Annotated in this window: 94 protein-coding genes (1 of these 94 running past the window's edge); 28 read left to right on the forward strand and 66 right to left on the reverse strand. The window is 40.2% G+C overall.

The genetic code is table 11. The features are described from left to right. The 8 genes from D7322_RS21075 to D7322_RS21110 form a co-directional block, all read right to left on the reverse strand. A partial coding sequence (locus D7322_RS21075) for a transposase (protein WP_147430512.1) occupies positions 1-1012 on the reverse strand: 1012 nt, incomplete at its 3' end. Positions 1013-1237: 225 nt separating this feature from the next. After that, positions 1238-1642: an acyl-CoA thioesterase gene (locus tag D7322_RS21080; RefSeq protein WP_121126216.1), complete on the reverse strand. Its 405-nt coding sequence runs from the start codon at positions 1640-1642 to the stop codon at positions 1238-1240. 66 nt (positions 1643-1708) lie between these two features. Further along, complete coding sequence (gene lpdA / locus D7322_RS21085; RefSeq protein ID WP_121126217.1) at positions 1709-3115, reverse strand: dihydrolipoyl dehydrogenase; 1407 nt, start codon at positions 3113-3115, stop codon at positions 1709-1711. A 355-nt stretch (positions 3116-3470) separates the two neighbouring features. After that, complete coding sequence (locus tag D7322_RS21090; protein WP_104384943.1) at positions 3471-4004, reverse strand: plastocyanin/azurin family copper-binding protein; 534 nt, start codon at positions 4002-4004, stop codon at positions 3471-3473. Positions 4005-4059: 55 nt separating this feature from the next. After that, positions 4060-5661 (reverse strand): response regulator, encoded by a 1602-nt coding sequence (locus D7322_RS21095; RefSeq protein WP_121126218.1) that lies wholly within the window; start codon positions 5659-5661, stop codon positions 4060-4062. Between the two features lie 23 nt (positions 5662-5684). After that, the gene (locus D7322_RS21100) at positions 5685-6245 is read right to left on the reverse strand and encodes a chemotaxis protein CheB (RefSeq protein WP_121126219.1); all 561 of its coding nucleotides are present in this window, start codon (positions 6243-6245) and stop codon (positions 5685-5687) included. A 6-nt stretch (positions 6246-6251) separates the two neighbouring features. Then, positions 6252-7091 carry a CheR family methyltransferase gene (locus tag D7322_RS21105; protein WP_245971405.1) on the reverse strand — a complete coding sequence of 280 codons (840 nt, stop codon included), beginning with the start codon at positions 7089-7091 and terminating at the stop codon, positions 6252-6254. After that, on the reverse strand, positions 7079-10510 hold the full coding sequence (locus D7322_RS21110) for a hybrid sensor histidine kinase/response regulator (RefSeq protein WP_121126220.1): 3432 nt from the start codon (positions 10508-10510) through the stop codon (positions 7079-7081). The genes D7322_RS21105 and D7322_RS21110 overlap by 13 nt, the downstream gene beginning before the upstream one ends. Positions 10511-11107: 597 nt before the next feature. On the opposite strand from D7322_RS21110, the gene D7322_RS21115 reads away from it, so the two are divergent. Both D7322_RS21115 and D7322_RS21120 read left to right on the forward strand, forming a co-directional pair. Continuing rightward, positions 11108-11626, forward strand: coding sequence for a KdsC family phosphatase (locus tag D7322_RS21115; protein ID WP_121126221.1), 519 nt, complete (start codon positions 11108-11110; stop codon positions 11624-11626). Then, on the forward strand, positions 11626-12207 hold the full coding sequence (locus tag D7322_RS21120; RefSeq protein ID WP_245971406.1) for a Maf family protein: 582 nt from the start codon (positions 11626-11628) through the stop codon (positions 12205-12207). Before D7322_RS21115 ends, D7322_RS21120 begins: the two co-directional genes overlap by 1 nt. A gap of 38 nt (positions 12208-12245) precedes the next feature. On the opposite strand, the gene D7322_RS21125 is transcribed toward D7322_RS21120, so the two are convergent. The 16 genes from D7322_RS21125 to D7322_RS21200 form a co-directional block, all read right to left on the reverse strand. Continuing rightward, positions 12246-14834: a TonB-dependent receptor domain-containing protein gene (locus tag D7322_RS21125; RefSeq protein WP_121126223.1), complete on the reverse strand. Its 2589-nt coding sequence runs from the start codon at positions 14832-14834 to the stop codon at positions 12246-12248. Positions 14835-14936: 102 nt separating this feature from the next. Next, complete coding sequence (locus tag D7322_RS21130; protein WP_121126224.1) at positions 14937-15356, reverse strand: HYC_CC_PP family protein; 420 nt, start codon at positions 15354-15356, stop codon at positions 14937-14939. Positions 15357-15705: 349 nt separating this feature from the next. Beyond that, positions 15706-18171, reverse strand: a complete 2466-nt coding sequence (locus tag D7322_RS21135) for a phosphocholine-specific phospholipase C (RefSeq protein WP_121126225.1) — start codon at positions 18169-18171, stop codon at positions 15706-15708. A gap of 281 nt (positions 18172-18452) precedes the next feature. Next, positions 18453-19214 (reverse strand): tryptophan synthase subunit alpha, encoded by a 762-nt coding sequence (trpA, locus tag D7322_RS21140; RefSeq protein ID WP_121126226.1) that lies wholly within the window; start codon positions 19212-19214, stop codon positions 18453-18455. 3 nt (positions 19215-19217) lie between these two features. Next, on the reverse strand, positions 19218-20402 hold the full coding sequence (trpB, locus tag D7322_RS21145; RefSeq protein ID WP_121126227.1) for a tryptophan synthase subunit beta: 1185 nt from the start codon (positions 20400-20402) through the stop codon (positions 19218-19220). Continuing rightward, complete coding sequence (locus tag D7322_RS21150) at positions 20399-20998, reverse strand: phosphoribosylanthranilate isomerase (protein WP_245971407.1); 600 nt, start codon at positions 20996-20998, stop codon at positions 20399-20401. Before D7322_RS21150 ends, trpB begins: the two co-directional genes overlap by 4 nt. Positions 20999-21026: 28 nt before the next feature. Continuing rightward, complete coding sequence (gene trpD / locus D7322_RS21155) at positions 21027-22016, reverse strand: anthranilate phosphoribosyltransferase (RefSeq protein ID WP_121126229.1); 990 nt, start codon at positions 22014-22016, stop codon at positions 21027-21029. Positions 22017-22390: 374 nt separating this feature from the next. After that, positions 22391-22813, reverse strand: a complete 423-nt coding sequence (locus tag D7322_RS21160; RefSeq protein WP_121126230.1) for a hypothetical protein — start codon at positions 22811-22813, stop codon at positions 22391-22393. Positions 22814-22938: 125 nt separating this feature from the next. Continuing rightward, entirely contained in the window at positions 22939-23160 is a 222-nt protein-coding gene (locus tag D7322_RS21165; protein ID WP_028072584.1) for a DUF2795 domain-containing protein, read from the reverse strand. A gap of 122 nt (positions 23161-23282) precedes the next feature. Next, positions 23283-24041, reverse strand: coding sequence for an ABC transporter ATP-binding protein (locus tag D7322_RS21170; RefSeq protein WP_121126231.1), 759 nt, complete (start codon positions 24039-24041; stop codon positions 23283-23285). Beyond that, a complete protein-coding gene (locus tag D7322_RS21175; RefSeq protein ID WP_121126232.1) occupies positions 24023-24814 on the reverse strand; it encodes a lysophospholipid acyltransferase family protein in 792 nt (263 codons plus the stop codon). The genes D7322_RS21170 and D7322_RS21175 overlap by 19 nt, the downstream gene beginning before the upstream one ends. Positions 24815-24878: 64 nt before the next feature. Continuing rightward, the gene (locus tag D7322_RS21180; RefSeq protein WP_245971408.1) at positions 24879-25796 is read right to left on the reverse strand and encodes a substrate-binding domain-containing protein; all 918 of its coding nucleotides are present in this window, start codon (positions 25794-25796) and stop codon (positions 24879-24881) included. A 1-nt stretch (position 25797) separates the two neighbouring features. Beyond that, positions 25798-26271 carry a DsrE family protein gene (locus D7322_RS21185; RefSeq protein WP_245971409.1) on the reverse strand — a complete coding sequence of 158 codons (474 nt, stop codon included), beginning with the start codon at positions 26269-26271 and terminating at the stop codon, positions 25798-25800. A gap of 1 nt (position 26272) precedes the next feature. After that, on the reverse strand, positions 26273-27253 hold the full coding sequence (locus tag D7322_RS21190; protein ID WP_121126234.1) for a c-type cytochrome: 981 nt from the start codon (positions 27251-27253) through the stop codon (positions 26273-26275). Between the two features lie 80 nt (positions 27254-27333). Continuing rightward, positions 27334-28236, reverse strand: coding sequence for a LysR family transcriptional regulator (locus tag D7322_RS21195; RefSeq protein WP_121126235.1), 903 nt, complete (start codon positions 28234-28236; stop codon positions 27334-27336). A gap of 60 nt (positions 28237-28296) precedes the next feature. Beyond that, positions 28297-29667 carry a dipeptidase gene (locus D7322_RS21200; RefSeq protein ID WP_121126236.1) on the reverse strand — a complete coding sequence of 457 codons (1371 nt, stop codon included), beginning with the start codon at positions 29665-29667 and terminating at the stop codon, positions 28297-28299. 107 nt (positions 29668-29774) lie between these two features. On the opposite strand from D7322_RS21200, the gene D7322_RS21205 reads away from it, so the two are divergent. The 6 genes from D7322_RS21205 (at position 29775) to D7322_RS21230 (ending at position 38533) form a co-directional block, all read left to right on the forward strand. Next, positions 29775-30089 carry a hypothetical protein gene (locus D7322_RS21205; protein WP_147430513.1) on the forward strand — a complete coding sequence of 105 codons (315 nt, stop codon included), beginning with the start codon at positions 29775-29777 and terminating at the stop codon, positions 30087-30089. A gap of 7 nt (positions 30090-30096) precedes the next feature. Further along, positions 30097-30990, forward strand: coding sequence for an RNA polymerase sigma factor (locus D7322_RS21210; protein ID WP_121126238.1), 894 nt, complete (start codon positions 30097-30099; stop codon positions 30988-30990). A gap of 185 nt (positions 30991-31175) precedes the next feature. After that, complete coding sequence (locus D7322_RS21215) at positions 31176-33920, forward strand: outer membrane beta-barrel protein (RefSeq protein WP_121126239.1); 2745 nt, start codon at positions 31176-31178, stop codon at positions 33918-33920. A gap of 17 nt (positions 33921-33937) precedes the next feature. Next, positions 33938-34726, forward strand: a complete 789-nt coding sequence (locus D7322_RS21220; protein WP_121126240.1) for a GLPGLI family protein — start codon at positions 33938-33940, stop codon at positions 34724-34726. A 296-nt stretch (positions 34727-35022) separates the two neighbouring features. Further along, a complete protein-coding gene (locus D7322_RS21225) occupies positions 35023-37740 on the forward strand; it encodes an outer membrane beta-barrel protein (protein ID WP_121126241.1) in 2718 nt (905 codons plus the stop codon). A gap of 1 nt (position 37741) precedes the next feature. Beyond that, positions 37742-38533 (forward strand): GLPGLI family protein, encoded by a 792-nt coding sequence (locus D7322_RS21230; RefSeq protein ID WP_121126242.1) that lies wholly within the window; start codon positions 37742-37744, stop codon positions 38531-38533. A 75-nt stretch (positions 38534-38608) separates the two neighbouring features. Here the strand turns inward: D7322_RS21230 and D7322_RS21235 are convergent, their stop codons facing one another. Next, on the reverse strand, positions 38609-38788 hold the full coding sequence (locus D7322_RS21235; protein ID WP_104384913.1) for a histone H1: 180 nt from the start codon (positions 38786-38788) through the stop codon (positions 38609-38611). A 118-nt stretch (positions 38789-38906) separates the two neighbouring features. Then, positions 38907-41045 (reverse strand): S46 family peptidase, encoded by a 2139-nt coding sequence (locus D7322_RS21240; protein ID WP_121126243.1) that lies wholly within the window; start codon positions 41043-41045, stop codon positions 38907-38909. Positions 41046-41221: 176 nt separating this feature from the next. Between D7322_RS21240 and D7322_RS21245 the strand changes: the two genes are divergently transcribed. The 4 genes from D7322_RS21245 (at position 41222) to D7322_RS21260 (ending at position 43731) form a co-directional block, all read left to right on the forward strand. Further along, positions 41222-42592 (forward strand): DEAD/DEAH box helicase, encoded by a 1371-nt coding sequence (locus D7322_RS21245; RefSeq protein ID WP_121126244.1) that lies wholly within the window; start codon positions 41222-41224, stop codon positions 42590-42592. Positions 42593-42597: 5 nt separating this feature from the next. After that, entirely contained in the window at positions 42598-42843 is a 246-nt protein-coding gene (locus tag D7322_RS21250; protein WP_121126245.1) for a hypothetical protein, read from the forward strand. A 99-nt stretch (positions 42844-42942) separates the two neighbouring features. Then, a complete protein-coding gene (gldC, locus tag D7322_RS21255; protein ID WP_088160288.1) occupies positions 42943-43293 on the forward strand; it encodes a gliding motility protein GldC in 351 nt (116 codons plus the stop codon). A 27-nt stretch (positions 43294-43320) separates the two neighbouring features. Then, positions 43321-43731 carry an EVE domain-containing protein gene (locus D7322_RS21260; RefSeq protein ID WP_108635912.1) on the forward strand — a complete coding sequence of 137 codons (411 nt, stop codon included), beginning with the start codon at positions 43321-43323 and terminating at the stop codon, positions 43729-43731. Between the two features lie 109 nt (positions 43732-43840). Here D7322_RS21260 and D7322_RS21265 read toward each other — a convergent pair whose 3' ends face one another. The 7 genes from D7322_RS21265 to D7322_RS21295 form a co-directional block, all read right to left on the reverse strand. Then, positions 43841-44368 carry an acyl-CoA thioesterase gene (locus tag D7322_RS21265; protein WP_108636105.1) on the reverse strand — a complete coding sequence of 176 codons (528 nt, stop codon included), beginning with the start codon at positions 44366-44368 and terminating at the stop codon, positions 43841-43843. A 14-nt stretch (positions 44369-44382) separates the two neighbouring features. Continuing rightward, entirely contained in the window at positions 44383-45297 is a 915-nt protein-coding gene (locus D7322_RS21270) for an SDR family oxidoreductase (protein ID WP_121126246.1), read from the reverse strand. A 124-nt stretch (positions 45298-45421) separates the two neighbouring features. Beyond that, positions 45422-46366 (reverse strand): M20/M25/M40 family metallo-hydrolase, encoded by a 945-nt coding sequence (locus D7322_RS21275; RefSeq protein WP_121126247.1) that lies wholly within the window; start codon positions 46364-46366, stop codon positions 45422-45424. 133 nt (positions 46367-46499) lie between these two features. After that, on the reverse strand, positions 46500-47150 hold the full coding sequence (locus tag D7322_RS21280; protein WP_108635909.1) for a lipoprotein signal peptidase: 651 nt from the start codon (positions 47148-47150) through the stop codon (positions 46500-46502). Between the two features lie 54 nt (positions 47151-47204). After that, positions 47205-47591, reverse strand: a complete 387-nt coding sequence (locus tag D7322_RS21285; RefSeq protein WP_046674049.1) for a TraR/DksA family transcriptional regulator — start codon at positions 47589-47591, stop codon at positions 47205-47207. 3 nt (positions 47592-47594) lie between these two features. Further along, a complete protein-coding gene (gene ileS / locus D7322_RS21290) occupies positions 47595-51008 on the reverse strand; it encodes an isoleucine--tRNA ligase (protein ID WP_121126248.1) in 3414 nt (1137 codons plus the stop codon). A 320-nt stretch (positions 51009-51328) separates the two neighbouring features. After that, entirely contained in the window at positions 51329-51679 is a 351-nt protein-coding gene (locus D7322_RS21295) for a HesB/IscA family protein (RefSeq protein WP_104384906.1), read from the reverse strand. A 284-nt stretch (positions 51680-51963) separates the two neighbouring features. On the opposite strand from D7322_RS21295, the gene glyA reads away from it, so the two are divergent. From glyA to purE, 8 genes are all read left to right on the forward strand, one after another. Then, a complete protein-coding gene (gene glyA, locus D7322_RS21300; RefSeq protein WP_121126249.1) occupies positions 51964-53235 on the forward strand; it encodes a serine hydroxymethyltransferase in 1272 nt (423 codons plus the stop codon). Positions 53236-53809: 574 nt separating this feature from the next. Then, on the forward strand, positions 53810-54400 hold the full coding sequence (locus tag D7322_RS21305; protein ID WP_077437828.1) for an RNA polymerase sigma factor: 591 nt from the start codon (positions 53810-53812) through the stop codon (positions 54398-54400). Positions 54401-54628: 228 nt separating this feature from the next. Further along, positions 54629-55324: a zinc metallopeptidase gene (locus D7322_RS21310; protein WP_121126250.1), complete on the forward strand. Its 696-nt coding sequence runs from the start codon at positions 54629-54631 to the stop codon at positions 55322-55324. 134 nt (positions 55325-55458) lie between these two features. Further along, positions 55459-56799 (forward strand): signal recognition particle protein, encoded by a 1341-nt coding sequence (ffh, locus tag D7322_RS21315; RefSeq protein ID WP_121126251.1) that lies wholly within the window; start codon positions 55459-55461, stop codon positions 56797-56799. Between the two features lie 126 nt (positions 56800-56925). Further along, complete coding sequence (locus D7322_RS21320) at positions 56926-57513, forward strand: NADH-quinone oxidoreductase subunit A (protein ID WP_121126252.1); 588 nt, start codon at positions 56926-56928, stop codon at positions 57511-57513. Positions 57514-57515: 2 nt separating this feature from the next. Next, entirely contained in the window at positions 57516-58019 is a 504-nt protein-coding gene (locus D7322_RS21325; protein ID WP_104384901.1) for an NADH-quinone oxidoreductase subunit B, read from the forward strand. Between the two features lie 32 nt (positions 58020-58051). Beyond that, on the forward strand, positions 58052-59194 hold the full coding sequence (locus D7322_RS21330) for a 5-(carboxyamino)imidazole ribonucleotide synthase (RefSeq protein WP_121126253.1): 1143 nt from the start codon (positions 58052-58054) through the stop codon (positions 59192-59194). A gap of 7 nt (positions 59195-59201) precedes the next feature. Then, positions 59202-59711: a 5-(carboxyamino)imidazole ribonucleotide mutase gene (gene purE / locus D7322_RS21335; protein ID WP_121126254.1), complete on the forward strand. Its 510-nt coding sequence runs from the start codon at positions 59202-59204 to the stop codon at positions 59709-59711. Positions 59712-59754: 43 nt separating this feature from the next. Here the strand turns inward: purE and D7322_RS21340 are convergent, their stop codons facing one another. From D7322_RS21340 to bshA, 4 genes are all read right to left on the reverse strand, one after another. Beyond that, positions 59755-60738, reverse strand: a complete 984-nt coding sequence (locus D7322_RS21340; RefSeq protein ID WP_245971410.1) for a sugar phosphate isomerase/epimerase family protein — start codon at positions 60736-60738, stop codon at positions 59755-59757. 247 nt (positions 60739-60985) lie between these two features. Continuing rightward, positions 60986-61549: a ribosome recycling factor gene (frr, locus tag D7322_RS21345; RefSeq protein WP_121126255.1), complete on the reverse strand. Its 564-nt coding sequence runs from the start codon at positions 61547-61549 to the stop codon at positions 60986-60988. A 28-nt stretch (positions 61550-61577) separates the two neighbouring features. After that, positions 61578-62282, reverse strand: coding sequence for a UMP kinase (gene pyrH / locus D7322_RS21350; RefSeq protein ID WP_075991132.1), 705 nt, complete (start codon positions 62280-62282; stop codon positions 61578-61580). A gap of 74 nt (positions 62283-62356) precedes the next feature. Then, entirely contained in the window at positions 62357-63499 is a 1143-nt protein-coding gene (gene bshA / locus D7322_RS21355) for an N-acetyl-alpha-D-glucosaminyl L-malate synthase BshA (protein ID WP_121126256.1), read from the reverse strand. Between the two features lie 257 nt (positions 63500-63756). On the opposite strand from bshA, the gene D7322_RS21360 reads away from it, so the two are divergent. The 5 genes from D7322_RS21360 (at position 63757) to D7322_RS21380 (ending at position 68376) form a co-directional block, all read left to right on the forward strand. Further along, complete coding sequence (locus D7322_RS21360; RefSeq protein ID WP_121126257.1) at positions 63757-64476, forward strand: DUF1003 domain-containing protein; 720 nt, start codon at positions 63757-63759, stop codon at positions 64474-64476. Next, positions 64473-64877: an alternative ribosome rescue aminoacyl-tRNA hydrolase ArfB gene (gene arfB, locus D7322_RS21365; RefSeq protein WP_121126258.1), complete on the forward strand. Its 405-nt coding sequence runs from the start codon at positions 64473-64475 to the stop codon at positions 64875-64877. The genes D7322_RS21360 and arfB overlap by 4 nt, the downstream gene beginning before the upstream one ends. A gap of 149 nt (positions 64878-65026) precedes the next feature. Beyond that, positions 65027-65395, forward strand: coding sequence for a BlaI/MecI/CopY family transcriptional regulator (locus D7322_RS21370; protein ID WP_121126259.1), 369 nt, complete (start codon positions 65027-65029; stop codon positions 65393-65395). A 29-nt stretch (positions 65396-65424) separates the two neighbouring features. Further along, on the forward strand, positions 65425-67470 hold the full coding sequence (locus D7322_RS21375) for an energy transducer TonB (RefSeq protein ID WP_121126260.1): 2046 nt from the start codon (positions 65425-65427) through the stop codon (positions 67468-67470). Positions 67471-67482: 12 nt separating this feature from the next. Then, positions 67483-68376 carry a hypothetical protein gene (locus D7322_RS21380; RefSeq protein ID WP_121126261.1) on the forward strand — a complete coding sequence of 298 codons (894 nt, stop codon included), beginning with the start codon at positions 67483-67485 and terminating at the stop codon, positions 68374-68376. A gap of 39 nt (positions 68377-68415) precedes the next feature. Here the strand turns inward: D7322_RS21380 and D7322_RS21385 are convergent, their stop codons facing one another. The 13 genes from D7322_RS21385 to D7322_RS21445 form a co-directional block, all read right to left on the reverse strand. Further along, positions 68416-68703: a chaperone modulator CbpM gene (locus D7322_RS21385; protein ID WP_121126262.1), complete on the reverse strand. Its 288-nt coding sequence runs from the start codon at positions 68701-68703 to the stop codon at positions 68416-68418. A 4-nt stretch (positions 68704-68707) separates the two neighbouring features. After that, a complete protein-coding gene (locus D7322_RS21390) occupies positions 68708-69643 on the reverse strand; it encodes a DnaJ C-terminal domain-containing protein (RefSeq protein WP_121126263.1) in 936 nt (311 codons plus the stop codon). A 90-nt stretch (positions 69644-69733) separates the two neighbouring features. Further along, complete coding sequence (locus D7322_RS21395) at positions 69734-72418, reverse strand: peptidase associated/transthyretin-like domain-containing protein (protein WP_121126264.1); 2685 nt, start codon at positions 72416-72418, stop codon at positions 69734-69736. A gap of 221 nt (positions 72419-72639) precedes the next feature. Continuing rightward, positions 72640-74214 carry a M28 family peptidase gene (locus D7322_RS21400; RefSeq protein WP_121126265.1) on the reverse strand — a complete coding sequence of 525 codons (1575 nt, stop codon included), beginning with the start codon at positions 74212-74214 and terminating at the stop codon, positions 72640-72642. A 165-nt stretch (positions 74215-74379) separates the two neighbouring features. Next, positions 74380-74826 carry a ribose 5-phosphate isomerase B gene (gene rpiB, locus D7322_RS21405; RefSeq protein WP_121126266.1) on the reverse strand — a complete coding sequence of 149 codons (447 nt, stop codon included), beginning with the start codon at positions 74824-74826 and terminating at the stop codon, positions 74380-74382. Between the two features lie 13 nt (positions 74827-74839). Beyond that, on the reverse strand, positions 74840-75700 hold the full coding sequence (gene tatC / locus D7322_RS21410; RefSeq protein ID WP_121126267.1) for a twin-arginine translocase subunit TatC: 861 nt from the start codon (positions 75698-75700) through the stop codon (positions 74840-74842). Positions 75701-75776: 76 nt separating this feature from the next. Beyond that, a complete protein-coding gene (gene accC, locus D7322_RS21415; protein ID WP_108635889.1) occupies positions 75777-77132 on the reverse strand; it encodes an acetyl-CoA carboxylase biotin carboxylase subunit in 1356 nt (451 codons plus the stop codon). Between the two features lie 71 nt (positions 77133-77203). After that, the gene (accB, locus tag D7322_RS21420) at positions 77204-77683 is read right to left on the reverse strand and encodes an acetyl-CoA carboxylase biotin carboxyl carrier protein (RefSeq protein WP_121126268.1); all 480 of its coding nucleotides are present in this window, start codon (positions 77681-77683) and stop codon (positions 77204-77206) included. A 75-nt stretch (positions 77684-77758) separates the two neighbouring features. Then, the gene (locus D7322_RS21425) at positions 77759-78748 is read right to left on the reverse strand and encodes a beta-ketoacyl-ACP synthase III (protein ID WP_104384883.1); all 990 of its coding nucleotides are present in this window, start codon (positions 78746-78748) and stop codon (positions 77759-77761) included. Positions 78749-78754: 6 nt separating this feature from the next. Next, a complete protein-coding gene (gene plsX / locus D7322_RS21430; RefSeq protein WP_121126269.1) occupies positions 78755-79693 on the reverse strand; it encodes a phosphate acyltransferase PlsX in 939 nt (312 codons plus the stop codon). Positions 79694-79799: 106 nt separating this feature from the next. Beyond that, positions 79800-79991 carry a 50S ribosomal protein L32 gene (rpmF, locus tag D7322_RS21435; protein WP_046672269.1) on the reverse strand — a complete coding sequence of 64 codons (192 nt, stop codon included), beginning with the start codon at positions 79989-79991 and terminating at the stop codon, positions 79800-79802. Between the two features lie 14 nt (positions 79992-80005). Continuing rightward, positions 80006-80542 (reverse strand): YceD family protein, encoded by a 537-nt coding sequence (locus tag D7322_RS21440; protein WP_121126270.1) that lies wholly within the window; start codon positions 80540-80542, stop codon positions 80006-80008. A gap of 102 nt (positions 80543-80644) precedes the next feature. Continuing rightward, positions 80645-81295 carry an epoxyqueuosine reductase QueH gene (locus tag D7322_RS21445; RefSeq protein WP_104385119.1) on the reverse strand — a complete coding sequence of 217 codons (651 nt, stop codon included), beginning with the start codon at positions 81293-81295 and terminating at the stop codon, positions 80645-80647. Positions 81296-81472: 177 nt separating this feature from the next. Here D7322_RS21445 and D7322_RS21450 point away from each other — a divergent pair, with 177 nt between their 5' ends. Continuing rightward, entirely contained in the window at positions 81473-82621 is a 1149-nt protein-coding gene (locus D7322_RS21450; RefSeq protein WP_121126271.1) for a hypothetical protein, read from the forward strand. Positions 82622-82634: 13 nt separating this feature from the next. Here the strand turns inward: D7322_RS21450 and D7322_RS21455 are convergent, their stop codons facing one another. The 5 genes from D7322_RS21455 to D7322_RS21475 all read right to left on the reverse strand — a co-directional run bounded on the left by D7322_RS21455 (position 82635) and on the right by D7322_RS21475 (position 89757). Next, positions 82635-83486 carry a transglutaminase-like domain-containing protein gene (locus D7322_RS21455; RefSeq protein ID WP_317125739.1) on the reverse strand — a complete coding sequence of 284 codons (852 nt, stop codon included), beginning with the start codon at positions 83484-83486 and terminating at the stop codon, positions 82635-82637. A 96-nt stretch (positions 83487-83582) separates the two neighbouring features. After that, positions 83583-84242, reverse strand: a complete 660-nt coding sequence (locus D7322_RS21460) for an ABC transporter ATP-binding protein (protein ID WP_077437800.1) — start codon at positions 84240-84242, stop codon at positions 83583-83585. Between the two features lie 28 nt (positions 84243-84270). Further along, positions 84271-86673, reverse strand: a complete 2403-nt coding sequence (locus D7322_RS21465) for an ABC transporter permease (RefSeq protein WP_121126272.1) — start codon at positions 86671-86673, stop codon at positions 84271-84273. A 211-nt stretch (positions 86674-86884) separates the two neighbouring features. After that, positions 86885-89323 (reverse strand): ABC transporter permease, encoded by a 2439-nt coding sequence (locus D7322_RS21470; RefSeq protein WP_121126273.1) that lies wholly within the window; start codon positions 89321-89323, stop codon positions 86885-86887. A gap of 209 nt (positions 89324-89532) precedes the next feature. Next, the gene (locus D7322_RS21475) at positions 89533-89757 is read right to left on the reverse strand and encodes a helix-turn-helix domain-containing protein (protein ID WP_121126274.1); all 225 of its coding nucleotides are present in this window, start codon (positions 89755-89757) and stop codon (positions 89533-89535) included. Positions 89758-89893: 136 nt separating this feature from the next. On the opposite strand from D7322_RS21475, the gene D7322_RS21480 reads away from it, so the two are divergent. Beyond that, entirely contained in the window at positions 89894-90565 is a 672-nt protein-coding gene (locus D7322_RS21480) for a hypothetical protein (RefSeq protein ID WP_147430514.1), read from the forward strand. Positions 90566-90720: 155 nt separating this feature from the next. On the opposite strand, the gene D7322_RS21485 is transcribed toward D7322_RS21480, so the two are convergent. Genes D7322_RS21485 through D7322_RS21495 form a run of 3 tightly spaced genes read right to left on the reverse strand, consistent with a single transcriptional unit; the run spans position 90721 to position 95548 of the window. Then, positions 90721-92544, reverse strand: coding sequence for an ABC transporter permease (locus D7322_RS21485; protein WP_121126276.1), 1824 nt, complete (start codon positions 92542-92544; stop codon positions 90721-90723). Positions 92545-92599: 55 nt separating this feature from the next. Continuing rightward, on the reverse strand, positions 92600-93115 hold the full coding sequence (locus D7322_RS21490; protein ID WP_121126277.1) for an ABC transporter permease: 516 nt from the start codon (positions 93113-93115) through the stop codon (positions 92600-92602). A gap of 27 nt (positions 93116-93142) precedes the next feature. Next, on the reverse strand, positions 93143-95548 hold the full coding sequence (locus tag D7322_RS21495) for an ABC transporter permease (RefSeq protein ID WP_183078798.1): 2406 nt from the start codon (positions 95546-95548) through the stop codon (positions 93143-93145). Positions 95549-96478: 930 nt separating this feature from the next. Between D7322_RS21495 and D7322_RS21500 the strand changes: the two genes are divergently transcribed. Then, complete coding sequence (locus D7322_RS21500; protein ID WP_121126279.1) at positions 96479-97096, forward strand: fibronectin type III domain-containing protein; 618 nt, start codon at positions 96479-96481, stop codon at positions 97094-97096. A 35-nt stretch (positions 97097-97131) separates the two neighbouring features. On the opposite strand, the gene D7322_RS21505 is transcribed toward D7322_RS21500, so the two are convergent. The 8 genes from D7322_RS21505 to D7322_RS21540 all read right to left on the reverse strand — a co-directional run. Next, a complete protein-coding gene (locus D7322_RS21505; RefSeq protein ID WP_121126280.1) occupies positions 97132-99516 on the reverse strand; it encodes an ABC transporter permease in 2385 nt (794 codons plus the stop codon). 50 nt (positions 99517-99566) lie between these two features. After that, a complete protein-coding gene (locus D7322_RS21510; protein WP_121126314.1) occupies positions 99567-101972 on the reverse strand; it encodes an ABC transporter permease in 2406 nt (801 codons plus the stop codon). 31 nt (positions 101973-102003) lie between these two features. Beyond that, complete coding sequence (locus D7322_RS21515; RefSeq protein ID WP_121126281.1) at positions 102004-104388, reverse strand: ABC transporter permease; 2385 nt, start codon at positions 104386-104388, stop codon at positions 102004-102006. Between the two features lie 53 nt (positions 104389-104441). Then, on the reverse strand, positions 104442-106835 hold the full coding sequence (locus tag D7322_RS21520) for an ABC transporter permease (protein WP_121126282.1): 2394 nt from the start codon (positions 106833-106835) through the stop codon (positions 104442-104444). A 30-nt stretch (positions 106836-106865) separates the two neighbouring features. Beyond that, on the reverse strand, positions 106866-109229 hold the full coding sequence (locus tag D7322_RS21525; protein ID WP_077437788.1) for an ABC transporter permease: 2364 nt from the start codon (positions 109227-109229) through the stop codon (positions 106866-106868). Between the two features lie 213 nt (positions 109230-109442). Continuing rightward, positions 109443-111809: an ABC transporter permease gene (locus D7322_RS21530; RefSeq protein ID WP_121126283.1), complete on the reverse strand. Its 2367-nt coding sequence runs from the start codon at positions 111807-111809 to the stop codon at positions 109443-109445. 79 nt (positions 111810-111888) lie between these two features. Then, entirely contained in the window at positions 111889-114270 is a 2382-nt protein-coding gene (locus D7322_RS21535) for an ABC transporter permease (protein WP_121126284.1), read from the reverse strand. A gap of 53 nt (positions 114271-114323) precedes the next feature. Further along, a protein-coding gene (locus D7322_RS21540; protein WP_121126285.1) for an ABC transporter permease crosses the window boundary here: on the reverse strand, positions 114324-115343 show its final stretch. It continues 1389 nt past the right edge of the window; 1020 of the gene's 2409 nt are visible here — the last part of the coding sequence; the start codon falls outside the window, past its right edge — the gene reads right to left on this strand; the stop codon is at positions 114324-114326.

Raw genomic sequence — 115343 nt, forward strand, 5'->3', positions numbered from 1 at the left:
GTGACTGCTGTAGGTCTATACATTGTGGAAGCCGGTTCCCTTCATGGAAAGCATCAAAGCTCAGGTGCTCGATAAAGTTGATGCCGTCAATCTGGATACTGTTCACTTTGGCGCCGAACTCAACCCCTTTACTTTCTTTGCCACGGACGATCGGGCGGATATAATCTTTGTCGACACTAACGATCAGCCCCTTCACTTCCCGCCCGGCAAAACGTTCCCGTTGCTGATGGAGTACTTTTTTGATGATGGACAGCCGTCTGTGAAAGCGGGCAGGAAGATTGGCTGTACCAAGGGACATGATATCCCCGCACTGACCGATGAGCTTGCCAACCAGGTGGAGCAGGCTGCGTTTCAGCACGCGCGTCTCCGATTTCCCACGCTTGCGCTTTTTACTATAGATACGGTAACGCAGGCGCTGCTTGTCAAATTTGTTGCGCGGCATCCGCAGACCCGACAGCTTTGCCATGCTCCGCAATTGCCCCTGCAGCCATTCCGCGCATTCCCATAACAGTTTGATATCCGTGGGAAAGCGAACATCACTCTCATAACAGGTCGCATCGCTCATCAGTACATGGCTGTCCTTAAACCAGGCCTTCCAGTAACCGGCAAGCACCCGCTGAAGGGTGCCGATATCAAGTTTTCTGGCAAGTTCGCAGCGGATCTCGCTGACGATCTTAAAATTATCGAGCGGCTTTAACGGATTGATCCGAACACCGCAGAAAAGCTGATAATGGAGGTTGGAATTAAGCTGGGCGACCAGGTCACGGTCGGAAAGCCCCGTATAGGATTTCAGCACCATCAGCGCCACTTTACCCGCCCCGCTAAAATAGGACCGGCGGCCAACTCGGTTTTCCCGTTGCCCCAGGCTCGCTGCCAGCTCGGAAAATGGAATACTCCGATAAAGCCGCCCTAGTTCACTCAGGTGAAAACTTGATTCGTACTGTTTGAAAATATCGTATTCGCTGAAGGCTAAAGTTGGCTGAAGTTCGCTAAGTTTTTGTATCTTTCGCATATCTTTTTGATGACCGTTACCCCGATTTTGGCCGCTAACCTTATTATTCGGGGGAATACACGAAGATAATAAAACCCCAACTATTTATTTATCAAATAGTTGGGGTTTTTCTGAATATCCCTAAGTTAAGCATACGGCAATGGTGCCCGATAATTTGTGCGCGTAAATTTGCGGGTAGCGATTTATAAAAAATATGCTTCAATACAATAGGAACAGGCGAGATGGTTAATCATCTCTTCCTGTTTTCTCGATTCCCATGTAAGCATAGGTAATGCTATCTTTTCCATGTGGGACGGGGGTTCCATCCTCATCTAAATTGACAAATACCAGTTTGTCGATAGATAGGATTGTTTTCTTCGAGATTTTATTTCGGACTTCACAACGCATTGTCAATGATGTTCTTCCAAAATTAGTTGCCTCTATGCCTAACTCTAAAATATCTCCCTGTTTGGCAGAATTTACAAAATTGATTTCAGATATAAATTTGGTAACGACCTTTGGATTGCCCAATTGTACAATCGCATAAATGACAGCTTCTTCATCTATCCAACGCAAAAGTGTTCCGCCGAATAATGTACCGTTCGGATTAAGATCTTCGGGTTTGACCCATTTTCTTGTGTAAAAATTCATTTTATATAGGTAGTTATGACAAAGGGGAAAAGTTTCCTTTTCCCCTTTGGTTTATACTATTAACGCTTATGCGTGTATTGCTCTATTGGCTGTTGCGGCTAATGCGGCTTCTTTAAGAGCTTCGGTATAGGTTGGGTGAGCATGACAGATACGTGCGATATCTTCCGCAGAAGCGCGGTATTCCATGGCTACTGTAGCTTCACCGATCATGTCTGCTGCACGTGGACCGATCATATGTACGCCTAATACTTCGTCTGTTGTTGCATCAGCCAATACTTTTACAAAACCATCTGTATCACCTGAGGCTTTTGCACGGCCAGAAGCTTTGAAGGAGAAAGATCCAGCTTTATATTTCACGCCGGCTTCTTTCAATTGTTCTTCCGTTTTTCCAACTGAAGCCACTTCAGGCCAGGTGTAAACAACTCCGGGAATTAAATTGTAATCGATGTGTGGTTTTTGTCCCGCAATATATTCCGCAACATATACACCCTCATCTTCGGCTTTGTGTGCCAACATCGCTCCAGTGATCACATCACCAATAGCAAATACGCCTTGTACAGCGGTCTCCAAGTGAGCATTTACCGGGATTTTCTTTCCTCTTTCTTCGACAGTGATGCCAATATTTTCTAAGCCTAAACCTTCAGAGTATGCCGTACGGCCAACAGCTACGATACAATAATCACCTTCTAGGGTTACTTCTTGTCCTTTTGGATCTTCAGCTGTTACTTTTACGGTTTTTCCTTTTGCTGTTGCACCTGTGACTTTGTGACCCAAGTAGAATTCCATGCCCAATGATTTTTTCAAAACACGTTGCAATTCTTTACCTAAGCCACCATCCATTGTACCAATGATGGATTTCGCAAATTCAACGACAGAAACTTTTGAACCTAAACGGGCATAAACTGAACCTAATTCTAAACCAATGACACCACCACCGATGACGATAAGATGTTTAGGGACCTCTTTTAGGTTAAGCGCTTCCGTAGAAGTAATAATTCTTTTTTTGTCAACCGGCAAAAAGGGTAGAGAAGTGGGTTTTGAGCCTGTGGCAATAATTACATTTTTTGCTGTAACTTGTTCCGTAGAACCATCTGCTTTTGTTATTTTAATGGTGTTTTTGTCGACAAATGAACCCACACCTTGGAAACTGTCAATTTTATTTTTCTTGAATAAGAAAGTGATACCGGCGGTATTTTGAGCAATGACATCGTCTTTACGAGCAATCATCTTTGCCATATCCACCTTTAGGTCTTTTAAACTGATGCCAAATGCGTCAAAATTATGGGCAGCATTGTGGTAATGCTCCGATGAATCTAAAAGCGCTTTTGAAGGAATACATCCAACGTTAAGACAAGTACCACCAAATGTGCTATATTTTTCAATAACAGCTGTTTTTAATCCTAATTGGGCACAACGGATAGCTCCTACATATCCGCCCGGACCACTTCCGATTACAATTACGTCGTATTGCATTGATTACGTTTTAATTTTTAGTAGTACAAATTTAATGATTATTAATGGGATAGGAAATCAAAACTTACGATTTGTAGGCGAATAGACTTACTTTACATTTTTTTGATAAATGGATAGGCATGTACAACCCAAAAAAATAATCTTATTTTCGATAAATCTTTATGTGATAAAGTTATTTTGGAAATAAGTTGCTAATTAACAGGAGCAGGCATCGGCATGATGCGGGGTTGTAGATGATGGGCAACTGAGTCAGCGAAAGGGATCAAGGGGCAGCAACTTGTGATCATTTTAACGAAAAGTAACACCTCAACAAAAAAAGGATACCTATATCTAGATACCCTTTTTTGTTTGTATATTATTCTGCAACGATTTTTCCTTGCATTACTCCGTAGTGACCGGGGAAACTACAGATGAAAGGATAGACTCCTTTTTCAAGTGTAAATGTAATTTTATCTGTTTCACCCGGACCTAATAATTTCGTGTGGGAAACGATGGAAGATAATGCTGATTTTGGAATATACTCATCAGCTGCGGCTGCTGCCGCCTCAGCTCCGAAAGTCGGAAGATCTACACCCGGTTTAAGGATGACAACATTATGTCCCATAGATTCTTTTGGCATGGTACCTGCATTTTTGAAAGATAATTCTACGGGTTCGCCAGCTTTCACACGGAATAAATCCTTGTCAAATTTCATCTGATCATTACCTTCTAAAGATAAGCTGTTGGAAATAGCTACGTTTTCAATTCCAGGTACTGTTTCTGTTGCTTGGTTTTCTGTTGAAGTTGTCGATTCTGTACTAGCTGATTTGCCAGACTTCTCACTGTTTCCGCCACAAGATGCAATTGACAAGGCAACTGCAACTGCTGGTATCATAAAAAGTTTTTTCATTATTATGTTTTGTTAATTCTTTAAAATTAATGATTTCATCGGTAAATCGAAACAATCATTTCAATTTTGACAATAAAGCTTCAATTGTTTTGTATAATTTGATGGGATCAAATGGTTTTCCAACCACTTCATTGGCTCCTGCATCCAAGGCTTCTTGCTGTTCTGCTTTTAAAACTGAAGCAGAAATGGAGATAATGGGCATATTCGCTATAGCTGGATTCATATGGCGACGTATTTCTTTGATCGCTTCAAAACCACTCATCAGTGGCATATGTGCGTCCATAAATACCAGGTCTATTTTTTTTCTGTTTATTTCCTCAAGGGCAAGCTGTCCATTTGTCGCCAAGGTGATCTCGCAATCCCAGCTTTTGAGGATATTTGCTAACATAAAGCTATTTAATTCATTGTCTTCGGCAATCAGGATCATCGGAGAGTTAAATTTTGGTAACTCGGTATAAAGCACTTGTGTTTCTTTTTCTTTAGGTTTATCTTCTATTTTATCAAAGGTGCATTCAAAAGAAAATGTGCTTCCTTTGCCATATTCACTTGATGCGAAAACCTTTCCGTTGAGAAGGGCGGCAATACGTTTTACAATTGCTAAGCCCAAGCCCGTTCCACCAAATTTTTTTGTGATGCTGTCTTCTCCTTGTTCAAATGCGATGAATATTTTTTCCAATGCATCTTCTGCGATGCCGATCCCCGTGTCGATGACCTGAAACTGTAAACCAATTTGCTGATTACTCTCCGTTAGAAGCTGGATTTTTAAAATGACCGAGCCTGCGGAGGTAAATTTGAAGCTATTTGAGATGAAGTTCGTTAGAATCTGTTTTAAGCGAAGCGGATCCGTTAAAAAATAACTGTTTATCCGGTCGTCCACCTCGATATTAAAATTCAAACCTTTATAGTTTGCCTTATCGATAAACAGATTATTCAAATCATCGGTAATATCATGCACCGAGGTGGATTCCATATTCAGCTTCATCATGCCCGAATCGACTTTGGAGAGGTCCAAAATGTCATTGATGATCGTAAGTAAGTTTTGAGAGGCCGAATCGAGTTTATAGATCCAGTTTTCCTGTTCAACGGTAAGCTGTGAATTTTTTAGCATTTGGGTGATTCCCATAATGCCGTTGATAGGTGTCCGAATCTCGTGACTCATATTGGCTAAGAACGTTTCTTTTGACTTTCTGGCGAGTTCAGCTTCTTCTTTTGCTTTAAGAATAGCTTGTTTAGACTCCTCCAATGCAATGTTTTTTTCTTTAATTTCCTGTTGTATCAACAGCTGCTGAACAAAAGATTTGACTTTTGCAATGGTAGCTTCTGGATTGAGAGGTTTATATAGATAGTCTACAGCGCCACTGTTAAGTCCTTGAATAAGATACTTGTCCTCCTTGGAAATCGCAGTTACCATGATCGGGATGATGTGATTCGTCTTTGGGTTTTTCTTCAGGAAGGTGACGAATTCAAATCCATTGATTTCGGGCATCTGTACATCAACCAGAGCGAGATCAATTTCTTCTTTCCAACAGATTTTTAACGCTTCATTGGGATCTGTACTACTAATTATATTTACATATTCGATATCCTCCAACAATGCTGTGAGACTGATAATATTCTCAATTTTATCATCGACGATCAATATATTAATCTTCTTCATTATATCAAATCTAAAATACAACTTTAGGTTAATTGCATTATGTAATCTTTTATTTCGGCTATACTCAAAATCTGATCTTGCGCATTAAGGTCTATTGCAGCCTGAGGCATTATCGGAACTTCTGCCTCAAGTGGGTTCTGTACATAGGTTTTTCCGCCGTACTTTTTTATCATTAACAATCCTTGTGCGCCATCGTGGTTGGCCCCGGAAAACAAAATTGCAATACAATTTTGTTTATAGATTTCGGCAGCCGACTCAAAGGTCACATCGATAGATGGTCTTGAATATTGAACCGGTTCTGAGATATCCAACGAAAAGCTATAATCTGGCTCAATAAGTAAATGATAGCCTGCGGGAGCAAAATAGATTGTTCCGTCCGCGATACTCTCTTTATCGTCAGCCGTTTTTACTTTTTGTAATAGGGCTTTCGAAAGGGTATCTTCTATACTTGATGCGTATTTGGGATTGCGGTGAACAACGACGATGATCGGTATCTGAACCGGACGTTCCAATGCCTTTAGGATGTTTAAAATAACACTGAACCCGCCAGCGGAACCCGCTAATAAAAGAATTTTACGTTCCATCTTGACCTAACCGATTTTTTGATAAATGTTGTGTTTGTTATTTACAACCTTGAATTTTGCTGCATTTTTATAGTTAATTAATGATTCTTTTGAACCTAGACATAAGAAACCAAGGTGACAAAGTGAATTATAAAATAAATCCAATACCATTTCCTGGAGGTTTGTGTCAAAATAAATCAATACATTACGGCATGTGATCAATTGAAATTCATTAAATTCCCGATCGGAAACCAAGCTATGCTGTGAAAAAAGCACATTTTTTTTTAGACTATTATTTATCGTGGCCGCATTATACATTGCTGTATAATATTCGGATAAAGAGCTTTTGGGATCAGTTTTAATAAAGTTTTCAGAATATTCCTTCACTTTTGCCAATGAATAAATGCCTCGTTTGGCTTTCTCCAATACTTTGGTATTAATGTCAGTTCCATAGATAAAAGAACGTTGATAAAGCTCTGCTTCTTTTAGTAAAATGGCCAAAGAGTAAACTTCTTCACCCGTGGAACAACCGGCACTCCACAGCTTAATATGAGGGTAGGTGGCCAGATAGGGAAATACTTCGTTTTTTAATGCTTTGTAAAATTCCGGATCTCTGAACATTTCAGTCACATTGACTGTAATTTCCTGTAAAAAATGAGTGCTAAATCCTGGCTGGTTAATCAGTTTGGATTTTAATTCGACCAAGTCCAGTTTGTTTAGCTCCATAATTCTGGTGACACGCCGCTTGAGGGATGCTCTCGTATATCCGGACACGTCATAGCCGTGAAGATTTTTGACAACATCAATAATTTCCTCCAACTCTTCAAAAGTGATCATTACTGCTACTTTAGTAGTTAACTCAACCATACACGCATTAAGGATATCAATTTATCCACATCAACGGGTTTACTAATATAATCGTTTGCTCCTACAGCAATTGTCTTTTCCCGGTCACCTTTCATTGCCTTTGCTGTCACGGCGATAATAGGGAGATTTGAAAATTTCTTGTTTGACCTTATTTTTTCGATCGCTTCGTATCCGTCCATAACCGGCATCATTATGTCCATTAAAACAAGATCAATATGCTCGTTGCGTGCTAGAATATCCAATGCCTCCTGACCATTATTTGCAATCTCGATTTTCATGTCATAGCTTTCGAAAGCCGTACTTAGTGCAAAGATATTGCGCATATCATCGTCTGCCAGCAAGATGGTCTTAGCCGCCAGATTATTCTCCACGAGCACCGACGCGCTATTGTTAAATGTGAGGTATTCCGTTTTGCTGCTCCGGATTTTATTTAAGAATAAATTGACTTCATCGATCAGTCTATTATTGGATTTGGCTGATTTTAACACCATGGCCTGACTATGCTGCAAAATCTCGGAGGTTTGTTCAGGACTTAGCTCCATCGCTGTGTTGATAATAATCGGTAAATCTTTAAACTGGCTGTTTGATTTGATCTCATTGAGCAGTTCAATACCAGATTTATCCGGTAAATTTAGATCCATAATGATGCAGTCAAATACTTTTTCCTGGTCCAGCAGATCGAGCGCCTGTTGCGCATTGAAGGCCTGAAATATCTGAATATTTTGTTCTTCGAGCGATTGCTTGATAAAATCACTTTGAATTTCCTGATCTTCTACCAATAGAATTTTCTTAATAGGATGGCTTGTTGACGCTTTAATTTTTTGAAAAGTCTCCGCGAGTGAGTTTTCAGAAACCGGTTTGGACATAAATCCGATAGCGCCCGCAGATATCGGTTCATCATGCAGGAAAGTTCCCGCTGACATCATGTGTACGGGGATATTCTTCGTTGAATCTGTTTTTTTGAGATTACGTAGCACTTCCCAACCGTCCATTTTTGGCAGCATGATGTCTAGTATGATGGCAGCAGGGATTAAGTTCTGCGCTTTATGAAGGCCATCTTGTCCGTCATAGCTGATATAGGGGTCATAACCATTTTGGATCGCATAATCTTTTAGTATATCTGCAAAAATAAAGTCGTCTTCGATGATCAGTAATTTATTGTTTCTATTACTATTTTCAGTATGACGATTTTTTTCGAGGGGTATATTTTCTAATTGCGGATAGGATGGTACGTTATTTTGTTCAATAACCGGTAGTTCTGGGATATTTTCAATTGCAGCTTCTTTCTCCAGTGGTACGCTGAAAATAAAGGTACTGCCTTCACCAACTTTGCTGTTTAGGGTAATTTTTCCCTTCAATAGATTTGCAATCTCACGACATATGGACAGGCCTAGCCCCGTGCCGCCATATTTGCGGCTTGTGGATCCATCTTCCTGTTTAAATGCATCAAAGATGAGCTCTTGTTTTTCCGGAGCGATGCCGATACCGTTATCCTTAACCGTAAAATAGATGTTCTCATTTTCTATATTGATCTTGAGCGATACTGTGCCATTTTCACCCGTAAATTTAAACGCATTCGACAGCAAATTTTTTAGAACCTGTTGTATGCGATGTTCATCACCAATAAATTCTTGGGGAGCATTGCTATCAATTTCAACGTTAAATTTGATCATCTTGGATTCTGCGGTATCGTGGAAGAAATCATTTATGTAATTGACAAGATCGCTTGTATTGATACGTTCCTTTTGGACTTCAACTTTTCCGGATTCTATTTTTGCCAAATCCAATAACTCGTTGATCAAGTGGAGTAAATCCGTACCTGCACTGTGGATCACTGAAGCATATTTTATCTGGTCGTCATTCAGATTTTTCTTTTTGTTGTCCTGCAGCAATTTGGCAAGTATAAGAATACTATTCAGTGGAGTCCGTAGTTCATGACTCATATTCGCCATGAATTCGGATTTGTACTTACTTGATAATTCGACTTCTTCAATTTTTTGTGCAATGGCCTGTCTTGCTTTTTCCAGATCTTCATTTTGAGTGAAGAGTAATTTCGCCTTCTCATCGAGCTCATTGTTTGTTTGGATGAGTTCCTCCTGTTGTACACGGAGCTCTTCTTCGGAAGCTTCCAGCAAATGAGTCTTATGGACTAATTCCTCGTTTGTGGTTCTTAATTCTTCCTGTTGAGCTTCAAGTTCTTCCGTTTGCTGCTGAAGTTCTTCATAGAGATCGGCAAGTTTGCCATGGGTCTGCGCAACTTTGAGGATGATCGCGATGTTGCCTTTTACTTTATCAAGGAAATTGAATCGTAACCGTTCTTCTTTTTCCGGCACGATCGGGCAACAGATTTCCATTAAACCAACGCAGTGATTTTCATAGGTGAATGGAATAATGTAGATTTCTGTTTCTATTCTTTTGGATAAAGAAGTTTCTAAAACGAGATGATTATGGTCGATATCCTTGATTTTAACTACATTATGTTTGTTTGTTACTTCCCCCAAAATACCGTCATCTTCTTTAAAACTTTTTTTAATCTGCTGTGTCGCGGCGATTCCTATTTTATGACATAACTGATATTCCCGGTAATTATCATCAAAAATATAGACTGTACCTCCCAGCGCTTTCGTTGTACTGGTAATCGCATTTAGGCTGATCTCAGCTATTTTTTTATCGTTGTAATCGCCCCTTAGCTGCTCATCTATATGGTTGATGGCATTCAAAATCCAGTTATCATTATTGGTTTGATCCTGTAAATGCTGAAGACGACTATTAGATTCTCTTTGACCTTTGACAGTGGCTCTCAATACTTTTGAAATACCGGAAAATTTTGCTAGAATATAGAAAAAACCACTTAAGCCGATCGCAATGAAAAAATAGGTAATGTTCTGCGCCAATTGGAGACTGTTTCTGGATTTTTCCAGCCGACTTGCCCTTTGATCAAGCAGATCTCTGGATAGCATATCTATTTGATTTAAGATCGCTGTTTTCTGTTCCTGGATATAAGATGGCAGCGAACCATTGTTCAGTTTAGCATAGGTTATATCTTTTTCGAAATCGTAGAAAAGTACAATTTCTTTACGAAGTGTTTCAATCGCTAGTGGGGAGACCGGATAGAGCTCATCGGCTCGAACAATAGATCGCAGTAATTCATCTATGTGCTTTCGTTCGTTTCGATAAGGAAGAAATAAGTCCGGATCTTCCTTTATGAAGTAATGAAGTTTAACATCATTCACTTCATCAATGTTTGATCGGACTTCATTGATCACATTAAATTTATTTTCAGCGATCCGGACAATATTACGCTCGTTATCGACGATATGATGCAGAGAAATAAAAAAGTATAGAGCGGAAATAAAGATAAGCGAAAAAGAAATTATCACTCCTATGGTAATTTGCTTTCTATAGTTTTTTTGCTCCATGCGAGAATGAGTTTAATGAATTTTGATCGCCCAACTATCGTTCATTTTTCTGTCAGTAGTTTCCTGATGGTACCTGGGGAAAAAAGATGTATGTAAAATAACAAAAAAACTTGCTATTCCTAAAATAGTCAAAAAAGCAAAAATATGCAATACTGTACGTAAGGAAATAAAAGGTTCTAATAAAACAAAACCCTGATGATGGGCACCAGGGTTTGTTACTAACCAATTATAAACCTAAATTATGAAAAGACTTTTTAAGGGCGACCAAACTAAATTAGTTGCCGTGTTTTTTGCTGTGAAAAACTAAATTGATTGTTTTTTTAATCTTATGCTGCTTTAAACAAAATTGTTTATTTGAACAGTGCTGTTAGTGTTTTCATAGCGAGATAACCTTTAATTATCTTCTACAAAGATACGCTAAATATCAGGTTCCGTCCAAATGTTTTTTATAATAAGTTGCTGATACAACTATGTTGTGACATACAAATGATATTTTGGCTTATCTGAATAATTTTATGGCATAAACAGAGAAAATAAGGAGGAGTATGGAATCGTATATTTAGGGGAAATGCTTTATTTTTACAAAAATATATTTCAATGGTATTGACTGAATTTAAAACAATAAAAGGATTTGTATTGGATGTGGATGGGGTATTGACAGATGGAACTGTACAGGTGAATGAAGCTGGGGAACAGCTGCGAACTTTTAATATAAAAGATGGTTATGCCATACAATTGGCCATTAAAAAAGGTTATCCGATCTTTATCATCACTGGCGGGGCATCCATAGGGGTGGAGCGCCGTTTACAGGGATTGGGCGTAAAAGAAATTCACTCACGAGTCGTAGATAAGCTTTCGAAATTGAAAGTGTTAGCTAAAGATTATCATCTGGGACTTGATGAATTGATGTATATTGGTGATGATATCCCTGATTTTAGTTGCATGCGATCTGTTGGTTTGGCTGTGTCGCCGGCAGATGCCGTGGAAGAGATCAAGAAGATATCACATTATATCTCGGCTTTCAATGGCGGAAGAGGGGTTGTACGGGAACTGATTGAAAAGGTACTTAAAGTGCAGGGAAATTGGTATGAGGACGAAACGATAAAAAGTATTTAATGATGTTAGAAAATTTAAAGAACAAAACGGTTATCCTGGGATCCCAGTCTCCAAGACGCAAGCAGCTCTTATCTGGGCTGGGCATTACCTTTGAAGTAGAGGTGCGGGAGACGGATGAATATGTCGATCCGAGTCTTTCTGCCAGTGAAGCTGTTCGTCAGATTGCACTGCAAAAAATACAGGCTTTTGCGGATAAAACAGATGGCTTGGTCATCTGTGCTGACACCGTTGTTGTTTCGGCCGAGGGTGAGATTTTAGGGAAACCGAAGAATGCAGCGGAAGCTAAGCAGACTTTGGCAGACCTATCCGGAAATAAACATGTGGTCATTACCGCGGTAGCAATACGTTGGCATGGTGTCGTGCAATCCTTTGTCGAAACGACAACAGTGTATTTCCACGTATTGGATCGAGAAGAAATTGATTATTATGTTACTCATTTTTCACCGCTTGATAAAGCTGGATCTTACGGTATTCAAGAATGGATCGGCTTAATTGCTATCGAGAAGATCGAAGGTGAATATAATAATGTCGTTGGCCTTCCGACGGCGCGATTATATCAAGAATTGAAGAGGTTAACATAAAAAAAGCGGCTCGCCGCTTTTTTTATGTTAAAATGATTCTATTTTATGAAATATCGAACGCCTGTATAAAACATGCGTCCTGTTAAAGGTCCCCATAACATGGAGGTGTCAAAATAATTTCCGAAAGGTTGATCCGCCGCAAGGATGGGTGTTTTCTGGAAATAATTGGACAGGTTTTCACCACCGACATATACGGTAAAGTTTTTATCTTTTCCAAAAGTTTTGCTGATCTGTGCGTTCATCGTTGCGTACGTTTTTGATTCGGAGGCCATCTGGTATTCAACTGGATTATCCATGGTTGAAGGGATACGTTTCGGTCCGACCACATTCAAGGTATAATCTAAGCTCCATCCGGAATGATGATTATAGGCTAAGTTGACGAAACCACGGTGTTTTGCCAACAATGGTTTTGTTTTTCTTCCGCTCTGAAAGTCGGTCTGCACATCCAATAGCCGATAAGCCAATCGTGTTTCAAAATGTGGCGCTGGCATAAATCGAAATTCTGTCTGCAAACTATTTGAGAATGATTTTCCGGTTAAGTTGTAAAAACTGATTTCTCTTGGATTTTCGTAGTCGACCACCACCTGATTGGAAAAGCTGTTATGAAAGAATTCAATGGAGGCGGAGGCTTCCCTTCCAAAGATGCGCATATTCTGGTCTACCGCGATCCCTGTATTCCAGGATACCTCTGGTTGCAAACCATAAGCTTTATTGTAGATATCCTGAGACTGAATGATCAATCTCCTGCTGCTTGCTAAAACCGCTGTGTTTTCAGCAAAAATATTGGCGGTGCGTTGACCTCTACCTGAGCTTGCACGTAATGTCGTTCCAGCAATAGGAGCATAGCGTAAATTCAACCGTGGTGTAGTGAACCAGCCATATAATGAATTATAGTCCTGACGCAGTCCGACGACCGCATCAAATTTTTCGGATGGACTGAAGGTATATTCTGCAAATGCACCTGAAACGACTTCTTTACGTTTGAAATTTTGATCGGTTAAATACCATTCATCGTAGTTATCGTAATTGATGGAGGCGCCCACACGATATTTATGGGCTACGGTACCTATAATATCCTGAAATAATAGGTTGGCATAACCATTTTGCTGTTCGGAGTTGTAATTTTTTAAGCCGAAATAACTTTTTTGATTATAGTTGGAACCAGCCAATTGCAGACCGATGCTTCGGTGTTTATTTTCTGGGAAAACATAACCGATTTTAGCAAATCCTTCAACGCGTTCGATGTCGAATCCCAGTCCATAACGATTCGTCGTGCCCTTATCTGTTTTTTTGTCAAAATCTATTTGTCCGCCAGTACGATCGTCATTTAAATATTTGACACCAAACTGAATCATCAGACCTTTACCGTTCTCATACAACCAGCGGTTCACACCGGAGAAAAGATTGCCAATGGGCACATCTCTAAATCCATTGTGGCTAAAGTTCATGGATTTATTATACATAAAGTTGTCGTGTAATAACACAGATGTTGACCAATGTTGACCTATTTTTTGAGATAGATTTAAATTTACATCGGTACGTCCCATGTTATTTGCATAGGCATTAAAAAATAGTCTTTCAGAATTTTGTGGCTTTTTCAGCTCGACATTGATCTGACCGGCCATACTTTCATAGCCATTAGCCACAGATCCTACTCCTTTGGCGATTTGAATGGATTCAATCCATGTACCAGCAATGGAATTAAGTCCCAATGGGGAGGCCAGCCCACGTGGTCCAGGAAGGTTTTCTACCGTCAATTGTGTATATATACCACTAAGACCCAGCATTTGAATCTGTTTACTGCCGGTTACGGCGTCTGCACTAATAACATCCACTGAAGCGTTGGTTTCGAAGCTTTCACTTAAATCACAACAGGCGGCTTTAAATAGCTCTTTGCCTGTAAGAACTTCCAGTCGAGCTGGTGTCATCCGGTCAATATAATTGGACCGACGTGTCCCTTTGACTTCGACTTCCATGAGTACATTTCCCTTCGCAGTGATCATGACGACCTCATGTAGGTCTTTGATCGTGATTGTATCGGATTTCATCCCGACATAACTGACGACTAATTTGTCAAAACCCTCTTTGTGCTCGAGCTTAAATACACCGTTTTCATTACTTCTGGTATTTTTTGTCGGTAAATTCGCCCAATGTAAATTGGCACCAACGATAGGTTTTAGATCTCCTTTTTCATTTTCTTCGACAACAACACCTGTGACGGTATGGGGATGATCATGTGGTTCACCCGTTGTAGGTACCGCTTTCTTTTCCGGGACTTTCCCATTTTCCAACCGTGGATACATACAGCACTCATGGAGTTTCGCATAGGATTCCTCACTTGCAACCAAATTCTCAACATCGTGCCCGACTTGCGCGATATTCTTTTTGATGGTTTCAAGTTCCACTTTTTGGGAATTGTATTTCAGATGTAGCAAATTGTCGCCCGCATTCCAGGTTGCGCTTTCAACGCCTTGTATTTTTGCGGCGGTTTCGATCCTTTTTTTACACATCGCACAGTTTCCTGCCACAGTAAGCGTGCGGGTGCTATCGCTTTGTGCCTGCACAATTGCGAAAGAGAATAACAATAAAAGGGTAGTCGTATATATTTTTTTAAAAATTTGATTCATAGTTTTTTGATCATGTACGGGCTAAAAAAAATGGGTATAGCATGTAAGGTCGAAGGTAAGATCTTCGACATTTTTTTGATTAAAAATCAAAAAGCCATGAAATCAAATTCTGAAACTCTGATTTAGAATAAATACAGGAGGACTGTATCTGCTGAAAAAGCTGTTCTGGTTTGCACTTAATTTGGATGAACTGTCCTCATCAGCAGAAAATTGGTGATAATGATGTATCCAGTAAAGTGTAATGATCGCGGGAGAAAAATGATTGAAATCGAGTGTTTGAGATAATCGGTTGAAATCACCCACTTTTTGGGCAGCAATAGTGACATCCTTGCAACTGCCTTCTTGATGACAGTGATTTTGCTGCTTTTTTTCTGACTTGGCACACAGTGGACAACGAGCTGTGTGATTTTGGCTTAATGAAACACTTTGTGCCTCGCCCTGACAAAAATGAAAATGTAAAGTTGCACCACTTGCCGCAAGCAAATAAAAAAATAAGCCGATAAACAATGCAATTTTTCTCATCTCAACAAAAGTAGAGAAAATTTGTATTTCTTTTTTGTAATATTTTGGATAAATGTTATAACTTGTACATAAGAAATAAAAAACCAAAAATTACCGTTATGATGTGTCTACTATTTATTAACTCCATCAGTTTATATTTATTAGCTGTTTTTTTGATTGTTGGTGCAGTTTTACTGTACAAAGGATTTTACCACCTTATTCGTCGTATACAAGAGTAATATCGAAAGGTTGGTTTGTAGAATGATGATTTTTGGAAATAAAAGATTTCAGACGTATTGACCACTTGTTACAAGAATCATGGATAGACGGGGCTATCTCCTTTCGAAAATAACCCCGTTTCAATTTATTGTTATCTGCTTAATAACGGATCACTTTTTCCGCTATGTCCAATTTCTATACGACCGGCATATTGCTCTTGGAATGCACTGTAATCTTTACAGCTGATACGGAAATCATACCAAAAGCTTTGTTTGGAAAGATCGAACAGAATGGTCGTTGATACACCACTTTTAAGCTGAACTTCTTTTCTGCCCTGTCCATAGCTGACATCTTCCACTAGGAGCTGATGACTTCTACTGTCTTGATTTATACATGTAAATAAAAGACGGCCTGTAAAGGAGTTTTCATCTTTGCTTTTTTCGTAAGTACAACGGATTTTAATATTGGGGTGTTTGGCCTCACCTTTAAACATCCGGTAAAACCCATTTGGTCCATGTATATCGAGCTGGAATAATCCGTTGTCAAATGCATTGATAGACCAATTGTCTGATAGGCTGTCGCCTGCTGCTACGGCGTAGTTGCGGGAAGTGCCAATCTCTCCCTTATAGGGCATGCTATGATATACTGTAAAGGGAGCGCCCGCCGAACCTGTCCCAAACATTTTATTGGACGCTTCAAATGTTAGCTGATACTTTCCGCCGGATAGATATTCCCCATGGGTATAAAGCTCATAGGGTAATGTACAGGAGTCGCGAAGTCCCTCTTCCTGTTTTGGAAAATAAGGCGAGCGGCTAGGATCCTTCTCGATCTGTTCGATCTCATCGGCAGTTAATGCCTTGAATCCCATTGGCAGACCTTTAAATTTTGCCTCATGGATCTCTTTGATAAATGGCTGACGTTGCAGTACCAATGGCTTTTTGATGAGCTCCCCATGATATGGCCTAAATACAGAAGTGAGATCTCCACAGACGGTACGTCGCCAGCTGCTGACATTGGTTTCTTTGACTTCTTTGTTGACTTTGTGGCTGATGAATTTCTCTAAAAACTGTAAACTTGAGGTATGGTCAAAAACCTGTGAGTTTACCCAGCCACCTCTTGTCCAGGGGGAAGCAATGATCAGCGGGACACGATATCCGAGGCCTATATTACTTTCTCTTCCACTTTCTGGATAATACTGTTCATCACGACGGACAAACTCCAATTTGGGATCTATGCCAGTGGATACCTTACCGCTATCGGCTTCGTAGGGATTCGGTGCCGTAAAAGGGGCGAAGTGATCAAAATAACCGTCATTCTCATCATAGGTAAGAATAAAGATTGTCTTTTTCCAGACTTCTGGATTTTGTGTGAGGATTTCCATAATTTCACTCACATACCAAGCCCCAAACCAAGGCGAATCAGGATGGTCTGAGAAAAGCTGCGGCGGCGCAAGCCAGGAGACGGTAGGAAGTTTACCTTCCTCAACATCTTTTCTAAATTGATACAGGACATCGCCTTTTGGGATTTGCAGCTCCCGCTGATGGTCACCTTCCTGATACTGCATCGTTTCAAGCTCCATGTAATCCGCTTGTGCACTATTATTCACAAATGCCCGACGATGGATCTCTTTTGTACGTTCATCAAGTTTTTCAAAATTTTCTGCGGTATATTGTTGCTGCTCTTCCAGCACATTTTTAAGGTCCTGATGCAGCTTGTCAAGTTTATCTTTACTTGTCGTTGCGGCTATCTTCTGTTCCAGTTCTTCTTTTTTCCGTGCAAGTAGTTCTCTATAACGCGGACTATATTTCACCTGATATTGTGGGAAATATTCCATGGGATTACATCCAAAATTTGCCAACCAACCGTTGGCTTCGCCACTGTATCCGGCACTGCTTGAAGAAATCTCATTTTGGTATATTTTCCAGTCTACGCCAAGTTCTGAAAGACGTTCTGGGAAGGTTTTCCAGTTTGCTTTACCACTGAATTCTGAATCACCGTTCCAAACCAATGCCTTTCCATTTAAATTTTCGCGAATATTAGCTGTCCAAAAATAGAGTCTATTGGGGTTTGTACCTGTAATACTCGAACAGAAATGTTGATCACAGATGGTAAAAGAATCCGCCAGTGAATAATAGAATGGAATATCCTCCCGGGTATAATGTCCCATGGTCAATGGAAGGTCTGCGAATTCTTTAAATCCCGAATGTTTGACGTCTAGCCATTTGTCCATCTTTCCTTTGTTTCGGGCATCGGTCTGGTCGGTCCAATTATGAGGCAAACAGCCCATCCAGGTAATTTTTGAATCCTTAATGTCTAATCGGAATGGGGCATAAGTTTCGCCTGTTTTTTGCGTCTGTAACCATACTTTGTGTCTGTTTGGCTGACGGATCGCCCGTGGATCATTGAAGCCCCTCACGCCTCGTAATGTGCCAAAAGCGTGATCAAAAGATCTATTTTCCTGCATGAGTAATACCACATGTTCGGCATCATAGAAGGTACTGCCCACCGCAGGATTGATGGCCATTGCTTTTGCAATAGCCGATGGAATAACCTGAGAAAGGGATGCACCTCCCGCGAGCATGGCCGCCTTTTTTAAAAAATCTCTTCGTGTGTCCATATGTTAGCTTATTCGGTTAGTCATATAGCGAAATGTATATTTTTTTCAAATATTGGCTTTTACGCTCTGATTATAAAATAAATAAGCGTTCAGTGAAAGAAATGTTACTTTCGGCTGAATGCTTATTTACCTCAATGAAGTTAATAAATATCTTTTAAAGGGAATAGAACTATAGGCAATTCTATAACTGGTCGATAGGAGTTCTTTTTGAGATAGTTAACAGGGTACTAAAGCGAGTCCATCGCTTTCCGGTGAATTCGCTTTAGTACTTGCTGTTGTCCCTACCCTTTTATTGATTTTATAAAATCAGGGATTTGATCCATATAATCTTGCTCTCCGAGCCTCTTAACAAATGCACTGCCGATAATTGCGCCAGCAGTATATTGACTTGCTTTCTGAAAAGCTTCTTTGTTTGAAATTCCGAAACCAACGATCAATGGATTTTTTAGCTCCAGATCATGAATCCGTTTAAAGTAGGCATTGGTGTCTTCGCCCACATCCAGTGTTTTGCCCGTTGTGGCATTGGAAGATAATAAGTAGATAAAACTATTGGAGAGACTGTCTATTTTCCGGATTCGTTCGGTTGAGGTCTGTGGTGTTACGATAAAGATATTCGCGATACCGTTTTTTTCAAACGTTTCTTTGTAGAGATCCTCATATTCATACATGGGCAGGTCAGGAATAATGACCCCGTCTACACCGACATTTTTGCACTCTTCACAGAATTTCTCCACGCCGAATTGGATCACCGGATTGACGTAACCCATGAGGAAGACCGGGATCTGTACATGTTGGCGTAGTTCACGTAACTGTTCAAATAATTTTTTGACAGTCATTCCATTGGCCAGAGCAACTTCTGAACTGTGTTGGATAACAGGTCCGTCTGCAACAGGATCAGAATAGGGGAAACCTATTTCCAAAAAGTCTGCACCTGCTTCTTCCAGTTTCTTAGCAATCTGGATTGTACTGTCCAGTGCTGGGTATCCTGCTGTAAAATATATCGATAGAAGGGGATTTCCTTCTTTTTTTTCAATCGTATTCATGCTTTAAAAATCAAAGTATTTCATATAGTTATCAAGATCCTTATCGCCGCGCCCTGATAAACAAACCACAACGGTTTCATCACCCTTAAAAGGAATTTTCGCTAAATAGGCAAGTGCATGTGAACTTTCTATTGCGGGGATAATACCTTCGAGTCGAGTGAGCTCTAGGCCCGCATGCATTGCTTCATCATCTGTAATACTAACATATCTTCCTCTTCCGGATTTAAATAGCCAAGCATGTTGCGGTCCGATCCCAGGATAGTCAAGTCCGGCTGAAATAGAGTAGGGTTCAATAACCTGACCGTCTTCCGTTTGCATCAATATGGATCGGCTTCCGTGCAATACACCTTCTTTCCCCAAAGCTGTCGTAGCAGCTGATTCTCCCGAGTCTACACCATGTCCAGCAGCTTCCACAGCATATAGCTGTACAGCTTCATCATCCAGAAAATGATAGAACATCCCCGCAGCATTGGAGCCGCCACCGACACAGGCTAATACGATGTCTGGATTCTCCTTTCCGGTTTTTGCTAACAACTGCTTTTTCGTCTCTTCGGAGATAATGGATTGGAATCGGGCAACCATATCTGGGTAGGGATGTGGGCCCACGACAGAGCCAATAATGTAATGTGTATCCACAGGATTATTGATCCAGTCACGCAGCGCTTCATTTGTCGCATCTTTAAGTGTTTTTGAACCTGAGGTAGCAGCAATGACTTCTGCGCCCATCATTTTCATTCGCGCCACATTGGGAGCCTGTCTTTGGATATCAATTTCCCCCATATAGACAGCACATTGTATTCCTTTTAATGCACAGACTGTAGCCGTAGCAACACCATGCTGTCCGGCCCCTGTTTCCGCAATGATCCTTTTTTTTCCAAGACGCTCGGCCAAGAGGATCTGCCCGATGGTATTGTTGATTTTATGGGCTCCAGTATGATTGAGATCTTCACGTTTAAGGTAGATCGTCGTACCATACTTTTCAGACAGTCGCTTCGCATGGTACAAAGGGGAGGGGCGTCCGACGTAATCACGGAGTAGCTGATTGAATTCCTCCTGAAAACTTTTTTCTTCGATTATCTTGAGATATTCCTCACGGAGCTCTTTCACGTTGGGGTAGAGCATCTCGGGGATATAGGCACCACCAAATGGACCATAATATCCTTTTTCATTGACTTGATATATACTCATTTTTTAATACTATTTATGCTACGGGCCAAAAGATCGACATCTTTTAATCCTGGTTCTACTTCAAATTTTGAATTGAGATCCAAGGCATACAACCTGGGATCATTTGCTTGTAAAGCATCTTGGACACTGTCCGCATCTAATCCGCCACTAAGAAAATAAGGGCACTCGAGTTTGTATTGCTGCAATAAGGACCAGTCAAATCGCATCCCAGTGCCGCCGTAAGAACTGCTTTTGGTGTCGAATAAAAAAAAGTCTACAGCTCCCACGTAAGCGTCCAATACTGACCAGTCAAAATGCGGGTCTATACCAAAAGCTTTGATCACGGTCACTGGTGCACATTGCTTAAGTTCTGCACAGAATTGAGGACTTTCATCACCATGCAGTTGAACCGCATCTAATTCGAACTCTTCTATTTTACGATAGACCTCCGTGAGGTTCGCATTGACAAAAACACCAACTTTTATAACACCTTGGAGTCCTTTAATATAGTCTTTATTAGCATCGCCAACAAAACGTTTGGATTTTTCATAAAATATAAAACCGATGTAGTCAACAGCAAGGGCGGTCACTCCAACGATATTGTCAGGGTGCTTCATGCCACAAACTTTTATCTTGATTGCCATCTTATTGCTTTATTACTTTTTTGAAACTTTTGAGTGCCTTTCCTGTCATAAGTGATTCCTCGGCTTCATAGAAACAGTCGCCAAAAGATTTTTCAGGATGAAATGTTTTTATGGCAAACGCCGCATTTGTCAAAACAACATTGTTCTGCACATCTGTGCCTGTGTTGTTCAAGATGGACAAGAAGGTCTGGGCTGCTTCGGCGATGCTGTCCCCACCTGCGAGTTCCTGTGGAAGAACAGGGCTGAAGCCCAGTTCCTCCATGTTATAATAATTTTCACCCTGATTGTTGATAACCTTGAAATCTCCGGTCATCGATATCTCGTCATAACCGTCCAGTGCATGGATAATGGAATATTGTTTGTTCGTATTTTGGTATAAATAACCGTATAAGCGTGCAAGCTCCAAGCTGAATACACCAACCGATTGAAATTTCGGATTGGCCGGGTTGGTCAATGGCCCCAACATGTTAAAGAATGTTTTTACACCTAAGGCGCGCCGTATGGGGGCCACCGTTTTCATGGCGGGGTGAAACAATGGCGCGTGCAGGAAACAGATATTGGCTTCATCGAGCTGTCGCTGCAACTCGGTTTTGTCATTACTGAATTGATACCCTAGATACTCCATTACGTTGGAGGAGCCGCAGCTCGATGATACACCTATATTGCCATGCTTTGCAACCTGATAACCTGCGCCAGCTGTCACGAAGGAAGCAATGGTAGAAATATTAAACGTATTTTTACCATCACCGCCAGTACCACATAAGTCGATCAAGTCATAGCCATCAAAATCCAGCTTGAGGCACAGATCGTACATGGCATCTCGAAATCCGCCAAGTTCTTCCACCCGAATACTGCGCATACCATAAGCTGTCATAAAAGCAGCGATCTGATGGCTATCATATTTACCTTTGGCAATGTTCGTCAAAATCTCGTAAGCTTCTTGCCGCGAAAAGGTCTTGTATTCAAATAAATGGGCTAAAATTTCTTTCATAATATTTTTTAAATAAAAAAGGGCTTACCTTATTTAGGCAAGCCCATCATATCTTGATGTATATATCAAATAATGCAATAGGTGTTTGCCACAACGTTATTCGTTGTGCCACCACCAAGCCTTATTCAATATACTTATTATCATTTCCATTTTTGTTATTACAAATATGGTTGATAGAATTCTAAAATGCAAGTGTTTTTATTGAAAAATTTTTAAGAAAGCTGTCTAGGTTTAAGATGGCTCATAAGTATAGGCGAGTGAGATCCTGAAATAAGTCAAGTGTATGGTGCTTGTCCATATCATGAATAGGATGATCAGGTGCAAACTATGGCGAGTATTTTAAAAGGATTGAAAACGAAGATCACTTATGGAAATTAATAGAACACAAAATGTGCTTTATTGTTTCCTTTGGAGACCAAGGTAAAGGAGGCAATTTTTTTGTCTCGGATAACGGCGGCAAAAACAAAACGCTTGAGATACCTCACGAAATATACTTGCTGCGGATCTATTCCTTCCAGATCAATATCGTAGGTTTCTTTCCGGCCAGCTGCTATAAAGTTGATGTATTCTAATTGACGGATATCTTTGCTTTGTACATTGATTCGAATTTCGTCTATGCTGGCCAAAAGATATTCCTGTTGATCTTCATCTAGATTTTTCGCCGTTAATATATCCTGACTTAAAATGATGTCAGTCGCCAGATCGGGATCATTTAGACGATGGACGAATTTTCTTAACACAGCAATATTTTCTGTCGCTGCAGGATTTTCCTGAGCGAACAGAGAAAAAGATAGCATACAGCTTATGAACGTTAACAACAATATATTTGGTTTTATCTTCATAAGCTTAAGACTGAATGTCATGACAATGGATTAATTTTCTGAAATAAAAAACGCCTTTGACTAAAGGCGTTTTTTATTTGCTAATATTCATCTTCGTTGAAGAAGAAATCATCTTTTGTTGGATAATCGGGCCAAATTTCTTCAATATTTTCATATGGCTCACCATCATCCTCAAGAGATTGTAAGTTTTCAATCACCTCAACTGGTGCACCCGAACGAATAGCGTAATCGATTAATTCATCTTTTGTTGCTGGCCACGGTGCATCTTCTAGATGCGAAGCTAATTCTAATGTCCAATACATATAAAAACAATTTAAGTTCTCTATTTTCGCAAAACTATCATTTAATTTAACTTAAACAAGTAAATCAACTGTTATTTTTGTATAAATAATATAAGTGATTGATTTGTAGTGAAATAATATTTTTAAATATTCTCAAAGTCGCTCCCTTTTTCATTTAAGGCACTTAGCCGTGGTGACACGGATTTAATGTCTGTATTGGGGTAATCGTTTTCAATTAGACCATCGCGCATGCGTACAATGCGATGGGCATGTAGCGCAATATCTTCTTCGTGAGTGACTAAGATAATGGTATTTCCTTTGGAATGAATCTCCTCGAGCAAACCCATGATTTCAATGGATGTCTTTGTATCAAGATTTCCCGTTGGTTCATCGGCTAATATGATCGAGGGATCATTGATCAGGGCCCGGGCAACCGCCACCCGCTGACGCTGTCCCCCTGAAAGCTCATTGGGTCTGTGATCCATGCGGTGTCCCAATCCGACGCTTTCCAATGCGCCCGTAGCTTTTTCTTCCCGCTTGGCTTTATTGTACCCTGCATAGATTAAAGGGAGTGCCACATTCTCCAATGCGGTGCTTTTAGGAAGGAGATTAAATGTTTGAAATACAAAGCCGATTTCTTTATTTCTTACTTCGGCTAACTCGTCTTCCGACATGTCACTTACATTAATCCCATTCAGGATATATTCACCCCTACTGGGCGTATCGAGGCAACCCAGAATATTCATCAACGTGGATTTTCCGGATCCTGAAGGCCCCATGAGCGCTACAAATTCTCCTTTATGAATATTGAGCGTTACTGAGCTGAGTGCATGGATTGTCTCTGAGCCTATTTGGTATTCACGTGCAATATCCTTGATTTCGATTAATATCTTTCCTGACATATTTTTTGGACGTTCTCTGGTTGATGAAAATACGATTTATTCTTCATAATCCAATAGGAATGCATTTTGTCATAAACAATTTTCTCCAAGTCTGTGGCATTGTTGTCGTCAAAGTCTTTTGTTTCAATAGGCGAAAAAACATGGACCCTGACAATTCCCGGATGGGATCCTCTTTTGGCGCCATCATCAAAAAAGATATCCCAGGCGTTTTCAATGATAATGGGAACCACCGGCACATCGTTTTGTGCCGCAATACGAAAGGCCCCAGACTTAAACGCATGTATCTGAGGTGGAAATCCGTCATCTATTTTTCCTTCCGGAAAAATGACAACACTGCGACCATTTTGGACAAGCTCGTTGGCACGTTGAAATGCCTTAAATGAAGATACTTTACTCCTCCGTGTGACAGGAATGTCTATAGTTTTGAAAAATATACGGGTTACGGGATTTTTAAGAAGAGAGGCCTTCCCGATAAATGAAAACGGAACAGGACATAGATAGGTTAGCGCTGTGATATCAAGCACTGAGGTATGGTTGGGACAAAGTACCATTGGTCTGTTCCAGTCCATCTCTGATTCATAGGTGACTTTAAAAAATACACCTGCCAATGCTGATCCTCCTATGGATACCCAACGTCGCATACGCGCAATCTGGGCATAGTTCTTTTTTGGATGCCGGGCCAAGAAATAGATATAGGGGAATAATACGATGAAAACAAGTAGAACGCTAATAAAATACCAGTAACGATGGAGTTTTTTGAGCAATAGAACCATACAATTCAACTAATTTTGACCTAAAGTAAAAAAAGAAAATGGATAATTAATTATCCATTTTCTTTTAGTCTATTGTAAAGCCGTACTTTTTGTAGATCTGCTTTGCTGTGGGGGAGTCCATAAATTTTAAAAAATCATCTGCAGCCTGTGCATGTGGTGCATTTTTCAATTTCGCGGCCACATAGGTTGCTGTGGTATTCTGCGCATCAGGAATGGCTATGCCTTCAACAGGATGACCGATAAGCTTTTGGTAGACGACCTCTGAAGTCCAGACCGGAGCTACATCGGCTTGACTGTAAAGGATACGCATGGGGCTTTCGCGATGATGTATTTTTGTTAAATACGTACTGCCATCCTTTACCTTATCTTCCATGATCTTCTTGACCAGCTGTTCACCGCCTGCTTTTTTGTAGGAAGCCTTAATCTGTTCACCTATGCCTTCCCATTGTGGGTTAGGCATGCTAATCCGTACATTGGAATTGCCCAGATCGTTCAATGTTTTGATATTTGCAGGGTTGCCCTGAGGGACCATCAGGCAAATGTTGTTGTAACAATAGGTTTGGGTATGACTGAAATAATCTGCCATCTCGTTAATTGCACGTTTGCTTGCGGTGTAGATATCGGGTTGGTGCGTAATACGCAGATTGCCAATCGTAATTGAGCCCCCTTTTATCTGTTTCGCTAGGATTCCCGGTGGCAATGTTTCGACAAAAATACGTTCGTATTGTGGATATTCTTTTTTGAAAGATGTCAGTAAATCATCCACAACCATAAACTGGTTGCCGGCAAAAAAGACAGTGAGCTGCGGGTTTTCAATATCCCCGTACAGATCCGGAATATTGTCTATCCCGGGAACAGTAAAATTTAATGCTGATTCGGGTGGATTGTTCCAAGGGGGATCAAAACGATGTTCCTGTGCCCTGATTTTTGGAACGGTAAAGCATGCCAAGGCGAGACTTAAGGTGATTGATTTTTTCATCATACTATGGTTTAACAATGACCCATCCCTCATTTGCCCTTAAGATCAATTCGCCGTTCCCGCTAGGGACATAACCGATGAAATCAAACAGTTCTTCTTTTGCAATATGTTTTTCTTCCAATGTGTTTAGACACTGGGCGACAATAACACCTTTTTCTACAAGGTCCTGTAAGGGTTTTTCATACTGGCTATTCTTTTTTAAATAGGCTTCGGTACCACCAGAAAAAGCCACCAGTTCAATTTGAAGATGTCCTTTCAGTCGCGGATCTTTCAGTACATTGTTGATATTGCGAATGGCTTTCTCAATGGTTTTTGGATCATTACTATCCAATTGATAGATCGCCTTATACAGTTTTTTCTTGGAAACAGCCCCTGTATATTGATGGTTGTTTAGCAATAATTTATTGCTTTGTGCTTTCGCCTGTATTGTTGTCATCGCTAAGAGGATGCACGCTATTGTCATCTGTTTTTTCATCATATTAAAAATTATAAGGTCCATGTTTATGTTGTTCTAAACTAATATTGTCTGCGTATGGCGGATAAGGGCTATCTTTTGGCTTCTTAGTCAGATTCGGGTAATCAAATTCCTTGTTCGCTTTTTTCGGACGATCGAAAGAATTGATGTAGGCGGCGACATCATAGGCTTCCTCATCGCTGAGCTGCGGAGCATCATAACTTGCCCCTAAAGGCATGTTTGCTTTTATAAAACGCGCTGCTGTAAGCAACCGTGCCATGCCGGCTCCATCGTTGTAGCTATCTTTTCCCCAAAGTGGTGGATATAAATAGCCCTTGCCGGTAGGCTGTGGCACCCCTTGTCCGTCTTTGCCATGGCAGCTTGTACATTTGCCTTCAAAGACCAATTGACCATGTTTTAAATCCGCAGCACGATTTGGTATGCCCATTTTGACAAAGCCCTGACCAGTTAATCTTCCCTTATTGACCGTATTGATACTGATATTTTTTATATAGGTGACAATAGCACGCATTTCTTTGCCATTTTCTGGAATAGCTCGGCCGTTCATACTTCTTTCGAAGCAACCATTAATACGTTCCTCTAAGGATTCAACTTTGTTTTCTCGTCCGATATAGGTTGGAAAAACATTTGTGAGTCCAACATACGGAGCTGCGAAAGCTTTTGTCCCACCGTTGAGGTGACAACTGCTGCATGCTAATTTATTTCCGATTTTTATTTCCCCCTCGTAAAAATAGTCATAAGTGTTTTTGATCAGCTTCTCGCCGTAACTAGCCATTTCACCTTCTGGGCTGTCTTTGAATGATACGGCTCTGAACTGTGACACATGTGTAATGAGAGAATCATTGTCTGCAGCGGGCGAATCGGTCGATTGACCGGTGCTTCCATGCTTAAGTGGAAATATACAGAGTGTTGTACAGGTGATGAACAATGCAATAATGATCCAACTGAGCGCCTTTAGGTAAGTTGTTAGTTTTTTGTATTCCATGCCTCTAATTCGTTTGTACAAATCTACCGGTCTATTAACAGCGATTAAAACGAAGTTTTTTTATGAGATATAACCAAATGTTATATCTTGAAATTTTGTTTCAGGCAGAACTGCAAGAATTGGTTGGGGGTACCGGCAAGACCTCCGTATAGATGCGTGAAATAGAAATAACGTTCAATAGACAGTTGGGGAATATCGACAATGGTCAATTGATTGTTCAGTACCTCCCGTTGAACCGTGTGAATAGAAAGAAAGGCAAAACTATGGCGGCGGGCCAGGTATCCTTTTATACTTTCTGTTGATGGTAATATCATTTCTATCTGGATCTCTGAAAGACTGATACGTTGTTCTTTTAATGCATTTTCAACAATGGTACGCGTACCCGACCCCTGCTCACGAAGGACTAAAGGTAGACGTGTAATGTCCGAAAGAATAGGATTTTTCAATTGTTTTAAAAGCGGGTTTTCGCTATTGGTGATCAAAACGAGCTCATCTTTCATAAAGGGGATATATTTTAATGCCCTGTTGTCTGTTGAGCCCTCCGTGATACCCAGGTCCAATGTTTTGTCAATAAGCTGTTCTTCAATGCTACGGCTGTTGGATTGAAAAGACTGGATGCGGTTATTTGGATATTGGGAGAGAAAATCTGCCAGTAAGGTGGGAAGCACATATTGGGAGATTGTTGTGCTGGCTCCTAACACAAGGTTTCCCTTACGTCCCGTTTGAAGTTCTTGTATTTCCTGCCCTGCCTGATTGTAGAGGTTGATAATCTGTTGGGCGTATTTATAGAGAATTTGCCCCGGCTCAGTCAGGTCGAGGTTATTTCCCTTCCTTTCAAAAAGAGGGACACCAAGTTTTTTTTCCAGTTCCTGAATGTTTTTGCTGACTGCAGGTTGCGAGATGAAAAGTGCCGAAGCGGTCTTGGTGAAATTAAGATGCTGAGCTGCAGTATAAAAAACGATGAGGCGAAAATCAAAATCCATAAATGATAAAGGGTTATTTCTAAAATTTAAAAATAACCCTTTATCTAATGAAAAACTAAATTATTTACTTAGTTCTGCGTAATATTTATGAAATAAAGGAATAGTAGAGATACCCATGAGGTAATTCTCGATTCCATATTTTTCGTTTGGAGAATGCAGGTTATCGCTGTCTAGTCCAAATCCAAGAAGCACTGTTTTTAATCCTAAAACGTCTTCAAATAAAGCGACAATTGGAATAGATCCACCACCGCGGGTAGGGATTGGTTTTACGCCAAATGTTTCATGTAAAGCTTTTTCAGCGGCTTTATAGGCAACACTGTCTGTTGGTGTGACTACCGGTTCTCCACCGTGATGCGGTTTCACTTCTACTTTAACATAATCTGGTGCAATACCCTCGAAGTGTTTTTTGAATAACTCAGTAATGCGTTCAGAATTTTGGTTCGGGACAAGACGCATCGAGATTTTTGCATTTGCTTTGGAAGGCAATACTGTTTTGGCACCTTCGCCGATATATCCGCCCCAGATACCATTGACCTCCAAAGTAGGACGGATTCCTGTGCGTTCTAAAGTTGTGTATCCCTTCTCTCCCCAGATATTCTGAATACCCAAATCTGATTTGTATTCTTCGATATCAAATGGAGCTTCATTCAATGCTTTGCGTTCTTCATCCGTTAATTCAACAACATCGTCGTAAAATCCAGGGATCGCAATATGGTTGTTTTCATCGTGCAGGGAGGCGATAAGTTTTGCGAGAATCGTTGCTGGATTTGCAACCGCACCACCATATACTCCAGAGTGTAAATCCCGGTTTGGTCCAGTGACTTCAACTTCGACATAAGAAAGTCCACGGAGACCTGTCTCCAAAGAAGGTTGCTCCAAGCTGATCATAGATGTATCCGAAATCACGATCACATCTGCCTTCAGTCTTTCGGTGTTTTCTTTTACAAATGTTCCTAGGTTAACCGAACCAACTTCTTCTTCACCTTCGATCATAAATTTGATGTTACATGCCAAAGCATTGTTTTGCATCATATATTCGAAAGCTTTCACATGCATATAAAACTGTCCCTTGTCATCTGCCGAACCACGGGCATATATTTTTCCATCGCGGATAGTCGGTTCAAAAGGAGGGGTGTCCCACAACTCATATGGATCTGCTGGCTGTACATCGTAGTGACCGTAAGTCAGTACAGTTGGCAATGAAGGATCAATAATTTTTTCGCCATAAACGATTGGATTACCAGCAGTGGCACAAACTTCTACGTTGTCGGCACCTGCTTCACGCAATTTTTGAGCAACAAATTCAGCAGTCTTCTGTACATCGCCCTTAAATTTGGGATCAGCACTGACCGAAGGTAAACGCAATAAATCAAACAACTCATCTAAAAAACGTTGCTTGTTTGCTTCTACATATTCTTTAATGTTTTGCATATTGTTTGTATTTGAAACAAATTTACACAAATAGACACATTTAACTCAATTTGTTGTAACCTTTTCAGAGTCGGTAGTGACTAATGTTAAAACTGAATCAAATCATTATGGAAAAACAGACAATGGCAGCAGTTGTGGCTGTAGGATTATTTACCTGTATCACACTTTGTGTTTATTTTGTCATGCGTTATCGCAGTACCGCAATCAATATCCCGGGAGAGGAAAGAAGAAGACAGCCTACTGACTGGCAAAAACCGGGGATTCTGGTATTAGGAATAGGTATTGGGTTGTTTATCGTGGGCGTAATACAAAACTATGTGAGCCCCGGCTTACCAGATTCGCTCGCTGTCGCAATCTTAATTATAGCCGCCGGTGTTGCAATGATTGTAGCGAATAAACTGGATAAAAAACACGATATTTAACCATCCAATGGATGAAATCTATATTCGGAAAGTACTGTCCGGTGATGTGGAATCATACCGGTATTTTATAAAAACGTATCAAGATATGGCTTTTTCTGTTGCGCTTTCCATTGTTAAGCAGGAACATTTGGCTGAGGATGTTGTTCAAGATGCTTTTATAAAATGTTATCAGTCGCTGTCCTCATTTAAAGGTAAATCAAAATTTAGCACCTGGTTTTATCGTATCGTTGTTCATATTGCTTTTAATAGCATACGGTATAAGAAATTGACGCTGATCGACTTTGATCTCACAGACCATGATCAGGCTTATGATGAGTCTATACTTGATGCAATTATCGACAATGAGCGAAGAGAAATGATTAATGATGCCCTTGCTATTTTGTCTCCCAAGGAATCTGTCGCCTTACGTCTATTCTACCTGGAGGAACAATCAATGGAAGAAATCCAGGAAATAATGGGTTGGAAACTCGCTAATACGAAAGTCATTCTGCATCGGGCCCGAAAAAATATGCAACAGGTATTGAGTCAATTGATTAAAAATCCGAATATCATGGATAACGAACACAAGAAAATGAAACAGGTCATACAAATGAGCAAAGTAAGCATGCCCTTTGATGACTTCGAACAACGTATTATGGGCAGGATCGCAGATTTAGAAAACGCAAAATCTAAAGCTCTTTCAGATAAAAAATATGCCATTATATTTTTCCTTTTGGGATCAATCTGTGGTATTCTACTCAATAGCTATTGGATGAATAAACTTGAGATGATGGAGATGATGGCCACATACCGCAATTATATAGCGATATTCTCCCAGATTGTTTTTGTGGTATTGATCTGTTTTTTCTGCCTGCAATTGTGGAAATTGATCAAGATACAACGCGATAAAAGCTATCAATAATTCCGAATCTTTTGTGGAATTTATTCGATTGCTGTATCCTGATTATATAACCTCTTTATTTCGTCTCAATTAGCCATAGACCGTTTCAAAATACTTTTTGAGAAATAAAATTAAATTTACTGTAACAAAACATTGGTTTTATCTACTAATGTTATATTGATATTAATATACTATCCAACAATTTTATGAAAATAGTTTTGCATATTCTCTTGTTTTTCGTTTTCGGAGTCCATGGAATAGTGTCCGCACAGTCCAGAATTATTGCCGGAAAAATAAGTGATGTAAAAGATCAGGTCAAGCTATCTGATGCAACAGTCATGTTGCTTACCGCTAAAGATTCCATATTGACAGGTTTTACAAGATCAGATGAAAATGGACTTTTTTCTTTATCAAAGCCAGATACAGGATCCTATTTACTGATCGTAAGTTATCCCAAATATGGCGATTATTATACAGAGATTTCTAAAGATAAAGATTATTCCAAGTTAACTGTGGGGTTGACCAAAACAGCCACTTTATTGCAGGAAGTTATCGTTACCGGTCGAATTCCTATTACAATAAAAGGGGACACCACTGAGTATGATGCTGGTAGTTTTAAAGTGGAAAAAAATGCGAAGGTGGAAGACTTGTTAAAGGTCTTGCCGGGGATCACCGTTGACGCGTCCGGAAAAATTACTGCACAGGGTAAAACTGTCAAAAAGGTATTGGTGGATGGCGAGGAGTTTTTCGGTGATGATCCGACATTGGTGACCCGCAATATTCGATCAGATATGGTTGATAAGGTACAGGTTTATGAAAAGAAATCCGAGCAGGCAGAACGAACGGGTGTAGATGACGGACAGCGCGAACAGACGATTAATGTCAAATTAAAAGATGGTTCCAAAAACGGCATGTTCGGAAAAGCTTTACTCGGAGGCGGTACCAGTGACTATTACATGGGGCAGTTGATGTTAAACAAATTCAAGGGATCTCAAAAGATCTCCGTTTATGGCCTTTTTGGAAATAATGGGACGACAAGCATGAACTGGCAGGATGCACAGAAATATGGTGGTGATTCAGGTGTTTCATACGGGGATGACGGATCCATGTCCTGGTCTAGTTTTACAGATCCTTTTTCAGGGCAGGGCGTAATCGGTATACCCCGTGCTATCAATTCTGGAATCAATTTTTCAGATAAATTCAACAAGGATAAACATAATGTCAATATCAACTATAAATATGGAAGACTAAGCAGTGATGGGGATGATGAGACAATCAGTACGGGGCTGATCAATAATAAGTCAACTAAATCCGTAGATACAGAAAACGATCAGCATCGTGCCAATTTAAAATATGATCTGAATTTTGATTCATTAAATACCCTGACCATCCGAGGCGGAGCTTCCCGCAAAAATCTTTGGTCGGACAACAAACGTGAAGCCTATCAGTTTACCCAGAATATGGATACAACTGTCGCTGAAAACACCCGTGAGACCATCAAGAATACGGTTAACGAGTTGAATTTTAGTACTTATTTTACTCATAAATTTAAGAAAAAAGGGCGTTCCTTTACATTTGACGGCCAATTCAGGCGAAGTGAAATGATAGGAGAAGGTCATTTATCCTCAACTGTTGAAAATTATGCTAAAAAGGATTCCGCGGGCCATAGACAGATTGACGGGACAGATCAACGAAAGGAACGCAATAATAAAAATGATGTGCTGGGTGCTTCGGTATCCTATACTGAGCCTCTATCGAAAGTGTGGAATCTTGTTGTCGGAACTGGGATTGAAAGTAGTAATAACTCCTCCCGTGTTGAATCATTTAACAAAGGTGCTGACGGGAAATATGATGATCTGGACAGTCGTTTCAGTAACAATTATGATTTTGATAGACGGAGCAGCAGATATAAATTAGCCATCGTTCATACAACCGATAAGTTGAAGTTTACCGTTGCCAATAATTTAAATAATGATAAACTGAAACAATATAATTATTATAGTCAAGAAGCGCTTTCCAGAAGTTATTTTACTTATAATCCTAATGTGAGTGCTGGATATTCCTTCACGAAGACCAAAGGATTATGGTTGAATTACACGGGAAAGAACCAGTTACCTTCCATGAGTCAGATTCAGCCTATTCTGGATAATTCGGATCAGATCAACCGGTATTTGGGAAATGAAAATTTAAAACCTTCTTTTAGAAACTCCTTAAATATAAATTATAACTCATTTCGGATTTTGACAGGAAGTTATGTTTATGCAGGCGGGAATATCACTTTGGATAAAAATCCGATCACACAAAATATTGATACTGTAAAAGGACTCAATATCTACACCTGGAATAATGTAAAGGGTAAAACAAATACTTCCGTGAATATCTGGTCCGGATACCATTTTAAACTGAGCAAAAAATTGGGTTTGTCCAATTCACCACAGTTTTACCTGAATATGAGTGATAATTATAATCTATTCAACCAGCAATTAAACAAGGTCAACACAACGAATTTCAATTTTACATACAACTTTAAAAGAGATACAAAGACTGGATTGAATTTCGATTTAAACTTCAGCCCACAATATCGCTTAATGAAATCCAGCCTGGAACGTAATACGAATAGTAATGGCTTTGTATTTGGATCGAATGGCAGTGTAGAATATTTTATCAATAAAACCTTTAAAGTATATACGAACTATAGCTATACCTACGAGGCAGCAACGAAGGCTTTTGACGAAAAATTTGAGCAATTCCTGTTGCATCCCGGAGTAAGTAAAAAGTTCCTGAAGAATGAATCTCTGATGTTGGATTTTATGATCAACGATGTACTTAATCAAAATAAAGGTTTTAGCCGTTCGGCATCAACATCAATTTTTACACAGCGACGTTATGATACGATCCGTAGATATTATATGCTCAAGTTATCCTGGGATTTCACAAAAATGTTTTTATAAAATTTAAGATAAATACCATGTTAAAATATATCGTTTTTCTCTTTTTTTGTTGTACAGTTCTAAGTCTCAAGGCGCAGTACACGCTATTCGGAAGGTCCGGGAGCATTTCCTATGATAAAACCATGTACATGAAGAATATTGTGGGTAAAAAGTTTTTGGCAAAGGCTGATGATAAATCAAAAATATTTTTTGAACAGGTATTACCCAAACTTCCTGAAAATGCTGTATTGAAAAAGATCCTAAAATTCAATGCCAATGAAACCTTGTTTGAGCCAGTCAAAGATGATAATCTGGATCAAATGGTTAAGCAATATATCATGATGTTTGCATTGGACTTTGAAGCGATTACGTTGTCCGATATGACGACACGTTCCTTTCAACGATATAATGATATTGTTGGTGAAAAGATCATTGTTGAGGACACGATGAAACGTATTAAATGGAAAATTACTGACGAGTATCGGGAAATCGCGGGATATAATTGCCGGAGAGCCAATGGTCTTACAGCTGATTCGATTTACGTGATCGGCTATTATTGTAACGAGATTCCAATCAGTGGCGGACCTGAGTCCATCAACGGTCTTCCTGGGATGATCTTGGGCTTGGTGGTCCCCAGCCAGCATGTTTCCTATTTTGCCACGAAAGTCGAATTGAGCAACGATGTGATCATGGATAAAAAAAGGTTCGAAAAAAGTAAAGTGAAACGGATGACCAGAAAGACAATGACCGATCAGATTTCGGGCGTTTTGTCACAGCACATGAATAAAGAAACCGTTCAGTTTATCATGGAATTGGGCAATTTGTAAAGACACGTCAAGCATAAATGTGTTTAGTTTGTCAGGCACTCATGTGCCTTACCAAGAAAGGGCTACCCAAGGGTAGCCCTTTCTTGGTAAGAAAAAGTTAAATCTATGTTGATCGGGATAACTTTATTAGAAATTTAGCTGCTATATGATAGGCTAAAAGCTACTTAGTATGTTTATTTTTGTATTTTTTTTCATTACATGGTTATTTTTTTTAACCGAAGTAAAAAATAATAGTTGCAAAATTGTAGTTTTGCCTGCTAATACAATTTATCATTATACACCATTCAATAAATTTTATGAAAAGCCTGTGGTTACCACTTTTACTTTTCCTACTTTGCTCCTGCGGAATAGTTCAAGCACAATCCAAAATTGAGGGAAAGATTAACGACGTAAAAGATCAGTTAAAGTTACAAAATGCAACGATCATGTTGTTGACAGCCAGAGATTCGATACTAACGGATTTTACCCGCTCTGATGAAGTCGGAAAATTCTCTTTGGCCAAACCAGATACCGGACAATATATTCTTATCGTTACCTATCCAAAATATGGTGAATTTTATGCAGATATCTTACCGGGGAAGGATTACACAAATTTATCGATTGGACTGACAAGCAGTACAACTTTATTAGAGGAAGTGATTGTAACGGGACGTATCCCTATAACAATTAAAGGCGATACAACGGAATACGATGCCAGAAGTTTCAAGGTGGAGAAAAATGCAAAGGTTGAAGATCTTTTGAAAGTGCTGCCCGGGATCACCGTGGATGCTTCGGGGAAGATTACCGCACAGGGGAAAACGGTCGAAAAGATGCTTGTCGATGGCGAAGAGTTTTTCGGGGATGATCCAAAATTGGTGAGCCGAAATATCCGTTCGGATATGGTCGATAAGATTCAGGTCTATGAGAAGAAATCCGATAAAGCAGAGAAAACCGGTATTGATGATGGAGTACGTACACAGACCATCAATGTAAAATTAAAAGAGGAAGCAAAACGTGGTATATTTGGGAAAGCTGATGCTGGTGTCGGAAATAATAAATTTTACCTTGGCCAAGGCTTTTTGAATTATTTTAATCAATCTTTTCGGCTTTCAACTTATCTGATAGCAAGTAACACCGGAAAAACAGGACTGAATGGTCAAGAGGCATCAAGTATAGGTGGTGATGGTGACGGTTCTGGAAATTTTGAGGGCGAAGGGGTTCCGAAATCCTTAAACACAGGTTTTCTATATTCAGATAAAACAGCGAATAAAAAACATGTATGGCGTATTGATTATAAGTATGGTCAATCGAATGTAGATCTGGACAGAAGTATATTCACAAGAAATGCAGCACGCGATACCATTCTGATCAGCAACAATAATACGGCAGCTTCCAGCGACAGTAAAAAACACAATGTCGGACTGAAATATGAATTTAAAATAGATTCTCTATCGGATCTGACCATTTGGGCTGGTGCGAATAGGAGAAGGGATATTAGCTCCTCAGCAACAATCTCAACGACCTTTAACCAATTTGATCAACAGATTAATGGAAATACCCGAAATTTTAAGAATGATACCGAGGCTGGGCAGTATAATACCTCCGCAATTTATGTGAGGAGATTTAAGAAAAAGGGGCGTTCATTAACATTTAGCTATGCAACATCAGGCAACAAGCAGGACGGAAGACAGCAGCTATATTCCAATCTAAGCTATTACAGGGATGGTGATTCTGTCGGCAGTACGATTTTAGATCAAGAGAAGGTGATTGCAAATAAATCGTTTGCAATAGGGGGAGATGTGTCTTACTCTGAACCCTTATCAAAGAAGCTTATTCTAGCGTTTGAGTACGGCATCAATTTCAACCGCGACAATAACTCGGTAAAATCATCTAACAAAAACCCTGTCACGGGAAAATACGATGATCCGGATGAAGTTTATAGTAACGATTTTTTGTATAAAACCACGAGGAATACCTATAATCTTTCGGTCAACTATAAACCGCTGGAAAAATTTGTTATTAATATCGCAAATAGATTTGAAAATAGTGATTTGTCGCAGTTAAACCGAGCCGATAATGCACATCTGTCCAGGTCCTTTTTTGTTTATAACCCTGTCTTGGATTTAAATTATGAAATTAAAAAAAATAGGTCGATTTCAATGGTGTATAGAGGAACAAATGGATTACCTTCACTCAATCAGATTCAGCCACTACGGTCAAACCTTGACCCGTTGAATGAATATTTAGGAAATGAAAACTTAAAACCATCTTATACCAATGAATTGAATTTAGGTTTTAGATCTTTTTCAATTCTTAAAGGTGAGTTTTATGGTATTTTCATCAATGCTTCCCGTACGAACAAAGCCCTGGTTCAAAATGCAACAATAGATTCTGTGGGTAAGACAACGTTTATCTGGGATAACTTAAATCACAATACCAATAATCAGATTAGCATTAGTCCTATGTATTATGGAATCCTGTGGAAAAAGTATCAATTGAGACACGGTGGAGGACCTACTCTTTCCATTGGTAACAATTATAATTATGTGAACAATATTTTGGCGAATGCGAAGTTTCAAACTTATTCATTGAATTACGGGCTTCAAAAGTCCACAACAAAAGGTCTAGATTTTGAATTTGAAGTTTCGCCGGGCTATGTCATCCAAAATAATTCAATTGGTAAAATGGAAGACAGTAAAGGTTTTACATTATCTTCTAATGGAAGTCTTAAATATTTCCTTCCGGCCAAATTTGTATTGCGGACAGACTTTAACTATCGATATCAGGCACCGACGGCCGTATATAGTAAAAAGTTCGAACGTTTTGTGTTGAGCCCCGCACTATCGAAAAAGTTTATGAAAGACGAGAAGCTCGAAGCAACCTTTATGGTTAATGACATATTGAATCAAAATATTGGCTTTGAACGGAATCAAAACGGCACGTTGCTTACCGAGCGCCGATTTAATACAATCGGTAGGTATTATATGGTAAAACTAAGCTGGGAAATCAATAAGATGTTAGCTAAATCGAAATAAAATGAGAACGATAAAAAATATAATAACCCTATTTTTAGTCCTATTTTTTGGGAAAACGGTGGTAGGACAATACGCTTATTTCCCTGACCGCGGAACGATTACTTTTGAGAAAACCGTATTTCTTAAAAATTTGATCAAGCGTTATGGAGCCTATTCCAAAGATGAAGAGAACCGTAATGCCTTTAAAGGATTGGGGGAAGCGGCTCCAGAAAATCAAGTGCTGAGAAAGACCTTGAAATTTTCTCCTGATGAAGTGATGTATGAGCATATTGCTGAAGATTATCCTGAAGTCACACAGGGGTTGATGCAAATGGGGATTTTTGAATCCGGAATTAGCAGTTACCAGAATTTGAAAACAAAGGAATTCAAATCCACGTTCGAATTGGGAGGAGAACGGATCGTAATAGCTGATTCGATGCTAAAGATAAAATGGAAAATTACGAACGAGTACCGGGAGATCGCGGGGTATCAATGTCGGCGGGCAAACGGACTTGTGCTTGACTCGATCTATGCTGTAGCATTTTATACGGATCAGATTCCAGTATCTGGCGGACCGTCCGCGTTCAATGGTTTACCGGGAATGATTTTGGGGTTGGCTGTTCCGGAGCTTCACTATAATATGTTCGCAACTAAAGTCGAACTGAGTCCAGTAACGATTTCTTCTGCCAATCTTCTTAAGAAAAAAGACAAACCTTTGAATAGAAAACAGGTTTACGACAAACTAAATGCTGTTGTGGGTGGCTATCTTGGCGTTAAGGTGTACAACCTTGTGATGGGTTGTTATTACTTGTAGCCAGCCCAGATCCCCGAAAACATAAAAAAGGCCCTTCATTTGAAAGGCCTTTTTTATGTAAAAACTCAGGAAAGATTATTTTCCGCCGTTTTTCTTAGCAGTAACTTCGTTACGAATTTCTTGTGCTAAGGTTTTGATGTCTTGTAATCCTTTACGTACACGTGTACCAGCAGCAGAATTACCATTGTTGAAGAACTTGTCTGCATCAGCTTCGATAGAAGCTACTAACTCTTTTAATTTTACGTAGTTTTCCATTTTTTTATAATTATAATTTTAGTTTTTATGGTTTTTCCTAAACACTCCTTAAATATACAAAAACGAATCAAATAGAAAATAAATTTCGTTTTTTTTTATCGAAAAAGCTTAAAAAAAACTATTCAACAATCTTAAGTTCGTCAATAATGTTGGTTGCTCCTGCAAATTTATCAATGATAAATAAAACGTAGCGAATGTCAACTGAAATTGTACGTTGTAACTTATGGTCGAAGATCACATCGCCGGCCATCGCCTCAATATTACCATCAAAAGCTAGGCCAATTAATTCACCATTGCCATTTATTACGGGAGAACCTGAGTTTCCGCCTGTTATGTCATTGTCACTTAGGAAGTTTACTGGTAGATACCCTTTTTTGTCAGCATAACGTCCATAGTCCTTATTTTTGTACAGATCCATCAAACGTTGCGGTAAATCGAACTCTTCATCACCTTTTTTGTACTTCGCGATAGTACCTTTTAAAGTGGTGTAGAAGTTCTTGTCAGCGTCATTTCGCGGGTCTTCTGGTAATCCTTTGATTGAACCATATGAAAGACGCAATGTGCTGTTTGCATCTGGATAGAACTTTCCTTTTGGATTGGAAGCCAATACACCGGCGACGTATTTGCGGTAAGCTCCATCAAACTTGTCTTGCTCAGCTTTTAAGCTCGGATCTTCCTCACGGTATTTACTGATCAAAGCTGAAGATAATTTGTACAAGGGATCGTTTGCCAAAATTTCAGCATTTGGATTCTCTAAATAATTATTCAAACGCTCTGCAGAAGCAAAAATGCTGTTTTTTACGGATTCTTTGATGTAAGCTGTAAAATCATTATTGTTTTTCGCAGCCAATTCAGCAACATAAGGGGCAATATTCCCTGCTTTTTTGGCATATAGGTTCAATTCGTCGATCAATACCTGTTCTTCCAGGGGTAGATACATTTTTTCGTAACCAGCATCGATCGCCGATTTTAGTCGAGGAAGAATACCTTTTCTACGTGCTTCATCACCCGCAGCATAAACTTCTAAGCCGGAACCGATAGTGTAAGGTAGTGTTGCAATCGCACTGGAACGAATCATTCCCATGAGATAGTTGTCATGTCTAGCTTTCTCGTTGGTTGCAGTATAGAAAGCATTGATTGTTTTGATCACGTCCCCGTATTCCGCTTTGTTGGCTGCCTTGTTTGCCCATTTATCAAATTTAACCTCATCTTTAGCTTTTGACGCTGCTGTTTTATGTAAGGTCAACGCGTCAATCATACCTTGACGGTTTTTCCAATAATTGGCGACCTGAGAGTATTTCGACGCATAATTCAACTTAACTGCCTGATCTTGGTCCATGAATTTTTTCATGGCGTCCATGCCCGTTTTGGAGGCCTCTACCCAAGCAGGGTATGCAAATTTTACGTTTTGATTGATTCCACCCGAAGGCATCCAACGATTTGTACGGCCGGGATAACCCAAGATCATTGCAAAATCGCCTTCTTGAATACCTTTTAAGCTTACAGGTAAGAAATGTTTTGGTTTCAACGGAACATTGTCCTGTGCATATTCCGCAGGGTTTCCGTTTTTGTCTGCATAGACACGGAAAATCGAAAAGTCACCTGTGTGACGCGGCCATTCCCAGTTATCTGTGTCTCCGCCGAATTTACCGATGCTATTTGGTGGCGTTCCCACTAAACGTACATCGTTATAATCTTGGTACACAAAATAATAATATTCATTTCCTTGGTAGAAAGATTTTACCTCAACAACATACTTACCATTTTCGCTGTTCTCTTTTTGGATTTTGGCGATCTCAGCAGCGATAATTTTGTTGCGCTCATCTTCAGTCATTTTATTATTGACCAAACTTAAGATGCGTTTCGAAACATCATCCATTCGTACGAAGAAGCGGACAGATAGCGATTTTGGTTTCAATTCCTCGCTTTTTGTTTTTGCCCAGAAACCATTTGTTAAGTGGTCATTTTCTGGTGTGGACAGTTCGGCAATGGCGCCATACCCACAGTGGTGGTTGGTGAATACCAAGCCTTGGTCAGATACAATCTCTGCAGTACATCCACCGTTGAATTGTACGATCGCATCTTTTAAACTCGAGTGGTTAATGCTGTAGATCTCTTCGGCACTTAAACGAAGACCTTTCTTTTGCATATCAGCCTCATTCAGACGCTTTAGATACATTAAAAACCACATTCCCTCATCGGCAAATGCAGCAAAGCTTGTTGTTATCAGCAACAAACACATCCATAATTTTTTCATATCAACCTGATAAAAAGTTTGTTTATACCCTACAAAAATGCTTTAATTATGTTAAAAACCAAAATATTAGACTTTATATTATGCTTTTTCCCAATTTTTATGTCAATTAAAAGTAAATGTGTGCGGGAATGTCCTTCAGGGAAAGTCAAATGGACTCTTTTCCTTATCTTTGTAAGATGCAGCAATCATTTGAAAATTTTAAATTCAATAAACAGATCTTAAATGCGATCACAGAAGCAGGTTATGAACAGCCGACTGAGATCCAAGAGAAGGCAATTACACCGATATTGGCGGGGCAAGATGTGATGGGAATAGCCCAGACAGGAACCGGAAAAACGGCTGCATTTGTATTGCCCATGCTGATGAAATTGAAATACGCCCAAGGAATTGATGCGCGAGCGTTGATCTTAACTCCGACCAGAGAATTGGCCATGCAGATTGAAGAGAATATCAGGCTATTTTCTACTTACCTCGATTTACGTTCGGTTGTTTTATATGGCGGATTAGGGCCTAAGACACAGATCGAAACGCTTGAAAAAGGAGTTGATATTATTGTCGCTACACCTGGCCGATTCTTGGATTTATATTTGGAAGGACATATTGTCGTGAAGTCACTCAAGTTTTTGGTGTTGGATGAAGCGGATAAGATGATGGATATGGGCTTCATCAGTAAGATTCACCGTGTATTGGAAATCGTGCCACGTAAACGCCAAAATTTATTGTTTTCGGCGACCATGAGCGAACTTGTTCGTAAGATTGCCGGTGATTTTTTGGCTTTTCCCACTGTAATAGAAGTTTCTGAACAGGCAACGCCGGCTAAAACGGTCAGTCAGGCTTTATATTTTGTTCCCAATCAAAAAACTAAGTTAAATTTACTGCAGCATCTATTGAAAGACGATGAAGCTTTTAGCAGACTGATTGTTTTTTGTAAAACGAAACAAGTTGCGGACAATGTTTTTCATTTCCTGGAACGTAAATATGGCAAAGACGAAGTCCGTGTTATTCATGCCAATAAAGGGCAGAATACACGTATCAACTCAATCAATGCATTTAAGGAAGGGAATATCCGTATCCTTGTTGCAACGGATGTTGCGGCACGGGGACTTGATGTTTCCAATGTAAGCCACGTGATCAATTTCGAAGTGCCTATTGTTATCGAAGACTATGTACATCGTATCGGACGTACAGGCCGGGCATTTAATGAAGGGGATGCGATCACTTTTTGCAATGAGGCCGAGAAATACTATGTACGAAAAATTGAAAAATTGATCAAACAGAGTATTCCGGTATATCCAATTCCAGAGGAGGTTTTCGTGGAGAAGACGCCTTTTCAGGAGAAACAGGATATTGCACGCGATATTGACAACCAAAAGAAAAAAGACAACCCGGATTATCAGGGCGCTTTCCATGAGAAGAAATATGTGATCAAACAAAAGGAAGTACGCGAAGCACAACGTGCCTCAGGCTTTAAGCCGAAGGCTAAAAGCAAAGGGAAGTCCAGTGGGGGAAAATCCACAGGACCAAGCCGTAATTTCAAGAAACGTTAACCAACATGCGGTTTACCCCATTAAATATTGCTAGTGCATGCTTGGTCGCCTGGTTTGTCATGGAAAATCCCAATGACGAAAGGGCACTATTTACATGGGGAGCATTTATAACTTTGATGGTGCTACTGATAGTGGTAGACATTTTGTTTAGAGTACTCATTAAAGAAAATAAGAAAATGTGGATGTTACAGTTGGCATTTTTGGTGTTGGTCTGCGTTGCCAGCCTGATCGTTAAAGTGATATTCAGTTGATATATTTAAAAGTGAAAATTAAAAAATGGAGATAGTGTATAAGCCCTAGGCTGGTTGAGGTAAAATCTCAATACTCAGATCTCAATACTCAGTACTAAGATGAAAAAAGCAGAAATAAAATTACAAGTAGAGCTTGACGAAAACAATGTTCCTGAAAACATCATGTGGTCGTCCACAGACGGGAATAATGCGGAAGAATTACCCGCGAAAGCGATGTTTTTAGCCCTATGGGATTCACATTATAAAAACTCAATGCGTATCGACCTTTGGACAAAAGACATGCCGTACGACGAGATGAAGCGTTTTTTTTACGAAACTTTACAAACTTTAGGCGACTCCTTTATCCGTTCTTCAGGCGGGGATCCCATGGCCGAGAAGGTTATTGGTGACTTGCGCGATTACTGTGCGCATTTCGCAGACAAAATGGAAGTATTAATGCCACAACAATAGTTTTTAACGCTTAACAAACAGTTGATTATGCAATATTTCTTAGTGAAATCTGAACCATTTAAATATAGTTGGGAGCAATTTAATAAAGATGGACGGACGTTTTGGGACGGTGTTCGCAATTACCAGGCTAGGAATAACATGAAAGCAATGAAGGAAGGCGATTTGGTCCTTTTCTATCATAGCAACGAGGGAAAGGATGTCGTTGGTGTCGCCAAGGTCGTGAAAGAATTTTATCAGGACCCAACAACCGACGATGAACGCTGGGTTGTCGTAGATCTGGCTCCTGTTGAAACACTGAAGAAGTCTGTTACGCTGGAGACCATCAAAGCAGATGAGCAATTACAGGATATCGCTTTGGTAAGACAGGGGCGTCTATCGGTGATGCCGCTAAAGCCTGAGGAATTCGACCGAATCTTGGCTTTAGGCAATGGGGAATAACCATTCGACATAAAAAGGTGCAGAATCACATTTTTTGCAGCATATAAAATAAAACGAGGATATGTATGTATATCCTCGTTTTATTTTATAGCAATGTATCAGTCCTGTATTAGTTCTTCTGGCTGAACAGACTGACCAATGCTTTTAGTTTTTTTGCATTTTCGGGTTTTAGTTTTCCCGCAAGAATAAGGCGAAGCTCTCTGCGTTGCAATGCATCTTCATAAGCTTTGTGTTCTGATTCTGTTTCAGGAATCAATACCGGCACAGTTTTAGGGTTATTGTCGGCATCAACGGCAACAAAAGTATAATACGCTTCATTGGTTTTTACGCGAGTGCCCTCCGGCAAATTTGATGCAAAAATTTCCATGCGTACCTCTAACGAACTGTTAAATGCACGGGTGACCTGTGCCTGTATGGTGACCACTTCACCCAATTTGATCGAACGTTTAAAAGATACATTATCTACAGATACCGTAACGACCACATTGCTACAATGTTTCTGCGCAGCAATAGCCGAACAGATATCCATCCAATATAATAAACGGCCGCCCATGAGATTTCCAAACGTATTGGTATCATTCGGAAGGACCAATTCATTCATCTCCGTATATGACTCTCTCGCAAATTTCTCTATCATATTATTTTGTGTCATTATCTTCCAAGTTCTTTAGATTGCCTATCAATTATTGCCAGGGACTCTACAAATGAGGTCGGTACATAGCCCAGTTCGTTTTTGGATTTACTGAGATCAAAACCTGTCAGACGAGGCCTGTTGTCCGCTTGTCCGATACTTGCTGCACTGATTTCCGAGATCAATGATTTGTCAAGTTGCCAATAATCTGCGATAGCATAAACCGCTTCATTGATGGACATCAATTCTGCCCCGGAGATATGGAATATCCCACGAGCCTCTCGTTCAATGGCCAATTGACAAGCAGACGCTAAATCATCTACAAATGTAGGCATTCTCCATTGGTCATTGACTACTTTTATCGCTTCTTTTTGTTTGAGCTTTCCCTTTGCCCAGAGGACCAAATTGGAGCGATTTGGATCAGCGTTGATACCGTATACTAAAATCGTACGTAAAATGGCATAATTACAGGAAGACCGAGCCAGCACTTGCTCAGAAGCATATTTGCTTTTTCCATATTCACTTTGCGGGTTTGGTAGGTCTAGCTCATGATAAGGGCTGCCTTTTTTGCCATCAAACACAAAGTCGGTGGATAAATGGACCAACTGCGCCTGATTTTTTTCGCAGTAGCTCGCCAAGGTTTGTACCAGATCTACATTGATTAGCTGGCAGGCTGCTTTATCGGCCTCACATGCTTCAACACTGGTCATCGCTGCAGTATGCACAATCGCATCAAAGGTATGACTGGATAAAAAATCGGTCAGTTTTGTATGATCCAGTAAATCAATTTGCTCAAATACATATCCAGCTTGATTTGGATTTCTGTTTGAGCCTTTTGAAATAGCTGTAACTTTATAGCGATCGTCTCCGGCAAGTAGGTCTACGACCTTTTGACCCAAAAAACCGTTGGATCCTGTGACAAGAATTTTTTTCATCCGTATAGTTATTTTTTTATCCGTCTTTTAGTTTAATAGGGACTTACACTGTATCATTTCATCCCGATCCAGTTGTACTCGGGACTAATCCGGGCTTCGAGAAAACAAGCGGAATTCTGTGCGTTTAGTTCGTCCAGATAAAGTCCATTTTATTGGACTGTTTCATCACATTTTCAATGACCGATTTCTCCAGATCGAGAATAGATTTCAATGCCTGGTAATCAATCTTTTCCGCATCATCGGTAGGCATGTGGTAGTCTGGATGCCCTCCGGTATGGAAAAATAATACAGGAATATTTTTCTTATAAAAGGAAGTCTGATCGGAACCGCCATTACCATCCTTGCTCAGGTTGAATTTTATTGGCGCCTGGATATCTTTGAAAATTATTGGCCATTGGCTGCTTGTGCCATATCCGATAACGGCAAGTCCATTATCAGGGTTGTAACGGCCGATCATATCCATATTGAGCATGGCTGTGATTTTTTCAAGCGGTAGGGTGGGGTGCTCCGTAAAATATTTGGAACCTACTAATCCCAGCTCCTCAGCGCCAAAGGCTATAAATAATAGATTGTAAGGTTCTTTTTCCTTATTGGTGCTAAAATAACGGGCAAGTTCCAATAAACCAGCAGTACCAGAAGCATTGTCATCAGCGCCATTGTGGATTTTGCCGACACCCAAGGAGTCTTTCGAACTACCTTGGTGACCAGTACCCAAATGATCGTAATGGGCTCCAATAACCACTGTCAGGGCAGCTCCATTATCAATAAAGCCGATAATGTTGTCTGCATCACGGATACTGTCGGCTACTTTCACTTTCCATACTTTGGCTTTGAAAGATTGACGGTAACCATTTTCACCTTTAGGCTGCAATTTATATTTTTTGAATTCTTTTTCGATATAGTCAGCAGCTTTGAATACTTCTTTGCTACCAGTTCCTCTACCTTTCATTTTGTCATCTGCCAGGTAGTAGATATGTTTTTTCAGGTTTGAAATTTCAATTTGCTGTGCTTGTGCGTATTTTGTCAAACAAAGTAAGCAGAGGATTAGGAATAAATTTATGTTTTTCATTTTTGATATTTAGTATGGAGATCGCCATAACCTACATGACTGGATTCTTGATAATCGGATTATGATCCCCATTTATTTTTAACGTTTTAAAAGAAAAGCCTTGCGATTAACAAGGCTTTTGTAAGATATTTCGTTAATCTTCAACGATTTCGCTATGGATACTTGATTTTTCCTCTTTTTCCGTTTTAAAATACCGTTTTTGGAATAGTAATATTAACACAACACCTACTGAGATTGCCGAATCAGCGATATTAAATACTGGTCTGAAGAATAGAAAATCTTCGCCACCCCAAAAAGGCACCCAGGTAGGGAATGTACCTTCGATTAACGGGAAATAAAGCATGTCGACCACCTTTCCATGCAAGAAGGACGAATAGCCTCCAGCGGCGGGAAATAAGGATGCTTTGTCGTAAAAGGTGCTCTCACTGAAGATTACGCCATAGAATGCTGAATCAATGATATTGCCCAAAGCACCAGCGAGAATCAAGGCTACGTTTAATATAAAACCACGGTTGTATTTATTCTTGATCATATAGTGTAGACCATATCCAATACCAGCTACAGCCAGTATCCGAAACACGGTCAGGAACAATTTCCCGTAATCACCACCAAATTCCATTCCGTAGGCCATTCCATTGTTTTCAATAAAATGGATCTGGAAGAATTTACCTAATATGTGATGACTTTGTCCAATTGTCATCGAGAGCTTAACCCATATTTTGGACAATTGGTCTATTAAAAGAATCGCGACAATTAGTGCGACTGGTTTCGTATACCCCTTCATTGTGCTATAAAAATGGTCTTTGCCCGCGCAAAGACCATATATTTTTGCTTAAAATTAATATTGTTTGTTTTTCGCTTCGATGCTCAATGTCGTATGCGGGACAGCTTTCAAACGTTCTTTTTGAATCAGTTTTCCGGTTTCTCTACAGATACCATACGTTTTGTTCTCGATGCGTACCAAGGCTGCTTCAAGGTTGTCGATAAACTTCTTTTGACGCGCAGCCAATTGGTTGGTTTGCTCTTTTTCCAACGTTGCAGAACCATCCTCTAAGGTCTTGTAAGTCCCCGCAGTATCATCTGTACCATTCGCATTGCTGTTATTAAGCGTTGCTGTCAACGAGGAAAGCTCTTCTTTTGCTATTCTAAGCTTGTCCAAGATAATATCTTTGAATTCTTGTAATTCTGAATCGCTATAGCGTGTTTTCTCGTTGTTGTTTGCCATAATTTAATTTTTTTGGATTAATGCCTTAAGTTCTTTGCCATCGATCTCGATGGTCTCTCCTTCAGTTAGTGAATCTTCAAATACCAATGAATCGGCTAGAATTTCGGTGCAAATATACGATAAATTTTCTTTCGCAGCATTGACTACTTCTGAGGTAGCTGTTAACTTTACGTTAATTCTATCCGTCACTTCAAGCCCTTTTTCCTTCCGTAGATTTTGTAGACGGTTGATCAATTCTCTTGATAAACCTTCTTTCTTCAATTCTTCGGTGATATGGACATCCAATGCTACGGTCAATTTACCTAGATTGGCAACCTGCCATCCTTCCACATCCTCTGCTATAATTTCTACATCGCTCAATAGAATAGTATATGGTGTGCCAGCTAAGGCCAATTCACCAGTTGATTCCAAGGTACTGATCTGTTCTATAGTCAACGATTGGATAGCTGAAGAGACTAACTTCATATCCTTACCAACTTTCGCGCCAAGAGCTTTGAAGTTTGGTTTTATTTTTTTCTTGATAATACCTGTTGTATCCGTAATGAACTCAATATCTTTGATATTAGTTTCCGAAAGTATCAAATCTTTTACTTTTTCTACTTTCTCCTGGAAAGCACTGTCCAGTACTGGGACGAGGATTTTGTTCAATGGCTGACGCACATTGATCGACGTTTTTTTACGCAATGAAAGTGTCAAAGAGGAGATGTCTTGTGCCAGGGCCATACGTTCTTCCAGATCTTTGTCTACCAAGTTTTCATTGTATACCGGGAAGTTCGCCAAGTGTACAGAATCAACTTGCTCTTTATTTGTTGCAGTATTCAAATCCAGGAACAGTCTATCCGAGAAAAATGGCGATATCGGTGACATTAATTTCGCAATGGTATCCAAGCAAGTATATAATGTCTGATAGGCAGAAATTTTATCTTCTGTATATTCTCCCTTCCAGAAGCGTCGGCGGCACAAACGGACGTACCAGTTACTCAGGTGTTCGTCCACAAAATTTTGGATTGCACGAGCCGCTTTTGTCGGTTCGTAATCCGCTAGATATTCATCCACTTCTTTCGTTAGTGAATTGAGTAATGAGATGATCCAACGATCGATTTCAGGACGGTTTTCCAATGCAATATCTGGTTCTGCGTAGGAGAACTTGTCTATATTGGCATAAAGTGCAAAAAATGCATAGGTATTGTATAGCGTGCCGAAAAATTTACGACGTACCTCATCCAATCCCTCCATGTTGAATTTTAGGTTATCCCAAGGAGCTGCATTACTGATCATATACCAACGAGTAGCATCGGCACTGTATTGATCTATTGTTGAAAATGGATCAACGCCATTACCTAGACGTTTGGACATCTTATTTCCGTTCTTATCCAATACCAGACCGTTGGAAACCACGTTTTTAAAAGAAACTGATTTATACATCATCGTGGAGATCGCATGTAGCGTAAAGAACCAGCCACGAGTCTGGTCAACACCTTCCGCAATGAAGTCTGCCGGATATGCATGATTGAATCCGTCTTTAAAAGGAAACTCTTCACCTTTTGCCAATTTCTCATGATCCAATCCCCATTGGGCATAAGGCATTGCACCTGAGTCGAACCATACATCGATTAAGTCAGGCTCACGGAATAATTTTTGACCGGCATCAGAAACAAGAACGATATCGTCCACATATGGACGGTGTAAATCCAGCTTTTCTGTATCAAATTTATCCAGGTAAGCCTGGTTTTTCGCTTTCTCATCTGCCGATAGGACATCCGAAGTCAGTGAAGCCTCCAACAAAGATTTTAACTCCGGTAACGAACCGATACAAACCTCTTCATTCTCATCTTCCGAACGCCAGATAGGAAGAGGAGTCCCCCAGTAGCGTGAGCGTGAAAGGTTCCAGTCTACCAGGTTTTCCAGCCAGTTTCCAAAGCGTCCTGTTCCGGTAGCTTCAGGTTTCCAATTGATTGTTTTATTTAAAGCAACCAAGTCCTCTTTTACGGCAGTTGTACGGATAAACCAGCTATCCAATGGATAGTATAAAACCGGTTTGTCAGTACGCCAGCAGTGTGGGTAGGTGTGCTCGTATTTCTTAACATCAAAGGCTTTATTGTCCTCCTTAAGTTTGATCGAGATCAATACGTCTGTAGGTTTGAAATCTTCTTTCGCACGCTCATCAGCACTGTAGTATTCTTCTTTTACAAATCGTCCTGCAAAATCCGTGATTTCATTGACGAAACGGCCTGTACGGTCTACTGTAGGAACATCTTTTCCATTTTCGTCTTTTACCAAAATACCCGGAACACCATGTTCTTTCGCTACCCGGAAGTCATCTGCACCATAAGTAGGCGCAGCATGCACGATACCCGTACCATCTTCGGTGGTCACAAAGTCACCGGGGATGACGCGAAAAGCATTTTCCTGTAGATCTTCATTGGTGATATAAGGCAGCAACTGTTCATAGCGCAAGCCTACAAGTTCTTCGCCCACAAATTCAGCCGCAAGTTCCCAAGGGATTACTTTATCGCCCAATTTGTAGTCTTGGAAAGAGGCATTTTCACCTTCAGCTTTAAAGTGTTTACTGATCAGATCTTTCGCTAATACAACAGATACCGGTGCACCCGTATATTTATTGAACGTTCTGATTTTGACATAGTTTATTTTCTTGCCAACAACCAAAGCTGTATTGGAAGGTAAGGTCCAAGGTGTAGTTGTCCAGGCGATAAATGCAACATCTTCGGCTTCATCATCCACTAATTTTTCAATAGCTGGATGCAGCTGGCTTTTGATCAATCGGAATTCAGCAACAATGGTTGTATCCTTCACATCTTTATACGTGCCCGGCTGATTAAGCTCATGTGAACTCAAACCTGTACCCGCAGCAGGTGAATAAGGTTGAATGGTGTAACCTTTGTATAATAAACCCTTTTTGTAAAGTTCTTTTAACAAATACCATAAGGTTTCGATGTATTCGTTTTTATAGGTGATGTAAGGATGTTCAAGATCAACCCAATAGCCCATTTTGTTGGTTAGGTCATTCCATACATCCGTGTATTTCATTACTTCCTTGCGGCAAGCGTCGTTATATTCTTCTACGGTAATCTTTTTGCCAATATCCTCCTTAGTAATACCAAGGGCTTTCTCGACAGCAAGCTCAATCGGGAGACCATGGGTATCCCAACCTCCTTTTCGTTTCACCTGATAGCCTTTCAATGTCTTGTAACGACAGAAAATATCCTTAATCGTACGAGCCATCACGTGATGGATTCCAGGCATTCCATTTGCAGAAGGTGGCCCCTCAAAAAATGTATATGACTTGCTCTCAGGGCGATTATTGATACTTTTTTCGAATATTTTTTCCTGTTCCCAACGGGTCAAAATCTCTTTACCAATCTCCGGTAAATTTAACTGCTTATATTCTTTGTACATCAGACTGTTGTATGCTTCTTTTCTAAAGGTCGCTAATTTAGTGAATTATGATGGAAAAAGAAAGAGGCCTTTGTTGCTGTAATATCATTATATAAAGGACTCAATATTTTCAAAAATATTGCCAAGGGGTAAGAATGGAGTATTACGCGAGAATGCTCCGCGCTGAGATCGAGTTAAACGCTGAGAAACCGCTAAATTGTTGTGGGAACGGGCGAATAAAAGAACACCGAAAATAGATCCACATCTATCTAGAAAGCTAAAATAAAAGCGGGATTGCTACTGGCAATCCCGCTTTTATTGAAATATGTATAGATTTCAACTTATGCTGAAAAACTGCTTCCACACCCACAGGTGCTTGTCGCATTTGGGTTATTGAAAGTAAAGCCTCTCGCATCAAGTCCTGATTTGAAATCAATTTCCATGCCTGCAAGATATAGGCCGTGGGCTTTGTTCATAAATATGCGGATGCCTTCAATTTCGTACTCGTTGTCTCCATCTTTTTTCTGGTCAAAGCCCAGGATATAACTCATACCCGAACAACCACCGCCTTCTACACCAACACGTAAACCAAAATCATCAGAGATTTCTTGCTGATCCTTTAATTTATTGAGTTCCTTGATTGCTCCTTGCGTTAAGGTAACGGGAGCAATTGCTGTATGTTCTGTGCTCATTTTGATATTGTTTTAGCCAATTCTTAAGCAAAAATACATATTTTAAGTCGCAAATTGTCTGTATTGCATTTTTTGACATTTACAAAACATTCAATTTTTGGGGAGAGGAACGCTTGAATTAATATTTAAAAAGATCGTATGGGAATTAGGTAATTCGCATAAATAAGGCTGTTTTCCTAAGAATATTTAATAAAATATGGCTGTTTGTCGATATTCTTTATGGAATATGCTATCTTTGAGGCATTAAAATAAAAACAAAATTTACTTTACAACATTTAAAAACAATGGAAAGAGATCAAGCCATTTTTAATTTAATAGCTGATGAGCTTAAACGCCAAGAAGAAGGTATTGAATTAATTGCTTCGGAAAACTTTGTTTCAAAACAAGTGATGGAAGCTGCTGGTTCAGTGTTGACAAATAAATATGCAGAAGGCCTCCCAGGAAAACGTTACTATGGAGGTTGTGAAGTTGTGGATGAGATTGAAACCATCGCTATTGACCGTGCGAAACAATTGTTCGGCGCAGAATGGGTAAATGTTCAGCCTCACTCTGGTGCACAGGCAAATGCTGCTGTTTTTTTGGCGACAATCAAGCCCGGCGATAAAATTTTAGGTCTTGATTTATCGCACGGTGGACACTTGACTCATGGATCACCGGCAAATCTTTCTGGTAAGATCTATCAACCATTATTTTATGGTGTAAAAGAAGATACAGGTTTGATTGATTACGAGCAATTGGAGGAGACTGCTCTTCGTGAAAAGCCAAAAATGATCATCTGTGGTGCTTCGGCTTATTCACGTGATTGGGATTATGCCCGTATCCGTAAAGTTGCTGATGAAATCGGTGCGATTGTTTTGGCAGATATTTCCCACCCTGCAGGTCTGATCGCTCGTGGTTTATTGAATGATCCACTTCCTCATTGTCATATTGTGACAACAACTACACATAAGACATTACGTGGCCCACGTGGCGGTATGATTATGGTAGGTAAGGATTTTGAAAATCCTTGGGGTATCAAAACGCCTAAAGGCGAGACCCGTACAATAACGCAATTGTTGGATCTTGCTGTTTTCCCAGGTACGCAAGGTGGTCCTTTGGAACATACCATTGCTGCAAAAGCAATTGCTTACGGTGAAGCGCTATCCGATGATTATATGGAGTATATTGTTCAGGTGAAGAAAAATGCGGCTGCATTGGCGAAGTACTTCGTTGATAAAGATTATAAAATTATCTCTGGCGGTACAGATAATCACTTGATGTTGGTTGACTTGCGCAACAAAGATATTTCAGGTAAAGAAGCAGAAGCAGTATTGGGCAAAGCGGGTATCACAACCAACAAAAACATGGTTCCTTTTGATACACGTTCACCTTTTGTGACTTCAGGAGTACGTTTTGGCACTGCAGCAATCACGACACGGGGCATCAAAGAAAATGAAATTGTTCAAATCGGAGAATTGATTGACGAAGCATTGCGAAATGCATCGAACGATGCCGAATTGGATAAAATTCATGGTAAGGTGAAAGCCATGATGGCCGAGTTTCCATTGTATAAATAAGACGACTGCCTCGCTATACAATAGCGGAATCACTCCAGGGTGGTTCCGCTATTTTTCGTTTTGGACCTAAGCTACATTTGCAACTCCCGGCTCTGCCTATGTTCGTTCCCTTCTTTTAAGATGTCATGTTCGAGGCAGTATGGACTGCGAAACCGGTTTATAATTCCCTGTTGGAAATTAGGAGACAACTTTTGGAATAATAGGCGTTTTATACTAATTAAAACAACGAACTAACAGAGGCTTGATACGCTTTCATCCAATGGGGGCCGGACCAGGTTCTTGTAAGCTCCCTGTTATCTGTCAATTTGGGTCAGCGTGATTCATCGGATAAGTCGAAGCAGACCTAAGTATGTCAGGTGCTTTTTTTGTAAAAGGAAGGAAGTTTTTAATTTTTAAAATGTTAAAAAGTCTTAAAATAAAATGTAAAAATTTGATTACTCAATAATTTTACGGTACTTTGAGATAGTATTAATTGATTGTTTTACAATAAGAAAGGAACACTATACGCTAAACATTTACATTTTACAACAGAACTGATAATTTAATTGCGAACTGCTAAAAAAGTAAGTGACGTATGAGACTTTTGAAAAGTAAGAGTGATCAAGAATTGATCCAAATGTATGTCGGTGGCCAGGAGTCTGGCCTAGAGGCATTGTTGAATCGATATAAATCGAAGATTTACACCTCTATATATATGAAAGTAAAAGACGAATATCTTGCTGAAGATATTTTCCAGGAGACTTTCATTAAAATCATCAATACCTTAAAATCGGGCAAATACAACGAAGAGGGGAAATTTTTGCCTTGGGCGATCCGTATTGCGCATAATATGATCGTTGACTTTTTCAGGAAAGCCAAACGGGCTCCCAATATTGTAAATGCAGATGGTTTTGATATTTTTGAAGTGTTGGAGTTCAGTGATGAAAGCGCTGAGTCTAAAATGCTGAAACAACAGGTCGATGTCGATTTAAAGAAAATGATACAGAAACTACCTGATGATCAGAAAGAGGTTTTGATTATGCGTCATTTTTGTGATATGAGCTTTAAGGATATTGCCGAGATAACAGAGGTGAGTATCAATACTGCGTTAGGAAGAATGCGCTATGCTTTGAGCAATCTTCGTAAAATGATTGAAGGCTCTGATTTAGTCTTTCAGATGGGATAGTGGAAAAAATACTATAATGTAGAAAATAACAATAACGGGGTGAGGTTTTCACCCCTTTTTTATGCAACAATGTCATGTCGGCATCAGAAGAATTTGTTCTTTTTGTCAGTTATAAGCTTTTTATTATCTTAGAAATTCATGTCTTAATCAATTTATGGGAATTGGAATAGGGTTTGATAGTCATTATAGAAACTATTAAAAGATAATAACGATAAAAATATAAAAGCTATGTACTTGATTTTATTTATTGGAATAATGGTGGTAAGCCTGATTGTCCAGACACGATTTAAAAACAAATTTAAAAAGTATTCGGAGATGCCGTTGGGGAATGGGATGTCGGGTGCTGAGATTGCGCAAAAAATGCTCAACGATAACGGTATATATGATGTGAAAGTGATCTCCATTCCTGATCGCTTGGGCGACCATTATAATCCATCGGATAAAACGGTAAACCTGAGCCCTGAAGTGTATAGTGGTCGTAGTGTGGCGGCGGCGGCAGTAGCGGCGCATGAATGTGGTCACGCTGTTCAGCATGCAAAGGCTTACAAATGGTTGGGTTTCCGTTCGGCAATGGTACCTATGGTCAATGTGGCTTCCAAACTGACCTCATGGGTGCTAATGCTCGGTGTGATGTTATTTGCATTTTCCAAAGGCGGTAATCCTTGGCTGCTGGCCGTAGGGGTAGGTGCTTTGGCTATTACAACAATTTTTTCATTTATCACACTTCCGGTAGAATTCGATGCATCAGACCGGGCGCTAGCCTGGTTAAACCATGCCGGAGTTACCTATAACGGTGAGGAGCACGATGGTGCGAAGGATGCGTTGAAATGGGCTGCCATGACGTATGTAGTTGCTGCTTTGAGTGCCTTGGTAACACTTTTATACTATGCGTCGATGTTATTTGGCGGGCGTAGGAGCGAGTAAAGAACGATTTAACAACTTTAGGATATAAAAAATGCGATTATTTTTAATAGTCGCATTTTTTATAGGGTGTTAATGAGGTTACTACAGACTATTTTTTTAACTTTGCTGTTTATATAGAATAAGACTCAGATTTTATGTTTTCAAATCTTCAAGATAAGCTAGATAGAGCCTTTAAGGTATTAAAAGGGCAAGGCAGTATTACCGAAATTAACGTTGCTGAAACGATGAAAGAAATTCGCAAGGCATTGTTGGATGCCGACGTGAATTACAAGACTGCTAAAACTTTTACAGATGATGTTAGACAAAAAGCTTTAGGGCAGAACGTTTTAACAAGTATTTCTCCGGGTCAATTGTTGACTAAAATCATGAATGATGAGTTGACAGCATTGATGGGCGGATCTGTTACCGAGCTGGAGACTGGTAAAAATCCTACTGTTATTTTGATCGCGGGTCTGAACGGTGCCGGTAAAACAACTTTTTCCGGAAAGTTAGCCTTATACCTGAAAGATAAAAAGAACAAAAAGCCATTATTGGTCGCTGGTGACGTTTATCGTCCGGCCGCCATTGACCAATTGGAGGTACTCGCTGAGCAAGTTGGTGTACCTGTATATGTCAATAGAGAATCAACGGATCCGATTGCTATTGCCAAAGCAGGTGTTGAAGAGGCAAAACGCAATGGCCATAATGTAGTCATTATTGATACCGCTGGTCGTTTGGCGATAGATGAGCCTTTGATGGTAGAGATCACTGCGGTTAAGGAAGCAACAAAACCGGATGAGATCTTATTTGTAGTTGACTCGATGACGGGTCAGGATGCTGTCAATACAGCGAAGACATTCAACGATCGCCTTGATTTTACAGGTGTTGTATTGACCAAATTGGATGGTGATACACGCGGTGGTGCTGCGCTATCCATAAAATCCGTTGTCAATAAGCCAATTAAGTTTATCGGTACCGGAGAGAAGATGGATGCATTGGATGTTTTCTACCCCGATCGTATGGCATCCCGCATTTTGGGTATGGGTGACGTGGTATCTTTGGTAGAGCGTGCACAACAACAGTTTGACGAAAAGCAAGCTGCTGAACTTCAAAAGAAAATCCGTAAGAATAAATTTGATTTCAATGATTTCAAATCCCAGATCCAACAGATCAAAAAAATGGGTAATATGAAAGATTTGATGGGCATGATCCCCGGCGTAGGAAAGGCAATGAAAGATATTGAAGTCGATGACAATGCGTTCAAACCTATTGAAGCGATCATTGATTCGATGACTCCTTTTGAGCGTGAAAATCCGGATGTAATTGACCAAAAACGTCGTTTACGTATTGCCAAAGGTTCCGGAACAGACATTAATGAAGTAAACAAATTGTTGAAGCAATTTGGTGATATGCGAAAGGTGATGAAGCAAATGTCTAACCCGGCGATGGCCGCTAAGCTGATGCGCAATATGCCTAAAATGCCAGGAAAAATGTAATTTTAGTGTATAGTTATATCGTATGGGGCATTGTAGGCATACAATGCCCCATTTTTTTAATAAATAATTCGTAATTTCAAGTTCCTCGCTCGAGTAAACGAAATAATTGTTAAATTTGTAATTATTATGGATGACCCCGCACAATTATCGGAATACGGCAAAATCCTTATCATTCTGTTGATAGGGACGCTGTTAGTCTGTGCGACCATTTTTCTAGCACGTTTAATTTCTCCCAAAAAGAACAATCCCATTAAATCTGGCACTTACGAATGTGGTGAAGATCCTGTCGGATCCTCTTGGGTACAATTTAATCCTCGATTCTACGTCATTGCCTTGGTGTTCCTGTTGTTTGATGTGGAGCTTATTTTTATTTTTCCATGGGCAACAGTATTTGGGCAATCGGAATACATTGCCGCAGATGGTCGATGGGGCTGGTTTACCATGATTGAAATGGCCATGTTTATCGGCATATTAATCTTGGGATTAGTTTTTGTCTGGAAAAAAGGCGATCTCGAATGGGTGAAACCCAATGTATCTTTGCCTAAGGTTCCTGTAAATATTCCTCAAAGTGCTTATTCCACATTGAATAATCGTACCTATCAGGTGCGGGACTATAGGGAGCCGGCAGACGTGGCTATGGAGAATACTGTCGCACAGGAAGTGACAGCTGCTCCAAAGATCGCTTTTAGACCTCGATTTAAAAAAACTGAGTAAGCATGAGTTTAGATAGTCAACTGCAAAATAATGGTGTCGTCGTTGCCAAATTGGATGATTTGCTAAACTGGGCGAGACTTTCGTCCATGTGGCCCATGAGTTTTGGCATTGCCTGTTGTGCGATCGAGATGATGGGGGCAATGGCCTCGACTTATGACCTGGATCGGATGGGCGTTTTTCCAAGGCCTTCGCCAAGACAGTCTGATGTTATTATAATCGCAGGTACAGTTACATTCAAAATGGCTGACCGTATAAAAAAACTATATGAGCAGATGCCCGATCCTAAATATGTGATCTCGATGGGATCCTGTTCCAATTGTGGCGGACCTTATTGGCAACACGGCTATCATGTGGTTAAGGGAGTGGATCGGATCATCCCCGTGGATGTGTATGTTCAAGGTTGTCCTCCACGTCCAGAAGCCCTTATCGGTGCATTTATTGAACTGCAAAAGAAGATAGATAAAGAAAGTTTATTAGGCGAACAATTGTTCAAGGAAAAAGCTTAGAAGATAAATTTTATAAGATTTTAAAATCAATTATGGCAAAAGATTTTTATGGCGAACTGCAATTAGGCATTCTTGGTGGTGGTCAACTCGGAAGAATGTTAATCCAGGAAGCCATTAATTACAATGTAAACGTTCATGTGTTGGATCCTGATAAGAATGCCCCTTGTCGGAAGCTGTGCAATAAGTTTGAATGTGGTTCATTGAGTGATTTTGAGACAGTATATAATTTTGGAAAAGATCTGGATCTGATAACGATCGAAATCGAAAAAGTAAATGTTGATGCCCTGGAGAAACTGGAAGAGGAAGGCGTAGTCGTTTACCCACAGTCGCGTATCATTCGCCTGATCCAAGATAAGGGGTTGCAGAAACAGTTCTTTAAACAAAATGATATCCCGACCTCAGCGTTTCAATTGATATCAACAAAGGATAATTTAAAAAATCCTGCCCTGAGCCTACCTTACATTCAGAAACTGCGTAAAGATGGTTATGATGGAAAAGGGGTTAAGAAAATTGTTACTGAAGCGGATATTCAGGATGCTTTTGAAGAACCGAGTTTAATTGAAGAGTGGGTAGATTTTGAAAAGGAAATCGCTGTCATTGTCGCCCGTAACGATCGGGGGGATGTCTCCACCTTTCCGATGGTAGAGATGGAATTCAATCCACAAGCTAATTTGGTTGAGTTTCTTATCGCGCCATCCTTGTATGGCGTGGAAATTCAACAGCGCGCGGAAGCAATTGCAAAGAAAATTGCAGACGATTTGCAAATCGTGGGCCTGCTTGCTGTAGAAATGTTCCTAACGAAAAACGGAGATATTTTGGTGAATGAACTGGCTCCGCGCCCGCATAATAGCGGACATCAAACGATAGAGGGCAATTATGTTTCTCAATTTGCACAACATTTAAGAGCAATATTCAATTTACCATTGGGCGATACGAGATGTCGGACAAATGCGGTCATGATCAATCTTTTGGGCGAAAATGGCTACGAAGGTTTAGCAAAATATGACGGCGTAGAAGAGGTATTGGCGATGGAAGGAGTTTATTTGCATCTGTATGGCAAGAAATATACAAAGCCTTTTCGCAAGATGGGCCACGTATGTATCATCAATGATGATCGGGATAAAGCAATCTCCAATGCAAGAAAAGTACAAGAAATATTAAAAGTTAAAGCCTAATAATACTATGTCAATCAATAATAAGGCCCAGGTAGGCATTATCATGGGAAGTAAATCTGATCTTCCAGTTATGCAGGATGCCATTGATGTCCTCAAAGTCCTTGGAGTGGAATTTGAAGTTACCATCGTTTCGGCACACCGTACGCCACAACGCATGTTTGATTATGCGAAAGATGCGGCATCCCGCGGATTGAAAGTGATTATTGCAGGAGCTGGCGGGGCAGCACATTTACCGGGAATGGTCGCGTCAATTACACATTTACCTGTGATCGGTGTTCCCGTAAAATCCGCTAATTCTATCGATGGATGGGATTCGGTCTTATCAATCCTGCAGATGCCCAACGGAATTCCAGTGGCTACAGTTGCCTTAAATGCTGCAAAAAATGCAGGTATTTTGGCTGCTCAGATTCTAGGAACTCATGATGAGACGATCAGTAAAAATATTATTGACTTCAAGGAAGAACTGGCGCGTAAAGTGATTGAGACAGCCGTTGAAGTGGAGGATACACAGTTCTAATGGAATTGATCAAATAGAAAAGGGAAGCATTTGCTTCCCTTTTCTATTTGATCAGATTTGCCTGCACATAATCGTAGCTCTTTTTAAGACTCTCCATCTTATTTGGCATATAGATGTTGTCTTGCTCCACGAATGCATATTTCAGCCCTGCTTTAGCTTTCTCTTTGACAATCTCGGTAAAATTGATACTTCCTGTACCAACTTCGGTATATCTGATATCTTTAAAGATCTGTTCAACCGGTAACTCGCCGTCCTTAGGCCATTCGATCGGATTGGATTTTGTGCGGTCCATATCCTTCACATGCCATAGTTTAAATCTATTCGGGAATTTTTCGAATATGGATATCGGATTTTTCCCGGCTTTCTCGGCCCAGAAAAGATCAAGTTCAAAATCCACTAGATCAGGTTCTGTGAAAGCTAACATGACTTCTTCCCCCATTGTATTATTCCCCAGATCTCTAAATTCCCAGAAATGGTTGTGGTATGCAATTTTTAATCCGAGTTTCTTCGCCTGTTCTCCTGCTTTATTAAGTTGTTCTGCGGCATAGAGATAATCGTCTTTTTTAAGTGCATTAATATCGAACATTGGTGTAACTGGCGCAATAACATATTCCTGACCGAGCTCTTTTGCTGCATCAAAGTAAATAGATAAATCTTCTTTATCGGTATGGGATTTACTGAGATATTTAGACATATCATAATGACCCGAATGAGTTTTTAAGCCGTTGTCATCCAAAATCTTTTTTAGCTCTTTATAAGGTAATTTCCAGAATTGTTTGGCGGCAGGATCAATACCATATAGCTCAACATGTTTGAAGCCAATTTTTGCAATTTGCTCCAAAGAACCTTTTGGATCTTTATCCATTAAATCCCGTATGGAATAGAGCTGTACACCTATGTTCTGCAGGGGATTGTCACTGACGGCGTCCGTTTTATTTTGACAAGATATCAAGTTGGGCATCAGATAAGCTGCCGAAAGACCTATTCCAGCTTGCTTTAAAAATTGACGGCGAGAATTGTTCATCATATAACTGATTATGTGTTAGTGTACAATGTACAATTATTTTGGTCAAATATCAATAAAACGTCGCGGAATATTTTGTAAACGGATCATATTGAACTATCGGAAAATGAGGAAGAAGCTGCCGGAAAGAAAAAAGGGGCGCCTGCTGAATATTTAACGAGAGTGGGTGCCGGAATACGAATACCATAAACAAAACGAGGATATTCAATCTTTTTGAACACCCTCGTTTTGTTTGTTTAAGAATAGCAACTTAAACAGTCATGATATCTTTTTCTTTCAGTTCAGCCAATTTATCAACCTTTACAATAAATGCATCAGTCAATTTTTGAACTTCGCCTTCGGCAGTTTTGATCTCGTCTTCTGAGGCACCATCATTTTTCAATTTTTTGATGGACTCATTGGCATCTTTACGAATATTACGGATAGCTACTCGGCCTCTTTCAGTCTCTTCTTTTACTTTTTTCACCAGGTCACGTCTTCTTTCTTCAGTCAAAGGAGGGACATTCAAGCGGATTACGATACCATCATTTTGAGGATTGATGCCAAGATTAGCATCCGTAATAGCTTTTTCAATTGCGTTGATGAGCGATTTTTCCCAAGGTTGGATGACAATTGTCCGTGCATCAGTTGTATTAATGTTAGCTACTTGCGAAAGCGGAGTCGCGCTGCCATAATAATCGACTGAGATACCATCCAACATAGATGGTGAAGCTTTACCGGCGCGAATTTTTGTTAATTCAGACTCCGTGTGAGCAACTGCTTTGGACATCTTGTCTTTACAATCGTCCAATTCAATTGAAATTAGTTCGTTCATATAAGATTACGTTTTATACAGATTTTAATTATTTTACCACAGTTCCTACATGTTCACCATTGGCAAGTTTCAACAAATTGCCAGGTTTGTTCATGTCAAATACAATGATGGGTAATTTATTTTCTTGGCAAAGGGTAAAAGCAGTCATATCCATGACGTTTAACCCTTTCTCATACACTTCCGTGAATGAGATCTCTTCGAATTTTGTTGCACTAGGATCTTTCTCCGGATCAGCAGTATAGATACCATCTACACGTGTTCCTTTTAGTACTGCATCGGCATTGATTTCAATCGCACGCAAAGAAGCTGCTGTGTCCGTCGTGAAATATGGGTTTCCGGTACCGGCTCCGAAAATAACAATACGACCTTTTTCCAAGTGGCGTACAGCTCTTCTGCGAATAAATGGTTCACAGATCTGCTCCATCTTGATAGCCGTTAGCAAACGTGTCTTTTTCCCTACTTTTTCAAGAGCATCCTGAAGTGCCATACTGTTGATTACAGTGGCAAGCATTCCCATATAGTCTGCCTGAACACGGTCCATCCCTGATTTTTCAGCACTTAAACCGCGGTAAATGTTACCACCACCGATAACAATTGCTATTTCTAAACCTTGATCGTGAATTTCTTTGATATCATTAGCGTATTGTGATACACGGTTAATATCGATACCATAGCTTTGGTCACCCATTAAGGATTCACCGCTAAGTTTTAATAAGATACGTTTGTATTTCATAATTGTTTTTTTGGAAATTTTCCAAAGGTCAAAGATAAAATTTTTTTTTCAACCCTTAAGGCCAAAAATGATATTTATTGTGCTTTTGTTGTTTGATCAATCACTTCCCGGTAATATTGTTCGTATAGAGGCATGATATTGGACAATTGGAATTTTTTAGCATGGTTTAACGCCGCTTCTTTAAATTTTTCCAACCGTTCTGCATCTTCTAAAATATAGATTGCATTCTTGGCCATATCATCGACATCACCCACATTACTGAGGAATCCTGTCACGCCGTTCTCATTGAGTTCGGGTAATCCGCCTGTGTTGGATGATACAACTGGAACTTGGCAGGCCATTGCTTCTAGCGCGGCCAATCCAAAACTTTCGGAACTGGAAGGCATCAGGAAAAGATCAGAAACAGATAAAATCTCTTCCACGGCATCCTGTTTACCCAAAAAGCGAACATCTTTACACACATCCAATTCTCTGGATAACTCCTCCGCGTTGCGACGTTCAGGCCCGTCACCTACCATTAATAGTTTGGAAGGGATGACATCATGGACTTTCTTAAATATACGAATAACGTCTTCCGTATTTTTGACTTTTCTGAAATTGGAGGTATGGACCAAGATCCGTTCGTTACCCGGAGCAATCGCTTTTTTGAAATGGGAGCGATCCCTATTGCTGAATCTATCGAGATCGATAAAGTTGGTAATCACTTTAATATCTCTGGAGATATCAAAATATCGGAGTGTCTCATCTTTTAGATTTTGTGAAACGGCGGTTACACCGTCTGACTGATTGATCGAGAAGGTGACGACCGGGCTAAAGCTCTTATCCTTTCCAACCAGCGTAATATCTGTGCCATGAAGAGTGGTAACCACCGGAATATTAATGCCATACGTGGTCAGCAAGATTTGTTTTGCCATGAACGCAGCCGAAGCGTGGGGAATAGCGTAATGTACATGGATCAGATCCAGCTTTTCAAAGCGTACAACATCAACCAGTTTACTGGCCAGGGCAGATTCGTAAGGTAAAAAGTCAAAAAGCGGATATTGGGATACTGCTACTTCGTGATAGTATAGGTTTTCCGAAAAGAAATCTAGGCGTGCAGGTTGTCGGTAGGTTATAAAATGGATCTCATGCCCATTGGCCGCCAAAGCCTTTCCTAACTCCGTTGCCACAACACCACTGCCACCAAATGTGGGATAACAAACAATGCCTATTTTCATTGATATAATTTTTATTTAGTGTTCGCTTTCATTGGTACAAATGAACTCGCTGCACTCGGTTCTATTTTAAAGGTGATGAAGCTTCAGATTTAACGCCTTTTCTGTATGCGAATAAATCCTGATGATTTCATAACTCATTTTTTGTGCTGCAAATTTCGACTATTTATGCCTAAAATAACAAAAACCAATTGCCATAGTTTTGTGAATTTTTTGATTACTTAAAAAGCATTATCTTTAAGTAGACATTTAAGCGGTATATGGACAATTTCACAAGTGATATCTCAGGACAGCAATTCCCTGTCGAACAGTGTATTTTGGGGGCTTCGATCCGACAACCTATTTATAGATTAATCCGAAAGGAATATCCCAATTTTGGGAAAGACAAATATATTGCCGCAACGGAATTGACTAAGTTTAAAGAAGCCTATATTGCCGAATTTTTGAAGGATGAGTCTGGACAGCTCAGTCAATTGGATCAACAAGTGATACAGAGCTTTAAGGATAATAAAGTCATTAGTGCAGGTATAGACAGTGATGTAGGCGGCGCAACCTCGGTGGGAGAGCGTATAGCGGATAAAGTTGCCGAATTCGGCGGGAGTTGGACATTTATTATTTCTTTCGTCGTATTTTTGCTGATCTGGATTGCGCTCAATACCTATTGGCTAAATAATAAGGGTTTTGACCCTTATCCATTTATTTTGCTTAATCTCATTTTATCTTGCGTCGCCGCCCTACAGGCACCGGTCATTATGATGAGCCAAAATAGACAAGAGGCTAAAGACCGGGAGCGGGCACGCAATGATTATATGGTCAACCTTAAAGCTGAACTTGAAATTAGGGAACTGCATGAAAAAATAGACCATCTCATTATTCGTAAAGAGCAGGAACTCGTTGAGGTACAACGTGACCAAGTCGAAAAATTAGGTTTTCTGCTCAAGAAGATGGAAAAAATAGAAGAAGCATTTAAAAACAAATGAATATAACAGGAATAATAGGAGAGCTGACGTTTAAATTTTCACGGTCCGGTGGGGCAGGGGGACAACATGTCAATAAGGTATCCTCTAAAGTGACCCTACAATGGAATGTGGAGCAGTCGACAGTTTTATCAGCTGAGGAAAAGGCTATTCTGACTGAAAAGCTCTCAAATCGCATAAATAAAGAAGGCATTTTGCAGCTGGAAGCTGATATAGACCGTTCGCAGCTACGCAACAAGGAAATTGCCATTGACCGTTTTCTTCACCTGGTGAAGGATGCACTTTTGCCTATAAAACCAAGAAAGAAAACCAAAATACCCTATTCCAGTGTGTTAAAAAGACTAGACCGAAAGAAGCAGCAGGCCCAGCTGAAAGCTTCACGCAGACGGAATTTTGAGGATTAGTCTGTTATAAAGTAGTATTTAATTTAATTTTATTTAACTCAAAATCAGTGTTTTAATTATATAACTAAAGAAGTAGTTGTAAAACTATTTCTTTAGTTATATACTTGTATGGTAATCGATTACAACAGTACTGTTAATATAAAGGAGTTATGGAAGATTTCAAAGAACTGACTAAAGCAGAAGAACAGATCATGCAGGAACTTTGGGAAATAGGACGTGGTTTTGTCAAAGATATCATTGACCGTCTACCTGAACCGAAACCTGCTTACAATACAGTTTCAACCATAGTGCGTATTCTCGAAACCAAGGGTTTTGTATCGCATGAGTCTTTTGGTAAAAGCCATCAGTATTTGCCAAAGATTTCAAAAGAAGAATATAAAAAAGGAATCACTGGTAAGTTGTTGAATAATTATTTTGATAATTCTCCCAAAAGTATGCTTTCTTATTTTCTGGAAGAGAATAAATTGGATGTCAAAGAATTAGATGATATTCTTTCGATTATCCGACAAAACAAATAGCAACAACCACCTCTTATAAACTCTTGATTATGATTTACTTATTGATTGTCAATGTTTCATTGATTATCGGCTTTGTGCTCTATAGGCTGATTTTTCGAAAACTCACCTTTTTTCAATGGAATCGGGTTTATTTGATCGGGATGATATTTTTCTCGCTCCTGGCACCCATTGGGATTTTTATTGAATTACCGAACGCCCAGATAATCGCGTATTCCATACCGATGGTGGATCTGAGTGGCTACATGGATATTGCCATTAGCAGCCCGCAGGAGCAGCCGATCTATTTGATAGACATTATGACCTATGTCTATTGGACAGGGGTTGCGATTGCCTGTGCTTTCCTGATCGCTCGGGTGAAGTGGTTAATTCATGCTTTACGTCACGAACAAGACTATCTAAGTTTTTCATTTTTCAATAAAATCATCATTGGAGAGTCTATTAAAGACAGCGGCAGTATCGAATTACATGAACGTGTCCATGTCGAACAGGGCCACTCTTACGATTTGCTTTTGATGGAGCTGTTGAAAATTTTCAACTGGTTTAATCCGATTTTATATTTCTTTCAAAAAGAGTTAAAGTTCCAGCACGAATGTATAGCCGACGAAATCTGTTCGACAGATAAGGTGGCCTATGCCGAAATGTTGGTTGCTCATGCCCTGAAGACGGATCATCTTCCGCTGACGCATGAGTTTTCTAATCATTCGTTTTTAAAGAAAAGAATTATGATGTTATTTAAGAATAAATCAACACAGAACCATAAGCTTTTGTATGTAACCATTTTACCGATGCTATTGGTGGTGACGGCTTCGACCCTGGTATTTAACACGACCCGGGCGAAGGATCTTGTCACCGATATGGAAAGTTCCATTAACCAGTTGGAGATACCCGGATCAAAAGAATCAGCGATGTCTGTTGAAGAATTGATTTCGCGGAACCAAGCACCGGGAGGACGGTGGAATGCGATTACTGAACCTTCACTAGCTGTGGCGGGAAGCAATGTTTATGCAAATGAGAGCGCAAACGCCTTGATCCAGCCGGATACAACGAATCCTCGGAAAGATATCGTTTTTACCGAAGTCGAAGTTCTTCCTGAACCCGTTGGTGGAATGCGGCAATTTATGATGTGGGTTGGCAGCAATTACGACTACCCGAAAGCCGCATTGGAAAACGCAGTGAATGGTATTATTGAAATTTCCTTCATTGTGGAACAGAATGGGAACTTGTCGAGTTTTGAAGTCAAAAAAGATCTGGGCTATGGTACCGGTGAAGCTGCGTTGAAGCTAATGAAAAGTGCGGCAAAATGGAATCCCGGCCTACAAAATGGTCGAAAAGTACGTGTAGCCTATACCTTACCTATCCGTTTAAATACAATGCAAGAGGACAGCTCGCCGGCTCCAGCTAAAGCAAAAAAAGCAGTTGCTACGCCGAAGCTCGGCGTTGATGGCTTAAGCAGCTGGTTTGCCCAGAATTTTAAAATGCCCCGAAAAATATCCAATAAAGACCTTGATCCCGTGATTGAAAGTTACTTTATTATTAATCCCGATGGTACAATAAAGTCTTTAAAAATCAGAACGGATCTTGACAAACAGTTTATTGATCAAGCGACTAAATTATTGTCCCGGTCAAAATGGGAACCTGCTCTGGTGGATGGCAATCCTGTTGAATCCAAAGCTGCCTTCTATTACAAATTTGCCCCTAATGGTGGTTATGTGAAGAATTATACGCGTGTAGACGTGACGTCAGAACCTATTGGAGGGATGATTGCCTTACGTGATTATGTGATGAAAAATTACGCCCCAAACTCAACTGGTGAAGATGGGAATGTCGTTGTGCAATTTGTTGTCGAAAAAAATGGTCAGCTGAATAATTTTAAAGTCGTCAGCACGCCTAATACGAAGGCCGGTGACGAGTTGGTCCGACTGTTGCGATCTGGAGCAAAATGGAAACCCGGTATTCTCGATGGCAGTCCTGTTAGAAATCAATATGAGCTGACATTAAAAGTAATGAAGGTGAACGGCGATTTTTATGATGTTTATCGTTGGGAAGGACTAAAGATGCAAAACTTAAAATCTTAGGAGACCGCCCGGATGTTAAGAAAAGAGAAACCCTTACTCCTGTTAATCACCGTGTGGCTAATTTTTGCACTTGTTTCCTGCAGATCCTATCAGATTGCTCCAAATGGCTATACAGTGGAAGGAGATGAATATTTTATCAATATCGATAAAAACCTGGCTGTATTTTTAGGCGATGATATTTTAAAGGAAGAGAACTGGCAATCCAATGGTGGGCCGATCAATGTGAGTAAGGTCACTGCCAAATACAAAAATGTACTCAAACATCTAAATTACCCGGATACTGCTTACAAGGTCTTATTTACCGGACATATGAAAGGGAAATATAATTATGACATGCTTGCTGTGATAAACAATTTTCCGAATGTCAAAGGCAAAAGAAATCATTTATTGGACTTGACCGCCTTTCAGCGGGAAGAAAACAGGGAAGGACGATATTTCTACAACATAAATGAATTCAAAGGGCAAAAGCTGTTGCATTTTGTTATTCCGTTCAATGACAGGCTTTGGCAGGAAAAGATGGTGAGTATGATCTTTCTGCTTCCGGCTGATTTCAATGACATTGCCTGGGCGAAGGATATTGTGCAATCCAACGTGGCCTTGTACCGCAATCGCTATATTTTTACGCCGAGCAGGACGGCGATACAATGCCCGGACGATGGAAGTCGTTCACATCTTGACTATAAGATTCCTGAGGAAAAGATTAACAAAACCGGATATATGCTGATGAAAGCATATGGAAATGTAGAAGGGAAGCGTACATTGGTGGTCTATCGGCTAATGAAGCCAAAAGATTTTTATGGCTCATTCGTTGTTTGTAAAGGAGATTATGAAATTCTCTATACGACGCTGCAGGATAAAATCGTCTGGCAGACCAAAATCAATACTGAGAAGGACGTGGTATTCTAATTATTCTATTTTATTGACGGGGATAAAAGCCCTGGATTATTAATCCAGGGCTTTTAATTTATTTTTGAGTAATAAGATTTCATTTTGCAGTTGTTCGACCTTATCCAATAAATGATTGGCTACCTGAATTCCCTGTGGATTTACTTCGAGATCGTAATATAGATTTGAGAAACGTTCCAGTTTCTTGAGTTCATCTTCGTCGATATATTGTTCTTCCTGCTGCATGACAATATGAATGAGTCCATATTCCTCCATGGTCTGTAGAAAAGTTGTTTCAACCTTTCTGGACTGACAGAAGTCTATCACTTTTATGAGTGTCGTTTCCATAAGATTATTGCTTTAGATCCTTCAATTGTTGAAATAGCGCTTTTTCGTCATCGGAAAGATTGCTGGGCATTTTGATGTTTAGGCTTACGTAGAGATCTCCAAATTCGCCTTCTTTCCGGTATAGCGGAAAACCTTTGCCCTTGAGCCGCATTTTTGCACCGTTTTGACTTTCGGGTTTGATCTTTAATTTTATTTTACCGCCAAAGGTGTCGAGTGTTGCCTCGCCACCTAAAATCGCCGTATAAAGGTCTACATCCAGCGAGGTGTACAGATCATTTCCCTGACGTTTGAAATTTGCATCGGGCGTGATGTTGATCGTAATATATAAATCGCCTTTAGGGCCACCATTGATTCCTTCGCTACCATAGCCCTTTAATTTGATTTTCTGACCATCCTCAACACCTGCATGAATCGTTATACGGATACTCTTGCCGTTGATATTAAAGGTTTGTTGGTGAGTAGTGTAGGCCTGTTGGAGCGTTAAACTCAGCTCAGCATTAAAGTCCTGTCCACGGAAGGTACTTTGTCTACCGCCACCGCGTCGACTGCCAAACATCTGCTCGAAAAAATCCGAGAATTGACCATCATCAAAATTTCCGGTATACTCGTAGGAACCCGCACCGCCACCAAATGGGTTCCCGCCGGAACCAAAAGGATTGCCACCGCCCGATTGGGATTGTCGGTATTGCTGCTGTGCTTTTTCGTACTCCTCTCCATGTTGCCAATGTTCGCCATATTGGTCATATTTTTTACGTTTCTCGGGATCGGATAACACTTCATTCGCTTCATTGATCTCCTGAAACCGTTGTTTAGCCTCGTTATCATTGGGGTTGACATCAGGATGATATTTACGCGCTAGTTTTCGATATGCTTTTTTGATATCATCTGCCGAAGCCGTTTTATCAATGCCAAGCACTTTATAGTAATCTACAAAAGCCATAAATTATACGTGTTTTATCCTAAAGATAACAATAAATACAGGTAAAATGTTTCTGCTTGTGGTCAAATCAAACTTTTTCAGATAGACTTATCATTTGGTTTTTATGATATTGAATTTGTGGATATATCCGAGCATAAAATACTGCTTTAAGGTCATTGAACTTCCAAAATAAGTCATGTTCCCCTGACTTCCCCAGTAATTTTGTGTATTTTGATTCAGGATGTCAAAGCCGGTCAGTTTAACTTGAGACTTGTTTTTAAATGTATAGTACATTGAAGCGTTCAATATATGGTAGTTTTTTCTTCCATTTAATCCACTTGCTCTATTATCCAATGAATAAGTACTCTCTAACGAAAACCCCTGAATAGGATTGATATTTAATCCCATGCCGATCTGATGTGTTGAATAAGCTGTTTCAGCAAAGTCTGGATGGTTTTTGGCGGAATTTAAGTTTTTATTCCTGTTATAAGTATACTTGGGTTGAATACCGATCAGATTTCTCCAGGTAACGGAAAATTCCTGTGATAGATCTATTCCCACATTATTTGATTTATTGGAAATGTCATTGATTGTACTGTAATTTTCGAAATTATAAGCAGTACTGGTCTGGGAAAGGTAAAAATTCCAGTTTTCACCGCTTTTAAAACTATATCTGAAGAAACTATATAAAGAAGAATTATACCTGGAACCTGCTAGATAAGATTGAACGGTATAATGACCATTTTTGGCATCACGCCAGCTTCTAGTGCCGATGCTGCGTTCTTGGTAGTTAATATTTCCTCCGGTATTGAATTGGATCTTCGCGTTATAAGCATAAAAAGAAACGCTTGCCTGTTGCGTTTCTATGTTATCGAAAATAAACGCCTTCAATCGGGTTTGTAATGGGTTGAGGTCATTTTCAACCGTGCGAATTCCATTTGTGGCGGGCGATTGGATATTTTTCTGCCAACTGAGTGACAGACTTTTGTAACGAACGGAAATATTAGGAAGCCAATAGCCATTTTTGAACTTTTTATTTTCATTGAGCTGTTTGAGATCGAAATGATCATCCTTTATGGCGTAGGTGGTCCCTATATCAATAAAGATATCTTTGATGGGTTTCCAATAAAACTTAAGACCCGTGACATATTCTTGATAATTGTAATTAAAATTGTTTTCGAGATCGTTTCCATGGACCCTTCCGCTGTTGTTCTGATCAAAATAGAAAGTCTCGGTCTGCGAGCGGCTGTTTTTATTGAGGGAGAAAAATAGATTGAAATCTAACTTTTTCACAGTTTTGTTGAAATAACTGATCGTCGAATTGAATGCACGGGACTTCGTTACCGAACCTTCGTTTGTCCATAGGAGGGTTCTTGGATTAGGGTTGTTGTAAATCTCACTCAGTTGTTCATTGGTGCCATCCACATCATGATTGCTATAATTGATTTCATTGCGAAAAGAAAGGCTATGCTTTTTGTTAAACTGTTTTTCAATATAAAAACTATGTGAATAGTTAAATTGGGCCTGCTTAGAATCCCCCGTTGTCTGTGATTTATTTATGCTATCTTGCTGTGTATCAGTTTTTGAAAAGGACTTCGAGTCGCTGTGATCTCTATTGATCCTAATACTCGGTTTAAATTCAAGATAGGCGGTCGTATCCATTCGGTGTCGGAATAGGGACTTCAGATCATGACCTAAGCGTTTTTTGCGTCCCTCATAATTACTGTTATTGAATTGCTCGATGGAATCGAATTTAGCGATATTACTGGACTGGTTAGCATTTTCGGTGTTATTATGCTTCAGCATATACATGATGTTAAGTTTTGTTTTTGTGCCCCAGTCATTGTTGAGATTGAAACCGATACCGACATCATTTGCTTTCCCCGAATAATTTCGCCCGCCAAAGCTATCAAAACCATAACTTTCTGCTCGGCCCAAACCACCTTGCTGGTTTAATTCATTATAATCGAAACTCTGTCTATTGACATTGTTTCCAAAAGCCAGAAAACTCAATTGCAATGTATCCCGAAACGTGTTAAACAGTGCTCCTGCTTCGTAATGCCCTCTGGTGCCAGCACTTCCATATGCTTTTCCGAAGCTCGCTTTTAAAAACTCTTTCTTGACTTTAAGATTGATCGTAATTGGGAGTCTGTCTTCATCTTCGACATTGATCTTAGATTCGCCTTTGTCACGATATACTTGTACTGTTTTTATTAAAGAAGCATCCAGATTTCGTGTAGCGATGCGTACATCCGTAGAAAAGAAATCTTTGTCATTTACTTTGACTTTTGACACTTCTTTTCCCTGATAGTAGATGGTCCCGTCCATATTGACCTGTAATCCAGGGAGCTGTTTAATTAGTTCTTCTACATTGGCATTTGGCCTCGTTTTAAAGAAGTTTGTATTATATTCCAATGTGTCTTTGTTCATCCGGACGGGAGGGGCAACATTGACCACAACTTCATCGAGGCTTTTAGCCCCGAGTTTTAATTGCCCAAAATTATGTAATCCATTGTGAATACTAAAATCTTGGCTGTAAGGCGAAGCATTGATGTGTGATACAATCAAAATAAGCCTAGTTTCGGCCGGTAGCCGAAAAAACTCGAAGTTTCCCTTGGCATCTGTCAGCAAATACGAGATGACAGCGGAATCCTTTGGAGAGAGCACCGTGACTGTTGCTTTTTCGAGTGGTTCACCTGCTTGCGATAGTATTGTTCCGTTTGCTTTCCCCTTTGTCTGAGATAACGTGGGAATGGTAAAGAGAAGCAGAAAGTAGAAAATAAACAGTATTTTCATAAAGGTTATTTTGGTTATTGGCTTAGTACAATTACTTGGTACAATTATACTAAGTAGTAGCTGAAACAAAAAATAAGAGCCGGTATTAGGGCAGTGTTTTAACAGAGTTTAACACAAAAGGGATAATTTATCTGCTAGCGGAATAGCTGGGATTGTGTAATAAAAAAAGGTCAGGTAAACTGCTTTACCCGACCTTTTTTTTATTATAGCGAAAACTATTTTTATTCTTTGTTGCTGTCTATTGCCAGACGGTTTTCTCTATTGGCGATCTGCCATGCTGTAAAAAAGATCAATTTTTCCCGTTTTACCATCAGTGGGAAGTCGATTTTGTCATAGGTGTCCGCGGGTGTGTGATAGTCAGGATGAAGACCCGAAAAATAGAAGATGGATGGTATGCCTTTCTTTGCAAAGTTATAATGGTCAGAACGGTAATAAAGACGCATGGGATCTTTTGGATTGTCATACATGTAATCTATCTCCAACTTGGTGTTTTTGTCATTTTCATCTTTATTGATCTGATAGAGTTCAGAGCTTAGTTTGTCTGAACCGATCGCATGAATATAATCGTGATTTCCTTTGAGATGTTTGTCATCAACACGCCCGATCATATCAATGTTGATACAGGCTATGGTATTTGCCAATGGAAAAACTGGGTTTTCGGTATAAAATTTAGAACCGAGTAAACCTTTTTCTTCAGCTGCATAAGTAATAAAAAGAATACTACGCCTTGGACCATTGCCTGCGGCTTTTGCACGGGAAAAGCTACGTGCGAGCTCAAGTACAGCCGTTGTTCCGGATGCATTGTCATCTGCACCGAAGAAGATGTTTCCTTTTGAATCTTTGCCGTCGTGATCATAATGCCCGCCAATGACGACAATTTCATCTTTTTTATCAGTTCCTTCTAAATATCCCAGGATATTGGGGTCAGCTAAAGGTTTTGCATTTGTGCCGAACTCAGCTTTAAGGTTTGTACTGATCGCAAAGGAATTTGCCTGTCCGGAACGGTTGATTTTACCGACTACAGCCGCGAGATTTGTACGTGCCAGATTGAATATATAATTCGCTGCATGATCGGTGATGTTGACAACGGGGATCATGGGGGATTTTTCGGGTGCCGGCTGATCTACGGCCAGGTTATAGCGGCCTTCGGTAGCACGGTCTCCCGCATCTTCAAGTAGTTGGGAAAGCTGACTGTTGACAGCCAGCACCAACTTTGGTTTCTTCTTGAGAATTTCCTTTATTTTTTTATTCCTGCTTGTCGACCAGTCAGACGGTGTTTTTTTTCCGGTGATCCATGAATTTCCCTTGTCATCCGTAGGTTCACCTTCATTCAATAATAAGACAATTTTATTGGTCAGGTCTAAACCGCTGATGTCGGAATACTTTGGATCATCGATCCCATAACCAATGAAGATAATCTCATTGCTTTCAAAGAGCTTATCCTCGTTGTTACCGATGACAAAGATATCTTTTCCATTTAAGAATGGTCGGTCATTGATGCTAAAGTGCTTGACTTTAAAACTATTGTGTATAAGCCGAAGAGGTTGAAAATAAGTTCCATTTACTGGTGCTGAAAGGCCATATTTTTTGAATTCATTTGCGATATAATCCGCAGCCAGCTGACCGCCTTTCTGCCCCGTTCCTCTTCCTTCAAAGTCTACAGAAGCAAGTGTGCGCAGATGTTTTTGTGTAGATTCTACGGTGATTTCACTCGCGTACTTACTGCTGACATCCTGTGCCTGAGCACAGCTTACCATAGACAACGCTATCCAGATCAGGTTATGTATTTTCTTCATTTCGTATTTTGTATTTTGTATTGAGTCTCGAGAACCTGCTGCTGTAAGCTTGGGCTCTATGCTGTACGCAATATGTATATAAGATGATGAGTACACAATATAACTAAAAAAGCGGATGAAAAGTATGTTTTACCTTTCATCCGCTCCTTAAAATATGTTAATTTGTTAACAGCTGCAAGCTATTTTGTTGACACGATTGGCATGACGACCACCTTCAAATTCGGTTGTCATAAAAGTTGATACGATCTTTTTAGCAAGGTCAAGATCGATAAAACGAGCTGGAACACATACGACATTGGCGTCATTATGCTGACGTGCTAATACTGAAATTTCCTCCAACCAACAGATTGCGGCACGGATATTTTGATGTTTATTGGCTGTGATCGCAACTCCGTTGGCACTACCACAGATCAATACACCTGCATCAGCCTCCTTGTTTTCTACCGCAGAAGCGACGGGATGTGCAAAATCTGGGTAATCGACCGAATCTGGCGAGTTTGTTCCAAAGTCAGTTACTTCATAACCCAATTCATTTAAAAAGTTAACCAATGCCGTTTTGTACTCAAACCCTGCATGGTCACTTCCGATCGCAATTTTCTTTACACTGCTCATTTCTCTTGTTATTTTATTTTTCTTGTGCTAATTTTTTTCTCTTAACATCTGCCGAAACCATGATACTTACTTCATACAATAAGAACATCGGAGCAGCAACAGTCAACATGGTGATAATATCCGCAGAAGGGGTAATGACCGCAGCTATAACCAAAATTATAACGGTTGCATAACGACGGCTGGCACGCATAAATTCAGGTGTCATAATACCTATTTTAGACAGAATAAACACTAGGATCGGAAGCAGGAAAACAATCCCACAACCTAATGTCAATGTAGCGATCGTAGACAGATAATTGTCGATGGTAATCTGATTCACGATTTCGTCACTTAAGGACACGTTCGCCAAAAAGTTAATGGATAATGGTACAACAATATAGTATCCAAAAAGTGCTCCTAAAAGAAACAACATGGAAGAGTAAAAAACAAATCCACGTGCAGAACGTCTTTCAACATCTGTCAATGCTGGTTTTACAAATAGCCAAATTTCGAATAAAAGATAGGGAAAACCCATCATCAAAGCCATCAAAAGACAGGAGTTGATCTGGAGCATAAATTGCCCTGCTAATTCCGTATTGATAATGTTAAAAGGTATTTTCTTGACACAGAAGTCGGCTAGATTGAATGCATCTGCGGCTTTGCACATCATGCGATAAGTCCAAAAATCGAGATTTTTGGGTCCCATGATAATATCGTTGAAAACAAAGTCATAAAATGTAAACGCGATACCGGCAAAGATACAGATTGCAATAGCTGAACGAACCAAATGCCATCTCAAGACCTCAAGATGGTCAAAGAAAGACATTTCTGCTTCTATATTCTTCCCCTTATTTTTGATAGCTTGTATTAAATCTTTCGAATTTGGTGTACTCATAAAAATTGTTTGGAAACAAAAATACCATTCTTATTGTAAAGAATGGTATTTTTTATGTATGTAAAGACAATTTTATTTAATCTTCTACAGGATATTCAGTTAGGTCAAATGTTTCCATGAATTTTGTAGTGAAATTGCCTGCTCTAAAGTTAGGGTCACGCATTAATCTCAAGTGCAGAGGAATGGTAGTTTTGATACCTTCGATGACGAATTCGCTCAATGCGCGCTCCATGGTACAGATTGCTTCTTCACGTGTTTGTGCGACACAGATCAATTTAGCAATCATAGAGTCATAGTTTGGCGGAATGGTATAGCCTGAGTATACGTGTGTATCTACGCGTACACCATGCCCCCCCGGAGAGTGAAAATTCGTGATTTTGCCCGGTGAAGGACGGAAATTGTTGAACGGATCTTCCGCATTGATACGACACTCGATCGCGTGCATTTCCGGTTCGTAATTCTTTCCGGAGATTGGAATACCGGCAGCAACCTTGATCTGTTCTTTGATCAGATCGAAGTTGATCACTTCTTCTGTTACGGGGTGTTCTACCTGAATACGTGTATTCATTTCCATAAAGTAAAAGTTGCGGTGTTTGTCAACCAAGAATTCTATTGTACCTGCACCTTCATAGTTTACGGCTTTTGCACCTTTGACAGCCGCTTCACCCATTTCGGCCCTTAATTCAGGCGTCATAAACGGTGAAGGAGATTCCTCGATCAATTTTTGGTGACGACGTTGGATCGAGCAGTCACGTTCTGATAAGTGACACACGGTACCAAATTGGTCGCCTACGATCTGGAATTCAATGTGACGGGGTTCCTCAACATATTTCTCAAGGTAGATACCGTCGTTACCAAAAGCAGCTGCGGATTCTACACGGGCAGAATCCCAAGCTGGCTCGAACTCTTCGTCTTTCCAGATGATACGCATACCACGGCCACCACCGCCGGCAGTAGCTTTAATAATAACAGGATAACCTATCTCATTGGCGAGTTTGATGCCTTCTTTTACGTTTGAGATCAAACCATCTGATCCGGGCACAGTAGGTACTCCAGCTTGTTTCATGGTGTCCTTTGCACGGGATTTGTCGCCCATTTTCTCGATTTGCTCCGCCGTAGCACCGATAAATTTGATACCATACTCTGCACAGATTGCCGAAAAACGCGCGTTCTCAGACAAAAAACCATATCCCGGGTGAATTGCATCTGCATTTGTCAATTCAGCCGCAGAGATAATATTAGGAATGTTTAAGTAAGAATCTTTACTCGGTGGAGGGCCAATACAAACCGCTTCATCAGCAAAGCGTACGTGTAAGCTGTCTCTATCTGCGGTTGAATATACTGCAACACTTTTGATACCCATCTCACGGCAGGTACGGATAATGCGCAGGGCAATTTCTCCTCTATTTGCAATTAATATTTTTTTAAACATTGTCTTGAATTATGAAGTTTACAAAAATGTAGCCCTTTGGAGGCTACATCATATTCATTTACGTTTGTAAATTACTTAGGCTCTACTAAGAATAATGGTTGATCATACTCAACAGGTTGAGCATCTTCGACCAAAATCTTAACGATTTTACCAGAAACTTCAGATTCGATTTCGTTGAACAATTTCATCGCTTCAACAATGCACAATACAGAACCTGTATTGATATCATCACCAATATTAACGAAAGATGGCTTACCGGGGCCAGCTGAACGGTAGAATGTACCGATCATTGGTGATTTGATTGTGATCAAGTTTGCGTCAGCGCTAGCAGCTGGTGCTGCAGGAGTAGCTACTGGAGCTGGTGCTGCAGCTTGCGCAACAGGAGCAGCAGCAACTGGTGCAACAGCCGGAACAGAAGCTGTAACGTACGTAGGCTCTTGATTTGTCTTTATTGTAATTTTAAAATCTTGCTCTTCAATCGAGACTTCATTCACACCTGATTTTGAAACGAATTTAATCAAGTCCTGAATTTGTTTGATATCCATACCCATAGTATTCTAGGTTTTGTTTGTTTCTTAAAAAATTCTAACTGTCAAAAGTAATAAATTATACCATAAAATGGACAATTAATACGCCCATTTTAAATAGATGGATCCCCAAGTGAAACCGCCACCGAAAGCGGCAAGGATCAGGTTATCTCCTTTTTTCAACTGAGATTCCCATTCCCATAAGCATAGTGGGATTGTCCCACTGGTGGTATTACCGTATTTTTGGATGTTTACCATCACTTTTTCGTCTGGAAGACCTACACGTTCGGCTGTTGCATCAATGATACGTTTATTGGCCTGATGGGGGACCAACCAGGCTATATCTTCTGATTTCAAGTTGTTCTTTTCCATTACTTCATGCGCTACGTCCGCCATATTGGTCACAGCAAATTTGAATACTGTACGGCCTTCTTGGTACGCATAATGCAATCCTGCGTCAACAGTAGCATGTGAGGCTGGATTTAATGAACCACCACCTTTAATATTGAGGTACTGGCCACCGGAACCATCGGTTTTTAAAATCGCATCCTGTATCCCCAATCCTTCTTCATTCGGTTCCAATAACACACAACCGCAGCCGTCCCCAAAAAGGATACAGGTATTGCGGTCCTGATAATTGATGACCGATGACATTTTATCTGCACCGACAACAAGCACTTTTTTGTGTGTGCCTGCGGTGATAAACTGTGTTCCGGTATTTAAACCGAACAAGAAGCCTGAACAAGCTGCCTGAAGATCGAATCCCCAAGCATTTGTCGCTCCGATTTTATCGGCCAGAATATTTGCTGTAGCCGGAAACAACATGTCTGGTGTACTGGTACAGAAGATAATTAAATCGATATCCGTCGCTTCTATCCCTCTCTTTTTCAATAAACCCTGAACGGCAGGCACAGCAAGATCTGATGTAGCAAGCCCTTCACCCTTTAAGATGCGTCTTTCTTTGATTCCCGTTCGTGATACAATCCACTCGTCGTTGGTATCGACCATTGTTTCCAACTCTTTGTTGGTGAGGATGTAATCTGGAACGTAACCATTTACAGCCGTAATTGCGGCATGAATCTTTGACATAAATACTTAATTGAAAATAGATCTGATGCTGTCAATGAATTTAGACTCGATCATATCTCTTGAAAATAAAACCATATTTTTAATGGCCTCCGGTGTTGAAATACCATGACCAATAATAACAGGAGCATTGACTCCTAAGATTGGACTACCGCCGTACTGCTCGTAGTTGAATCGATCGAAGAAATCATCTTTAAAACCTTTTTTCAGGGTCACTACATAAAATGATTCTGCAAGTTTTAAGACTACATTGCCCGTAAATCCATCGCAGACATATACGTCGGCATGGTCACTGAACAGGTCGCGGCCTTCTGCATTTCCGATAAAGTTAATCTTGTCGTTGGCTTTAAGTAGGGGGTAGGTAGAGGTTGTCAGGATGTTTCCTTTTTCTTCTTCTTCTCCAATGTTCAATAATCCGACTTTAGGATTGGATACATTGAATACATGCTCGGCAAAGAGGCTGCCCAGCATGGCAAATTGATTCAGCATCTCCGGTTTACAGTCAGCGTTTGCGCCGACATCCAGTAAGAGTCCGAATCCTGATTTCAATTTTGGAACAATTGATGCTATGGCTGGGCGCAATACGCCTGGAATAGCTTTTACGCTGAACATCGATCCCACGAGCATAGCTCCAGTATTACCTGCGGATGCGAATGAGTCGATTTCTTTGTTTTTTAAATATTCAAATCCCTTCGCAATACTTGAGTTGGGTTTTTGAGTTATCGCTTTGGTTGGATGTTCACCCATCGCAATGACTTCTGGAGCTTCCACATATTCAAAGTCAGATGAATTTCCTCCGGCTTGATCGATGAATTGCTTAGTCTCTTCAGTTTTACCAAAAAGGACTATCTTTTGGTCTCCAGTAAGCTGTTTTTGTGCTTCAATAGCACCTGTTATCGTTGCTTTAGGAGCATAATCTCCTCCTAAAATATCTAAACCAATCTTCATCCGTTATTATTTAGTAAATCAATAATACGCAAAAAACATCCCAAAATAAAGCAAATTTCTAAAATATTGCTTGTTTGGGATGTTTTGGTGTTATGAAAGGTTTACCTTAGACAACAGCTGTATTTTCAATGATCAATTTACCGTTGTAGTACAAATTTCCGTCTACAGTGTATGCACGGTGTGGTAAATGAACTGCGCCAGTTTCTTTACATACTGTCAAGCTAGGAGCTTCAGCTTTATAATGTGTTCTTCTTTTGTCTCTTCTTGATTTAGAAGTTTTACGTTTTGGATGTGCCATCTCGTATTTTTGTTTTAGTTATTTTTAATATTTCTCAATGCTTCCCAACGTGGGTCGATAATTTCTTCTTCTTTTTGCTCCTCTGCATCTGGCTCGCTTGTAAATAAAGCCAGCATTTCAGGATCGCATGCTATGCCTTCTCCTTGCTCCTCACATTTCACGATATAGGGCACAGCTAAGTTGATGTATTCGTACAATAACTCAGCTATATCCAACTCATGGTCGCTTTTTGATAAGATCAACACTTCATCCGTGTTGTCTGTCCAATCTTCATCCGTGAATTTGACCAATATCCGTTCTTGAATTGAAATCGGTGACATAAACTCTTTCAAACAGGTATCACAAGTCAATTGAATCTCGCCTTGGATATCAAAATGCAAAATCAAAAGGTTTTCCTGTTTTTGCAATTCAACTTCTGCTTTCAGATTGCCATCTTTTACAATCGAATGTTCGTAGCAGTCAAAGAACTTTTTATTAATGTCAAATTCAAAATTGTGCTTTCCAGCGTTGAGTCCCGAAAAGGGAATTCTGTATTGTTTTAGATGTTTCACAATCTTGCATTTGAGCCTGCAAAGGTATGTATAAAATCATTAGGATCGAAATATTTTTTTAAATATTCCGGTCAAACGCTTTATATATACGCATGGCACGACTTATTCATAATAATTTTTACCTAACTCTATTTTTTCGCGTCCATTTGCCATGCGCCATTTATTGGTGTCACGTAGCGAATAGGCACAACCGCAATATTCCTGCATGTAGAACTTCTCTTTTTTGGAGACTTCTAACATTCGTGCCGAACCACCTTTCTTGCGCCAGTTGAATGTCCAGTACTCCATACCTTCATGGCGGGAGGCTGCACGTAGGCCACAGTCATTGATCTGTTCCATGTTTTTCCATCGGGAAATACCCAATGAACTCGAGATCACATCAAAGCCATTTGCCGCCGCATATTCTGCGGTTTTCTCGAAACGCATATCAAAGCACATCGTGCAACGGATCCCCCGCTCAGGTTCCTGTTCCATGCCTTTAGCCAGATCAAACCAATGGTCCACATCGTAATCCGCGTCAATAAAAGGGATATTGTGTTTTTCGGCAAACCGGATATTTTCATCTTTGCGCAGATCGTATTCCTTGCGAGGATGGATATTGGGATTGTAGAAATAAATCGTAAAATCGATATCTGAAGCAATCAACGCCTCCATGACTTCTCCGGAACAGGGGGCACAACAGGAATGCAAAAGCAATTTCTTGCCTTCTCCCGGTAATGCCAACTTCTCCCGTACAAATTCCTTCTTTTCCATAATGTATATGATATCAAAAACAAAGGCAATTTTAATCAAAAAGTAGCGGAATGACAAATATTTCCGTTTGAGTTCCCGTAATATATGCCCAAAAGAATCATATAAATTCATTGATATTCTGCATATATTAGTAGATTTGTATGTTAGACACAATAAGCTATTTATAATAAAAAATATATGAAATTTTCATTTCAAACCTGTGTTATAGTATTATTTGCCAGTTTAATAGGCGTTGCTTCCTGTAAAAAATTGGACGATGAACCCGATGTTGGTCAAGTATCACTTGTTTCAAGATTGTATATTTCTTTTAGGGATTATCAGCCGAATAGTTCTTCTATCAAGAATCTCTTTATTGTGGATCCTGCTGATACCAATAATCTGGATAATATCTATCAATATCTTTCTCTGGCAAAGGGTGGGGGAGCGGTTATATTTGACCCCGATGCAAAGGCTGTTTTTCAGGCGAGTGAAGGATCAATTGCTCAAGATACCTTTATCCAGCGTATTGCACTGGATGACGTTTATGGGATTCCGGGAAATGCAAGCGCTATTGGCTATACGGGGTTTAGAAATGTAAGAGGATTAGCCTATTACACCTATGCACAGCAAGTCGGTAATACAGGGTCAAGTGTGACCAATTTTCTGCTCGCTGCTACGGGTGGCAATATGTTATATGCGATAAGCCGTCCGGAGGGAAAAGGTTCAACAGGTGGTTCTAAGATCATCGACAAACAGATCAGTTTGGGAGATATTGAACCCGTCTCATTGAATTTATTACAGGGAAATACAGCTGATAAAAATGAAAAATGGGTACTCATTGGATTTAATGATCAAGCTAAAAACAGAATTGGTTTTGCTGTCTACAAAGGACTTAAGCAGGAATTGATAGACCGAGCACGCGATACGATCATCAATAAGGATAGATTTCAGCCTGCATTGACTGTCTATGTGGAGGGAAAAACAGACTTACAAGCAGTATCTTATGCACCTAATAAAAAACTATTTGCTGTCGCTACCGGGAAAGGCGGGGAAGTATTGTTCTTTAGAAATCCTACGGAGTTGTTTGATGGAACTGGCGATAAAACCATCCAACCTGATTATGTGATCGGTGGTACGAATACAGGATTGAAAAAGCCTACGGGAGTTGCCATTGATGACCGTATTGAAAATGGTAAGTTTTTCTATGTTTCAGACACTGAGAATAGGACAATCAGCCGGTTTAAACTGGAGGATCAAGGAAATACAGCACCAGAATTAACAAAAACATATGGCACAATGACGCCAAATTATATCTTTTTGGACGCCAGAGAAAGACCAAATTTTTAATTTATAAAGACTGTCAAGCAAGCAATTCGAACAGTTCGCTGATCTCCTGTTGCTTGCTTGCACTTTCATGTGCTTCATAGGCCGACAATAAATTCCGAAGTGCACGCTTCATTATGGTCACATTGTCACAGGGATAGGTAAATTCCCGATCTGCACTTAGATTTAATTGTTTTAGGAACGAATTTACATCACTTTTTTGCATAATCTGCCCCCGGTTAAATGCATTGATGTAAAACAAAACATGTTCATTTCCTTCTTCATCCGTATCCATGTAAGCCAGGATAAAATGCTTGGGTAAATTGATCCCATAGATCGGGATATCCAGCTTTTGCGCAATAATGCTATAGATACAGGATAAGGTCAACGGATTCCCCTGCTTTGTGTCCAGAACCTGACCGATATAGGAGTTTTGCGGATGGTGATAATCCTTTGTATTGCCAGATAGCCCAAAGGAACCAAATAGCACATGGTTCAGCAGATTCACCTTCTCCAATGGACTCATATCGTATTGAAGTCCACGCCAGACCTCTGTTTTTAGATCTTCGATTTTCAACACGATTTTATGGTCCTCGTAAGAAGGATATTGATAGTTATTGAGAATGATAAGTCCTTCCAGGAGATTGAAGGAATTGCTCAGATTCCAGATCTGTAGCTCATTTTTGGTCTGGTCGAACTGAATTTCATGGATAATGTTTTCCAGTCGTCCCTGTACCCTTGGATCAAAGCTCGACTCCCAGAATTTCTCCAAATAAGGAACAATTTCAGGGCCTTGGCTTTTCAATTGATGCTCCACTTCCTGAATAATCTGTTGATCGGTATCGTCCAACAGGAATATTAACGATTTCAGCGCTCTCTCATTCATCATAACGAAGTTAAAAAATTGAATTGAGAAATAATAAAAAAAAATCCCTACAGTATTCATGTACCAAGTAGGGATTATTCAGGTTAAATTGGCATACAATTATTTGAGCTGGCCATCCAGCATATTCACAATTCTTTTGCCGTATTCCGCATTTTTTTCGGAATGGGTAACTTGTATGATCGTGACACCGTCATCATTCAATTGTTTGAACAGTTCCATGATCTCTTCGCCTTGTTTGGAATTGAGGTTACCCGTAGGTTCATCTGCCAACAAGAGTTTCGGAGAGCCCGCCAATGCACGCGCAATACCAACGATCTGTTGTTGTCCTCCGGACAACTGAGCCGGAAATAGATCTTTCTTTCCCACAATACCAAAACGGTCAAGCATATCGGCCACAATGGCTTTACGCTCCTTGCTGGAAATGTCTTTATAGATCAGCGGTGTTTCTATATTTTCATATACTGTCAACTCATCCAGTAAGTGGTAAGCCTGAAATACATATCCAATATGAGATTGGTAGAGTTGCGTCCGTTTTTTTGCTTTCATCTCCAATACATTTTCATCCATAAAGATATATTCACCTTCATCGGGTTCGTCGAGCATGCCGATAATATTCAGCAGGGTGGATTTTCCTGAACCCGAAGGGCCCATAATGGATATGAAATCACCTTCTGCTATATCTAAACTGACATCTTTGAGCACAAATGAGCGTGTACCACCTACGTTATACCACTTGAATAAATGTTTTAATTGTATCATTTTCTAGTATTGAGATTTTATTTTTTACTTATTCATCCCGCAGGCTATCTACCGGATTTGTTCTTGCAACTTTCAACGACTGGAAGCTAATGGAAATCAATATTAAGATAAATATGCAAAATATCGGGATCAAAAACGACCACCATTGTATATTGACATGATATGCAAAATTGGAAAGCCATTTATCCATAAGTAAATATGCTAAAGGAAGGGCTATGCCGATACCGATCAGAAATAGCCTGAAAAATGGTTTATTTAATTGGACAAAGAGCAGCTGTGCCGAGGCACCGAGTACTTTCCGGATACTCATTTCTTTCTTGCGCAATGCGGCCTGGTAAGCGGCCATGCTGAATAGTCCCAATGCAGCAATGATAACCGAAAGGCCTGCGAAACTATTAAAAGCAACCTGTAATTCCTGTTGTTTTTGATGCTGTAACGCATATTGTTGATCCATAAAGGAATAGTCTAACGGTAAATCCTTGGCAGTTGTATTTTTCTCCCATTCCTTCTTGACCGTTTCAATTGCCCGATCGACCATTCCGGGTTTTGTTTTCACCATAAGTGTCGTTTGGAAACGCATGCTCCCACACTCATTTTTAAATGAATAGATGGTAGGTTGAACGGCATTTTCAAAGCCATAGGCTTTACTATCTTTGACAAGGCCGACGATTTCGAAATTTGCGTCACAGCCACTGATTTTTGCGCCAATGGGATTTGAAAGTCCCAAATTTTTAGCAGCAGATTCATTGATGACCGCATAGTTGGAAAGGGAATCACGGAGCAATTGATCTATTGACAGATTGATATTCCCTTGTAGATTGGGGATATTTAATGTGTTGAAATAGCCTGGATCGATACCGACATGAGCAAAGGAAATATTCTTTTGTGCATAGGAGAACTCCATTTTGGGCGGTTGTTCCCCTTCTCCCGGGATATTTGTTGCGGAAGCCACCACCTCAATGTTCGGATCGTTTTCTAATCGCCGTTTCAATTGGTGGAAAGAACCATCAATTTTGTTGTCGTAATACATGCCCACTCCTTTGAAATTGACCACTTGCGCTGGCTCAAACCCTTTATCTGTATGCTGCATGTACTGTAGCTGGGCCCTAATGACCAGCATACCTGAAATAAACAGAATCGCCATGCTGATCTGAAAGGTTAGTAAAGCATTTCGGAATGTTCCTTTTTTTAGTATTGCGGATAATCCGCCTTTGAGCAAATTGACGGATTTGAAACCTGAAAGAACGATGGCAGGGTATATTGCGGAAAGGATTGTTGTTAATAGAACGGCGACACAGAGCTGGGTAATGGTTTCAGAACTTAGAATATAGCTTCTGAGATCATCATTGAACCATCTTTGTAATATGTTTCCGGTAAGTGCCAAGGTCATAAAGCTCAATAGTGCCGCACTGCTGGTCAATATAAATACTTCTAGTAATAATTGCCTTACAATGGCCCAGCGCGAACTTCCCAATATTTTTTTGAGGGCAAGTTCTTTCAGGCGTTGATCGGCTTGTGCCATAATCATATTGGCAAAATTGGCGCATGCAAGCAGAAGGATCAACAGGGAAAGAATACCGATAATCCAAGTCATGATATAGGCCGTGTTGCTTCCGGTTTTCGGCCGCAGGTGCAGGTTGGCCAATGGATCCAAATAGATCTTGCCTTTGGCATAACCGGAAGAACGTATTTTATCTTTTGGGGCGATTTGCTTGTGATAAATCGTGTTGATCTGATCGGTCAGCTTAGCAATATCTGTACCCGGTCTGACCTGAATAAAAGTCTGGTATAAAAAAGGATTATTTTCAGCAAAGAGATCCTGTGGTTCACGGATAAAAAGAAGGTCGTAATCAATCATCGAAAGACCTTGCTTTTTGATGGTGCCGTAAATCGTCTCACGCATACCCAGATCAAGGCTCATGGACGGAATGGAATGGGGGGTATCAAATGTTAAATCTTCCTTTTTGAAAAGCTGTTCCGCAATAGGACTTTTGACCATGGTCGCATCCTTTTGATCTTTGTTTTTGTAGAGCGGTCCGTTGGCATTTTCTACCTGAAAGATCCGGGCGGCAGAAGAATCTATTAATGCAGCATTTTTAATAAGCACAGTCTTCTCCCCAAAGAGTGGGTAGCTACCATAGTTGTAGACAATTTTTCTACCGGCATATACGATATCCGGTAAATACTGTTTTAGCAGCGGAGCCAGGGAAGGCGAGGTTTCGTCCGTAAAAGCACCTTCGGCTTCCAGACCAATCTGATAGATTTCCTTATAGTTTGGATTCCATTTATCAAAGCTTGTTTCCCGGTTGATGTATTGATAGGAAAGGATAAAACCGGTAAAACCAAGTGTCAGTCCAATAATATTCAAAAATGTGAAACCCTTATTTTTTAAGAGTTTACGCCAAGCCAGTTTGAAATCATTTTGTGCCATGTTATCAAAAATACAATCCCCTTGCCAGTGTTTTAACTATTTTATTATGAGTTTGTTATGTGGTTTTGCTGCGTTTTTAATGTTCGATTTCGGACAGTTTTCGTTCGCAATCGAACATTCATCCCTCCTTAGCCGTTGGTTCATTGCCCACCACGCAACAGGCAAGGCAATGACCAAGGCCACAAACACCAATTTTTAAGATCTTCTGACTTTATTCATCCCTTAGACTATCGACCGGATTGGTCCGGATAGCCTTCCAGGTTTGATAACTAATGGTACCTAAGGCGATGAGGACTGCCCCCATACCCGCAAGAATAAAGTACATCCAGTTGATATCTATTTTATAGTTGAAATCTCTGAGCCATTGGTTCATTGCCCACCACGCAATAGGTGAGGCAATGACCAAGGCCACAAACACCAATTTTATGAAGTCTCCGGACAACAGTTTGAGCAATCTGATCGTACTTGCGCCAAGTACCTTCCGCACACCGATTTCTTTTGTCCGCTGTTGTGTCACATAGGTGGCCAGTCCAAAGAGCCCAAGGGCAGCCACAAAAATGGCGACGATTGCAAAACAGCTGAATATATTCTTGGTCCGTTCAACATCTTGATAAAGGGAGGCAAAACCCTCATCCAAAAAGCTGTAATTGATTTTTTGATCAGGTGAAAATTTATTCCATACGCTGTTGATCCCGTTCAGGGTCTCCTGTAGGTTTTCGGGTTTAACTTTAATGGATAAAAGTGAGGGATAACCCCGTAATACCATACATAAACCAGCGAATCCTTTACCTTTCAGCGACTCAAAAATAAAATCGTCCACGACACCAACGACTGTCCAGGTATTGCCATTGGTTATTTTTGCTCCGATGGGATTTTTTAATCCCAGGTCATTCGCCAATTTTTGGTTGATGATGGCAGCCGTGCTGTCTGTGGCCATTTTGGGATCGAAATTTCTACCTTTGGTCAGTTGCAACCCGAAGGTCTCAAGGTAATCCTGGTCAATCTCCCAGAACTGTCCCTGTATGGCCATGTCGATCTCCCGTCTGCCCTCATTCCAAAATGGGTTGCCGTTTCTTTTGGCACCATCAATGGGGACTGGAATAAAATCGCCTAAGGAAACGGAACTTACATTTGCAATGGACTTCAGCTCATTTTTAAGGCTTGGGATCTGATTCCCCAATGTACCAATACCACGGAGGACAATGACCTGCTCCTTTTTGAAGCCTAAATCTTTTTCCAGGATATAGCGTATCTGTTGATTGGTCACCAAGGCACTTACAATAAGGATGATGGACGTAGCAAACTGAAAAATGACAAGGCCATTTCTGAATAATGAAGATTTGGCTCCGGTGGTCTTGTTTTTCAATGCGGCAATCGGTTTAAATCGGGATAGATACAACGCTGGATAGATTCCGGCCAGGCTGCCGATGAACATTATTGCCAGCAATAAAGATGGGAAAAAGTAAGGGGATGTCCATGGAATGGTCAGGGACTTATTGGCGAGACTGTTGAATATAGGCAACAAAACCCAACTCAACAATAGACCAACAAGCAAAGACAATACACTATAACAAATCGCTTCGAGCAGGAATTGTCCGATCAATAATGTCCTTGTCGAACCAATTGTCTTCCGGATGCCGATTTCTTTGGCCCGTGTAGCGGCATTGGCGGTCGATAGGTTAATAAAATTGATACAGGCAATCAGAAGAATAAACAATGCGACGATGGCAAAAGTCCAGACCATGCGGATATCTCCCCGATTCAATGTACTGACTTTATCGTCATCGATATCGGAAGACTTCAAATGGATGTCAAGTGCATTTTGTAAGTTGATTTTTGCCTGTTCGAATAAAGGATTGAGCTTACGGCCTGATTTCTTATATTCAGGTAAATAGTGCGCTTTATAATTTTTTAAAATCTCCTTTTCGGTTTGTTCAATATTGACATTTGGTTTTAATTTAACGTAGACTGTGTAATTGTTGCTGAGCCATTGGTTCTGTTCACCGGGATAAAAGGGTTCGCCTGCGAGCGACATGAAGAAGCTATAACCTGCTAAAGTGGAGTTTTTGGGTATATCTTCGATCACGCCGGTAATGGTATAGAGCTTGGATCTGTTATTGTTCAGATAAATGGTCTGTCCGATAGGATCATTTTTAAAGTATTTTTCCGCTTTACTTTTCGTAATGACAAGTGTATTGGGTTGATCCAATGCATGGGCAAGAGTTCCTGAAACCATGGGTGTCGGAAACATGTCAAGAATAGATTGATCAATATAGACAAAGCCATCATCATAAAAGCTTTGCGGGTTATCATTCAGGGAGAGCTGGTTACTTCCGGCGCCAAATAAAGGGTTAGGGAGTATTCGGCCCGTTTGCTCGATAGCGGGAATTTCGGCTTTCAGTGTCGGGGCAACGGGAGCCGAGAGTGATACCCAACGTTGAATTTTACCTTCGATCGGGAGCTGAACGACGAGACGATAGGTGCGATCCATTGCTGGATAAAACTTGTTGTAACTGGTCTCATGCTTGATATACAGTACGATGAGCATACATATTGCGATACCAAAAGCAAATCCTCCGATCTTTATAAAAGAATAGAGCTTATTTTTTGCCATGTTTCGCCAAGCGATTTTAAGACTATTTCCTATCATAACAATACATTTTTAAGATCTTATTGATCGATCGGTAATCGACCAGTCAATCTAGACATTAGACTGAAGTCAATTGTATTGCCATTTTGTTAAGTTGTTGTTTTTTAGTGTTTTGTCTTGTTTGTTGGGTTTTGTGGATGTACGATATCGAACAGTTTTACGTCCAATACCGCACAGATCATCTGGTTAAAGGGCTCTAGGAAAGTATCCTAATCCTCAATCTCTTTCAGTTGGAGATGTTCGCAGAGTTCGAGCATCATTTTGGCTGGGTCCGTATCGATGGCCAGGGCGATCAAGTACATTTCATCTAAACGTAATTTAGCCGTTTCGGTCATGGTTAATTCATTGATCCTCGCTTTACTTAATCCAGTTTTGCGGGCAATCTGGGATTTATTCACAGACTTCTTCGCTAAAAATTCGCCTAGTTTGGTCATTGTGTTATCTTAATATTTTATTGTTTTGTATAGATAAATATATATAATGTTATTTTTATTTATACAAATGTTTTTGTTTTTGAAATATTTCCTGTTCTTTTGTATTGAAAATCTATATATTTTTAACGCGCCAATTATGAAAGCAAATAAAATTCAGACAAAAGTGTACAAGAGAGAATGCAACGAACTTGAAATATTGATATTCTACAGGATGATATTACAACGTATTTCAAGGCATCTGTCACCCGAGGAAGTTTCATTTTTGATGGGCAAGCCATTGGATTTTATGAGTAAAGTCGAGAGGTTCAGGATTAAAAAAATTTTTATTCAGGATGTAGTTGTCATGCACCGCGCTTTAGCTGTAAACAGTATTAATTCATTGATGCATCTTGGGGAAGATATTTCATCGCAGGACAATGCATATGAATTACATGTGACAAAATTAGCCGACCGGGTTATTTACGAAATGTATAAAGTTGATGTAAAGCAGGATCAAAAAATAAAGGAATTTAAGTTAATAGATATTAGACATGATATTGATCCCTATACAAATTCAACAACGGAGGAGGTCAAAAAGATAAGGATTCTTTTAGATGAGCAAATTGATGCGGGATATTTTAGTGAGGAAAGGATCGCATATGAGATCCACAATTTGTGTTGTGAGAAGCTTGAGAAATATATACAGCCTAAAAATCTGATGCTAGTTTTAGATGAATTGCTTCAAGGTAACGAGGAGAGACGGATTGTTCGTAAAGAAACTGGATATGGATTCGGCTATGTTTTGGCTACTCACGCAAAATCGACTTAAAAGAAATAAGCAATTTTTAGCTGTTCACTGCGAACAGTTAAAAATTGCTTCAAAGATCCTAAGCCGTAGGTACACCAATTATAAACTTTCATTCCCAATCGGTTAATATAATAGACAGGCTTTTCGAATTTCGCACACCTACGGCTTATTTTTTCTTATTCATCCCGTAAACTATTGGCGGGATTGATACGGGCTGTCTGGAAGATCCGGACAGCGATAATGGCTAAAGTTGTCAATCCGATAAACATTCCGGTGAAAACAAATAGCGCGATCGGAACATCAATATGATAGTAGAAGTTTTCCAGCCATTTGTGTGTAAACCACCATGCGATTGGGAAAGCTATTAGAATAGCGATCAGCAGAAGTCTAATAAAGGATCTGGAAATCATATAGGTGATCGTATTTACCGAAGCACCAAGCACTTTACGGATACCAATTTCTTTCACCCGCCGTTCTAGTGTATAAATGGCAATTGCTACAATCCCTAAGATTGCAATCAGCATGCTGGAACCCGTAAAAAGTGCCAATTGCTGGTACTGTTTTTTCTCTTTGTTATATTGATGCTGTACCTGGTCTTCCTGCCAGTTGATCTGCGCGGTCCGGTTTGGAAAAAATTTATTCCAGGTATTGTTTACCAGCGCTAGTGCTTCCTTTTTCTTGCCTTCTTGAACGCGGATAAGCATACAGCCGCCTTCCCATTCATTTTGCGCTTTAATCGCAAAAGGACCGATCGGAAACTTTAAACTGGCACCGTTAAACTCCCTAAATATACCCACTGGTGTATTTTTTAGGAGTTCCAAACTTTTATTGAGTTTAAAAGGTAGCCGCTGGGCGGTCCCTTCGGAAATGAGCATATTTGTAAATACTGGCTGCCCATTGTGTACCGAATCTGTATATGGTCTGTCCAGCGCATAGTCCGCACTCAAAGGCCGGCCGTCAAGCAGCTTTATGTCCATTGTTTTGATGTAATCATAATCCGCATAGACAAATACAATAGGAAACTCTTTCTTCGGATCATTGGGGGCGTTTACTATTTTAAAGTCCGCGCTCCCGCTAAAGGGGGTCCAGCTTGTAAGGCTCGCCGATGTGATGTAAGAATTTTGTAATAGTTCCTGTTTGAAAGCCTGATCCTTCCCCTCCCAGGAGGTATAGTTGATGGCCAAGAGATTTTTGGGCTCGTAGCCAAGATCTTTGTTGTACAGGTAATGCAATTGTGCCCGCATGGACATCATACATATCGCTACGACGATGGCAATGGCAAACTGGACAATCACTAGTACTTTGGTAAATGCCATATTTAGCGGGAGCTTGAAGATAGAAAGCTGCTTCCGAAGTTCCAGTGATGGCCGCGTTTTCGAAAGGGACAAAGCAGTAGGTAAACTGCAAAGCCATCCAAGAACGATCCAAATGGATAATAGTCCACCAAACATAAATAAGGAATGTTGGTAGCTCATGGTCAGCGGATGTTCTAAATAGTGCTCAAATGCAGGACAGATAAGCACATAACAAAAAAATGCCATCACAAAAGAGCCGGCAAAGAGTATGGTACTCTCTATGCCCATTTGTAAGATCAGGTTTTTTCGGCTTGCTCCCAATACTTTGCGGATACCTATTTGCTGTGTACGTTTTAAGGCATGGGCAAAGCTTAGGTTGATGTAATTGATACTGACCAATACAAGGATCAAGATGGCTATTCCTGCGAGCAGATAAATGTCTTGCATAGGGTTCTCCCATCCTGTAATACTTTGTAAATGTATATCCTTGATTGGCTCGATAAAAAGATTAAAACTTTTCGCCCAGTCATTCAGTTTTTGTGCGTTGTACCACTTGTTGACTTTGTTTGAAAAGCTATTCACATCTGTTGTGCTTTTCAGCAACAGAATTTGTGTTTGCAGCGAACCGCTTTTTTCTGGATTGAATTCATTCACCTGAGACATCAGCACAAAGGCTTCTGCCTGAACGGAAGAGTTATGGGGCATATCCTCAATAATGGCATTGACAAAATAGGCTTCCGGTTCTCCTTCCTGTGGTTTATTATAGAATGTACTCGAGTACGTCTTTTCCGCCGAAGTACTTTTGTACAGCAGAGGCTGTCAAAGTGATGTTTTTTGCTCCGGCAATGATCTGTTTCGGATTGCCTGCGACTATTTTTGTATCAAAAAGGTTGAAAAAACCGCTGTCAATTTCTAGTGTGCTGATTTCAGCTAATTGTTTTGACAGCCTGTTGACCGTTAATTTTTGCGAGTTACTGTTGATCGAGGTATAGCCTAGTATTTCAGGGAAATTAGTTTTCATAGCCGCTGAGATACCTTCAGGAGACCCTGAACTATTGTTTGTGAAACCTTCCTGCGTTTCTTTGGGTACGATTCGCATTCGGTAGAGCTCCCTGGAATTGCTCCATTGTCTGTCGAAGGAAAGCTCATCAACAACAAGTGCACTGATTAACATAAATACCAACAACGCAATGGTTAAACCAAGGAGGTTTGATAGCGAATAGATCCGATTGTGTGTCAATGTTCGCCAGGCGGTTTTAAGATGGTTTTTTATCATACGGTTTATATGAATTGGTTTCTGATATTATTCATCCCTTAATTTTTCGACCGGATTAAACCGGGTGGCCCGAAATACAATGTAGCCCACCAGTAGGCCAAGTACGGTCAGCAGTATGCCAAGTGGTAACAGGTAGGTGAATGCATTGATTTCTATCCGGATGATATAGTTCTGCAACCAGTGTTGCATCAGCATATAGCTTGATGGGGCGGTAACCAAAACCGCCAACAGAAATATGCCATAGTACTCCTTTGAAAATAACAGCATCAAATGTGCTAATGAGGCGCCCAGTACTTTACGGATACCAACTTCTTTGTTCCGGAGATGAATCGATAGGGAGATCAGGCCGGTCAGCCCCAATACAACGATCAAAAGTGAAACAGCGCTCGCGATCTGTGCCGCCCGGTGCAGTTGCAATTCCGTTTCGTATAAACCTTTGATGCGGTCATCCATAAATTGATATTTAAATGGCGCATCAGGCATTAATTGTTTCCATTTCTTTTCCAGTCCTTGCACGGCGCTGGACAGTTGGCCCGGTTTTAAACGGATACTTAGGTATCGGTATTGGAAACTTTCATGGATATCTGTCCAGACAATGGCTGGAGATGCACGGTGAAGAGAATTTGCGACAAAGTTATCGGTGACGCCTACAATGGTCAACTTATCTGTTGGATCATTTAGTGCGATCTGTTGACCGATCGTACTTTGAGCATCACTGAAACCAAAATCTTCCATTGCTTTTTTATTGATAACAACGGGTCGATTAGTGGTACCGATAACCGCATTTTTAGGTAAAAAGGTACCCGCCAATAAGGGGATTTCATAGGTTTCCAGAAAATAGCCGTCACTGTTGATCCGTTGAACCTGTATGTCCGTGTCGTTGTTATTGCCAAAAGCCGGTTGCATATTGAAGCCTAATAGCCCAGGTGTTTCATAGGAAAGACTCACGGACCTAACAGCTGATTCCTGAAGTAGCTCATGCCGGATGCTCTCCATCTTCCGGATGCCATTTTCGGACCAGTCCCTTGGTGCCTGTACCGTCAATAGATAGTCTTTGTTATATCCTAAGTTGCTGTTTATGAATAAGTGGACCTGTTTGGTGATAATCAGGGTACAGACCAAGAGTAGTAGGGCAACGGCAAACTGAATGAACAGTAGCACTTTTCGAATCAATTGCTTGTCACCCAAGGCGGAGAACTGATTTTTGACCGAGGGGAGTATCTTGATATTGGACAGTTTAATTGCCGGATATAGTCCCACCAGGATACCGACCACGATGGTTAACAGACCCAATGAACAAAAAAAGTATGTCGGTAAATTGATCAGTGACGGCAGTTCGCGCATCAGTACATGTGCGAACAGCGGGCGTATGATGCAATAGATGGGCAAACTGATCAAAGCCGCAATTGCTACGATAAGGATATATTCTGTCATCAATTGCCTTACCAATTGTAGTCTGGAAGAACCCATAATCTTGCGCACACCGATTTCCTTCAGTCGTGTAATATGCTGTGCAATACTAAAATTGATAAAGTTGATGATGGCCATGACCAGGATAAAAATGGCTATCCAGATTAGCGTTTGAATCATCTTGCGGACAGCGCCCTGATTATCATCTAGGTAATAGCTTTTCAATGGTTTTAGGTCCGGGCTGTATTGGCTGGCGAATTCCTGATCAGTGTTTTTATGCACCAGGGTCTGGATCGCCGCATCCAGTTGTTGCGTCGTCACTCCGGCTTTCAGTTCGAGATAACCTGCAATGTAAGGATTATTCCAGTTATCCACGGATCTGCCGAAGTATTGTTCGTTGGCAATGGGCAAGAAAATATCCGAATGCATATCCTTTGTTAGATCCATGACTGCATTTTGTACGCTGCTTTTTATAACCGCAGTAATTTCAAAATCATGTTTTTCGCCTCTGAAATTTTTAATCTGCAAGGTTTTTCCCAGAACATGTGTATTTCCAAAATATTTTAAGGCGGCCCGGTCAGTGATCACGACAGAAAAGGGATTATTCAGTGCGGTATTCGGATTACCTGCTAGAATTTCAAATCCAAACATGGTCAAAAGGCTAGGATCTCCGAGTGCCATTCCTTCTTCATGGATCGTAGCACCATTGGCTACAATACCAGTTAATCCATCGATACGGTAATAATCGGCTACCAAATTTGGATATTCTTCATATAAGGCTTTGGGCAGCGCTCCGATTGTAGTCAAATTGATCCCAAATCCTTCCTTCTTATATTTGCTCTGCAATAAAAATTGCTGATCTATATTTTTGATCTTGCTGTTTACCTGATGAACATCCCAGATATAGGCTCCGACCAGCAGTAAAAAAGTAATGCCAAGAGTTAATCCGATTAGGTTGATCAGGTTTTGAATTTTTTTCTTTCGGATATTCCGCCAGGCAATTTTGAAATTTGTAAAAGTCATTGTCACTCGTATAAGGTTTATTTCCATCACCGCAAACAAACTGTCTGCAGGCTTTGGCTTTTGCTAATTTGTGTACGATAATACAAATCCTTAGCCAAGTGTATATTTATTTGACTGTTAGTTTTTTAAGGTGGTTTCCGTTGCGTGAACTGTCCGATTTCGGACAGTCGATGTGCATCCGTGAACACCTTGATCTGATCGATTCCTCGAACGAATAGCAAATAACCAGACAGGTAAGTAGGAAAATTAAATGGAATATTGTAAAAATATAGCAGCAATTGGCTGCATCCAATGAACAGTTCCCTTTTATAGATTATATATTTCGGTTTTCAAGAGGAGAATCGTTTTGTACTAAATAACTATATCCTGTTTTTTACTTGAGAATGGGAGTTTCTCGTTAATAGAAGGAGTCATTAAATGAGATGTTCAATTTTTTCAATTTGATTTGTGTCATGTTTAATTTGGAAGCGTCGACATCATATTGGTTTTATACCTTCCCTAGATGAATTCAGCAAATGTTTAATGAATGATAAGTACTATGTTTATATTATTCGGCTTTAGCTCAGCTGTAAAATTGAATTCCTAAAGAGGGATCTCCGATAGCTCAATTGTTTTCTGTTTTTTCAGATTAAGACTGCGAACTTTTCCATCTGTATTTTTCAAAATATAATTGGTTTTTTGATTTTTCAAATAATCTTAATGTGGATGATACCGGATCGCTCCGTTTCGGAAAAAGGATGGTTATTGGTATATAATGCAATATTTGATACAAAATCTTGTTTGAAATCAACAAAAATAGGGGTAAAATTGTCCCAAAATCTTTTTTGGACTTCCTGCATTTTGGGACAATTTTACCCCCTATCTCCGAGACTCCTATCTGTATCTTTGCTTATGTAAACAATTTTATTGAACCCTTTAATTCTTAAAAAGATGAGTCAAGTTACACTTAATGAAAGAGGATATAAAGATGTAGAGTTAATGCAGGTCGCGGAACAGGTGTTGAGTAAAATGGCTGCTGAAACCGAACTGTTTGCGGCCCCTGTACCCGCATTGCCAATTTTGGAGGAAGCGCTCCTTGCTTTCCGGAATGCCGCAACGGAAGCCTATTATCGGGACACACGTGCTATACTGATCCGTAATCAAAAAAGAGCTGAACTGGTGTACGTACTGAAAGAACTGGCTAAATATGTAGATACGATCGCCAATACTGATCCGACGATTATTTTAGCTGCAGGTTATGCTGTCAGAAAACCCAAGACTTCCTATGGTGGAGTGGTTCCCAAAGCGGGGCAACTAATTGCTCGTCCCGAGGAGGTGGGCAGTGGGCGCGTGAAGCTAAAAACACAACGATGGCGGGGAGCACGCATGTATCAGTATCAGTTCCGTATCAAAGGTCACAATGTAGACTGGAACACGCAGCTCTGTTCGAAAAGCAGCTGTATTATCGATGGGTTGGAGTCCTTTCGGGAATATGAGTTTAGGGTCTCCTATATCGGAATAGACCCGACTCCAAATTATAGTGATATCATCAGCAGTTATGTACTTTAGTCAGGATTTATTCGAATATGGGACAGCTTCCTTTCCTATTCGTCCCTTAAACTAGCAACAGGATCGGCTGTAGCTGCTTTTATAGATTGTAGGGATACCACGGCAATCGTTAAAATAAGCCCAACGCAAAAAGCCAATACAAAGATCCACCAGCCCATACTGATCCGAAATGGGAAATTGTCCAGCCAACGGTTCATAAGATAATAAGCCAGCGGTGTCGCAACTACAAAGGCGATGGTGATCCATTTGAAGAAATCTTGTGACAACAATACAATAATACCTGTTACCGAAGAACCTAACACTTTCCGGATTCCGATTTCTTTTGTTCGTTTCAGGATGCTGATGGAGAGCAATCCCAGAAAACCGAGCATACTGATGCTTATCGCTACGATAGCGGCGATCCAGATCAGTTTTTCCAGTAATGCTTCTTTCTTGTAGAGTTGTGCAATCTGCTGGTCATAGAATCTGTATTGGAACACTTCATCGGGATACCAGTTTTTCCATTGTTGTTCCAGATCTTTCACGAGCAGCTGATGATCGGTACCTTTTAGTTTAATCGCTACATTTTTTAACCGTGTTTCGTTATAGCCAATTACTGTAGGGGAGATGGGTTCGTTCAGTGAATTAGTGCTAAAGTCCGCAACAACACCTACTATTGTTCCCGCTTGTTCTTCATTCAGTCCACCCGCGTTTAAAGACTTGCCGATAATAGCATTGGGATCCTTAAAGCCCAATGCGGTAGCCATATTCTTATTGATCAGAAATTCTGGCTTCTGCGGATTATCGTTGAAATTTCTTCCCGCCAATAATTTGATGTTAAATGTGCTGATATAGGCAGAATCCCCGATAGCATATCGGGCAGGCCATTTCTCCCATTCCGTTCTGTTGTCGAACTGGATGGTTCCACCCCAGACCTTTTCAGATGAAGGGGGATTATCGCTAAAAGTATACGATTGAATATCGGTTCTATTGCTGATGAAATGAGCGATTTTTGCTTTTGATTGGATCATTTTTTTTGTGAACGGAAGCAGGATAACCTGTTCCCTGCTGAATCCAATATCTGTATTTTTGAGGTGATTTACCTGTAAGACAATAACGAAAGTGGCAATCAGCAGCGTCATGGCGATCACATTCTGAAACACAATAAGCGTTTTGCGGCTAAAACTCCAGGGGCCTATGGTCAGCTTTTTCAGTGCCTGCTGGATGTTCATCCGGTTGACGAAAATCAGCGGATAGATGGAAGTTAATAGACTGGTTAAAATCCATATAATACCAATGATCCCTATAAATGACAGGGGATGGATAATCTGTATAGGTTCATTCGGAAAAAGAGCCTGATTTGCCCAATTTGAAAAGATCAGCAATAAAACTAAGGCAAAGATAACAGCAGCAGCGGTCAGGATCAGGGTTTCGATCAGAAACTGAATATACAGCTGTTTTTTGGAACTGCCCAATACCTTTCTCACGCCCATTTCTACACTGCGGTTCATTTGTCTGGCAAAGGTGATGTTACTGTAATTGACCAAAGCCATGATACTGACTCCTATGGCAATTGCGACCAGAATATTCAGCAGTGTACGTTGTGTTCCCTTGCCGTAATCGGTGTCAAAATGGTAACTTGTCAATGGCAGGAGTTTATAATTGAATGTCTGTAGTACATCTTTATGCCAATACTTGGCAACAAGCGTACGAATGGTCTGCTCGACGGTACTTTTATCGGCGGCGTTTTTTAAGGTGACAAGAATATTATTACTAGAGTTGGAGTAGCCCCAATTGTTAAAGAAGCCATCATCCCGAGGGATTTGCCATAAGGTGGTAACAGAACTTTGTGAAAAATAGATTTCTGAACGGAAGTCTGAATTTTTGTTGCTGTCATCGATGATACCCACGACTTTTACGGGGAATTTACTGTCGACCAAGATCGTTTTGCCTAAGGGGGTATCGTTATTAAAATAAGTTTTGGCAATTGTTTTGCTCAACGCGACGGTGTTAGGCTGGTCCAGATCTTTTGGGAATCCCTCCAGCCAGGGGAAATTTAAGGTGTTGAAATATTCTGATGAAACAAATGCTGCTTTACCTTCTGTTTTATACAATTGGTCCCCTATCCGCAACGTCAGATCTTTATTGTCCATATACAATGCTGTTCGCTCCACTTGTGGAATTTCACGTGAAATAGCGTTGTACATGGCATAGGATCCACCTTTGCTATGCTCTACCTGCTCTAGTTTGAGATCCTGTACGACCAGAAAGGTGCGATCTTTATCGGTATGAAACTGATCAAAACTATATTGGAAGCTGTTATAACTATAGATAAATAAGCTACATGCAATTGCCAGCCCTAAACCAGCAATCGTTAAAAAGGTATAATAGCTATGTTTCAATAGTTGCCGTAGCGCTGATCTGAAATATGTTTTAATCATAATTTTATTGTGTTGCGTTTACAATATCATTTTTTTGGTCGTCTTGGCGGTTATTCCTCCCGCAGGCTGTCAACTGGATTTGCTACAGCTGCCTTGATGGCTTGCGAACTGACTGTCAACAGTGCGATCAGTACAGCAAGTAGCCCTGCAAGGGCAAACATCCACCATTGTATTTCAATGCGGTAAGCAAAATTTTCCAGCCATTTGTACATTGCCCACCAGGCTATCGGTGAAGAAATCACGATGGCGATCAGGACAAGTTTGATAAATTCCACTGAAAGCATCCCTGTAATACCTGGAACAGAAGCGCCGATGACTTTACGGATACCGATTTCTTTCCGACGCTGGTTTGCTGTAAAAATAGCTAATCCAAATAAACCCAGACAAGCGACAAAAATCGTCAGTCCGGCGAATATGCTCAACAATTTTCCTGTTTTGACTTCGGCCTGATAGGTTTGGGCATAGCGCTCATCGAGGAAAGAATAGTTGAATGGAATATCGGAAGGGAAGGCGTCGTATTCCGCTTTCAATTTTTGAATCAGCGCTTCGGTATCTTTTGTCTCTGTTTTGACAATCAGACTCCCAGCCTGATCGCCCAATACCATGACCAAGGGTGAAATGGGTTCGTGTAACGATTTAAAATGGAAATCTTTGACAACACCCACGACGCGATAGGTTTTATTATCCTTATTGGTCAATGTACGGCTAAGGCTTTTTCCCTTCCAGCCCAGATCTTTTGCTGCGGTTTCATTCACGATAATGGATAAGGTATCGTTACCAAAAGCTTTCGAAAAATTTCGTCCCTCATGAAGCTGCATACCCATTGCAGGAATATATTCCTCGTCTACATCATAACGCAGTGTTTTGACCCATTTTTCTGTATTTCCGTCCGGATAGACAAAGAAGTTATTGTTGTTGGTTTCTCCAGCGGGTAGGTAAGATGAACGGGAGATATGCTTGATACGGCTGTCTTCGGATAATAGCTTGACGTAAGTTTTTTCGTTTTCGCCCAAGGGCCAACTCTGGATCACAATGACATTCTCTTTTTCATAACCTAATTTGATGTTCCGCATATAATCGAGCTGCCGGATGACAACTACGGTACAGAAAATGAGGCCTACGGAAATAATAAACTGAAAGACGACAAGGCTGCTCCGGAGGTTGAACCGTTTTGTAGACCGCAACAAACGTCCTTTTAATACAGTCAAAGGGTTGAATGCAGCTAGATATAATGCAGAATAAGTACTCGAAAATAGACCTACCAATAAGCCGAATGCGAGCAGGAGGGGAATGATTTTGGCAAAATCGAGCTGATGGATTGCAATGGATTTACCCGATAATTGATTAAATAGAGGAAGAGCCAATAAAACAATTCCGACTGCCAGAAACAAGGCCAAATAGGTCAGCAAAATGCCTTCAGATAGGAACTGACGGATCAGGCTTTGCTTGTCAGCACCGAGTACTTTACGTACACCGACTTCCCGACTTCTCCGGAAACCGCTGGCTGTAGACAAATTCATAAAATTGATCGTCGCGATCAATAGCATAAACAACGCTATAGCACTAAAAATATAAATATATCGGATATCACCGGATGGACTGAGGTCGTAGCCAAAATTGGAATGCAGATGGATATCGGTCAGGGGCTGTAAATAGAGACCTATTGTATTGCCTGATTTTTTGTAATCCTCATAACTCATCCCGAATCCGGCCATAAACTGAGCCCCAACATGTTTGTCAAATAAGGTCGTTAAGTTTTTTTCTAGATTCTCTAAGGCGGTATTTTCCTTGAGGAGTGCGTAGGTATAGTACTCGGATGTCATCCAGGAATTTGAACGGGAGTCTTCCAGTGCCGCCATTGAGGTGAAGATATCAAAATGGAAATGCGAGTTTTTAGGGATATCCTTCATTACTCCGGTAATTTTTAGCATATTTTGGTCACCTTTTATGGCGAGATCCCGACCTACGACGTCTGTTGTTCCAAAATATTTGCGTGCCATGGATTCAGATATTACCGCCGTATAAGGCATCTTCACGGCAGTATTCGCATCACCTTTGATAAGAGGCAAGGTGAAAATCTTAAAGAAGGAGGCATCAACATAGGCCATCTGTTCATCACGAAAAACCTTATCACCAACCGTAAATAAGGGGGCTCCACTTTGTCTCAAACGTGCTGTTTCCTGTACTTCGGCTAATTCAGCTTTCATTGTGGCTGCCACAGGGGGCATAACATGCGCCTCATTCATCGTTCCCCCTTTTACCGTACCGCGAAAGACCACACGTACAATTCGATCCGCATTTGTATTGAACCGGTCAAAACTGAACTCATCAGCCACATATAGGCTTATCAGCAAGCAGATCGCAATACCCAAGGCTAACCCAGTGATATTAATGATCGAGGTGGAAGAATTTCTTCTTAGATTCCGCCACGCTATTTTTAGATTATTCTTTATCATAATGGGATTGTATTCGCTGTTCATATTTCTACTATTCATCCCGTAAACTATCGACAGGGTTAGCTATTGCCGCTTTAATAGCCAATGTACTGACCGTAAACAAAGCAATCAGTGTCGCTAAACAGCCTGCTAATGCAAATATCCACCATTGTATATCGATACGGTACACATAATCGGCTAGCCATTGATTCATAATCCACCAAGCAGTAGGTGAGGCTATGAGCAAAGCAATACAGATGAGTTTAATGAAATCGCGGGACAATAGCTTAATAATTCCGAATACAGATGCACCAAGGACCTTTCGGATGCCGATTTCTTTTTGTTTTTGTATCGTTGCGAAGGAGATCAGTCCCAGTAAACCTAGACATGCGATGAGGATCGCCAGCCCCGAAAATAAACCTGTCAGCTTCATCGTACGTTTTTGACCGGCAAATTTTAAGGCATACTCTTCATCAATAAAGTGAATGTCTATCGTGTAATCTGGATTATATTTTTTAAGTAGCGATTGAATCATCTCTATACTTTCCAATAAGCTTTTAGCTGTATTTAGTCGTATATGGAGATAATTTGCGGGAACGATAGGGCCCTGGATCATCATTGGTTCGATATCTTGATAAGGTGATTGCCAAACAAAATCCTCAATAACGCCTACTACGTGATAGGTACGCTGGTACTCAGTACCCTTGGCAGCCGTAATTTGAGTACCAAGGGGCGTGGATAATCTCATTTTGGTAACAGCAGCTTGATTAAGTAGCAGCGCACTGGAATCAGAGGGATAGGTGTAAATGTCAATATCTCGTCCCTGAATCAATTTGACCCCCATTGTCTTCGTGAAATGAACATCTGTCGCCATATTGTTAAACACGATATCATAGTCTTCTGGTCGGTCATTGGGCCAGGAGTATCCCCAGCTATTACTTCCCGAACGACTTATTCGCCCCCAGGATTTAGTCATGCTTGTGATAATATTTTGTTGGAACAATTCATTCCTGAACGCTTCGTAATTTTTATTTAAATTTCCCTCTAGAGGTACGTATACTAGGTTGTTACGATCATATCCACTTTCTCGATGCTCTCCAAAGCGGATCTGCTGACCGATGATAAAAGTGCATATACCAAGACCTATTGATATGGTAAACTGTAGAGTGACAAGTATTTTTCTGGGCTGGAGACCTGACTTGGTCTTTATAATATTCCCTTTTAACGTTTTTACCGGATTAAAAGCCGATAGCACAAAAGCTGGATATAATCCTGCGCAGAGAGAGCAGAAAAAAATAGTGGCAAGAAATAGGCAATAAAAGAATATTGGGTAATCTGTAATTGCAAGATGTCCGTTGATGAGTTTATTAAAAGATGGAAGTGTTAAGAGAATAAACACTAACGCTAGTAATCCAGCTAAAAAGGTTATGATAAAGGATTCTAATAGAAATTGTTGCATGAGTGATTTTTTCGATGCGCCAACTACTTTGCGTAGGCCAATTTCTTTGGCGCGCCTTTCGGCTCCTGCGGTACTAAGGTTGATAAAGTTTATACAGGCTATCAGGAGAATGAGTATGCCAATCAGTCCAAATAGCTGTAGCGTGGTAATATTGCCTGCAACCATCTGTCCATTGACCGATTTGTTGTATAGATGCCAACGGCTGGCGGGATAGAGATAGATCGTTGCTTTTGTAGTTTTGTTGGTATGTTTAGCAACCAGATTTTCAATGTTCTTATTGACAGAGGTCAATAGTGCCTCTTCTTTTAGAAGCACATAAGTCTCATGATTATAGGCTGTCCATGAATCCGTAAAAGTCTTGCCTGTTTTGTCCAAGTAATCCACAGAACAGATAAAGTCATTTCCATAGAATTTGGAATTAGAAGGAATATCTTCGATAACCGCTTCGACAGTCAGGGAAACGGTGGTGTCCATCTCAACCCGGCGTCCAATGACATCTAGTGTGCCAAATAATTTTTTAGCAGTAGAAGCAGTTAGCACCAATGCGTCGGGACGGGATAATGGGGTGGGGGAATTTCCTGTTAGGATTTTGAAATCGAAGAGTTTTAAAAAAGCTGCATCTACCGCTATCCCAGAGGAGCCGAGGCCCGGTTCAGCATCGTGGTGGATAAGGTGGTTAATATTCCAGGTACGCACCACGTGTTCGATTTCAGGATGTTCCTGTTGTAAGATAGGACCGAGTACATGCGGGGTACCTCCCCAAGTATGCTGCTTACCATCAAATACGTCTCTTGTATATACTTGATATAGGCGGTCCGCTTTGGTGTAGAAACGGTCAAATCTTATTTCTGAATTGATCCAGAGGGCGATTATCAAAGAGACTCCCATCCCCAAGGTCAGCCCTAGGATATTGATAAAAGAGTATCCTTTGCTTTTCCAAAGGTTTCGCCATGCGGTTTTGATATAGTTTTTGATCATCTTTTTAGTATTGGGTATAGCGGCTCGAAATTTTTAATTTTTTATGTTGATTATCATTCATCCCGTAAACTATCGACAGGATTACTTAAAGCAGCTTTAATTGCCTGATAACTTATGGTAGCCATACTGATTAATATTGCCACCAGTCCGGCAAAAACAAAATAGTGCCATTGGATCTGGATGCGGTAACTATAATCCTGCAACCATTTGTCCATGGCCCACCAGGCGATCGGTGAAGCGATCAGGATTGCAACAATTACCAATTTAATAAAGTCCACGGACAGCAATGAAGTTACTTGTGTGACACTGGCTCCGAGGACTTTCCGTACGGCGATTTCTTTCATACGCGTCTCAGCCATATAGGCTATCAAAGCGAGCAGACCAAGACAGGAAATAAAGATGGTCAAACCTGCGAATACCATAGAAAGCGTGCCTATGGCTTTTGTTTCTTTGAATTTTTCTTCGTAAGTCTTATCAATAAATTGGTACTCGAATGGATAATCGGGATTGAATTTTTTAAAAATTGATTCAATTGTTTTGAGGTTGTCCGCTATATTACGATTGGTATTTAAACGATAATGAATTGTTGTAAACCAGGTTCTTGGCCCGAAAATAATCATCGGTACATTGTTACCAAATGGGGAGCCCATTATAAAATCTTTCACGACTCCCACAACAGTCCATTTTGTCCCATCTCCTTCGACGATGCTGTTTATTGGATCTTTGAGATGAAGACTCTTTACCGCAGATTCATTTAGAACTAAGGAATTGCTATCCGTCTTAAATTTATAGATGTCTATATCCCGGCCCTGTACGAGTTTCAGCCCAAGGTTTTTTACGGCATCGGCATCTGTACTGAAACGATTGTATGAAATACGTTTGTCCTCCTCTGTAGGAGTGCCTGAAGTATATCCCCAGCCGTTGCTGTAAATCTCTGTTACTGGTGACATATTCTTTGATACAGAAATGACGGCATTACTGGCTAAAAGTTCGTCTCGGATCAGTTTATAGTTTTTTTCCATATCTCCTTTGAGGCTGGTATATAATAAGCCATTTTCATTATAACCGCGTTCACGTTGTTTGGTATATTGAATTTGTTTAGTTACCACAACCGTGGAGATAATCAACACGATGGCCAAGCTGAATTGAATAACTACCAAGACAGAACGAACATTAAGCCCTTTGGTCTTAGAAATAAATTTGCCTTTTAATGTCTTGATAGGCTGAAATGAGGAAAGGAAAAAAGCGGGATAAATGCCTGCAAATATTCCTGTCAGCAATGCGAATCCAATTAAAAATAGCCAGGTGCCAAAGTTCAATAAGGATAAGTTGAGTTGTTTTCCGACAAGTTCGTTGAAAAAAGGGAGGGCAATAAAAACGAGAATTATAGCTACGAGCATACCAATCACACTAATCAGTATGCTTTCGGTTAAGAATTGAGCCATTAACCCTAATTTATTGGCACCAATGACCTTCCGGACACCCACCTCTTTGGCCCTTCGTTCTGAACGGGCGGTACTTAGATTCATAAAATTAATGCTCGCCACCAATAATATAAAAATACCGATCCAAACAAAGAGCTTGACGATATCAATACGCCCGGATGTATAATTACCACCTTTACCATTGTTGTAGAGGAAACTGTCTTGAAACGGAAATGCGAAGATTTCTCCAGTATATTTTGCACTTTTATTCCCTTCAGCTTTATTTGCCGCATTAATATGATCTCGTGAATAAGTTCTGATCTTGGTATTGAAGTCTGAAAGCGAAATTCCTTTTTTTAATAAAATATAGGTCCTTAACGAATTATTGCCCCAATTTTCATCTACATAGCCGATTGTTTTTGCATATGCAAAGGGGAGTAATATGTCAAATTTGAAGCTTGAATTGCTAGGTAGATCTTTGAGTATCGCTTGTACAGTGACTTGGTTGACCGAGTCGATCTTCACTGATTTCCCGATAGGGTCCTCATTTCCAAATAAAGCTTTGGCATAACTTTCTGTGAGAACGAGACCTTTGGGATTGTCAAAACGAATGTTATTGGATCCCTGCAAGAGGGGGAGTGAAAACATGTTGAAAAATCCAGGATCGACAAAGACGGTATTGGCAATTAGTTTTTTATCCTGAAATGTTGTTAAGAATTGATTGCCTTCATCATATCTTGTGAACGCCTCAATATCGGGGAAATCAGTTGCCATCGATAGTCCTAATATCTTTGGGGTGAAGGTCCATGCGGATTTTTCGCCTTGATATTCATCCCGGTTGCTCATGATATAAAGCCGGTCACCTTTCTCATGAAAGCGATCCATTCCTAACATATTTTGCAACCACAATGCAATAAGTAAGGCGCCTGCCATACCAATGGCCAAACCAAGGATATTAATTGCAGAAAAAGCCTTGTTCTTTAGTAGATTCCGCCAGGCGATTTTAATATATGTGTTTATCATTGTTATTACGTTAAGTTGTATCGTCTTAATCTATTCGTCCCGTAAGGTTTTTACCGGATTACTACTAGCAGCTTTTATGGCTTGAGTACTTACGGTAAAGAAAGCTACAAAAAGAGCAGAAAGTCCAGCCAAAGCAAAAATCCACCATTGTATTTCGATCCGGTAGGAGAAGTCCTGTAACCATTTGTTCATTGCCCACCAAGCAATGGGGGAGGCCAAAATGATAGAAATAATCACCAGTTTAATAAAGTCTTTGGAAAGCATGGCTGTAATGCCACCAACAGAAGCACCGAGTACCTTGCGTATCCCAATTTCTTTGGTTCTGAGTTCAGCAATATAGGAGGCTAATCCCAACAAGCCAAGACAGGATATAAAAATCGCCAGCCCCGAAAAGATGAATGCCAGTTGAGCTGTTTGTTGTTGCGCTCTAAATTTACTTGCAAATTTTTGGTCAACAAATTGATATTCGAATGGATACGCTGGATTGAATTTCTTTAGAATCTGTTCGATCTGCTTGAGTTGATCTTGCACAGGGGAGGTCGGATTAGTTCGGATAATTAAATTGTATAGGGATTCTTTCGTAGCATATATAAGTAAAGGTGTCACGGGACTATAGGGAGATCCGCTGATATAATCGTTAATTACTCCTACGATTGTAAACGTATTGCTTCCCCATTTGAAGTAAGTTCCTATTGGGTTCTTTAGGTTCATTTCCTTGATAGCAGCTTCGTTTAGGAGGATTGCTGTGCTGTCCGCTGGCAATCTGGCGTAGTCGATATCCCGCCCGGCAACGAGTTTTAAGCCAAGTGTTTTGACAAGATCACTTTCGGTTCTCCCTACATCAAAGCCTATTTTTTTTTCCTGCTCAGGCGTAGATCCTTGCCAGGAAATGCCGCCCCAAGTACTACCCGCATTGCCGGTCACTGATGAGCCGGAACGCGTGACAGCGGTAGCTATACCCTTATTGATAAGTTCTGATTTAATCGCTTCATAGTTTTTCCCAATATCACCTTCCATAAAAATTTCTATCAATTGAGAGCTGTTATACCCAATTTCACGTTGTCCTGCATGGTCAATTTGTTTCCTGACGACGATAGTGGCAATAATTAGAATGATCGCAATACCGAATTGAAAGATGACCAGTAGTTCACGAAAATTCAAAGGGATCTTTTTGGATTGTCCGAATATCTTTAGCGATTTTATAGGTTTGAAAGCCGATAATATAAATGCAGGATACAAGCCAGCCAACAAACCTGTCAGAAAAATAAATCCGGCCAACGCAAGCCAAATTGACGGTTCTGATGATGGAAATACCAAAGGTTTGTCAAAAATCTTGTCGAATAGCGGAAGCGTGATGATTGTTAGGAGAATGGCAAGTGCACCCGAAATCATGGCTACCAATATGGATTCTGAAAGAAATTGGATGATTAAATTGGTGCGATGTGCTCCTACAACTTTTCGTATGGCAACCTCTTTTGCCCTTTTTTGGCTGCGTGCTGTACTGAGGTTGATAAAATTGATACAAGCAATCAACAAAATTAATAAACCAATCCCTGCGACTAGTTTAACCTGATCGATTTTGCCACCAACCGGAATACCTTGTTCAAATTTTGAATACAGGTGCGTTTTGGATATTGGATATAGAAATAGCGATCCTTCTAGCTCGTTGTTAGTCTTTTTCTTGATAATATCAGTGAGCTTATTGTTAAAAGCGGTAATATCTGTTCCTTTTTTTAGCTGAATATAAGTTTGGAATGCAATCGTATTCCAGTTTGGAGAATATTCCTCGGCTTTGACGAGGGGAATTAAATAACTGAAATTGAAATTTGTATTGGCTGGAAGATCTTGCATTATTGCTGAAACTTTATAGAGTTCCTTATTGTCCAGTCTAATTGTTTTATCGAGAGGGTCCTTATCCCCAAAGATGTTCTTTGCAAGGCTTTCAGTCAGGATGATGTTTCTTGTTTCTTTTAATGCACTGTTGCGGTTGCCTTTTACAATTTTAAAATCAAATATGTCGATAAATGCAGGATCCACTTCGTTCCCGTTGGATTTGATCTTCTTGTCATCAAAAGAGAGCAGCCTGTTCGTGCTCCAGCCGACACGGGCAGCGCGTTTCACTTCTGGGTAGTCTGTCGTTAAAGCCGGAGATGCATGCCCCGATGTATATCCTTGTAGATTAATCTTTCCTTCAGCGCTGCGGTTTTTATTAAAAACCTTATAGATGTTCTCATGGTCACTATAAAAATTATCAAACTTGAGCTGGTTTTGTACCCAGATCCCGATAATCAACACTGCAGTCATGCCAATGGAAAGTCCAAGGATATTAATAATGGAATAACTCTTATTTTTTTGAAGATTCCGCCAAGCGATTTTGATGTGGTTCTTAATCATCGTATTGAGTTTTTTACTTTTTCATAATCTACTGTTAGGCCAAGCAATCTATCCTAGCTGATAGCGCTATGCTGATCATGTATACTATAAATCGTTAATTCAATTCGTTTGCCATAAGTGTAAGTTTTTGATTTTTAGGTGTTTTTGTATTGTTGTGGTCGCGTGGTATGTTCGGAAACGGACAGTCTGCTGTCCGTCGCCGAACAGGTAGATCTACTCGTTCCGTAATGTGATCACGGGGTTAGTCAATGCTGCTTTAATGGCTTGATAACTAACTGTTAGGAGGGTGATGACCAGTGCAGTTAATCCTGTAAAAGCAAATACGGTCCAGCTAATTGAAATGCGATAAACGTAATTGTCGAGCCATGTTTCCATTAATAGATAGGCTAGAGGAGCGGCAACAAGAAAACCGATCAATGTCAACCAGACATACTCTGTGCATAATAATTTCCATAAGCCAACTTCTGATGCCCCAAGGACCTTGCGGATACCAATTTCTTTTTCGCGTTGTTCGGTTAGGAATGCGACCAAAGCATATAGCCCAAGAGAGGAAATCAGTATGGCAAGCCCTGTAAAAATACTGGTCAGGCTTTTGATCATTTCCATTTGTTCAAATTGCTTCGCATATTCTTTATCTGTGAATGTGTAATCGAAGATGAGATCCGGATCAAAACGATTGAACTGTTGGGCGATTGCTTTCATGGTTTGGCTAATATCTTGCTGATCATTCAATTTGAGGGTTATTTTGTTTTTGGGTAGAAAATCGAGAAAATAGGCAGTAGGTGTAATCGACTTAAACGGTGATTCGGATAAGGTGTTCTGTATAATACCGATAATCGTATAGCTGATTCCTCTTTTAGATAATTGTTTGCTCGTCAGATCTGTAACTCCCATAAATTTGGCCGCAGCCTCATTGATAATTACTCCTGTGGAATCTGTCTTGAAATCTTTGGAGAAATTTCTTCCCTTCAAAAAATTCCATTGTACCGTTTTGGCGAAATTTTCATCTACAGTGGAAATGCCCATAATGGATCCTTCTTTTGTTTCATTCCCCTGCCAATTGAAACCACCGCCCGTCAAAGAGAGGCGATTAATCGAACTCGAAGAAAGGGAGGCATCCTGCACCAAACGCTGATTGATCAGTTCTTTTCTCAGGATATCAAAGTTTTTGACAATTAACTCGCTTCGACTGTTGATGTTGACCAGGTTTGAACTTTTGTAACCAATCGGACGATCCTTTGTATAGTGCAGTTGTTTGATCACCAAATAGGTTGCAATCATCAGAAAGATGGAAATGGCAAATTGTACGATTACCATTCCTTTTCTGGCCTTGAATCCTCCTTTGCCGATGTTCATCTTTCCTTTGAGTGCAAGGATCGGGTTGAAAGAGGATAAGAGTAGCGCAGGATATAGTCCGGCGAGAACGCCAATAGTGAGAACCCCCAAAAAGGAATATAAGTAGAATTGAATATGCGTAAAAGGAACTTGCAATATGGTATTGGCGATGGTGTTTATCCAAGGGAGGAGCAAGGTCGCTAATATGATCGCCATCAGAAAAGCACAGGATACAGACAGGATGGATTCCACTAAAAATCCGGCAATCAATTGCCTACGATTTACACCAACAGATTTTAGGATACCAATTTCTTTTCCTCTTTTTAAGCTTCGGGCTGTACTGAGATTGATAAAATTTATACTGGCCAACAAGAGAATAAATATACTGATCCAGGCAAACATCCACACATATTGAATCTGGCCACCTGCATTTTTACCATTTTTAAATGAATCATAAAGATTCCATTTGGACATGGGGTGCAACAGAATCTCAGGGTTGATGTCTGTAAGATTTGTTCTAAAGATGTTGGTTAGTTTTTGTTCGAGTCCTGGGATAATTTGAGGGTTCTCAATCTTACCATAGGTGCTAAAAAAGCAGTTTGACCACTTTTCTTCGATACCCTCATTTTTATGGAGATAATCAGCAAAAGGTAGGATATACTCCAGTTTGTGAAATGTATTGTTTTCAGGAATGTCTTTAAAAATACCCTGTATCGTATATTGTTCGTTTCCGTTGAGCTGAATAGTCTTCCCGATAAGATCAGTAGTCCCCAATAACCTGTTGGCCAATGATTCAGAAATAATCATGGTGGATGCTGCAGTTGGGGTAGCGATATTTCCCTGTACAGCTTCGAACGAAAATAGTTCTGAAAATTTGCCCATTGCATAAAATCCTGTCGCATTCAATTTTTTTTCACCTATTTTAATGGCAGAGCTTTCAGCATCTGTAATCAATGTGACATCTTGGATTTCATCCTTAAAATCAGATTCCATCAACTTTGCTAACGGGATGGGGGTGGAAGTTCCATCCGTGGATTTTTCATTGTTGAAAGTGCCGGTCATCATCAGCTGATGGATCGTATCATAATTTTTGTAATGCTGGTTGAAGGAAAACTGTTTCAAGATCCACAGGGTGCTCACCAAAGCAACCGTAAATCCCAAGGACAATCCGAGAATATTGATTGCCGTATTTAAGGGGTTGCGTTTAAGATTGCGTAAAGCAGTTTTCAAAAATAATTTAATCATGACGGTGTTTGATGGTTATGTTTGTTGTTTTGGTGTATTGATTAATTCTTCAATATATGTTGATTTTTATGAATAAAAGCTATTCGTCTTTTAAACTCTTGACGGGGTTAGCGATAGCTGCTTTAATCGATTGAAAACTAACAGTAAACAAAGCAATAATAATCGTTAGTAGGCCTGCACCTAAAAATATGGTTATCGGCACTGTAGTTCTGAAGGCAAATCCGTCCAGCCAGTTCGAAGTGAAATATAACGCGAGAGGAATTGCGATAATATTAGCAATAATGATCAAAAGCAAAAATTCTTTATTCAGCATTTGGATAATATTGAAGACCGTCGCACCGAGGACTTTTCTGATGCCAATTTCCTTGGTTTTCAGTTGTGCGGTATACGTACATAGTCCAAGAAGTCCAAGGCAAGAAATCATGATCGCTATGATGGCAAAGAAATTAAATAATGTTCCTTGTTTTTGCTCGCTCATATACTGCTGTTGGTAGCTTTCGTCTAAGAAGCTATAACTGATCGGCATATCGTCATAGTAACTTTTCCAGATCTGCTGCAGTGCGAGCAATGCCGATTTGGTTCCGGCAGGGTTTGTTTTTATATAAAGCTGCTGACAATCTTTTGGGCTAAATTGAAAGACCATGGGTTCGATTTTTTGACGTACACTCGCGTAATTAAAATCTTTGACCACACCGATAATGGTTCCCGGAACAGTTCGGATCCGTAAACGGGTACCAAGGGGATTCTTTAATCCCATCTCGCGGACAGCGGTTTCGTTGATAAGAAAATGCGTAGAATCTGCAATCGAGCCGGTGAAGTTTTTTCCCTGAGCCAGTTTTATCTTGAAAAAATCAAGCGCAAATTGATCCGAATAAGTAATGCTGAACCAAAGATTCGAATTGCTGGGTTTTCCATCCCAATCGTTATCACCCGTAGATCCTCCACCATATACCATATCCCTCCCAAGCCGAATGACATCACTTACGCCTTTATTTTTTAGGAGATCACTTTTAACGGCCTCAAAATGTTGTGCCATTTTCGGTGCCATGGAGACAGCTATGATATTGCTTTTTTCATAACCAAGGTTCTTGTTGCGTATATAATCCAATTGTCTACCGATGACGACCGTCATGGTGATGAGAACGATAGATACCGTAAATTGTAATACCACTAATATCTTTCTAAAATTTGATTTCTTCATTCCGAATCTGCCCTTTAGTACTTTGATCGGATCAAAGTTTGAAAGTAACAATGCCGGATAAATGCTGGTCAACAGTAATGTACCTATTAACATGATTAAAATATAGCTCCATAGATCAATACTATATAACTGCAATGAGATATGTTTGCCAGAGAAATTGTTAAAAAAGGGAAGAAAGATAAAGACGATGCTGATGGCCAGAATAGCGGCGATCGTGAAGTACAGTGTCGTCTCCAGCATAAATTGGAAAAATAACTCTTTTCTTCCGGCCCCGATAATTTTACGGATACCAACCTCTTTGGATCTGGACAAGGACCGTGCGGTAGAGAGATTGATGTAATTGATACTGGCAATAATAAGAATCATCAAAGCGACTCCAATAAAGATTCGAACAGTGCCTATCCCACCATCACTACCATCCATCTGATACAGATGTACCTTTGATAGCTGTTGGGTAACATATGGAACAGGGGTATCTTCCGGTTTATTGCGTTCGTGTATCTTTTGTAATTTCTGGGCTACTGCTATGGGGCTGGCATCAGGTCTCAGCTGGAGGTAGGTCTCAAAAGAAAAGTTGGACCAATCGGTATCCATTGATGACAGATAAGTTTTATTGTCATAGGTGGTTTTGTTTTTGACGTAGGCATATTCGTTAAAGCGTGATAAGGGAAGCAGTACCTGAAATTGAAAGGAAGAATTTTCGGGATAGTCAGCGATAACTCCGCTGACTACACATAGATCTTCTATTCCCAGTATGACAGCTCTACCGATTGGATTTTCATTGCCAAAATATCGACGGGCGGTAGTCTCAGTAAGAACAACGGAATTGTTGTCGGAAAAAGGTTGTTTCTGGTTACCCTGAATGAGCGGAAAATCAAAAACACTAAAATAACTTGGATCTACAAAAGCGAAATTCTTTTCTCTAAATCGTTTGTCTTTATACTTGATGGCGGCGTCACCGATCCGAAAGATACGTACAGCGTCCTTAACCTCAGGAATTTCTCTCTTGGCAAAACTCCCAACTGGGGCAATAATAGATCCAAATATTCGTTTTGAGATCCCGGTTCCGCCCTCGATTCCGATTTTGTAGATTGAGCCTTGGTTCTTGTGAAAACGGTCAAAGGATAATTCATCCTTTATCCATAGTAGTAGGAAGATTCCCACAACTAATCCTGCAGTCAACCCGAGGATATTGATAGCGCTGTAGAATTTGTTGGAAAAAATATTGCGCCATGCGGTTTTTATAAAGTTCTTTATCATTGTTGTGAGATTTAAATCTTTAATTCATGTTATAAATGAAAGATCAACTTGATCTATTCGTCTCTCAAACTATTTACCGGATTAGCTTTTGCTGCCATAATACTTTTGGTTGATAGCACGAAACTGGCGAATGCTATCAGGCTGAGGGCAGACAACCCAAAAATCCATGGTTCCATAGTGGTGCGATAGGCGAAATCATTTAGCCAATGTGACATGAAGTAATAAGCAATCGGGAATGCAATCAAACAGGCTATTGCCACCAGAGAAAGTAAATTCTTGAGCAATAAAAAGGTAATCTGCACTATTGAAGCTCCTAAAACTTTACGTATACCAATTTCTTTTGTTCTTTGATTGGCGGTAAATATGGTCAGCCCAAATAAGCCTAATCCGGCTATAAATACGGACAGCCCGACGGCCCAGGACAGCAATTTGGAAAGGCGTTTTTCTTGGTTATAGAATTTTTGGACAATCTCATCTACAAAACGAAGGTCGATCTCGTCGTCAGGAAAAGTAGATTTGTAGGTGGCCGTGATCTTGTCGATTGCCTTTTTCCAGTTTTCCGGATGTTTTTGGTCCAAAGCAATATGGAGCACATAACCTGTCTTACTTCCGATGTACAATACAGGCTTGACAGCTTGGCGCGCCGAAGCAATGTCAAAATTTTCCATAACACCGACAATCGTAGATGCTCCATTTTCGAAGGTTTTGCCAATTGCATCCTGCGGTTTTTGGATACCTAATAATTCTAAACCTTTTCTATTGATTAGTATTTCTCTTGTAGAGTCCAGTAAACGAATATTTCTTCCGGCCAAAAGTGGAATATTATAAACATCCAAATAGTTTTCATCGCCTGAGCGGTTATCAAAAGTTAAGGATTTTTTGTCCGAAGACTGATCGTAAACTATTGAAGTTGTCATATAACCATTCATCGCTGGCGCAATATTTCCAAAGCTTATTTTTTTTACTTCGGGAAGTTTTAATAGCTCATTTTTGAGGAGTAGTCCTTTGTCCGAGTTCTGAAAGGCACCAGGGATATCGATATTGATGATGGCATCACGTTGAAACCCCATGTC

It is taken from the genome of Sphingobacterium puteale (genome assembly GCF_003627955.1).
GTDB classification, from domain to species: domain Bacteria; phylum Bacteroidota; class Bacteroidia; order Sphingobacteriales; family Sphingobacteriaceae; genus Sphingobacterium; species Sphingobacterium puteale.

Bases quoted from the DNA above. Each gene is read 5' to 3' on its own strand.
- D7322_RS21080 (WP_121126216.1), bottom strand. From the start codon at position 1,642: ATGAATTTTTACACAAGAAAATGGGTCAAACCCGAAGATCTTAATCCG.
- lpdA (WP_121126217.1), bottom strand. From the start codon at position 3,115: ATGCAATACGACGTAATTGTAATCGGAAGTGGTCCGGGCGGATATGTA.
- D7322_RS21090 (WP_104384943.1), bottom strand. From the start codon at position 4,004: ATGAAAAAACTTTTTATGATACCAGCAGTTGCAGTTGCCTTGTCAATT.
- D7322_RS21095 (WP_121126218.1), bottom strand. From the start codon at position 5,661: ATGAAGAAGATTAATATATTGATCGTCGATGATAAAATTGAGAATATT.
- D7322_RS21100 (WP_121126219.1), bottom strand. From the start codon at position 6,245: ATGGAACGTAAAATTCTTTTATTAGCGGGTTCCGCTGGCGGGTTCAGT.
- D7322_RS21105 (WP_245971405.1), bottom strand. From the start codon at position 7,091: ATGGTTGAGTTAACTACTAAAGTAGCAGTAATGATCACTTTTGAAGAG.
- D7322_RS21110 (WP_121126220.1), bottom strand. From the start codon at position 10,510: ATGGAGCAAAAAAACTATAGAAAGCAAATTACCATAGGAGTGATAATT.
- D7322_RS21115 (WP_121126221.1), top strand. From the start codon at position 11,108: ATGGTATTGACTGAATTTAAAACAATAAAAGGATTTGTATTGGATGTG.
- D7322_RS21120 (WP_245971406.1), top strand. From the start codon at position 11,626: ATGATGTTAGAAAATTTAAAGAACAAAACGGTTATCCTGGGATCCCAG.
- D7322_RS21125 (WP_121126223.1), bottom strand. From the start codon at position 14,834: ATGAATCAAATTTTTAAAAAAATATATACGACTACCCTTTTATTGTTA.
- D7322_RS21130 (WP_121126224.1), bottom strand. From the start codon at position 15,356: ATGAGAAAAATTGCATTGTTTATCGGCTTATTTTTTTATTTGCTTGCG.
- D7322_RS21135 (WP_121126225.1), bottom strand. From the start codon at position 18,171: ATGGACACACGAAGAGATTTTTTAAAAAAGGCGGCCATGCTCGCGGGA.
- trpA (WP_121126226.1), bottom strand. From the start codon at position 19,214: ATGAATACGATTGAAAAAAAAGAAGGAAATCCCCTTCTATCGATATAT.
- trpB (WP_121126227.1), bottom strand. From the start codon at position 20,402: ATGAGTATATATCAAGTCAATGAAAAAGGATATTATGGTCCATTTGGT.
- D7322_RS21150 (WP_245971407.1), bottom strand. From the start codon at position 20,998: ATGAAGCACCCTGACAATATCGTTGGAGTGACCGCCCTTGCTGTTGAC.
- trpD (WP_121126229.1), bottom strand. From the start codon at position 22,016: ATGAAAGAAATTTTAGCCCATTTATTTGAATACAAGACCTTTTCGCGG.
- D7322_RS21160 (WP_121126230.1), bottom strand. From the start codon at position 22,813: ATGCTATCTTTTTCTCTGTTCGCTCAGGAAAATCCTGCAGCGACAGAA.
- D7322_RS21165 (WP_028072584.1), bottom strand. From the start codon at position 23,160: ATGTATTGGACATTAGAATTAGCTTCGCATCTAGAAGATGCACCGTGG.
- D7322_RS21170 (WP_121126231.1), bottom strand. From the start codon at position 24,041: ATGTCAGGAAAGATATTAATCGAAATCAAGGATATTGCACGTGAATAC.
- D7322_RS21175 (WP_121126232.1), bottom strand. From the start codon at position 24,814: ATGGTTCTATTGCTCAAAAAACTCCATCGTTACTGGTATTTTATTAGC.
- D7322_RS21180 (WP_245971408.1), bottom strand. From the start codon at position 25,796: ATGATGAAAAAATCAATCACCTTAAGTCTCGCCTTGGCATGCTTTACC.
- D7322_RS21185 (WP_245971409.1), bottom strand. From the start codon at position 26,271: ATGATGAAAAAACAGATGACAATAGCGTGCATCCTCTTAGCGATGACA.
- D7322_RS21190 (WP_121126234.1), bottom strand. From the start codon at position 27,253: ATGGAATACAAAAAACTAACAACTTACCTAAAGGCGCTCAGTTGGATC.
- D7322_RS21195 (WP_121126235.1), bottom strand. From the start codon at position 28,236: ATGGATTTTGATTTTCGCCTCATCGTTTTTTATACTGCAGCTCAGCAT.
- D7322_RS21200 (WP_121126236.1), bottom strand. From the start codon at position 29,667: ATGCAAAACATTAAAGAATATGTAGAAGCAAACAAGCAACGTTTTTTA.
- D7322_RS21205 (WP_147430513.1), top strand. From the start codon at position 29,775: ATGGAAAAACAGACAATGGCAGCAGTTGTGGCTGTAGGATTATTTACC.
- D7322_RS21210 (WP_121126238.1), top strand. From the start codon at position 30,097: ATGGATGAAATCTATATTCGGAAAGTACTGTCCGGTGATGTGGAATCA.
- D7322_RS21215 (WP_121126239.1), top strand. From the start codon at position 31,176: ATGAAAATAGTTTTGCATATTCTCTTGTTTTTCGTTTTCGGAGTCCAT.
- D7322_RS21220 (WP_121126240.1), top strand. From the start codon at position 33,938: ATGTTAAAATATATCGTTTTTCTCTTTTTTTGTTGTACAGTTCTAAGT.
- D7322_RS21225 (WP_121126241.1), top strand. From the start codon at position 35,023: ATGAAAAGCCTGTGGTTACCACTTTTACTTTTCCTACTTTGCTCCTGC.
- D7322_RS21230 (WP_121126242.1), top strand. From the start codon at position 37,742: ATGAGAACGATAAAAAATATAATAACCCTATTTTTAGTCCTATTTTTT.
- D7322_RS21235 (WP_104384913.1), bottom strand. From the start codon at position 38,788: ATGGAAAACTACGTAAAATTAAAAGAGTTAGTAGCTTCTATCGAAGCT.
- D7322_RS21240 (WP_121126243.1), bottom strand. From the start codon at position 41,045: ATGAAAAAATTATGGATGTGTTTGTTGCTGATAACAACAAGCTTTGCT.
- D7322_RS21245 (WP_121126244.1), top strand. From the start codon at position 41,222: ATGCAGCAATCATTTGAAAATTTTAAATTCAATAAACAGATCTTAAAT.
- D7322_RS21250 (WP_121126245.1), top strand. From the start codon at position 42,598: ATGCGGTTTACCCCATTAAATATTGCTAGTGCATGCTTGGTCGCCTGG.
- gldC (WP_088160288.1), top strand. From the start codon at position 42,943: ATGAAAAAAGCAGAAATAAAATTACAAGTAGAGCTTGACGAAAACAAT.
- D7322_RS21260 (WP_108635912.1), top strand. From the start codon at position 43,321: ATGCAATATTTCTTAGTGAAATCTGAACCATTTAAATATAGTTGGGAG.
- D7322_RS21265 (WP_108636105.1), bottom strand. From the start codon at position 44,368: ATGATAGAGAAATTTGCGAGAGAGTCATATACGGAGATGAATGAATTG.
- D7322_RS21270 (WP_121126246.1), bottom strand. From the start codon at position 45,297: ATGAAAAAAATTCTTGTCACAGGATCCAACGGTTTTTTGGGTCAAAAG.
- D7322_RS21275 (WP_121126247.1), bottom strand. From the start codon at position 46,366: ATGAAAAACATAAATTTATTCCTAATCCTCTGCTTACTTTGTTTGACA.
- D7322_RS21280 (WP_108635909.1), bottom strand. From the start codon at position 47,150: ATGAAGGGGTATACGAAACCAGTCGCACTAATTGTCGCGATTCTTTTA.
- D7322_RS21285 (WP_046674049.1), bottom strand. From the start codon at position 47,591: ATGGCAAACAACAACGAGAAAACACGCTATAGCGATTCAGAATTACAA.
- ileS (WP_121126248.1), bottom strand. From the start codon at position 51,008: ATGTACAAAGAATATAAGCAGTTAAATTTACCGGAGATTGGTAAAGAG.
- D7322_RS21295 (WP_104384906.1), bottom strand. From the start codon at position 51,679: ATGAGCACAGAACATACAGCAATTGCTCCCGTTACCTTAACGCAAGGA.
- glyA (WP_121126249.1), top strand. From the start codon at position 51,964: ATGGAAAGAGATCAAGCCATTTTTAATTTAATAGCTGATGAGCTTAAA.
- D7322_RS21305 (WP_077437828.1), top strand. From the start codon at position 53,810: ATGAGACTTTTGAAAAGTAAGAGTGATCAAGAATTGATCCAAATGTAT.
- D7322_RS21310 (WP_121126250.1), top strand. From the start codon at position 54,629: ATGTACTTGATTTTATTTATTGGAATAATGGTGGTAAGCCTGATTGTC.
- ffh (WP_121126251.1), top strand. From the start codon at position 55,459: ATGTTTTCAAATCTTCAAGATAAGCTAGATAGAGCCTTTAAGGTATTA.
- D7322_RS21320 (WP_121126252.1), top strand. From the start codon at position 56,926: ATGGATGACCCCGCACAATTATCGGAATACGGCAAAATCCTTATCATT.
- D7322_RS21325 (WP_104384901.1), top strand. From the start codon at position 57,516: ATGAGTTTAGATAGTCAACTGCAAAATAATGGTGTCGTCGTTGCCAAA.
- D7322_RS21330 (WP_121126253.1), top strand. From the start codon at position 58,052: ATGGCAAAAGATTTTTATGGCGAACTGCAATTAGGCATTCTTGGTGGT.
- purE (WP_121126254.1), top strand. From the start codon at position 59,202: ATGTCAATCAATAATAAGGCCCAGGTAGGCATTATCATGGGAAGTAAA.
- D7322_RS21340 (WP_245971410.1), bottom strand. From the start codon at position 60,738: ATGATGAACAATTCTCGCCGTCAATTTTTAAAGCAAGCTGGAATAGGT.
- frr (WP_121126255.1), bottom strand. From the start codon at position 61,549: ATGAACGAACTAATTTCAATTGAATTGGACGATTGTAAAGACAAGATG.
- pyrH (WP_075991132.1), bottom strand. From the start codon at position 62,282: ATGAAATACAAACGTATCTTATTAAAACTTAGCGGTGAATCCTTAATG.
- bshA (WP_121126256.1), bottom strand. From the start codon at position 63,499: ATGAAAATAGGCATTGTTTGTTATCCCACATTTGGTGGCAGTGGTGTT.
- D7322_RS21360 (WP_121126257.1), top strand. From the start codon at position 63,757: ATGGACAATTTCACAAGTGATATCTCAGGACAGCAATTCCCTGTCGAA.
- arfB (WP_121126258.1), top strand. From the start codon at position 64,473: ATGAATATAACAGGAATAATAGGAGAGCTGACGTTTAAATTTTCACGG.
- D7322_RS21370 (WP_121126259.1), top strand. From the start codon at position 65,027: ATGGAAGATTTCAAAGAACTGACTAAAGCAGAAGAACAGATCATGCAG.
- D7322_RS21375 (WP_121126260.1), top strand. From the start codon at position 65,425: ATGATTTACTTATTGATTGTCAATGTTTCATTGATTATCGGCTTTGTG.
- D7322_RS21380 (WP_121126261.1), top strand. From the start codon at position 67,483: ATGTTAAGAAAAGAGAAACCCTTACTCCTGTTAATCACCGTGTGGCTA.
- D7322_RS21385 (WP_121126262.1), bottom strand. From the start codon at position 68,703: ATGGAAACGACACTCATAAAAGTGATAGACTTCTGTCAGTCCAGAAAG.
- D7322_RS21390 (WP_121126263.1), bottom strand. From the start codon at position 69,643: ATGGCTTTTGTAGATTACTATAAAGTGCTTGGCATTGATAAAACGGCT.
- D7322_RS21395 (WP_121126264.1), bottom strand. From the start codon at position 72,418: ATGAAAATACTGTTTATTTTCTACTTTCTGCTTCTCTTTACCATTCCC.
- D7322_RS21400 (WP_121126265.1), bottom strand. From the start codon at position 74,214: ATGAAGAAAATACATAACCTGATCTGGATAGCGTTGTCTATGGTAAGC.
- rpiB (WP_121126266.1), bottom strand. From the start codon at position 74,826: ATGAGCAGTGTAAAGAAAATTGCGATCGGAAGTGACCATGCAGGGTTT.
- tatC (WP_121126267.1), bottom strand. From the start codon at position 75,700: ATGAGTACACCAAATTCGAAAGATTTAATACAAGCTATCAAAAATAAG.
- accC (WP_108635889.1), bottom strand. From the start codon at position 77,132: ATGTTTAAAAAAATATTAATTGCAAATAGAGGAGAAATTGCCCTGCGC.
- accB (WP_121126268.1), bottom strand. From the start codon at position 77,683: ATGGGTATGGATATCAAACAAATTCAGGACTTGATTAAATTCGTTTCA.
- D7322_RS21425 (WP_104384883.1), bottom strand. From the start codon at position 78,748: ATGTCAAAGATTCATGCCGCAATTACGGCTGTAAATGGTTACGTTCCA.
- plsX (WP_121126269.1), bottom strand. From the start codon at position 79,693: ATGAAGATTGGTTTAGATATTTTAGGAGGAGATTATGCTCCTAAAGCA.
- rpmF (WP_046672269.1), bottom strand. From the start codon at position 79,991: ATGGCACATCCAAAACGTAAAACTTCTAAATCAAGAAGAGACAAAAGA.
- D7322_RS21445 (WP_104385119.1), bottom strand. From the start codon at position 81,295: ATGGAAAAGAAGGAATTTGTACGGGAGAAGTTGGCATTACCGGGAGAA.
- D7322_RS21450 (WP_121126271.1), top strand. From the start codon at position 81,473: ATGAAATTTTCATTTCAAACCTGTGTTATAGTATTATTTGCCAGTTTA.
- D7322_RS21455 (WP_317125739.1), bottom strand. From the start codon at position 83,486: ATGATGAATGAGAGAGCGCTGAAATCGTTAATATTCCTGTTGGACGAT.
- D7322_RS21460 (WP_077437800.1), bottom strand. From the start codon at position 84,242: ATGATACAATTAAAACATTTATTCAAGTGGTATAACGTAGGTGGTACA.
- D7322_RS21465 (WP_121126272.1), bottom strand. From the start codon at position 86,673: ATGGCACAAAATGATTTCAAACTGGCTTGGCGTAAACTCTTAAAAAAT.
- D7322_RS21470 (WP_121126273.1), bottom strand. From the start codon at position 89,323: ATGATAGGAAATAGTCTTAAAATCGCTTGGCGAAACATGGCAAAAAAT.
- D7322_RS21475 (WP_121126274.1), bottom strand. From the start codon at position 89,757: ATGACCAAACTAGGCGAATTTTTAGCGAAGAAGTCTGTGAATAAATCC.
- D7322_RS21480 (WP_147430514.1), top strand. From the start codon at position 89,894: ATGAAAGCAAATAAAATTCAGACAAAAGTGTACAAGAGAGAATGCAAC.
- D7322_RS21485 (WP_121126276.1), bottom strand. From the start codon at position 92,544: ATGCCCCATAACTCTTCCGTTCAGGCAGAAGCCTTTGTGCTGATGTCT.
- D7322_RS21490 (WP_121126277.1), bottom strand. From the start codon at position 93,115: ATGATAAAAAACCATCTTAAAACCGCCTGGCGAACATTGACACACAAT.
- D7322_RS21495 (WP_183078798.1), bottom strand. From the start codon at position 95,548: ATGACTTTTACAAATTTCAAAATTGCCTGGCGGAATATCCGAAAGAAA.
- D7322_RS21500 (WP_121126279.1), top strand. From the start codon at position 96,479: ATGAGTCAAGTTACACTTAATGAAAGAGGATATAAAGATGTAGAGTTA.
- D7322_RS21505 (WP_121126280.1), bottom strand. From the start codon at position 99,516: ATGATTAAAACATATTTCAGATCAGCGCTACGGCAACTATTGAAACAT.
- D7322_RS21510 (WP_121126314.1), bottom strand. From the start codon at position 101,972: ATGATAAAGAATAATCTAAAAATAGCGTGGCGGAATCTAAGAAGAAAT.
- D7322_RS21515 (WP_121126281.1), bottom strand. From the start codon at position 104,388: ATGATCAAAAACTATATCAAAACCGCATGGCGAAACCTTTGGAAAAGC.
- D7322_RS21520 (WP_121126282.1), bottom strand. From the start codon at position 106,835: ATGATAAACACATATATTAAAATCGCCTGGCGGAATCTACTAAAGAAC.
- D7322_RS21525 (WP_077437788.1), bottom strand. From the start codon at position 109,229: ATGATTAAGAACCACATCAAAATCGCTTGGCGGAATCTTCAAAAAAAT.
- D7322_RS21530 (WP_121126283.1), bottom strand. From the start codon at position 111,809: ATGATTAAATTATTTTTGAAAACTGCTTTACGCAATCTTAAACGCAAC.
- D7322_RS21535 (WP_121126284.1), bottom strand. From the start codon at position 114,270: ATGATAAAGAACTTTATAAAAACCGCATGGCGCAATATTTTTTCCAAC.